A 114,773-nucleotide genomic window follows, 5' to 3' on the forward strand; every position below is an offset into this window, starting at 1 on the left:
CGCGCTCGACCATCGCCTGATCGCCGACCTAATATTTGCCAATTCCGATCAGTGGACAGAGTTCCAGGCCTCGCGCCGCCGCAATCCGGGCCTGATCCGCGGCACCATCTGGTTCCTCGGCATGTCATTCTACCAGACGAGCCGCGGCCTTGTTTACTTCTTCCGCAGCATGCGGCCGGAGCGAGAAGCCCAGCAGCAGGCGGCAAAGGTCAACGCCGGATGAGAAGGATCGCCGCCGCCTCGCTTCTCCTGCTGAATGCCTCCGCCTTCGCCCAGGCGCAGACGGCACCCTTCGACATGTCCGGCGAGCGGCCGCCTGGTGCTTCCGTTACCCCGAGATTGACATCGCCTACGCCGCCCGCAACCCCGACCGCTCCTGTTCCTCCGGCGGCCGTCGCCCCGCCGCAGCCGGCGGCGCCTGCGCCCCAGCCAGCCGCCACGGCAAATACCGCCGCGCCCCGCCCCGGCGATGTACGTCGCTATGTCGTGCCCTTTTCGAAACTTGGTCTCGGCGGCGAATACGATCGCCGGTCATGGTCGGTCTATCTGACGCCGGAGCAGGCGGCGGCCAAGGCAAGCTTCACCTTCGCCTACCAGAATGCGATCTTCGTCGCGCCCGAGGCCTCGGCGCTGACCGTCTATCTCAACAATCGCCCGATCGGCCAGCAGCGTGTCGGCTCGCCGGATGGCCCGTCGGCCGTCACCTTCGAGGTTCCGTCCGGTTTGCTGCAGCCTGGCGCCAATCTTGTCACCTTTGAAGCCAACCAGCGCCACCGCACCGATTGCAGCATCCAGTCCACTTATGAGCTGTGGTCGAATATCGATCCGGCCGGAACCTTTCTGAGTTTTACCGGCAGGGATGCCGCCCAGCTATCAAGCGCCGACGCAATCCGCGCCATCGGCGTCGACGGTGCCGGCAAGACGGAGTTCGACATTGTCGTCCCGGCACTGGAGCAGCCGGGAACCACCAAGCCGCTGTTGCGACTGGCGCAGGGCCTGTCGGTGCTGAGCAGTATGCCGAACCAGATCTTTGCCTTCAGCACCACCTTGCTTCCGGCCGTCAGGACCGGCAAGCTCAGCGTGCTCGTCGGCACCGCGGCAGAACTGCGGCCGATCTTTCCGGGCCTGCCGCCCGGTGCCGAAAGCGCGGCATTCGCCGCTTTCGCCACCGATCCGCGCAGCGGCTCGCCGGTGCTTCTGATCAGCGGCCCCTCCTGGCAGGCGGTCTCCTCGGCGATCGATACCATCGTCGCGCCGACAGACCGGTCCTCGGACGTACGCCGCGACGTGCTGACCACCGAACGCTGGAGCGCGCCGAACGCGCCGCTGGTTTTTTCCGATACGAGTATCGCCCTGTCGCAGCTCGGCGTGAAGACCACCGAATTCTCCGGCCGGCGGCTGCGGACCAGCTTTAATATCGCCGTACCGGCCGATTTTTATGCCAATGCCTATGGCGAAGCGAAGGTGCTGCTCGACGCCGCCTATACCGATAAGGTAATGCCCGGCAGCCACATCGATATCTACGTCAATGACAACATTGCCTCCACCGTGCCGATCACCACGACATCAGGCGGCATTCTCCGTCATCTGCCGATCCGCGTGACGATGCGGCACTTCAAGCCCGGCCTCAATTCGGTGGCGATCGAGGCGATCCTGATGACCAAGGACGATGCGGCTTGCGCGCCGGGCGCGACAGCCGGTGCCACCCCGCGCTTTGCCCTGTTCGATACCTCCGAGCTGCAGATTCCGGATTTCGCCCGCGTCGGTCAGCGTCCGAACCTGGCCGCAATGGCCGGCACCGCCTATCCCTATGGCCGGGCCACGGAACCGACGCCGCTTTTCATCGACCGCGTCGATGCCGACACGCTTTCGGCAGCCGCGACGCTGCTCGGCCAGATGGCGATCACTGCCGGCCATCCGATCGCCGTCGAAATCGTTGCCTCGCCGAATACGATTGGCGATCGTGACGCAATCTTCATCGGCTCCATCTCGCAGATGCCGGCAACCGCGCTGTCGCAGACCAATATCGCCACGGCGAGCCAGGCCTCGTGGCGTCCCGTGGCCGATACGCAGGCGGGCGTCGTCGATACCGGTACGGCCTTCGAGGAGTGGAATTCCAAGGTCAGCGGCGGTGTCTTGCGCAACCGGATCACTGCCTCCCGTGAGTGGCTGTCGCGCAATTTCGATATCTCCCGCAGCTCGCTGCAATTCATCCCCGGCGCCGAGCAGATTTTCACGCCGGCCAACGCCGACACGCTGCTGGTTGCACAGGGCTCCAGCCCGGCGGGAGCCGGCGCCTGGACCGTGGTGGCGGCGCCGTCGGCGAAGGATTTGCGCGAAGGGCTCGAGGTTCTGGCCACGCAGCTGAACTGGTCGCAGATATCGGGCCACATTACCACCTATTCGAGCAAGACAGGCAAGATCGAGACCGTGCCCGTCACCCGTTTCGATTTTGTGCCGTCCACACCCTGGTCGATCGCCAATTACCGCCTGATCGCCGCCAACTGGCTGTCGACCAATATCCTCTCCTATGCCTTTCTGCTGGTCGTCTTCGTGCTGCTGATCGGCGTCACCACCTCCAGCATGCTCAAAAAGCTCGGCCGGTCGAAATGAGGCGGTGGCGCGCACTCTTACTGGCGGCAACGGTCGCGCTCGCCCCGGGCCCGCCCGCCGGGGCGCAGCAGGCGATGATCAATGCCGGCGCATGGGCCGCCTACAAGGCGAAATTTCTCGATGCGACCGGCCGCATCATCGACAACGGCAACGGCAATATCAGCCACAGCGAAGGGCAGGGTTATGGCATGCTGCTCGCCTATCTCGCAGCCAGCCCCGCCGATTTCGAACAGATCTGGTATTTTACCCGCACCGAACTGCTGCTACGCGACGATGGCCTTGCCGTCTGGAAATGGGATCCGAACGGCAAGCCGCACGTCACCGACACCAACAACGCCTCGGATGGCGACATGTTGATCGCCTATGCGCTGGCGCTTGCCGGCACGGCGTGGAAACGCAACGACTATATCCTCGCCGCCTCCCGCATGGCGCAGGCGTTGCTTGCCGAAACCGTTGTGCACGCGGCCGGTCACACACTCCTGTTGCCGGGGAGTGAGGGTTTTGCCGCTAGCGACCGTGAGGACGGTCCTGTCGTCAACCCGTCCTACTGGATCTACGAGGCTATCCCTGTCATGGCGGCGCTCGCGCCTTCGGATGCCTGGCAAAAACTGTCGGACGATGGCCTAGCGCTGTTGAAGAGGATGCAGTTCGGCCCGCGCAAGCTTCCCGCCGAATGGGTGAGCCTCAGCGGCCAGCCGCAGCCGGCACAGGGTTTCGACGCCGAGTTTGCCTATAATGCCATCCGCATCCCGCTCTATCTCGCTCGTGGCGGTGTCACCGACAAGGCGCTGCTGACCCGCCTGCAACAAGGGATGTCGCAAGACGGCGTTCCCGCGACCATCGATCTGACCACCGGCCGGCCGAAGGCCGTGTTGTCGGATCCTGGTTATCGTATTGTTAACGATGTTGTGGCGTGTGTAGTCGATGGGACCAAGCTGCCGGTCTCGGCCCTGCAATTTGCGCCCGCACTCTATTATCCGTCCACGCTTCAGCTGCTGGGGCTGGCCTATATTGGGGAGAAGCATCCGGAGTGTCTGTGAAGTCTTCTCTCGTGGCGGTTTCAGCGGCAGTTGTGGTGGCGACCCTCGTCACCGGCCTGAAAGATCGTGCCGCTTTGCAGGAAAAGTTCGGCCTTGGGGCCGCCGGCAAGCCGTCGCCGGAGCTGATGATGATGGGCCGCATCAAGCCGACGGATGGTCCTGCCGGCGATCCCGAATTCAACGCCCAACTCGTCGCCGACAAGATAGAGGCGATCACTTCCCCGTCGCCGCCAGCACCGGACAGGTCCGAGCCGGATGCCGCTGCATCGCAGCCTGCGGCACCGCAACCTGCAACACCTCAGGCGGCTGCTCCGCCGGCTCAGACGGTCGCCCAGCCGGCACCAGTCACACCCCCCATCGTTTCCGCGCCGCCGGCTCCGCAACAGGCGGCCGCGCCGCCGCAGCCTGCCGTCGATGAAAGTGCTCTTCGTTATTTCGCCAGCCGCGGCGATAAGGTGCGCCTGCAGGTCGAAATCTCCCGCCTTCAGGCGCTCTACCCGAACTGGGTTCCGCCGGCCGATCCGCTCGCCGTGCCGCAGAATGGCGACAAGCAGCTCGAGGCCATGTGGCAGCTCTATTCGGATGGCCGCTATGCGGAGCTGCGCAAGGCCGTCGCCGACCGCCGGGCAGCCGATGCCGGGTGGCAGCCGCCGGCCGATCTGCTCGACCGGATTGACGTCGCCGAGGCCCGTGCCCGCCTCGTCAATGCTTCGGACCTCAAGCAATATGCGACTGTGGTCGACATCGCTGCCGCAACACCGAGCCTGCTCACCTGCAGTGAGGTTGATGTTCTCTGGCGCGTGGCCGAAGCCTTCATCCAGACGGAGAGGGCGCAGCGCGGCCAGGACGCCTACACCTATATCCTGAAGAACTGCACCAATCCGGCCGAGCGGCAGGCGACGGTCGAGAAGGCCTCGACGCTGCTTGCCTACCAGCCGATGCAGGCGCTGCTCGCGCTGGAGAGGCCTGCCGCCGACGGCAACAAGGAATTCGACGCGATTCGCGACAACCTCGCCCGACGCTTCATGGCCGAGGGCGATGACGATCCGAATCTGGCCATCGCGCCCGATTATATCGCCCGCCTCGAAAAACTCACCGAGACGGAGGGGCTTGCCTCCGATGCGCTGCTGCTCGGCTGGTACCAGCTTCGCCGCAACAATGATGCCGATGCCGAGAAATGGTTCCGTGCCGCCCGAGCCAAGCAAGATTCGGCGACCGCTTCGCAGGGGCTGGCGCTGGCGCTGATCGCCCGCAAGGCGGCTGAGGAAGCCGAAGAGGTGATGTTCCGCTGGCGCGCCGATTCCGATGACGCGACATCAACCTATCTCGCCGCTACCGCCAACCTCATGGCGTTGCAGCCGCCGGCCGATCTAGCCGAAGACGTGCTGCACCGCATCGCCACCGAGGTCATCGCCCGGAAATATGTGCCGACGGCGCAGCAGTTCGGCTGGTATGCCCGCTCCCTCAACCAGTTCCAGACCGCCGCACGCTGGTTCGAGACGGCGCTTGCCTGGAAACCCGATGACGAACCGTCCGCCTATGGCCTTGTCATCACCCGCGAGCAATTGAGCGACCGCAATGGCGTGCTCGACCTCCAGCGCGCCTGGGCCGGCCGGTCGAGCCGGATCACCAATCTCGAAGACACGTCCTCCCTGATGCCGAATGCCGTCACGCCGCCGCCGGCGAAGGGGGGGCTTGCCGCACAGCAACCGGCTCAACCGACGCAGCGTCCCCCGGCCGAGCCGCTTCCGGCAGAGCGCCGCGTGACGCTGCAGCCGGGTGCGGAAGTGGTCGTTCGTGCGGCGAGACCGGCGATGGACACGGTGACCGTCCCGCGCGGCCCGCGCCAGACGCGCGGCTGCTCGACGACAATCGATGCGGGGCAGCTTAAGCCAGCCGACGCACTGTCGCGCGGCTGGTGCCTGATGGATATCAACCGGCCGATGGAGGCAATCTCCGCTTTCGAGGCGGCATTGCAGAGCCCCGTCCGCAAGATCCGCGAAGACGCAGCCTACGGCCAGAGCCTTGCCTATTTGCGCGCCGGCCTTTCCACCAATGCCGCCGTCGCAGCCACCAAGGCGCCGCAGAACCGCCAGCGCGCCGCCGAGCTTCAGGTGGCGATCCTCGCCGACCGTGCGCTTGCAGCCTTCGACGCGGGACGTTATCGCGAAACCCTCATCTATCTAGATCAGCGCGCCCAACTGCAGCAGGAACGCATCGACCTGATGGTTCTGCGCGGTTACAGCTACCTCAATCTCAAAATGTACGGCGATGCGACCCGTATCTTCGAAGCCGCTGCCGCAACTGGCAGCCGCGACGCCGCCCGCGGCCTTGCCGACGTCCGTAACGTTACCCACCCAGACACCAACAACTGACGTTGACGCCGCTTCCGCTCTCCGTTACTCGCCTGCGCAGGGGCCGCCCCCAGCCTCATGCTTGCAAGGAAAAGCCTGTGCCCGCTCTCCATGACATCCTCGACAGATCCTATGACGCCTTCCTTTTCGACATGGACGGAACGCTGCTGAATTCCATCGCCGTCGTCGAACGCGTCTGGAGCGAATGGGCAAGGCGCCACGGCTTCGAGCCGGAGGTCTTCCTGAAGACGATCCACGGCATCCGCGCCTCCGATGTGATCCGCGGGCTTGGCCTGCCCGGCGTCGATCCTGCCCATGAGGCGGATCTGCTGCTCGCCGAGGAAATGGAGGATGTCTCCGGCATCGTCGAAATCCCCGGCGCCGTCCGCTTCCTCTCCGCCATCGCTGAGGGCCGATGGGCAATCGTCACCTCGGCGCCGATTGAGCTTGCCAAGCGCCGCATGGCCGCCGCCGGCATCCTGATGCCAAGGGTCATCGTCAGCGGCCAGGAGGTCAAATCAGGCAAGCCCAGCCCCGAAGGATATCTGCTCGGCGCAAGCCGCCTCGGTGTCGATCCGAAAAAATGCCTGGTCTTCGAAGATGCGGTCGCTGGCATCCTCGCCGGCGAGGCAGCCGGCGCCGACGTCACTGTCATTACAGAAACGCACGCCACGCCCTTCGAAACGCCGCATTTTTCGATCGCCAACTACCAGGCATGGCAGCCTCGTCAAACCGCCGAAGGCCGGCTGAGGCTCGCGGCGATCTGACCATTCGCGCAAACCGCCTCCTTTTTCTTGGAGGCAAGGTTTTTCCGCTTGCATTGCACGCGCTGAAAAACTAAACGAAACAAGCCGTTTCGGCAGGTCGGGGCGTAGCGCAGCCCGGTAGCGCACTTGACTGGGGGTCAAGGGGTCGCTGGTTCGAGTCCAGTCGCCCCGACCATTTAAATCCTTGAAAACCCTAGTCTTTCCGGAAAAAAGCAAAGCCTCGAAAGAGGCAAGTTGCGAAAATTGGGCCATTCTGGGGCCATGACAGCCACGGCACCCTAGTGACGATTCGGCCCAGCTATGGCATTCTCCGCGACATGCCCACACCGAAGCTTCGCCCCACCCTCGTTGAGAATCCGTACTTCTCCCGCGCCCATCCGCCAGATGCGACGAACCCGCGCACGATTCCCGCGATGATGAAAACATCCGCGAAAGCGCGATCACGACATTGGCGGCGAGAGGTGTTCTCGATGCTGCTCAGGTGGCCGCCGCGACGCACTTCCGGACGCTGTGGGAATCGATGGGTGGCAAAGGTGCTTCGGCCATCGATTATGGTCGTGAACATGTCGACGGCGGCAAGCCGCGCGACCCCATCACGGAACGGCAAGTGAATGCGGGCAAGGAGCTGGCCCGATGTCGGGCTCTCCTCGGCGCCCGGATGTACGGCCTTGTTTCCGCCGTCTGCGGCGAGGGGTTTGCACTGACTGAGATTTTCGCGCGAAAACGGGAACGGCTGACTGCGGCGGATTGCCTGCGCATGAGCCTTGACGATCTCGCCGAACTCTGGCGGATGGCAGCGCGGCGCTGATGTCCCGCTTTGCCGCAGAGGAATGCCGACCGCGCCGCGCGGCTCGGCCTTATCGCAGCGCGGCTGCTTTTCATCCTCCTTGCCCCTCGGTCCGTGGGGGGGTCAAATTTCGGTTCGCTTGACGCATCTGAAGCCAACGTGACTGGTGGAGGTGTCCTCCGGTTCCGCATGACGGGCGGCGGGACGGTAGCGACGGCAGTAGTTCGGCGCGCAGAGATGTGACCCGCCTTTCAGCACCCGTCTTGGGATTCGAACATTCGGTTCGCGGGGATCGAGGCTTGCTTCTCGGTCACCACCACGAGGGTTTTGACGAATGCAACACGATTTGGTCGCGGGTTGTGGATGGCGGGTTGACCAGTAGTCCGACGTCCACTCCCAGACGTTGCCGATCATGTCGTAAAGACCGTACCCGTTCGCGGGGAAAGACCCAACCGGCGATGTCCTGTCGGCGCCGGGCCGCTTCGTGCTCATTGTGGGAAACGTTCCCTGCCACGTATTGGCCATAAGCTTGCCATCTGGGTTGAATTCGTCGCCCCAGGCGAATTCGGCATCGTCAATCCCGCCACGCGCTGCCAGCTCCCACTCAGCTTCAGTTGGTAGATCCTTGCCAGCCCAATGGGCGTAAGCCAGGGCGTCGCGGTAGGCCACATGAACGACGGGATGGTCGAGCTTCCCACGAATGTCACTGCGACCACCGTAGGGGTGTCGCCAGTCTGCGCCGAACTTGAACGACCACCATTGTGTTATGTCGGAGCCGATGACCGCCTTTGGTTGGGTGAACACGAGCGAGCCGGCCCGCAGCATTCCGGGAAGTGCCCCTGGGTAGTCGGCAGCTTGTGGCGTCATTTCCGCGACGGTGACATGTCCGGTGGCTTTGACGAAGGCGGCAAACTGGCGGTTTGTTACTGGCGTCGCGTCGATCCAGAAGCCGTCGACCTTGACCGGATGCGCAGGCGCTTCCTCCGGATAGTGCCTGTTCGATCCCATGGTGAACGTCCGTGCAGGCACCCAGGCCAGCCCGTCAAATGCGGGATCGTATGCATCTGCTGCGCTCATGGCCATGCCCACCTGAATGTCCCTGTGTGTATCTTTATGACATGCGGTTTCTGATCGTGCCTATTGTCCTTTAGGGAGGGTGTTCGCGACGGCTCCGGTGGCAATTCGCAATCCCTCACGGGGATTCCCCAAAGGGCAATATCTGCTTACGCTAATACAATGTAGAAAATGGATGGAAGAGTGGACATGCCCTCTTCGGCAAGTCGAGGGTGACCGCGCGCGCGGGTCGAGAGCCGCGTCTCTACCGAAATGATCTGTCGCCGACAAACCCTCTTTTACTTCGACTCGTCTTTCAACCAACCTTGGTCGTCCATGTGGCGACCCCCTGAGGGAGGCATTCGAAATGAGACGGACTACAAAGTTCATAACAGCAGCAATGGCGGTCGCCGGCAGCCTGTTGGCGAGCACGGCGGCAATACATGCGCAGGAGAGCAGGAAGCCCAACATCCTGTTCATCATGGGTGACGACATCGGCTGGATGCAGCCGAGCATCTATCACCAAGGTCTCGCGGTCGGTGAAACGCCCAATATCGATCGTATCGGCCGGGAAGGGGCGAAGTTCTTGACCTACTATGCCGAGCAGAGCTGCACGGCAGGGCGGACCGCGTTCATCACCGGCATGCAGCCGGTGCGCGTCGGCATGGTTCTGCCGGAGATTCCCGGAAGCCCGTCCTACCTGCGGGCCGGCACGCCTCACCTCGCCAAGTTCCTGTATGATCTCGGTTACTCGACAGGTGAGTTCGGCAAGAACCATCTCGGAGATACCACCGAATCCCTGCCGACGGCACACGGGTTCCAGGAATTTTGGGGCTACCTCTATCACCTCGACGCCATGCAGGGGGTGAGCTTCCCCGACATCAACAAGACCTCCACCGAGCAGGGGATCGCGCCACCCTGCAGAAACACGCCGATCCCCGGTTTAACGGAAGACCCGGCGTCCGTCGACCCGAAGACCACGACCTGCCTGACGCCGCCGCGTCCGATGCTTTCGTGCAAATCGTCCGACGGATCCCCGGCGAACCAAAGCTGCAAGGATGAGGGCCTGCTGACGCTTGAACGCTCCAAGACGATTGACGAAGAGATCTCAGGCAAGGTCATCGATTTCCTCGACCGGAACGACCCCGAGAAAACCAAAAAGCCGTTCTTCGTCTGGTACAACCCGGCCCGCATGCACATCACGACGGTGTTGCCCGACAAATATCTGAACATGGTCGGCGAGCCCGGCGGCAAGGACTGGGGCGTCAACGAAGCCGGCATGAAGCAGATGGACGACAACATCGGCTACGTTTTGAAAAGGCTCGAGGAGATGGGAGAGCTCGACAACACCATCGTCGTCTTCACGACCGATAACGGCGCCGAGACGATTACCTTCCCAGATGGCGGCACCACCCCGTTCAAGGGCGGAAAGCTCAGCACCTGGGAAGGCGGCATGCGGGCGCCGCTTGTGATTCGCTGGCCGGGGCACATCGAGCCCGGTACGGTCAAGAACGACATGTTCTCGGCGCTCGACTGGCTGCCGACGTTTGTGAACATCGCAGGCGGTCCGAAGGGCGACGGCCTGAAGAAAGAGATCGAGGCGGGTAAGTATCCGGGGGTCGTCAAGACCACGCTCGACGGGATCGACCAGCGCGACTTCCTGGAAGGCAAGTCGCCATCCGCGCGCGACTCATTCTTGTACTATTCCGGCAAGGAGCCGTCGGCTGTCCGCTACAAGAACTGGAAGATGTACTTCGCCATGGTCTCCGACGATCCGGCTGGCTTCATTACCGGGGTGATGCCATACGCCTGGACGCAGGTCGTCAACATCAAGCGCGACCCGTTCGAAACCTCGGTCGGTCAACAGTTGAAGACGCTCTTCGGTACAGGCGGCGCCATCGCGTCACCGTCCACCGCCTATGTCTATGACTGGAACATCCTGCCGATCGGCCAGCAGTTGTGGCTGAAGCATCTTGAGACCTACATCGACTTCCCGCCGCTTCAGAGCCCTGCAAGCTACAATCTGGAGCAAGTGATGCAGCAGGTCCGCGAAATGAAGACTGGTCACGACTGACGCGCAGCCGAATAACGCATTTGTAGCGGACGCCACAACGGCGTCCGCTACGTCAGTATGTCCAAAGGGCTGCAGAGGGCCGAACGATGAGCGATGTCATCCAAGCAGGTCGTGACGAAGCACGCTGGCCTCCGGTGATGGCGATCCTGGCGGTGTTCGCCCTTTTGGAGGTGCTGCCGCACCACGTCTATGCCATGCCGCGATGGGTGTCATACGCGGTCCTAGTAGCAGCTATCGTTCCAATGATCATGGTGACGGTGTCGACTGACAAGGCCATGTGGCTGCGCATCGAGCATGTCGCCATCATGCTGCTTGCCAGTGTCTACGCAGGCAATACGGCGGCGGAACTCGGAGATATGGTCGGGATCATCACCGTGCATCCGCCCGAGACGCGATCAGTGTCGCTGTTGGCGTCGTCATTTACCATCTGGATCACCAACGTTCTCACCTTTTCGCTGCTCTATTGGCAGATCGACGCGGGCGGCCCCTCGCGCATTGCGCGTGGCATGGCGGGAAAACCCGACTGGCTGTTTCCCCAGGCGTCGGCTCCCGAACTAGCGTCGCCAGACTGGCGGCCGCTCTACATCGATTATCTTTCCCTCGCATTCAATACGGCGACCGCGTTCAGTCCCACCGACGTGCTGCCACTCACCCGACGTGCGAAGGGGCTGATGATGCTCGAAAGTGCCATTTCATTGCTGACGCTCGTGCTCGTGGCCGCGCGTGCAGTCAATGTCATTCCGTAGCGCCTCGCCGGCGCCGCGGTCGTCCATTCGTGCCGAAAGGATCGAAGGTGCCCGTATGTCAGTGGAAGCCGATCAGCTTTCAACAATGATCAATCACGCGGTCGCGCCGGCGTTCATGCTCAATGGCGTCGCGGCGATGGTGGCGGTTTTGGTCAATCGGATTTCCGGCGTCACCGAGCGGATCAGAAACCTGCGTGAGATCCACGAGAGTGACGTCGCCCGAGCCCCGCTGAAGAGGGGAATCGGGGAGCTGAGGCGGCGTGAGCGCCTATTGAACAGTGCATTGCACTTGGCTGTCCTGTCAGGGATAGGCGTGACGCTCCTACTCCTATTCGGCTTCGTCGTAGCCTTTTTGGGATATCGTCACGAACCAGGCGCCGCCGTACTATTTGTTGCGGCACTCTGCTTCCTGGCGGGGTCGCTCGTCCGATTCCTGCAGGACATCCGGCTGTCGCAAGGTGAGCACGACGACCGTCAGTTGCGCTGATCGCCGAATTGCTCAAGGCCCTCTCGCCTTCACTAATCTAAAGCGTGTCTCACTTATTCCGCCTCATAACCTGCTGTGAAGAAATTCAGGCATTCCTCGACGGAGAAGATGCCGACAATCTCATCCAGGGCTTTGTTATTGTATCGAAGCTTCGTGCGGCACGTTTTCGCAGTAAGGTCTTGAGCTTGGAGAATGCCATCTCGATGGGTTGAGGTCGGGTCAATAGGCCGGCAGGGCGCGGCAGAATGCCTGAAGCTGTGGCTCGTCGGCTTCAGTCTTGCCTGTCCTCCTGCTGGGAGGGACACGCCACGAAGGTGACGTTGTCCCTTGCTGAGATCAATAACAAGGCGGGTAGGGATAGTAGCCGCACTGCGGACCGTTGTAGTAGGAATTGTAGTAGGGCCGGGCTGCAGCGGCTCCAATGGCAGCACCGGCGACCACGCCCGCCGCGACGGGAGCGCCGCGATACCAGGCCCCGTGGTAGACGGGCGCATGCCAGTAGGTACCTCCGACACGGTTGATGTTCGTGTCGCCGATATGCACGTCGTCTCCACGGAAATCACCTCCCGCGAAGTCTCCGCCGCGGAAGCCGCCGCCGCCGAAGCTGCCGCCGCCAAAGCCGCCGCCATGGAAGCCCCCCCCTCCGCCGAAACTTCCACCGAAGTGATCGATGAAGAGGGCCGCGGGTCCGGTCGCACCGCTTAGGCTTCCCTCCAGAATGGCGATATCGAATGTCAGTGTCGTGCCGTCGAGTTTCGGAGTCTTCAGCGTGACGACGGCGTCACTGACATCCGATCCTTCACCGCCCAGCACCGACACTGTTGCGTTCGGAGGATCGACGGCGAAATTGTCCTTGCCGTCGTCCCATTGCATAATGAACTGTTCAGTCGTCACATGCCCGGCAGCTCGCACCGGCCGGTCGGCGAAGACGATCGAATTGGCCGAGACGCCAGTCAGAATGAGCTTTCCGTTTTCGATTTTGGCGCCAGCCGAATTGATCACTGCCAATGACGGCACCGGACCTGTTGGCGTGACTTGGCCAATTGCCTTTTCGAGCGGTACGTGCGGCTTCTTCGGGGCGTCCTGCGCAAAGCCAGCGGAGGCCAGCGCGAAACTTCCGGCGAAGATGAGCGTGGTGAGACGGTCGACTTTCATGGCGAATATCCTCCCAGTTGGAACGGGCAGGAAGCCCGTCACTTAATGCACGTTGTTGAAGTCTGATGTCACAAGCGTTAGGCACGCCGCCCAGCCGAGGCGCACACAGTCCTAGTTCTTGAAGATCTGCTTCCAGTCGTTCTTCATGTCGACGACGGTCCAGCCGGTGATCGCGGCCGCGTCCAGCGCCTTGTCGAGGCGTCCGAAATCGGTCTTACGGTCATAGGCGTATTCGCGCTCCGCATCAGTGTGATGAACAAGCATCCCGAGGCGCGCCGGCGCACCCGCCATCGTCGTCCATTAGAGCATTTCGAGATCGCCGTCGGAATTGCCGAACGCTGCGATGGGGCGGCGGCCGATCTCCTGGTTGATCCCGACAGGCTTGCCTGCCTTGTCGTCGATGAAGTTGACTTCCGGCAGACGGAACAGGGTCGGCGTGTCGTCCTGCATCTTGAACTCGGTCTTGATTGAGGAGCCGACAACCTGCTCTGGCGGGACGCCGTAGACCTTCTCCGTCCATGGCCGCATGAACTCTACGCCGCCACCCGACACGATGTAGGTCTTGAAGCCGTTGGCGCGCAGGTAGGACAGCAGTTCGACCATCGGCTGGTAGACGAGCTCGGTGTAGGATCGCTTGAATCGAGGGTCGCGTGCCGTGGAAAGCCAGTCGGTCACGACCTTCTGGAAATCCTCAGTCGTCATTCCCGCATGGGTGACCATGATGAGTTCCAGAAGGCCTTTTTCGCCAGTTGCGGCAAGGGTTTTCATGTCGCCGTCGAGCACCGCCTTGAACGGCTGGACGTTTTTCCATTCAGGATGCTGCGGCGCGAGCGTCTTCACGCGGTCCAAGGCGAAGGCAAGTTGGGTGTACATGGGATGCTCGACCCAAAGGGTCCCATCATTGTCGAATACTGCAATCCGTTCGGGCTCCGGGACGAAATCGGTCGAGCCCTGTTTGGACACTCTCTCGACGAAGGAGACTATCGCCTGTTTCGGACCGGTGTCGTTCCAGGAGGGCAGAGGATCGCTTTGTGCATACGCGGACGCCGTGAGGAAAAGTGCTGCGACGACAACCGGAATCACATCGCGTGCCGATTTGATGAGGTGGCGGATAGTGAGCATTGGGTGTACCCTCAAGTGAGAGAGCGCCCAGCGAATTGCACTCCGACCCGGCGCCGCCCAACTCTAGCGAATGTGATCGCCCTCCGATATTGCACTTTGGGGAATCGTCGGGATCCTAAGGCAATCAATAGTGGTGTTTGCAATGGATGACACCACACCAAGAAGATGTTATCGTCGCAAAGCTTTGAGGTGGACCAATGGCCTTGGGCAAGGGGCAAGGGGGAAGGTCGAATGCGATGGGCTGGTCCCTTGCTGGCGTCGCTCCTGCTGATTGCTTCGAATTCCTACGGTGTCACTGCCGATACGTCGCCCACACTCCTCGATCGGCCGCCGCGGGTTCTAATACTTTATCGCTATGATGAGCGGATCGCGGCAACAACCACTGCCGGAGAAGCGTTGCGCAGCCGCCTGCTGGAAGCGACAGATGGCAAGATCGATCTATTCTCAGAGTTACTGGATCTGTCGAGGTTTCCGGAAGCCGATCATGTCGCACGCATGGGACGATACCTGGCGCAGAAGTACGCCCCTCGTCGCCCGGATGTGATCGTCGCACTCGGCAAGGAGTCCGCCAGCTTCATATTGACGAATCGCAGCGCGATCGCTCCCGATACGCGCGCGAAGCGGAAGTCTTCGGGCTGATCATCCGTGGCAAGCTCAACAAGCAGATCGCCTATACCCTTGGCATATCGGAGCGGAGGGTGAAGGTGCACCGCCATCAGGTTATGGAGAAGCTCGGAGTAGGATCGCGAGTATCGATCTCACCGGTCGGGGCGCATCGTGGCCTGGGATTTGATTGGGCGACCTTCCCCTTAGGACAATATGAATCGAGATCTAGCAGGCCTACTGTGCCGAGGAGCCCGTAATCACGAGGGAGGCTTGAGGTGGGCGACCTGCGCCGCACGATCGCTGTCGTTGATGATGACGCAAGCATACGTCGAAGCGTCGGGCGGTTGGTCAACGCTTACGGGTTCGCGAACGTAGAGTATGCATCCGCAGAAGCCTTTCTCGTTCGCGATCCAGCGGTGGCGATCGACTGTCTCGTTCTGGACATCGATCTCGGCGACATCGCAGGCATCGAATTGCAGCGCAGGCTGAAAAAGGCTGGAGTGAACTTGCCGGTGATCTTCATCACGGCGCTCGAAGATGAGCGGCTGAGAACCGAAGCAGAGCGGGAGGGGTGTGTCGCGTATCTGCGAAAGCCCTTCGCGGGATCCGTGCTCATCGCGGCGATCAAAAAGGCGCTCGAGCGAGCGCGGCACATTATGAATGGCTATCCAAAGGTCTTCAATATCGAGTCCCGATCCGCAGGAGGATCACAATATCGGCGAGATGTACAACTGGGTCCTTGGGCCGATACTGAAGACGGTCGAGGAATACAAGAAGACCCTTGTCCGATCACCCAATCCACCTGCGGCCAACATGACCAATTTTTGAATTCAAGCACCGCAATCTTTTGGCCGTTGAGCTGAGGGGTGGCGCTAACCCAACGGAAAGGTACGACAATGTTCAGACACTTGATTGCCGCATGCTCGGTATTTCTCATTCCAGTCGCAGCAGGCGCTGCAAAGCTCGAGGTCGGAAAACTGGAGTGCGATATTTCCGAAGGCGTCGGGATGATCATCGAAACCAAGCAGACCGTCTCGTGCACATTCACGCCATCGCCCTCGGGCCCGACGCAGATTTACAAGGGTTCGATCGACGAGTTCGGCCTCGCCGTCGGCGACGTCAAGGCCGGGAGGATGGTCTGGCTGGTTTCGAGCGTTAGTGGCGAGCCGGCTTTGGGCTTGCAGGGGACCTATCGAGGTGTCGAGGCGGATGCCAGCCTTGGCCTCGGCGGCGGCGCCAAGGTTCTGGTTGGCGGAAGCCGCGATAGCGTTTCCCTTCAACCGTTGTCGCTGGAAGGCGAAGAAGGCGTCAACGTTGCGATTGGTGTCGCTTCGTTGAAACTGAGTGCAGTTGACTGAGACATCCGCATCCTGCTGATCGCAGTGTGGGACTTCGTCAACACGCTAGGTCTTGTCTCTGATCAGTCGCGCGTCGGGGCCGAGAATGGAATATTCACCGTCAGAAACACGCTGCCGCCGCTAGTTCGGTTCTCGACCCCGAACACCTCGCTCAGTTCGCTGGCTGCCTCCCGCTCGCCCGTGCCGGTCGCATGCGTCACCGCGCCGTCGACCACAAGTCCATTGCGGTTCTCCATCAGCGCATGCCCCAGATAGGCCAGCCGGCTCTCCTGGCCCTTGCTCTTGCGGTAGAGCCGGGCATCCGGGTCGGTGGTGGAGGCGTGCGTCTCGTTCGAGCGCTTCTCCTTGCGGAAGTCACGCTCGCCATTGCGCCCGCCGTCCGGTGGCTCGCCATCGTCGCCACCTGCGCCATCCTTGGCGCGAAAGCTCTTCATCGAGGCAAACGCCTTCAGCATCGTCCCGTCGACCGAGAAGTGCTCTACGCTCAAAAGCTTCTTCACCGCCGGCTGTGCAAGCAGCGCCGACAGGAAGCCTTGAGCCACCTCCGTCGTCAGAACCCGGTCGCGATTATGCGTGAACACCGTCGGATGCCACACCGCATCATCTATCCCAAGACCCACGAACCAGCGGAACAACAGGTCGAACTCAAGCCGTTCCATCAATTGCCGCTCGGAGCGGATCGAATACAGCATCTGCAGCAGCACCGCCCGCAACAGCGGTTCCAGCGCGATCGACGGCCGACCGTCTTGGCATAGAGCCCATCGAACGACCCATCCAGCGCCGCAAGCGATGCGTTCACCAACCGGAGCATCGCACGAAGCGGGTGACCCGCCGGAACCCGTGCCTCAAGGTCGACATACGAAAACAGCGATCCCGTCCGCTTATCCCCGCCACGCATGCAAATCAATCCCCGCTGTTGCAACCCGCGGGAATCATGGCTTCAACTCAAAAGCCAGAGAGTTTTTCAGCAGCCTTCAGTGCGGTTTTTGAGCGATCGCGATCATCGATTTCGCCAGCAGTGGAATCCTCCCGACATATTCGAAGTCGACGCCTTCGAAGCCTGTTTCGACGAGCAGTGTGCTGAGCGTTTCGGGAGACCAGAATTTGATATGGCCATGATCCTTCAGGGGCATAAAATGATCGTCCATCTTTCCGCTCACGGCCAGAGCCAGATTTTTCCAGTAGCCGTGGAAAGGCGTCGATACGACCGCGATGCCGCCGGGCTTCACAAGATCGTAAATGGTCGTCGAGAAGGCCTTGGGATCATAGACATGCTCCACCACCTCGAGGCTGATGACCGCATCGAAGGTCCCATACCGGCTGGAAAGATCTTCGTAGCCGGAACCAATTTCCAGCGAAAGATCAGGGTGAGCCGTTCTCGCTTTCGCGATGCCGTCCTTCGAGGGATCGACGCCGACGACGTCATAGCCTTTTTCCGCGAGCACGGCTGCAGCACCGCCGGTGCCGCAACCGAGGTCGAAGACCGCCGTTTCTTTTGCCTCCTGAAAACTGTTATCGAGAACATCGACAACGGCCGGCAGAATATAGGAATGGGCGGTCGCCGGCTTGGCGTGTACATAGGTAGTAGCGTCCAGTTCGATAGACATTTTACCTCCTGAAAGTCTGGATAAAGTGAGCGGCCAATGGTACGGCGGACTTTGACGGGAGTGTGGTGTCGTTGTGGTATTAAGGTGATTAACGCCGAAGGCGTCCCCGGCGGCGAAGCGTCGCCCGCCGATTGGCTGTACAGACTGCGCGAGACATCCTCCAGCAACGGCCCACGCTCGCCATGCCGGATCCCGAAGCTGATTGGCAGGGTGCCCTGAAGATGCTGAAAACGGGCCGCTTTCAGGTTTGCCGCATTCTCGTGGTTCAAAAGGCCGCTGTATCCGGCTCCGCCCGTTTCGACCATTTAAACTAAATAACGCGATGAAATACCATTTGAAGGTGCATAGCAAATAAATCCTTTAGTTCTTTTTGGTACTGCCTCAGTTGGGAGAGGTGGTATTTGTTGCATTTTGTTAAGGTTATACCCAGTTTGGAAGTTAACAACCAAATTTTGGATTGAAAAAAACCTGAAGCCTCTTCGCATTCTCGTGAATATGTGTAGATTAACATTGTCCCTGTCACGGATAGCCTAGTCGAGCATGGCGGATATGAAGCACAATCTAACTTGCAGGCAGAGCCTCGCCAGCGCGTTCCAGGCTCTGTCGGACGAGGCCGTCAAAGCCGGCTGGTCGGAAGGCGATGTTGCCCTCGCGCTTGCCGAACTCGCCGAGGAGCGGGTGATTGAGGTTACCGCCAAGGTGATCATGGAAGGCTCCGTCCATCCTCAGTTCATCGCTGCCGGCGGTGGACGCGACAGCTGACGATCTTACACCAGCAATCCCGCCGTTTTCACTGCCGTGATGAAGGAAGCCTGTGCGGCACGCGGGCTGCGCAGTCCGTCGAGCGCATCCAGGCAGTGCTGGCGCGCAACGCGATAATCGCGCCCACGCTTGCTCGGCCACCGCTTCAGATATTCGACGGCCTCCCAGACGGTGGAAACGATCAGGCTGCTATTTGGAGAAACGACCCGGACGGGGGAGGGAAAGCGTTTTTCACTCACGTCTGCACTCACTGAATCCTGCTACCAAACGCGGCCAGAACGCGCGTGATAAAATTTTGTTCCATAATTTTGTTCCACAGAAATTTGCGCAGTTGCTAAACTTCAGACCCTCGCGCATAATGATTTTATGGTCGGTTGCGGAGGGCGGCCGGCGATGCAAGCGTGGATGCGTTTGCCCTCGGAGGAGATGCGGCGTGATGTTACGATCATCAATTCATCCGCATGATTTACCGCTATTTTCGGAAGATCTCGATCTGCTTTCGCAAGTGCTCGACAAGGTCTGCGACGAACGCGGCCTCGCCAGGACGACGCCGGAGGCCGAGCGGATCGGTGCGGTCATCATTCAGCTCTACAGGCAAGGCGTGAAGGATGGCGGCAAACTCGCCGACCTTGCAAAAACCTATCTATAAAGATCAGTTCTGCTCGATCGAGACACCGTTCTTGCCGATGGTCATCTCGATCCCCTGCGGCTGCTTTCCTCATGGAATATATAGGCGCCAAGGCCGATGACGGCGACGACAAGAACGCCGATGATGACGTAGAGACCATTGCTGCGGTTCAAGAGATTGCCCCGATATGTAATAGGCCCCGATATGTTATGGGACAGCGAAACGCCCGGGCGAGCGATTGGTTCCGTCAGTCGTCGTTGGCGGCGTTGAGGTTTTCCGGCCGGATGCCGTCATCGCTGGAGGTGCGTGCGCGTAACCGGATGCCGGGGCCGCCTTCATCCTGATTGCCGCTGGAAAGGAAGATGATGCCGTTCGCCTCGAGCGTGCTACGCACATCGAACAGCGCGTGCGGCTCGCCCGCGAATTCACCGTTTTCCAGCGCCATCACAGTCTCGACCGGCAGGCCGCTGGCGGCGGCGAGCTCTTCGATGCTCATTCCAATCATGGCGCGCGCGCCGCGTATCTGTGTTGCTGTTATCATGGCGGAAAATCTAGCGCATTTCCAGCGCTTCTCAAGTGGCGGCGCTGCACGTTGGCCGGTTTCGCTACCTAAGGCATGCGCTCTTCAAACTTCCCTCAATTTGACACCAAATAGATCGTCATGCATGCGCTCGACCGCGATCCCCATTCCTCCCATCAGGGCGGCGCGGTTCCCAAAGCGGCTGATCTCGATGCGCGGCGGATAAGGCGTACAACGCGGCAGGAAACCGCGGATGGCGTTTACGAGTTCCGGTCTTGAGCCGATGCTGCCGCCGGTGATCACCAGTTCAGGATCGAGAGCCGCTCCGATTGCAGCAATAGCGACCGCGACCAGCCTTGCCGTCTCTTCGATGGCAGCCGCAGCGCTTGTTTCTCCTGCATTAAACGCGGCGAAGAGATCGGCCACGGTGGATGCGTTACGCCCGCCGAAACCGACGTAGCGGCGCAACATCGCGACGCTGCCGACCGCACTCTCAAAGGTTCCAAGCGTAAATCCGCCAGGATCAAAAGCATCTCCGCCGATCGGAAGATAGGCGATTTCGCCGGCCGCCCCACGCGCGCCACGCAACAGAGTTCCGTTGGCGATGATGCCCATGCCGACGCCCGTTCCAAGAGCAACGAAAGCAAAATTGCTGGTTTCGATGCCGTGTCCCCGCCATCTCTCCCCTTGCGCGGCAAGGTTGACGTCATTTTCAACGATCACCGGTATAGCCATTCTGTCGCTGAAGACTTGCCGCAGATTGATTGCGTCGATGCCGGGGATGCTTGGCGCCACGTTGATATGCCCGGTGGCCGGATCGAGCACGCCGGGACTGCCGAGAACGACGAGACGAAGTTTGTCGGCAGTGGTCCCGGCCGTCAACGCGAGTTCCACGATAAGATCGCTGAACTGATTGACGAGATGCATTCCGCCGCGCGGGTCGGTGGATACTTTGGTTTCAGCAACCACGTTCCCCAACAGATCGCAAATAGCCGCGGCAATCTTGGTGCTCCCGAGGTCGATAGAGACGGCCAGTCCCGCCCTGGCATTGATTTCATAGGTGATCGCATTCCGGCCCGGGCGACCATCAGTCTGCCCGACTGGTTTCAGCCATCCGTCATCCTCAAGGTCGCGCACGACATCGGAAATCGTCTGTTTTGATAAGCCGGTTAGCTTGGCAATATCGGCGCGAGAGATCGACCCGTTCGCGAACACGGTTCGGATGACGGCATTGGTTGAAATTTTTCGTGCGATCGGAGTCTGTGCGACAGAAGAGTTCATTGCCATCCGGCTAGATCAGTCCAATTAGTTCGGAGCACATACTTAATGGGCGCGATATTAAGTCACAACTATCGCGACTAACCGGAATTCAATACATCGAAGCAGGTAATTTGTCTATGTCCTTGACAAATGGGAGGCCAGCTGTAGGCTTGAATTAACGTGCGATGAAAATGCGCGATGAAATAAAGAGGGTCGATGAGAAGTATGTGCCATACCTATCGTCCGGTTAGCCGTGCGCCTGCCAAGATCGCCCAAAGAGGAACTGGCATGGTCTTGACCGGCTATTTCCTTTTTCGCGTCCCGCGGACGCCTTGAACCTAGCTGCCGAGGATTTGCTCATGATGAAGCCCTCGACTGATGGACAGCTTTTCGCCGAGCAGCCTGTTTTACTGCCAATAGTATCACGCCTTCATGCGGACGTTCATCCGGATGGGCACGCTGATCTCGCCTTGTGGGGAGCAGGCAGTTTCGGGCGTGTGAGATTTTCTCCAATCAAGGGTGCTTATACCCGGGAGACAGGGCCTTTCCGTGGCTCGGAGAAACCAGGAAATGCTTCAACCCGATCCCTCGTCGATCCGCATTGCGAAGGCGACGGAGCCATCCTGCTCGAATTCGGAAAAGCCGAGGCGACGGTAGAAACCCCTGGCGCGTTCGTTGTTTGGGTCGACCCCGAGATGCACGGCTCCGACCCCGTGGTTTCGAAGCGCTTGAAGCTCCGTGGCGATCATCCTTCGCCCCCAACCGCTTGCCTGAAGTCCGGGAAGGATGTTGATGTGGAGATGCGCGGGGTACTGGTCTTGAAGCCACGCCGTTCCGCTGCGCGGATTTTGAATTCGTTCCATCACGTCGGCGTCGCGCGGACGGGTGGGTGCCAGTCCCGCAATCTGCTGGCGGACGAACGGCCACCAGTTTGTCTGCAAGTCTCTGTCGAACCTGCTGGTGTCCGGCACCCCTACGACATAGCCGGCCGGCCGGCCGTCGTGAACGAGAACAAAGGCAAAGTCCTTGGCGAATTTGAGGTAGGGTACCGACCAGATGTAGCCGGGCAGATGCGGGTCGCTATAAAGCGTGCTGGCATCCTCACCGCCATTCGCGGTTTTCAGGCAGATGTCGAAAAGGGCGTCGATATCCGCTTCAATCGCGGGGCGGATGAAGCAGCTGGTGTCCATCACTTTGCCACCTCCTGCGTGGCGCTTTGTCATTTTAGGTCGCGAGAGGAGCCGATGCATCGACGATTACCTCAGATTCGCCAGCCAGGTAAAGCTCTGGGGGAAGAAAACGTTCGGCCGCTGCTTGGCGCAAGGCCTGAACGGGAGTGGAGAATAAACCAGATGAGGTGGAGCAGATGAAAAGAACCGTGAAATCGATCAGCATACTGCCGGCATACCGATTGAAAGCAGCTGTCGCGCTTGCTGGCGCGGCGCTTTTGAGTTTTGGCCTTTTTTCAACAGCCGCGCGCGCTGACGACCTGGCAGTGTGGGACGACCAAACCTATGAAGGCCAGAGTGCGGTCATCGAGCAGCTCAACAAGGAGTTCGAAGCTGCCCATCCCGGCGTCACGATCAAGCGCACCGCCCGCACCTTTGATGACATGAAGTTGACGCTGAAGCTTGCTGTTTCGGCAGGTGATGGCCCTGTCATCACGAAAGTCAATCAGGGTGCGGGTGACATGGGGGCGATGGTCAAGGAAGGATTGCTCCTGCCGGTCGACGACTACATCAAAAACTATGGTTGGGATAAGCGCCAGTCGGATTCCGTGCTTGCTCGAGACCGCTGGGAAGATGGAAAATTTGGGGTCGGTAAGACCTACGGCATATCAGGCCTCGGCGAGATCGTTGGCCTCTACTACAATAAAAAGATCCTCGGCGATGCGGGAGTAGCGCTGCCGCAAACCTTCGAGGAGCTGCTGGCCGGTCTTGATAAGCTGAAGGAAAAGGGCGTTCCACCCTTCATGATGGGCTCGGCAAAGCAGCATCTGGCCCTGCACATGATCGGCGCCATCGAGCAGGCGCATATCGACGCAAGCAATCGTGCCGAGCTTGACGATCTGATTTACGGCCGGGGCGGCTCCTGGAACACCAAGGGGAACATCGAATCCGCCAAACTCGTGCAGCAGTGGGCACAGGGCGGTTATTTTTTCCCCGGTTTCGAAGGCATCTCGGGTGACGACGCCGTACAGCTTTTCATTTCCGGGCAGGGCGCGTTCCTTATCTCCGGGACTTGGTATTTCGGTGACATGCAACACAATCCGGATATCGGCTTCATGGCGATTCCCGCCCCGAAAGGTATTTCCAAGCCCATGAGTGTCGGGGGCGTGGATCTTGCCTGGGCGATAACGAGCCTTGCCAAAACGAAGCCGACACAGGACGTAGCCGGCGCATATATCGATTATATGGTCTCGGAAAAGGCTGCTGAAACCTGGGCCAATGCTGGCTATCTTCCGGCAACGTCGCTCGCGGCTGACGCAAAGCCAAAGCTCACGCCACTCCTCAGCTCCGGCATCGAAATGTGGAAGACGCTCAACGCAAACGATGCTCTCGGCCATTACCCCGACTGGTCGAGCCCGACGATGCTGAAGACAATAGACGACAACACGCCGCTTCTTCTGTCCGGCAATATCACGCCCGAAGCCTTTGTCGATGCTATGGACAAGGATTATCAGGCGTACCTGAAGGATAAGAAATAAAAAGCGCGAGCGCTGGTCACGGCCGCCCGCCGCGGTCGTGACCTCAGTCTCGTCGATCCAAATAAATGAGCACTGCGATCGGCTCGCTGCGCGATGACCACAGCTTCGGCCTTATGGAGTAATGGATGAAACGCTCCGCACTTGATGGTTCGCAACAGACCAATTTTATCTATTTATTGCCTGGATTGCTGTTCTACGCGGCTTTTGTCTTTGGACCGATCATCGCGGCTTTGGGTTTGAGTCTGACCAGCTGGGACGGCCTGAGCATGCCCAAGTGGGTTGGTCTCGGCAATTACGTCGCTCTCTTTTCTGACAGTCGTTTTTATATTGCTTTGCGTAACAATGCCGAGCTTATGATCTTCTACTGTGTCCTGCCGCTCGTGCTCGGTATAACTCTTGCCGCTTGCGTCTGGAATCTGAAGCAGCGCGAACAACTTGCGCTCCGGACCTTCCTGTTCCTGCCTTATATCATGCCGACCGCCGTGTTGGGCATCATCTGGGCATGGCTCTACAATCCTGCATTTGGCCCTTTCAATCAGTTTCTGAGAGCCGTGGGCTTAGGCGCCTTCGCACTCCCGTGGCTCGGAGATTTCAGTTTTGTGCTTCCTGCTGTCGGGATCGTTGCTACCTGGTATTTCTTCGGTTTTTGCATGGTTATCTTCCTGACCGGAATTCAGCGCATCGACCCGTCTCTTTTCGACGCTGCCAAGGTCGATGGCGCTTCGACGCGAAAAACCTTTTTCTGGATAACGCTGCCGCTTCTCTTACCTGAAATAAGGGTGGTTTTGCTGCTGACGGTCATAGCGTCAATCAAAAGCTTCGACCTGATTTTTACAATGACCAGGGGCGGACCCGCCAACGCGACGCTCGTGCCGAACATCTACATGTACCAGCTCGGCTTCGAGCTTAATCGGTTCGGCGCTGCGGCGGCCATCGCCATTGTCGGCGCGGTACTCACATTCGTCATCAACTATGCAATTCACCGATTTGTGGGATCGCAGAACAAAGGACGGGCTTGATGAGCCGTTGGTCTAACATCTCCGCCGGTACGCTATTCCTTCGCATTGTCCTGTGGCTTCTTGCTTTCGTAACGATCACGCCGTTCCTGCTTCTGCTTCTGACCTCGATAAAGAGCAAGGCCGACGTTCTGCAGGGTGCATTCGCGCTGCCGGCATATCCGCATTTCGAAAATTACCTCGCTGCTTGGAATGCCGGACATTTCAACATTTATTTCTGGAATTCGATCATCGTTGTCATACCCGTCGTTGCTGCAAGCGTCTTTTTAGGCCTGCTGACTGGTTTTGCCTTCGCCTACCTGTCGTTTCCGTTCCGGCGCACGCTGTTCGCTATCCTGACCCTCGGCATGATGGTGCCGGCGGAAGCCTTCATCATCCCGCTTTATTATGAAATGCGGTATCTGGGATTGATCAATACCTATGCGGCTCTGATTTTGCCGCAGATCGCGATGTCGATACCGTTCTCGACGATCTTCCTCGCCAGCGCGATGCAGCAACTGCCGGAAGAAGTTCTCGAAGCGGCGGTTCTCGACGGCGCCGGACGCTTCTATATCCTGCGCAAGATCGTCGTCCCACTCATGGTGCCGGCAATGTCGACACTGGCGCTGTTCCTGTTCATATGGACCTGGAACGAGTTTCTGATTCCGTTCATCCTGGTCAACGACGACGACTATCGGACGCTGCCCCTCGGCATGCTGTTTTTCCAAGGGCGTTATACCGTCAACACGCCGGTTCTGACCGCCGGCGCGGTGATTGTTATTTTCCCGCTCATCCTGACTTATCTCGTTTTCCAGCGGCGGTTCATTGCCGGCTTGACGGCAGGAGCGACCAAATAGACAGCCGCCCATTGACGGCAAGACCTCACGCCGCCTCGCGGCGTCTTCGCTCACGCTTGTGGCGCACTTCCAGCGCCGCGCAGCCCCAGACCGTGCCAAGCAGCAGATAGACATGGCGCCAGTGGTCGATATCGATGACGTTGCCGATTGTCGCATGGCCGAGAACCGAGATCCAGGCGATCATCAGGAAGGGCTGCCACGGCCGGTCGAGCAGCAGGTTTCGGAAACCGAGAGCCAGCGTCCAGACAAGCATGCCGACATAGCTGACGAAGCCGAGCCAGCCATAGGAGGTGAGCGATTTCAGCCAGATATTGTGCTCGTCCTCGGGAAACATCGTACCGAACACCAGCGGGCCGATGCCGAGCGGGCGCTCCATCATCATGGTGAAGCCGATCCGGTGGCGCTCGAAGCGGCCGAGATGTTCGCCGTCATATTGCTGTACCAGCTGGGCGCGCGCCGAAAACAGTTCGGCGACCTTCGGGATCTGCAGCGCCACCAGCAGCGATGCGATCAGCATGATGATCGCCGCCAGCGACAGGAGCAGGACGCGCAAGCGAAAGGCGCCGCTGCGCTCCTTCAGCAGCATGATGAAGATCAACAGCACCACGCCGAGCGCAAAGAGCCCCCAGGCGGCGCGGGAAAAGGAGAGGAAAATGCCGAGCGCAAGCACGAGCAGGGCGGCGGCCTTCAGCGGCGATTTCTTCAGGTCGCCGGCCAGGATACCGTGGACGAGATAGAGCGATGGCGGCACCAGGAAGGGGCCGAAAACATTCGGATCCTGGAAGGCGCCTTTGGCGCGGTCGTAGAGCGTGAAGATTTCCGCGCCCGGGAAGGCGTGGAAATAGCCGAGTATGCCGAGCGCGGAGGTGGCGACGGCGGCAAAGGTCCAGGCATTGAAGATCAGCGGCAGCCGCTTGTGGCTTTCCTCGATGATTGCCGCGTAGAAGACCGCCGTCAGCGCCAGGAAGGTCGACACCGCGATATACATCGGAGCCGTTGCCAGGTCCTTCATCTGCGTCAGCGACAGCATGCCGCCGATATTGAAGGTCAGCAGCAGGGCGAGCAGCGGCGCCACGCTGCGCGAAATCCTGAGGCCCAGGATGAACCAGAGGCCGCTCAGCCCCGCCACCCAGAGTTCATAGGGTGCCGGCTCGTCGATCACGAAACCGGAAAGGAAGACGCCGAAGGCGACGAAGGCCGAGCCGATCAGGCGCAGCGTCATCCGCTGCGGTTGGGCGACACGGGGATATGTCGCCTCGATCGCGGTCAATAGGCGTTTTCCGTGTTGAGCAGTCGGATCGGCGTCAGGAACAGGATCTTGAGATCGAACCAGAGCGACCAATTCTCGATGTAGTAGAGGTCGTAGGCCGTGCGGAACTTGATCTTCTCGTCATTGTCCACTTCGCCGCGCCAGCCGTTGATCTGCGCCCAGCCGGTGACACCGGGCTTGACGCGGTGGCGGGCGAAATAGCCCTCGACGACATCGCCGAAGGCGCGGTCGCGCGCCTGGGCAAGAACGGCGTGCGGACGCGGGCCGACCAGCGAGAGATCGCCCCTCAGAACGTTGAAAAGCTGCGGCAATTCGTCGATCGAGGTCTTGCGGATGAAGCGGCCGACGCGGGTGACGCGCGGATCGCCCTTGGTCACCGCGGCCTTGCCGGTGGGGTCGGCCATGTTGGTGTACATCGAACGGAACTTGAAGACGTTGATGATTTCGTTGTTGAAACCATGGCGCTTCTGCATGAAGAAGACCGGGCCTTCGGAGGTCGCCTTGATGGCGATCGCGGTCGCGATCATCAGCGGCCAGAGCAGTGCCAGCGCGACCAAAGTGAAGAAGATGTCGAAGCCGCGTTTGGCGACGGAATCCCAGTCGCGGATCGGCTTTTTGAAAATATCGAGCATCGGCACCGAGCCGACATGCGAATAGGCGCGCGGCCGGAAGCGCAGCCGGTTGGCATGCGCGGCAAGGCGGATATCGACCGGCAGAACCCAGAGTTTCTTCAAAAGGTCGTAGATGCGGGCCTCGGCCGACAGCGGCAGGGCGATGATCAGCATGTCGATGCGCGTCAGCCGCACGAATTCGACGAGCTCGGCGACGGTGCCGAGCTTCGGATAACCGGCGACCATGATCGGCGAGCGTTTCTCGCCGCGGTCGTCGAAGATGCCGCAGATGCGGATGTCGTTGTCGGCTTGCTGTTCGAGGATGCGGATCAGGTCCTTGGCCGGCTCGCCGCCGCCGACGATGACGGCGCGGCGTTCCATGATGCCGTTGCGCGCCCAGTTGCGGATGCCGTAGGCAACCAGGAAACGCTCGGCCGCAAGGAAGAGCCCGCCTGCGGCGAACCACGGGATATAGGCATCGACCATCGCCCATGTGGTGCCGCGAATGAGCGCGAACAGGCCGACGCTCAGGAGAAGCGCGATCGTCCAGGAGGCGAGGATGCGTGGCATCAGCCGCAGCTTCGCCCGGAGGGCGGGAATGGTGTAGGTGTCGGCAAGCTGCAGGCCGATAACGGTCAGGGCCGAAGCGATCGCCGCCATGCCCGCCCGCATCGAGGTGGAATCGCTGCCGTCACCCGGCCAGAAATAGTGGACGATCAGGGCGATCGCGAAGAGCGCCAGGAATTCCAGCAGCCGCAATTGGCCGATGATGATCACAGGCGAATTGGTTCCATCGCGGAACTGTTCGGCGATCTGCCGGGCATAGGGATTGATTTCGGTCGGGTCGGAAGGCTTTTCCTGACCCGCATCGCCGCGCGCCTCGATGTCGGAGACCTGCTTGCGCAGTGTTTCCACGTCGAATTGATCGCCTTTTTCCAGCTTGTTCATGGGGCTTTTCGCTCGTTGTCACCAAGCGAAATACCAGAAAGCCCCTAAGAAATATTTACGAGGCGACGGGCATTGCTTGGCCGGCAGTGGGGCCAGCAGCGGGATTGACGAGCTCATGGTACAATTTCAGGACATCGCGTGCCATGACGGCCGAAGAAAACACCGCCTTCACCGCCTCGGGCTTCGGCATCGTCCTGGCGTGCCAGTCGGGCGTGCTCAGCGTTTCCGCCATGACGCGGGCGAGATCGTCGGAATTGCCGGGCTCCACCAGTGCTGCGCTGTCGGCGCCGAGCACCTCGGGAATGCCGCCGACACGGCTTGCGATGATCGTCTTGCCGGCGCCGAGCCCCTCGAGCACGATATAGGGCATGGCTTCGGCGCGCGAGGGAACGACGAGGTTCTGCGCCATGGAGAAGGCTTCGTGGACCCGCATGGCCGGCAGCATGCCGATGCGTTTGCCAAGGCCGCGTTCGACCATCATCTCACGGTAGCGGTCGCGATCCGGCCCGTCGCCAATCATCAGCGCCGACAGCGGCCTGCCGAGCAGCCGTTCGGTCTTGGCGAAGGCATCGACAAACAGATCGGGACCCTTGAGGTCCCGGAGCATTCCGACATAGATGAAATGCACGGCATCCGAGCGAGTCGGGATCGGCTCGAAATCGCGCTCGCCGATGCCGTTGTAGATCAATCTCGTCTTCGTCCTGGGGCGGCCGACCTTGCGCGCATAGGTGTCGCGCTCATATTCGCAGATGAAGACCAGCGCATCGGTGAAATATTCCTGCAGGCGCTCCATCCGGAGGACGAACTGTCCGCTGAGCGAAGAGCGCGAATAATGCAGGCTTCCGCCATGCGCGGTATAGAGGCGGGCTACGCGATACCTGTTCACCCGCAACGCTGAGCCGGCAAGTCGCGCGAGCACGCCGCCTTTGGCGCCGTGTCCGTGCAGCACATCCGGCCGCAAACTTTTGATTTTCTTGTATGTATCCCACATCGTCGCAATATCGGACGGGCTGATCGAGCGCCGGATCGGCACGCGCGTCAGGCCGAGCGAGAGATAGGGACGGATATCGTCGAACAGGCTGTCCTCGTACTCGCCGCCGGTCGAGCTGTCGCAGAGGATGCCGATTTCATGGCCGGCCTTGCTGTGCTCTTCGACGAGATCGCGGACATGGCGGAAAATTCCGCCGATCGGCGACCTGAAGCAATGGAGGATGCGGAGCGGCTGCTGTTTTGCCATCGTTCAGAAAAGCCGTTCGCGAACGTAGATCGTGTCACCCGCGATAATCGGCCCCGATATATTGATGCGGCCGGTCAGCACCTGTCCATTGATCTTGCGGGTGACATCGACCATGCGCTGGTTGGCGCGGCTGGTGAAGCCGCCGGCAACTGCGATGGCATTCTGCACTGTCATGCCGGGAACATAGGCATACTGGCCGGGCTGGCCGACTTCACCCATGATGAAGACTGAACGGTAGCGATCGACATCGATGGTGACGTCGGGATCGCGAAGATAGCCCTGCTGCAGTTTCTGGGCGATCTGCCCCGAGAGTTGCTGCAGGGTTCGGCCGCGGGCAGGGACCTGGCCGATGAGCGGGAAGGCGACATAGCCGGCTTGATCCACTGTATAGGTATTGGTCAGGCTCTGCTGGTCGAAGACGGTAATGCGCAGCCGATCGCCGCTGTCCAGCGTATAGGGCTGGATGGTGGCCTCGTTGAAGGCCTTCGGCGCGGGCTTATACGTCGTGCAGCCGCTCAGTGCTGCCGTCATGGCTGCAAGGCTCAGGGCCAAAAGGATCTTGGGCTGGACGACAGACATCCGCTTATGCTCACAAAAATGAACTCGGTGCAGCCGTTATCGATCCGTTAGGGTTAATGCCCGGTAAAGGGCGCTTGCAATTTCCCGGTATCCTTCATCGATCATCGATCATCGCTCATTTCTCGGCGAGATCGCCATTAACCGTTGAGTTACCATGGTCGTTTACGCTTACGGCACCTTTGTTGTGGAGTAAGAGCATGTCCGGCGTAGCTCGTGATCAGGATGTGGACATCGACCTCGGCCAGTTGGTCCGTGCGGTCTGGGCGCGCCGTCTGCGGATTTTGACAATCACCCTTGTGGGGGCTGGCGTCGCCTTTGCCGGCGCCAAAATCATGTCGCCGCAATATCGCAGCGAAACGCGCATCCTCATCGAACCCCGTGCGCCGGCCTTTGCCAGCACGCAGCAGGCCAATGACGCCAGCGCCGGTCCGCTGATGGACGAACTGAACATCGCCAGTCAGGTGCAGCTGCTGCAATCGGCCGATCTCCTCAAGAAGGTCATCAACGATCTGAAGCTTTATAACCTGCCGGAGTTCGACGATGCCGCCAGCGGCTCGGCCATGAGCAGTATCCTGGTGAAGCTGCACCTGAAGAAGAATCCGCTGGAAAATCCACCGGAAGAGCGCGTCATCGACGCCTTCGTCGAACGCCTGCAGGTCTATCAGGTGCCGGGTTCACGCGTCATCGGCATCACTTTCACCTCCAAGGATCCGAAGCTCGCCGCTGCCATCCCGAATGCCATGGCGAATGTCTATCTTTCGACCCAGAGCGGCGCCAAGCTCGATTCCAATTCCGAGGCGACCCGCTGGCTGGAGCCGGAGATCGAAGGCCTGCGCCAGAAGGTCAGCGAAGCCGAGAAGAAGGTTGCCGAATACCGCACCTCGCACGGGCTGCTGCAGACGAACGGCACGACCACTTTTCCGGCCCAGCAACTGAACGATATTTCCGCTGAGCTGACCCGCGTGCGGGGCGATAAGGGCAATGCCGAGGCGAGGGCGCAGGCGGTGCGCAATGCACTGTCGTCGGGTGAAGCCTCCGATACGCTGCCTGACATCATGTCCTCCCAGGCGATCCAGCGGCTGAAGGCGACGGAATCCGGCCTGCAGTCGCAGATCTCCGATCTGCAGACCAGCCTTCTCAACAACCATCCGCGGCTGAAAAGCCTGCGTGCCCAGCTCTCCGATATCCGCACCCAGATCCGCCAGGAGACGCAGAAAATCCTGGCGAGCATCGAGAACGAGTCCAAGGTCGCGGATCTCCGCGCGAGCGAGCTCGAGCGCCAGTCGGAGACGGTGCAGGCCAACAGCGCCCGTGCCGGTGAGGACGAGGTCGGTCTCAATGCGCTGGAGCGCGAGGCGAACGCCCAGCGCCAACTGCTCGAAACCTATCTGGTGCGCTACCGCGAGGCCGCCTCCCGCGCCGACAGCAATTCGAGCCCGGCCGATGCCCGGATCGTTTCCAAGGCCGTCGAGCCGGTCGATCCCTATTTCCCGAAGGTGGTGCCGATCGTCGTCGTCGCTGCCGTCGCGACGCTGATCATGAGCGCCATCGTCATCATGCTGGCCGAACTCTTCAGTGGCCGGGCACTCCGCCCGACGGATGCGGCTTCAGAGACAATCGAGGCAGAAGCAGTCGTCGAGGAGAAACATGCGCCGCAGGCCGCTCCGGTCGCCGCTATCGCCGGAAAATCCGTTCAGCCGAGCATGCTCGCCGTCGTCGCGGACGAAGAGGATACGATCGAGGACGTGAAGGCTGCCGAGGATGTGCCAGAGGACGAGCCGGAGGATGAGAATGAATTCTCCGTCGCTTCAGTTGCTGACTATCTCACCGGCAGCCGCGCGCCGCTGGCAATCGCCATATCGCCGACTGGTGATAATGGCTCGGCGGCGACGGTTTCGCTGACCCGCATGCTTGCCGATGCCGGCCACCGCGTCATCCTGATCGATATGACCGGCTCCGGCTACCCCACGGAACTGATGGCCGAGGACCCGGCCGCCCTTGGCGTCACCGATCTGCTTTGCGGCGAGGCCGCCTTCGGCGATACGATCCATGGCGACCGCCTCTCCGATGCGCATCTCATTCCCCAGGGCCAGAGCGACGTGCGACGCGCCATGCGCGGTGTCGACCGGCTGTCGTTGCTGCTTGATGCGCTCGCCGCCGCCTACGATCTCGTGGTGGTCGAATGCGGTTCGGCCGATGTCGCCGGCGTATCGCGGCTGACGCGCAGCCGGGACGTCGAGATCATCCTCTCGCTGCCTGAGGTCGAGGAGACCATTTTCGTTGCACTGATGACGGAATTCCAGGCTGCAGGCTACGAGCGCGTCGTGTTGATGTCGGGCGGCGAAGGGGCCGAACAGACACTCGGCCGGGCCGCTTGAACGGTTAGCCGATTCGTGCGCGGATGCCCTGGGCGAATTTATAGAGCTTCGGGCGCGCCTTGATGTGCGCCTTGCCGTGGGTGACGATCCGGTGGGCGGCGCCGGCGACGACGCCGAACGGCGATACCGGCAGCACCACGTCGTAATGCGCGGTCTCGACCGGCGCCCAGGAACGCTTGTAGGTCTGGTCGCCGAGGCCGAAATCAAACAGCGCGACATCCTTGCCATGCAATCCCGAGATGGTCTGCCAATAGAGAAATTCGCCGGGGCTCGTATCCGGCACGAGCTCTTCATCGATCGCGCCGAACTGGCAGATGATATGGTCGCCCTTGCGCGAAATCCCTGAAATCGCGGCGATTTTACCCTCGTGCTCGCCCTTGAGCCGGAGCATATGCATCTGCAGCCCGAAGTACTGCCTGGTGTCGTCCTGCTTGTCGATGAGGCCGTGCAGGAAGGTCTGCGTTTCCCTGTCGGCAAAGACGTCGGGCAGGCCGAGGCTGGCGAAGCGGGCGCTTTTCAGGCGGAAGAAGATATCGAGCAGGCCGTGTTGTTCTGCCGATGTCTCGGGAATGACGTATTCGAAGCCGCCGGCCGCCTCGAAGCGCTTCGACTGAACACGGAATTTCTTGCGCCGGTTCTTGGCGTTAAGCTGCTTCAGCGTGTCCTCGAAAGCGGGAAGGAACGGCAGCTGATAGGCGTGATTCTGGTTCTGCACCATCGGCAGCCCGGCGAGCGGGCTTTCTCGACCGCGCCATTCCAGCGGAATGTTCTGCAGCAGCAGCAGATCGGCGCGGCCCTTCAGCGCATGCCGGAGCTGGCCGGCGAACTCATGGGGGGCGATGGTCCTGCCGGCTTCGGCAAAGCTCTCTGCGAACAGGCCGGTATTGATATTGCTGTGATCTGCGGCAATGAATTTCGCCGTCCTGAGCCCGCGGGACTTGACGATCTCGACCGGCAGAATGAAGGCGGTCTGACCCGCATGAGTGGCTTTGAGGATCGCAAGCGGCCGCTGGAAGGCGCTCACCCAGGCGGCGCACCAGTCGTAGCTCTGATGCAGGGACTGGAGGTTGTCGCGCTCCAGCGCCCGCCAGTCATCCTCCAGCGGCTGCATCGCGTCGAAGACTTCGATGTCGAGTTGGGCCATGGCGAGTTTCATGCTCAGCTGGCGCAGGCGCGAAATGGCCGTATCGGCCAGCGCCACGTCGTCGGACGGCTGTTCATGGACATCGAGCTGTTGCGTCTGCACGGTTTTCTCCGGTCAAGAATGCTGAACGGGAAGGTAGATATGCCAGACGTATATTGGTTTAACGGCAAGCGATGGGTGAGGTTTTCCGCAGATCACGGTTATTCGGCCGTTAATGGCTAAAGCATGTCGCGCAAAAGTGTGCTGCGGTTTTGCGACAACGACATGCGTAAAAACAAAGACCTAAAGCGCGACAAGCGAATCTGAAAGATCGCGACGCGCTTTAGCGCTGCGGCGGTCCGGCCATCCATTTGATGATCACCATCGCCGGCAATACCCAGAGCAAGCCGGTGAGCAGGAAATAGAGCAGGTGTCCCCACCAGGGTGCGTTGCCGAGCGTTGCCACCGCGATCGTGTTCGCCACCAGCGCATAGACGACTACGAGCACGATGATGAGGATAGTGCCGATGAATTTGCGAAGGCGGACGGGCATCGGTTATCTCTCGGCATGGACGGGTTGAACCTGGCGCGACGGCATGCCGCAAAGGTTCGGGGCTTGTTTTGCATGAGCCGGTGGGGCAAATCAACTGCCGGATAGAAGGAGACATCATGGCCGTTGCAAACCCGACCACGGAACAGGCGATCCTGAGCGAAATGCGCAAGCAGAATCGCGACCGCCGCGCCTTGCGCTTCTGGCTTGGTTTCGTGCTTTTGACGCTCTTCAGTCTCGTGCTCGTCGGCGGCGCCACGCGGCTGACCAATTCCGGCCTGTCGATCACCGAGTGGAAGCCGATCCACGGCGTCATCCCGCCGCTGTCGACCGCCGAATGGGAAGAGGAATTCCGCCTCTACCAGCGCATTCCCGAATTTCAGCAGCTGAACAGTTCCATGACCGTCGATGAGTTCAAGGGCATCTTCTGGTGGGAATGGGCGCACCGGCTGATCGCTCGTGCCATCGGCGTGATCTTCGCGCTGCCGCTCATCTATTTCTGGCTGACGGGGCGGATCGAGAAGCGTCTGCGTTGGCCGCTCGTCGGCATCCTGGCGCTCGGCGGCCTGCAGGGTTTTATCGGTTGGTGGATGGTGTCCTCGGGCCTTTCCGTCCGCACCGACGTTAGCCAATACAGGCTGGCGACGCATCTCGTCCTGGCCTGCCTGATCTTTGCCGGCTGCATGTGGATCATGCGCGGTCTCTCCAGGCATTCCGACGATCCGGCGCCGACAAGAAGCTCGCGCGGTTTTGCCGCCGCGATCGCCATTTTCTCACTGTTCCAGATCTATCTCGGCGCGCTGGTGGCGGGGCTCGACGCTGGTTTTTCCTACAATACCTGGCCGCTGATGGATGGCGCCATCATCCCTTCCGATCTGCTGATCCAGCAGCCCTTCTGGATCAATGCCTTCGAGAACCCGAAGACGGTGCAGTTCATTCACCGGATCGGCGCCTATACGCTCTTCGCATTGACGCTAATCAACATGGTGATCGCCCTTCGCGCAGCACCTTGGACCACCCATGCACGCCGCGCCATCCTGCTTTTCGTGCTTGTGACGCTGCAGGCAGCGATCGGCATCGCGACGCTGCTGATGCAGGTGCCGCTTCACTGGGGCCTGCTGCATCAGGCCGGCGCGCTTGTGGTTTTCGGCTTCGCCGTCGCCAACTGGCGCGGCTTTTACGGCGAATATCCGCACGGGACGATGATCGCCGAACGCGACTGAAATAAGTGGCCTTAGCTCGGGGGCTACCGCAGCACGCCGTCGAGCAGCGGCATGCCGATGATTGCGGCGGCGGCGATCAGGACATAGCAGGCGATGCGGAAGGTCCGTTCCTTAGCAAGGCCGAACAGTTTCGAGCCGCCGTAGAGCCCGACCACATAACTCGGCAAGATGACGACGGTGAGCGCAAAGACGGCGGGCACGAACAGTCCGCCGATATAGTAACTGATGGCGCTGAAGACGGACGAGATCGAGAAGTAGAGCACGACATTCGCCCTGACGCGGGTGAAGTCGCTCTTGCCACCGAGCCAGTAGGCGACGACTGGCGGCCCTCCCAGCTGTGCGGCGCCGCTGAAAAGCCCGGCGATCAGCCCGACTCCGCTGGTGAGCGGTGCGGACACCTCCCCATGATATCGCCATCCCGATACCAGCAGCGCAAGCAGGCAGATGGCGATGATCGTGATGCTCCAGCGCAAAAGCATCGGGTCGAGCAGAGCCAGCATCGCCGTGCCGGCCGGGACGCCGAGCGCGGCACCCGCAGCCATGACGAAAACCTCGGGTCGGTTGGCGCCGCGCCAGGCCGGCGGGATCATCCCGAGTGTGGCAATGCCGTCAATGACGAGCAGGATCGGCGAGATCAGCTTCGGCCCGACGATCGCGCCGCCGAGTGGAATGAAGATCAATGCGGCGCCGAAACCCGAAAAGCCGCGGGCAAGCCCGGCGATGAAGGCAAATGCCATCAGTGCATAGATGCCATGATCGGGCAAGGCGGCGGCAAACCATGCGCCGACGCCAGCGATAATCGCATCCAGCGTCATGACATCGGCTCCGTGATTCGGGATGGGCAGCGAGGAAGGATCCGGTTTCATAGCCCAATCGTCGCCGATGATCGAGCCGAAAGCGGTGCTGCGGCCACCGAGGGAGGCGGCCGCGAGAAAGATCGTGATGAAGATATTGATGCAAACTCGAGCCGCATCACGTCGATGCCGTCGTTCAACCCTTACGAGGCGAGCATCAAGTCCATGTTCTGGACGGCGGCGCCCGATGCGCCCTTGCCGAGATTGTCGAGCAACGCCACGAGGTTCACCTGCGAAGCACCTGCGGTGCCGAAGACGAAGAGCTTCATCGTGTCCTTACCTTCAAGCTCTACGGCGTTGATGCGGGGCAGGGCCTTGCTTTCGGCCAGCGGCACGACACTGACGATATCCTGACTGGCATAATGGGCAACGAGGGCCGCATGGATACTCTCCATCGTCGTGCCCTCGGCAAGATCGTCGAGATGCAGCGGCACCTGCACGATCATGCCTTGAGCAAACTTGCCGACGGACGGCGAGAAGATCGGCGCGCGGTCGAGCAGGCCGTGTACGGTCATCTCGGGCACGTGTTTGTGGGTGAGCGGCAGGCCGTAGAGGAAATGCGGCGCGGTGATCGCATCCGGGTGATCCGGGTTTTCCATCTGCGCGATCATCTGCTTGCCGCCGCCGGTGTAGCCGGAGACCGCGTTGACCGTAACTGGATAGCCGTCCGGCAGAATGCCGGCGGCGCGCAGCGGCCGGATGAGGCCGATCGCTCCGGTGGGATAGCAGCCGGGATTGGCGACGAAACGGGCGGCAGCGATCTTGTCGGCCTGCTGCTTGTCCATTTCGGCAAAACCATAGGCCCAGCCGGGATTGACGCGGAAGGCGGTCGAGGTGTCGATGACGCGCACATTGTTGTTGGCCGAAACCATCTGAACCGCTTCCTTCGACGCATCGTCGGGCAGGCAGAGAATGGCGATGTCGGCGCCGTTCAGCATGTCCTGGCGCATCGCGGCGTTGCGCCGCTCGGCTTCGGGTATGGACAGAAGTTCGACATCGCGGCGGCCTGCCATGCGCGTGCGGATCTGCAGACCCGTCGTGCCGTGTTCGCCGTCGATGAAGATTTTCGGTGCCATGTTAAACCTGCGCTTTCAATGGGTTCTGAAGGTTTCCGGATTCAGTTTGAGGATGATAGGTCAGCCTTGTGACACGGCGATGGCGCGTCGCTCGGCATGAAGCCCCAGCATATACATCGCCACCGTTGCCCCCGCAATGGCGGTGATATCGGCATGATCGTAGGGCGGCGATACCTCGACGACGTCGGCGCCGCGGATATCGAGCTGGTGCAGACGCTGCAGCACCGAGAGGATCTTGGCGCTCGATGGCCCGCCTGAAACCGGCGTGCCGGTGCCCGGCGCAAAGGCCGGATCGAGGCAATCGATATCGAAGGTGAGATAGGCCGGCGCCCCGCGCGTCTGAGAGATGATCGCCGAGGCGATATCGCTGGCGCTCATCTCCTCGACCTGATGACCATAGAGAATATTGACGCCGCAATCCTCCGGCGCATGGGTGCGGATGCCGATCTGAATGGAGCGGTCGGGATCGATGATGCCCTCGCGGGCGGCCCGCGCTACGAAAGAGCCATGGTCGATGCGCCGTTCCTCGTCGAACCAGGTATCTTGGTGCGCGTCAAATTGCACGAGCGCCAGCGGCCCATGTTTTGCCACATGGGCTTTCAGCAGCGGCCAAGTGACGTAATGATCGCCGCCAAGCGTCAACAGGAAGGCGCCGCTGTCGAGGATGACATTCGCCTGGCGTTCGATAGCGGCCGGCGTGTCCTGATGATTGCCATAGTCGAGCAGGCAATCGCCGTAGTCGATCACGGACATGTCGGCGAAGAGTTCGCGGTTGAAGGGATATTGCGCATCATTGTCGAAGATCGCCGAAGCGCGCCGGATCGCCTGCGGTCCGAAGCGTGTACCCGGCCTGTTCGATGTGGCGGCATCGAAGGGAATGCCCCAGACGGCGACGTCGACGCCGGCGAGCTCCTTGGTGAACCGGCGGCGCATGAAGGACAGCGCGCCGGCAAAGGTCGGATCGCTGGCAGCGGAGGTGAGGCTGGTCGCCGTAAAGGCGTGGTCAATCGATCTGTTCGCCAAATCATGCTCCTTTTCGGTCGCAAAATCATAGTCGCGTTCGATACGGACGCTGCATTGCAGGATCGCCGCTCGACACGGCGTCGGGTCTCTTGCGAAGGAATTGGCCGATCCCCGCGCGCAGAAAGGCGTAGGCGAGGTGCGGATGGATTTCAAGCAATCGTTCGGACGACGGCCGCTCGTGATCGTCGAGCGACCGTCATTTGTCCGCTGCCTATCGGGCCGGCTCCCGCAGGCAGGACAATCCAGCCAGCGTCGTCAGCGCGGTCGCTGAGACATAGCCCACAAGCGGCCAGGCACTGTCGCCGCCGAGCAGAATCACGAAGAAGGTTCCGGCAAAGCCGACGATGATGCTCGCGACGCAGGAATAGAGTGCGACCGCCGTCCCGGCCGTGTCGCCAAAGGCGTCGAGCGCGCCGTTGGCGGTGACCGCCGTCGCAACGACGATACCGATCGCGATGATCCACATCGGCACGACGAAGCTGACGAGGGAAGGCTGCAGAAACAGCTGTCCAAAGGCAAGCAGCACGGCGCCGAGAAGCAGCATCGCCATGCCTCTGGCAAGGCTGCCTGCAATGCCCCAACACATGACGAAGCGTTTGGCGAAACGTGCCGTCACGATCATCACCAGCGCCACCGTGGCAAAGACGAAGCTGAAGGCGATGCCGGAAAAACCGGCGTTGTCGATCAGGATACGGGGTGCAGTCGAGAAGAAGACGAAGAAGGCGCCCATCGCCGTGCTGAAGCCGCCCGTATAGACCCAGAAGGGAAGGCTTGTAAGGATCGGGCGGACGTCGATCTTGGCGGTGACGGCAGGGCGGGTTTCGTGCCACCGCATGCCGGCGTTGAAAAGGGCGGCAACCGAAAGGAGGCCGATGACGAGGAAGATGGCGCGCCAGCCGAAGCGATCCGCGATCAAGGCTCCGATAATCGGGCCGAGTGCGGGCACGAAGGAGAGGATGGAGCCGAGAAGGCTATAGATCGTCGTGCTTTCGGGACGCCCGGCGTAGACGTCACGCACCGTTGCGAAAGTTGCGACGAGGGTCGCCGACGCGCCGACTGCCTGCAGCAATCTCAAGACTACGAAGATCGGCGCCGACGAGGAGCCGGCAAGCAGGAAGGATGAAGCCGCAAAGAGTGCAGCACCTCCAAGCAGGACAGGCCGTCGTCCGACAATATCGGAAATGGGGCCGAAGACGATCTGGCCGACACCGAGCACGAGCATGTAGAGGCTAAGGGTCAGTTGGATGACCGCCGGCGAGGCGCCGAGCGCCTGCGGCATGACCGGTACGATCGGCAGATAGATATCCATGGCGAGCGAGGCCAGGATGTCGAAAGGTGCCATCAGCAGCAAGGCTGCCGGCAGGGAATAGGTCCATTGCTGGATTTTGGGATAAGACATGGGAAAGAACCCGCTCAAATGATTTCATTCGGCGGCGATCTGTCTCTTCATCAGTATCGGGATTGACCGGACAGACGCCGCAACAACAGGGCAGAGTTGTTGCGGCTTATTTGTCTGCGGACTTGGCTGTTCCCATGATGCAACCCTGACTGCGGCTTCGCTCATTCCCGAAGCGCTTTGCCAAGTTTCTACCAGCAGAGCTGGAATGCGACAATGGCATGCCGGCGCGCTTCCGATTGATTTAAGCAGCGCACAACAAAAAGGCCGGGTTGCCCCGGCCTTCGTAAATTCCATCTGTCCGAAGCGATTAACGCTTGGAGAACTGGAACGAGCGGCGGGCCTTTGCCTTGCCGTACTTTTTGCGTTCGACGACGCGGCTGTCGCGGGTCAGGAAGCCGCCCTTCTTCAATACCGCGCGCAGGCCCGGTTCGAAGTAGGTAAGCGCCTTGGACACGCCATGGCGAACCGCACCGGCCTGGCCGGAGAGGCCGCCGCCGGCAACGGTTGCGACGATGTCGAACTGGCCGTCACGGGCAGCCGCAACGATCGGCTGGCGCAGGATCATCTGCAGCACCGGACGTGCGAAATATTCCGCGAATTCCTTGCCGTTGACGGTGATCTTGCCGGAGCCCGGCTTGACCCAGACGCGGGCGACAGCGTTCTTGCGCTTGCCGGTCGCGTAGGAGCGGCCGAGCGAATCGACCTTGCGGACGTGCGCCGGAGCAGCAGCTTCGGAAACCGTGCCGAGATCCTTCAGGGAGGAGAGGTCAGCCATATTAGGCGCTCCTTACGTTCTTTTTGTTGAGCGCGGCAACGTCGAGGGCGACCGGCTGCTGGGCTTCATGGGGATGGTTGGAGCCGGCGTAAACGCGCAGGTTCTTCATCTGGCGACGGCCGAGCGGGCCACGCGGAACCATGCGTTCGACGGCCTTTTCGAGGACGCGCTCCGGGAAGCGGCCTTCGATGATCTGGCGTGCGCTGCGTTCCTTGATGCCGCCGGCATAACCGGTGTGCCAGTAGTAAACCTTGTCGGAATACTTCTTGCCGGTGAAGACGACCTTTTCGGCATTGATGACGATGACGTTGTCGCCGTCGTCAACGTGAGGCGTGAAGGTTGCCTTGTGCTTGCCGCGCAGGCGCATAGCGATGATGGAAGCGAGACGGCCAACGACCAGCCCTTCGGCGTCGATGATCACCCACTTCTTCTCCACCTCTGCAGGCTTCTGGGAGAAGGTTGCCATAGTGAATACTCTCTTTTGGGACCCTTGGCCCGAGGGCTTGAAGGGCGTTTCTTGTTGCTTGGATTGGCAGGCTTTAGGCATGCCAAAAAGAAAGCAGCCCGGACAGGCTGCGTTCTGGGGCGGTGTATAAAGGGAATGTGACATTGGGTCAATATCGATGTCCCGAAGGTTTGGAAAAATTTTTAAGTAAAAACAAATACTTAGATATGTGGTATTTTGATACCTCATATTTCTGCGGTCGCGAACTGCTGCGCCAGACGTTTTTCACGTCGTCTCTGCCGGTTTGAAATCGCGTGCGACGGTCGAAAGCAGCTCTCAACCTTTGAACGCGCGCAGGCATTTCATCATTTCCCGAAGGCCGCGTGTCAGATGTTTGTCCCGGCGCAGAACCATGCCGAGGCGGCGTGTGAGCCGCGGGTTCAGCGATGAAGTCGTCACCAGGCCGGCGCCGTCGCGCTTGAGCGCCAGCCCCGGCAGGATCGACCAGCCGAGCCCCACGGCCACCAGCTCCTTGATCGCCTCGATGCTGCCGAACTCCATCGCAGGTCGGATCCTGGTATCCGGTGCAGCCAGCCACGCGTCGATTGCCCGCCTGGTATTGCCGCCCTCATAAAGCAGCAGCGTCCTGTCGCGCATGAAGGCCGCGTCCGGTCCGCCTTCGGGCATCAGGCTGCCCGCAGGAGCGACGGCCAGCAATTCCTCCTCGTAGAAGGGTTCGATCTCGAAGTTCCGTCCCGACGCCGGCAGGGCGACGACGGCGATGTCGAGGCTGTTGGCCTCCAGATCGCGCAGAATGTCGTCGGCATCGCCGATGCGCACGGTGATTTCGAGGCCGGGCATGGATTTTCTGGCGACGGCGATGGCGCGAGGAAGCAGATGGATAGACGCCGTGCCGCCGCTGCCGATGCGCACGCGGCCGCTGGCGCCGTCTCTGTACGGCATCATCGCTTCTTCCGCGGCAGCCGATTCCTGAAGCAGCCGCCTTGCATGCACGAGCAGGTCGAGGCCTGCCGCGGTCGGCTGCGCCCGCCGCCCGACGCGCTCGATCAGCCGGACGCCGAGCCGCTGTTCGAGCCCCTTCACCTGCAGGCTGACGGCCGGCTGGGTCAGGCCTTCCTTGTCGGCCGCAGCCGTGAAACTTCCGAGATCGGCGACGTTGACGAAGGCGGCAAGCTGATCGAGGTGGAGAGGCATACAAAAGAAATCCTTATGCATATCATAATATCCATAAGCTTCTTTCGCGGCATCTTCCAGTGCATCTTTCATCCGTTGAAGAAAGGAAGAAGAGATGGCCCTGGAATTAAGCGGGATCCTTGACACACCCCGCGATACGAAACTTCACGGCATGGCGCGCTGGAGCCTGCGGCTGCTGATGACGATCGAACATCACCTCGAAAAGCGCCGCAGCCGCCGCACGCTTTTGGAACTTACCGACGACGAGCTTTGCGATGTCGGTCTGACCCGTGCGCAGGCGAGGGCAGAAACATCGAAGTCGTGGTTCTGGTCCTGACGGCAGCGGCCTCTGCGGGGAGTGCGGATCCTGCTCGAAATTTCCGGCGCCCTGTGGCAAAACGTCTGCCTGGAATCGAGCGCAGGGAGCAGCATCATGGCAGAAATCGTATCCTTCCGGAAGGACGCCGCCGGAGCGGAAGAGGGCAGCTTGCTGACTCGCTCGCTGCGCGACGGCGTGCTGCGGCTCGTGCTCAACAACCCACCGGCCAATGTGCTTTCGATCGCACTTCTCGAAGCGCTGATGCAAGAACTCGAGACGGCCGGGGCGGAGCCGGATGTGCGCGTCGTCGTCATCGCCTCGACTGGCAACGTCTTTTCCGCGGGACATGATCTGAAAGAGCTGACGGCCCATCGCGCCGATGAAGATCAGGGTGCCGGTTTCTTCGAAAAGACCTTCCGGCTCGCTGCCGATCTGATGCTGAAGATCGCGCATCTGCCGAAGCCCGTCATTGCCGAGGTCGACGGGCTTGCAACGGCTGCAGGTTGCCAGCTCGTTGCCTCCTGCGATCTGGCGATCTGCACGGACAGTTCGACATTCTGCACCCCGGGCGTCAACATCGGCCTGTTCTGTTCGACGCCGATGGTGGCCGTTTCCCGTGCCGCGCACCGCAAACAGGCGATGGAGATGCTGCTGACCGGCGAGACGATCGACGCCTCGACTGCCAAGGATTTCGGCCTCGTCAACCGTATCGTGCCGAAGCAGTATCTGGCTCAGGTGGTTTCCAAATATGCGGCAGTGATCGCCAGCAAGTCGCCGCTGACGCTGAAGATCGGCAAGGAAGCCTTCCACCGGCAGCTCGAACTGCCCGTGGAGGCGGCATATGATTATACCGCCAGGGTGATGGTCGAGAACATGCTGACTGAGGATGCGCAGGAAGGGATCGACGCGTTCCTTGGCAAGCGCAATGCCGAATGGACAGGTGAGTGATCACGCCAGTTTCAGAAGCAACCCGCCGATCGCGATGACGACGCCGGCGACGTAGCGCCAGATGCTGGCTTTTTCCTTGAAGACGGTGATCGAGATCACCAGCGCAAAGAGGATCGCGGTTTCGCGCAAGGCTGCGACGGTCGCGACGGGGGCCTTCGTCATCGCCCAGAGTGCCAGCCCGTAGGAAGCGATCGAGCCGGCGCCGCCGATAAGGCCGCGCCACCAGTTGCGGCGAACGTGACGCACCACGGCGAAAGCGCCGCGCTGGGACGCTGCCCAGGAAAACAGCAGCACCGGCGGCAGCAGCGACATCCACAAAGTGTAGGAAACCGCATTGCCGGAGATGCGCGCGCCGATTCCGTCGACATAGGTGTAGCTGGCGATGACGCAGGCATTGGCAAGCGAGAGGACGACGGCGCGGCTGCTGCCACGCCGCGCCTCCAGGGCGAGTGTCAGCACGCCGGCCGAGATCGTCATCGTGCCGGCAAGGGCGCCGCCGGAAAGATTTTCCTTCAGGATGAAACCGCTTGTCGCGGCGATCAGGAGCGGTGCGCAGCCACGCATCAGCGGATAGACGAGGCCGATGTCGCCGGCCCGGTAGGCGGCGGCGACCAGCTGAAAATAGGCAAATTGCAGGATGGCGGAGGCACCGATGAACGGCCAGGCCGAGGCGTGCGGCAACGGCAGGAATGGCAGGAATGGCAGTGCCGAAACCGCGCCGCCGGCCGAGATCAGCGCCGCATCGAGGGATTTATCATTCCCCGCCTTGATGATGGCGTTCCATGTCGCGTGCAGCAGTGCGCCGAAGAGAACAAGCAGGATAACGTCGAGAGGCAAGGGAGTAATCCGGATAGGATGAGAGGAAGCGGCAATACGCCTCGCCTTCGGCGTTTCAAATTCCTGAAAAGACAACTACGATTTGCACGAAAATTCGCGGCAGCGGTCGCTTATGCGTTCATATGTCGAATAGCATCCTTACGGTATGTGGACAATGGCGGCCCATTTTAGCAATTTTTACGTGCGCGCGACATGCGTTCAATCCACGGCCCTCCTTTCAACTATGAGATGTTTCTAATGGATGCAGGAACAAAGCACGAAACTCTCAAGAACAAAAATAGAAAACATCTCCAGGAGTCCGGGAGCGGATTATTCTATGCTGCTGAAATATAGATATTATTCTATAACTTCGATATAGGAGAAAATTAAAGCTTCTGATTGTGCAATCGCTACGAAATCGCAGCGCGGGATTGATCCTCAAACCTTTCGCAAGCGCGAAAGGCGTACGGTTCCTGCGTACCGTATGACGGCGAAAACATCAGAGCTGATGATGCGGAACGAAGAGCATCCCGTCAAGGTTGTCGATGTTCTGGCAGTTCAGAACTCGGCAGCGAGGAGTGTCTTTCGAAGGGATATATGTCCATTCCGCATAATCGGTCGCGTCGCAATAATTGCTGTTGCGGACATAGCGATCGTAGAGCGGCAAGCCACGGGGAGACTGGTAGCGGAAGATGACGGCGCCCTGATTGTGGATGGCGGCGCGCACGCTGGCACAGCTCATGGTGAGCGGATTGTAGCGCGAGATCGCCAGCGCCGGCGATGCGGCGAGCACGAGCATGAGGGCAAGAGCGATTTTTTTCATCGAATCATCCTCAAGGAGTATCCAGTTCATATATACGGGCCAGTTCATATATACGGGAAAGACACGCAGCCGGTTTCACGGAAACACAAAAAACAAGCCGGCCGTGCCGAAGGGCTTTCGGGAGTGGAGAAGCGGACATGAATCACGACGCCTATACGGATGATTACCTCGCCAGCATCCTGCATTCGGTAAAGACCATCGCGCTGACCGGCGCTTCGCCCAATCCGGCCCGGCCGAGCAACGGCGTCATGGGCTATCTGCTGTCGCGCGGCTACGAGGTCATTCCTGTCAATCCGGGGCAAGCCGGCAAACTGATCCAGGGCCGCACCGTTTATGCCCGGCTTGCCGACATTCCCGTGCCGATCGACATGGTCGACGTCTTTCGCGCTTCCGAATATCTGGGTGGGGTCGTCGAGGAGGCGCTGGCGCTGAGGCCGCTGCCGAAGATCATCTGGTCTCAACTTGGTGTGCGCGACGATGCGGCTGCGGCAAAGGCGGAGGCCGCCGGCATCCAGGTGGTGATGAACCGCTGCCCGGCGATCGAGTATCCTCGTCTTATTGCCTGAGTTGCGATCCCTTGAGACGGATTTTCCACCGAACGCCCGTGGGTTGAAATGGATCGCGATTAACTTTCGCAAGCGACCGGCTATGATCCTGCCCGTCAGCAACAACTGGAGGACGACATGGCCAAGAACGATCCGGGATTCAACACGTTGGCGATCCATGCCGGTGCGCAGCCCGACCCTGCGACGGGCGCGCGGATAACGCCGATCTACCAGACGACCGCTTTCGTCTTCAATGATTCCGATCATGCCGCCGCCCTCTTCGGTCTGCAGGCCTTCGGCAACATCTACACCCGCATCATGAATCCGACGCAGGCCGTGCTCGAGGAGCGCGTCGCAGCGCTCGAGGGCGGCACGGCGGCCCTTGCCGTCGCCTCCGGCCATGCGGCGCAGATGATCGTCTTCCACACCATCATGCGCCCCGGCGAGAATTTCATCGCTGCCCGTCAGCTCTATGGCGGCTCGGTCAACCAGTTCGGCCATGCCTTCGAGAATTTTGGCTGGCAGGTGCGTTGGGCCGATGCCGCCGATCCGGCAAGCTTCGAAAATCAGATCGACGACAAGACGCGCGGCATCTTCCTCGAAAGCCTGGCCAATCCCGGCGGCACCTTCGTCGATGTCGCCGCCATTGCCGACGTCGCGCATCGCCACGGCCTGCCGCTGATCGTCGACAATACGATGGCAACACCCTATTTCATCCGCCCGATCGAGCACGGCGCCGACATCGTCGTGCATTCGCTGACGAAGTTTCTCGGCGGCCACGGCAATTCCATGGGCGGCCTCATCGTCGACGGCGGCACCTTCGACTGGTCGAAATCCGGCAATTACCCGATGTTGTCGAACCCGAGGCCGGAATATAACGGCATGGTCCTGCACGCGACTTTCGGCAATTTCGCCTTTGCGATCGCTGCCCGCGTGCTCGGCCTGCGCGACCTCGGGCCGGCGATCTCGCCCTTCAACGCCTTCCTGATCCTGACCGGCATCGAGACGCTGCCGCTTCGGATGCAGCGCCACAGCGACAATGCGATCGCCGTCGCGAAATGGCTGAAGGCGCACAGCAAGATCGCCTGGGTGAATTATGCCGGCCTCGACGACGACCCGAACCACGCCCTGCAGCAGCGCTACTCGCCGAAGGGCGCCGGCTCCGTCTTCACCTTCGGCGTCAAGGGCGGCTATGAGGCGGGCAAGACGCTGGTCGAGGGGCTGGAACTCTTCTCCCATCTTGCCAATATCGGCGACACCCGTTCGCTCGTCATCCATCCGGCCTCGACGACGCACCGGCAGTTGACCGACGAGCAGAGGATCGCCGCCGGCGCAGGCGCTGACGTGGTGCGCCTTTCCGTCGGCATCGAGGACGTCAAGGACATCATCGCCGATCTTGAACAGGCGCTCTCGAAGATCTGATATCAGAGGGATCTACGGTGACCATGACAAACTACATCACCTTCGACATCGATAGCGTCGAACCGGAATTCGGCGCCCCCGAAGCCGATCGGATTATCTCCGGCGATCCGCGTTTCCGTACCTGGAATCTGGAGGAGAGAGAAGGCGGCCTTTATTCCGGCATCTGGGAGGCGACGCCGGGCAAGTGGCGGATCGTCTACGAGGAATGGGAATATTTCAGCCTGCTGGCCGGCCATTCGATCGTGACGGAGGAGGGCGGTGAGCCGGTTCATCTGAAGGCGGGCGATCGGATGATCCTCAGACCCGGCTTCAAGGGAACATGGGAAGTCGTTGACACGACTCGCAAGGACTATGTGATCAAGGTTTGAGCGGCCAGCAAATGGGCGCGACGAAGCCCGGGCCTTTCCCGTTTTCGGCTTTGTTTTTGTCGTCGCGGTCGCAGCAATGATCCGAAACGGCAAGCCGGCAAACGGTGTTTTTGGCCCTTTGTCCCGGATTGAAAGCTTTTAACCAATCCCATTAATCGTGCCTACATCGACAAATGCTAAACCTTATCTGCAGCGCATTGCGGACATGATGTCTCCTGCCGTCACACAGACATGGCCTTGCAATTAATCTTTGCGGAATTTGCATGTCGTCGAATCTTGCAGGTAGGTACGTTCGGACCCAGACGTCTTCCATCATCGCGACAACGGTCTTCTTCCTTGTCGTTGCTCTCGTACTGACCGGCCTGATGGCACATGTCGTCGTCACGATGACCCGGTCGGCGAACGAGATCGATGATGCCAGGGCCAGTCGCGCCGCCCGCGCGGCAATCGGTGCGTTTGTGGGTCGCCTGAGCGCGACAACGACGGACAATGCCATATGGGACGATGCCTATAGTGCTGCCTCATCTTCGGCCGCCGCGGATTGGGCCTATGAGAATTGGGGAAAAACCAGCGAGGATTACGCGCTTTATGACGGCGCGATCGTGATCGGCCCTGACCGGTCTTCGATCGTCTCGGCCTATGCCAAAGGCAAGCCCTTCCAGCCGGGCACTTTTTTTGGCGACGTCTTTTATCAGCAGATCAATGCGGCAGCGGCTCCGGCGAGGGCGCCGGTGGTCAATTTCATCAAGACCGAAAGCGGTATAGCCCTGATCGCCTCGCAGGCGATCCAGCCTTTCGAAGACGCCCCCAAGCTTCCGAAGTTCAGTGTGCTGAGTTTCTACAAGGAGTTTACGTCGGAGGTTATCGATACGCTCTCGAACGAACATGAACTTGAAGGCTTGCGCCTTGAGACGATGCCGAAGCCGGAGGTCCTGAACACGCCGATCACCGACATGGAGGGGACCGTCATCGGCTATCTCGTCTGGCCCAGCAAAGCGCCGGGAAGCGCCGTGTTTCATCAGGTCTATCCTTATATCGCAGCCGCTATCGTCATCCTCGCGCTGTTTCTGATCGGCGTTCTGCTGGTTGGCGCTTCCGAAGCGCGGCGCCTGCGCCAATTGGCGCAAGCAGCGATTTTCGAAGCCGACCACGATAGCCTGAGCGGCCTGTTGAACAGACATGGGCTTCTCAACCTGCTGGAAGAGCTGGAGAATTCGACCTCTTCGCCACATCGGCTTTATCTGGTCGACCTTGATGGCTTCAAGGCCGTCAACGACGCCTGGGGCCATGCGGTGGGGGACGATTTGATCCGGCTGGTCGCGAAGGCGCTGACCGCCTGCCACCCCGAAATCATTGCCGCGGCGCGGCTGGGGGGCGACGAATTTGCGCTGGTGCACGTCGGTTCTACCACATGCGGAGAGATGGAAAAGACGATTCTGGCGCTGTTTGCCGAGCCCTTCAAAATCGACGGCCGAACGATCGAAGTTGGCGCAAGCATCGGAGCTGCTGCTCGTAGCGGCGACGTCCAGCCATTGGAGCTTCTCCGCAGAGCGGACATGGCCCTCTATCGTGCCAAGGCAAATGGCAAAGGTCAGGCGATCGAATACGACCCCGAATTGGACCGGGAACGCCAACGGGTCGCCGAACTGGAAGGCCTGTTGAAGAATGCCATCAGCAGTGGCGCAATCGAAGCCGTTTTCCAACCTCTCGTCTCTGCTTCGACCGGCGCTGTGACCGGTCTTGAAGCGCTGGCGCGCTGGCGAACTGCAACCGGAAATATCAGCCCGGAGATTTTCATCCCTCTTGCCGAGAGATGCGGCCTCATCGACGCGCTCGGCGTTCATATGCTGAGGACATCGATCGAGCATGCCGAGAGCTGGCCCGATCTGGCATTGTCGGTGAACGTTTCGCCAATCCAGCTCTGCAATCCGGAATTTGCCGCCGAAGTGATCTCGGTCCTGCAGGAGCTTGATTTTAATCCCAACCGCCTGACATTGGAAATCACCGAAGGCGTTCTGATGACAAATCCGGATCAGGCCCGGCGGTCGATAGACCAGCTCAAACGTGTCGGCATAAAGTTCGCGCTTGATGACTTTGGCTGCGGCTACGCCAGCATCGGTGCATTGCGGCAGTTCGGGTTTGATCGCATGAAGATCGACCGCTCGCTGGTGTCCGCTCTCGATGTAACCGCAAATGGCGCCGATATTCTTCGGGCAACCATCTCCCTGGCGACTGCTCTGCAGATTCCCGTTACCGCCGAAGGTATTGAGAATAGCCGTCAGGCGGCGATCTTGCGAGACGCCGGCTGCGACCAGCTTCAAGGGTATCTGCTCGGAAAACCCATGTCGGCATGCGACATATCCAGCAGGCTGCGAGAAGAGTCGGCCGCATGATCTCGTAAAGATCGTGGCATAGGCTCGGTATTGACGGATCGTTACCGGCGGCGACCGTATTTTCCGTTGGATAGTTTTCGGCTGTGGCCTGCTTTTCTAGTGGCTCTGCTCGCCGGCATTCCAGACATTGCCCAGCTCAGAGGACGGATCACCACTGCAGATCCAGCCGATCCAGCCCGTGGAAATGGTAGACGTCCTTGACCACGGGTGTCTTTGCCAGCCTCAGGCCCGCCAGCCGTTCGAACAGGATCGGCAGCACGAGGTTGAGCTCCAGCCGTGCCAACGGCGCGCCGATGCAAAAATGGATGCCGGCGCCGAAGGAGAGGTTTGCCGCCTCGTTGCGGTCGGGCTTGAAGGTGAGGGGATCGGTGAATTTTGCCGGGTCGAGATTGGCGGCGGCGAGGATGAGGCTAACCTTGTCGCCGCGCTTGAAGGAGACGCCGTCGATTTCGGCAGGCTCCAGGGCCCAGCGCTGGAAGATGTGGACCGGCGCGCAGATGCGCAGGGTTTCCTCGACGGTGCGCTCCGTCGTTGCCTCGTCCCGGAAGAGTTCCGCCGGATCGCAGCCGCTATCGAGAATGGTGCGCACGGAGTTGCCGATCTGGTGCACGGTCGCCTCATGCCCGGCATTGAGCAGCACGATCGTCGTCGAGACGAGCTCCTCCACGGTCAGATACTGGCCCTTATGCTCGGTATGGATCATGTGGGTCAGCAGGTCGTCGCGCGGTTCGGCACGGCGTTCCGTGATGACCGTCCTGATGTAGTCGGAAAAGTCCTTGGCCGCCCGTTCGGCCTCATCCTCCTGCTCGCGCGTACGGCCGAACATGTACATGCGGACATAGGCGTGCGACCAGGCGAGCAGCTGCGGCCCCATCTCCTCGGGAATGCCGATCATCCGCGCGATCATCGTCACCGGGATGATATCGGCAAAGGCCGAGAGCAACTCGACCTCACGCTTCTCCGCGAAGCCGTCGATCAGCCGGTTGGCGAGTTCGGCGAGCTCCGGCTTCATCTTCTCGACATGACGGGACACGAAGGCGCGGTTGACGAGCGTGCGCAGCCGCGTGTGCTCCGGCGGTTCGAGTTCGAGCAGGGAATAGCGCTCCGAGAGATCGAAACTGGCAAGATGCGGCATCGGCTCGGCAAGGCCGAGCTCCTCGCGGCTGGCGATATGCAGGATCTGCCGGCCGAAGCGCCGGTCGCGCAGCAGGCCGTTCACATGGTCGTAGCCCGTGAAGAACCACTGCTTCTGCTCGCTCCAATAGAAGGTCGGGCAATGGGCATGAAGTGCGGCATAGACGGCATTCGGGTTGCCGTAGAAGGCCGGGTTGCGACTATCAAGCGAGACATGACGGTTGGCGCGGTCGATCGAGAGAAAGGATGGGATCATCATGCCCCGAGCCTTATCGGATTTGCCGGACCTCGGAAAGATGCGGGGGCAGGGATGATCTCGGACTACCCGGCCCGTGACAGGGTACCCATGCGTCGCAGCGCCTCGACCTGGTCGTCGACCGTCGGCACGAGTTCACCGGCGGTGCTGCTCGGCGTGGCCGGTGCAGGGGCTGCGGCCTCTGCTTCGCCGAAGATGACCGTGCAGTTGCGGCCGGCGGCCTTCGCCGCATAGAGCGCCCGGTCAGCGGCCGAGATCAGTTTGTCGATATTGGCTTCGATCGAGGAGGCGAGCGCAATGCCGATGCTGACCGTGACCGGAACGATCGCTTCGCCGGTACTGACGGGAAGACGGCAGAATTCTGTACGGATCGCTTCGGCGATCGCCTCGGCTTCCGTCTGATCCGTGACCGCGGCAAAGGCGGCGAATTCCTCGCCGCCCATGCGGCCGAAGATGTTGTTTGGAATATACTGGCGGGCCATGCGCGCGAAGGCGGTCAGCACGGCATCGCCGGACTGGTGGCCGTAACGGTCGTTGACGCGCTTGAAATGGTCGAGATCGAAGAGAATGACCGCGACCTGGCGCTGCTCGTTATGAGCTCTTTCCTGGATGCCGTCGAAATAGCCGAGCAGGCCGCGGCGGTTGAGCACGCCGGTCAGCGAGTCGGTCAGGGTGAGCGCACGTAGGTGTCGTTCGGAGCGCTCCATGATCAGCCGGCAGGTGAACGCGAAAGCGATGGTCAGCAGGAAGGCGGTGGCCATGGCGGAAGCGCCGCCGAGATTTGTCGCCTCGACATCGCTTGGCATCGTCAGCGTCATCGTCAGGGCCGAGCCGAAGCACAGGCAGCCCTGGAGGACGAACACACCCATCAGCTTGATGCGGGTCCGCTCGCGGCGCATGTCGCCGGCGGCGACCGCCATGGCGAGTGCCGTCGCACCCGTCGCCGAAGCAAGGTTGTAGAGCACCACCCGGTTTGAATAATCGCTGTTGACCCAGGGCAGGAAGACACCGGCGAGCCAGATTGCCGGCGGCAGTAGCGCCCACCACTCGATCCGCTTGCGGTCGAGTGCCAAAAAACCGGCCACCCAGGCGCTCTGGCCGAGCAGGGCGATGGCATTGCCCGCCTCTACTGAAAGCAGGCTGGGGATTTCGCCGCGCAGCGCGACCATCGCGAAGCCGATGCCGGTCAGCAGGAAGCCCAGGCCCCAATAGAGATAGGCCTCGTTCCTGATGTTGTGGCGCCAGGCGACGAACAGCACCAAAGCGAGCGTCATGGCCTCTGAACACCAGATGGCGAGACCTGTAGCGATATTGAACACGGCAGCAACCCCTTGTCTGTCAGGTTGCATCCTTGCCGAGGAAGCTCGCCACTTCCTTAATGTCGCTGCGCCGCGGCATTGTTTCAGGCCGATATCTGCCGGTAGGCTTTCCGTTGGGTAAACGTGTATGAGCACGGTCGAATAGAGTAAGCCTTCCTTCATCCTGTCTTGGAGAAAAGCCGGGGGAGACCGTAGCAAGGGCTCGCCGTTAACAGGCGTTTGGGGGAAAGAGGCTCAATGCATGTCGCCCGGAAGTGTGCAGCGGTTCCGGGATAACGACATGCATGAAAAGAAGGAGCTTAGCCGCCTTGCCCCGCCTTCTTAACGTTATCCGCATGCGTGTCTTGAAGAGGAGGGCCGGGACACTCTATGTAGGGGTAAGAGATTTTTCTTTGATTCCCGGCGCCGGCCGGCGAGACGTTGACAAAGGACGCACATGAGAAACCCAGTCGATACCGCAATGGCCCTCGTTCCGATGGTCGTGGAACAGACCAACCGCGGTGAACGCTCCTACGACATTTATTCCCGCCTGCTAAAGGAACGCATCATCTTCCTGACAGGTGCTGTCGAGGACCATATGGCGACGCTCGTCTGCGCCCAGCTGCTCTTCCTCGAGGCGGAAAACCCGAAGAAGGAAATCGCCCTCTACATCAATTCGCCCGGTGGCGTCGTCACCGCCGGCATGGCGATCTACGATACGATGCAGTTCATCAAGCCCGCGGTTTCGACGCTCTGCATCGGCCAGGCCGCGTCCATGGGCTCGCTGCTTCTCGCAGCCGGCCATAAGGACATGCGCTTTGCGACGCCGAATTCCCGCATCATGGTGCACCAGCCCTCGGGCGGCTTCCAGGGCCAGGCTTCGGACATCGAGCGTCATGCCCGCGACATCCTCAAGATGAAGCGCCGCCTGAACGAGGTCTACGTCAAGCACACGGGCCGGACCTATGAGGAAGTTGAAAAGACGCTCGATCGTGACCATTTCATGGATGCGGACGAAGCCCAGAGCTGGGGCGTGATCGACAAGGTTCTGACGTCGCGCCTCGAAATGGAAGGCGAGCAGGCTAGTAATTAATAGGGATGGTGTTTTCCTCGCCACAGTTCTATCCCATTTGTGATCGAACAAGGGCTTTCATCCGGCGACGAAGACGCTAATAGTAACTATTAATGCTATGTGAATTTTTATGACATAGCATTCGGCATTCGAAGGGGAATTCGTTGCCGCCGGGGCCACGACATGATTGGCTGGGCCCGGTTTGTAGCCCCTGAAGCCCTTCTCGGCAAAGGCTCCGGAAACGGAGTGCCGCCAGGAGCTGATAGAGTGGACCGCGATTTCGCCTTGAAATGCGGCGTGCTGGAAGGAAAATGATATGAGCAAGGTCAGCGGCAGCAACGGCGGCGACTCCAAGAACACTCTTTATTGTTCGTTCTGCGGAAAGAGCCAGCACGAAGTCCGGAAACTGATTGCCGGACCGACCGTCTTCATCTGCGATGAATGCGTCGAATTGTGCATGGACATCATCCGTGAGGAAAACAAGTCCTCGATGGTCAAGTCCCGCGATGGCGTCCCGACGCCCCAGGACATCATCAAGGTCCTCGACGAATATGTCATCGGTCAGCGGCAGGCGAAGAAGATCCTGTCGGTTGCCGTTCACAACCATTACAAGCGCCTGGCGCACGCCTCCAAGAACGGCGAAGTCGAGCTGGCGAAGTCGAACATCATGCTCGTCGGTCCGACCGGCTGCGGCAAAACTTATCTTGCCCAGACGCTTGCCCGCATCATCGACGTTCCCTTCACCATGGCTGATGCGACGACGCTGACCGAGGCCGGTTATGTCGGCGAGGATGTCGAAAACATCATCCTGAAGCTGCTGCAGTCGGCCGACTACAACGTCGAACGTGCGCAGCGCGGCATCGTCTACATCGACGAAGTCGACAAGATTTCGCGCAAGTCCGACAACCCGTCGATTACCCGTGACGTCTCGGGCGAGGGCGTGCAGCAGGCGCTGCTGAAGATCATGGAAGGCACGGTCGCTTCCGTTCCGCCGCAGGGCGGCCGCAAGCACCCGCAGCAGGAATTCCTGCAGGTCGACACGACGAACATCCTGTTTATCTGCGGCGGCGCTTTTGCCGGCCTCGACAAGATCATCTCTGCCCGTGGCGAGAAGACCTCGATCGGCTTTGGCGCTAGCGTCAAGTCGCAGGATGACCGCCGCGTCGGCGAGGTTCTGCGCGAACTGGAGCCTGAAGATCTGGTCAAGTTCGGCCTGATCCCTGAGTTCATCGGCCGCTTGCCGGTTCTGGCGACGCTCGAGGACCTCGATGAGGACGCGCTGATCCAGATCCTGTCCGAGCCGAAAAACGCGCTGATCAAGCAGTATCAGCGCCTGTTCGAGATGGAAGACGTGGAACTGAACTTCCACGAGGACGCTCTTCGCGAAATCGCCCGCAAGGCGATCGTGCGCAAGACCGGCGCCCGCGGCCTTCGCTCGATCATGGAGAAGATCCTGCTCGACACGATGTTCGAACTGCCGACGCTGGAAGGCGTGCGCGAGGTCGTCATCTCCGAGGAAGTGGTGCGCGGTTCGGCCCGTCCGCTTTACATCTATGCCGATCGCCAGGAAGAAAAAGCCAACGCTTCGGCATGACCTTTGCTGCTTTCGCGTGATTATTTTGGGGGCTTGCCATAGGCAGGCCCCTTTCTATTTGAAAAACCATGCGAGGCGCTGTTAGTATTTGCCCGTGGGAACCGAAATTGCCTTTGCCGATGTTGCGCAAGGGATCGTGCTTGGCAATGATGCAATGATTCCGTAAGCCTCTTGCTGGCGTTTGTATTTTAGCCGGGTCGGAAGTGGTAAGCGCCGGTCCAGCCACGCGCTTCATAGTGTTGGCGTTCCGTTGTAATAAAGCTGTCACATCCGAGGGACGCGGGCGTTTGCGTGGCTTGAAAAGCGTAGTCAGAACCTCCACTTGTAGCAACAAGTGAGTGTGCCGGCCGGTCCCAAGCGGCCGTGCAGAGAGCCCGGCAACGGGACGATGGAAAGGACATAAAATGACGAAGAAAACGTCTGTAGCGAGCAGCACTGCCTACCCTGTTCTGCCCCTGCGCGACATCGTGGTTTTCCCGCATATGATCGTGCCGCTGTTCGTCGGACGGGAAAAGTCGATCCGTGCGCTCGAAGAGGTCATGGGTTCCGACAAGCAGATCATGCTGGTGACGCAGATCAACGCCAGCGATGACGATCCGGATCCTTCCGCGATCCACAATGTCGGCACCGTGGCGAACGTGCTGCAGCTCTTGAAGCTGCCCGACGGCACCGTGAAGGTTCTGGTCGAAGGCCGCGCCCGCGCCGAGATCGATACCTATACCAGCCGCGAGGATTTCTATGAGGCGCTCGGCCATGTGCTCGAGGAGCCGCATGACGATCCGGTCGAACTGGAAGCCTTGTCGCGTTCGGTCGTTTCCGAATTCGAGAGCTACGTGAAGCTCAACAAGAAGATTTCGCCCGAAGTGGTTGGCGCCGCCAGCCAGATCGACGACTATTCCAAGCTCGCCGATACGGTCGCCTCGCATCTGTCGATCAAGATCACCGAGAAGCAGGAGATGCTGGAGACCACCAGTGTCAAACAGCGCCTCGAAAAGGCCCTCGGCTTCATGGAAGGCGAGATCTCGGTGCTGCAGGTCGAAAAGCGCATCCGCTCGCGCGTCAAGCGCCAGATGGAGAAGACTCAGCGCGAGTATTACCTCAATGAACAGATGAAGGCGATCCAGAAGGAACTCGGCGACGGCGAGGAAGGCCGCGACGAGATGAGCGAACTGGAAGAGCGCATCTCCAAGACCAAGCTGTCCAAGGAAGCCCGTGAAAAGGCCGATGCGGAGCTGAAGAAGCTACGCCAGATGAGCCCGATGTCGGCGGAAGCCACCGTCGTGCGCAATTATCTGGACTGGCTGCTCGGCATTCCCTGGGGCAAGAAGTCGAAGGTCAAGGCCGATCTCAACAATGCCGAGAAGATCCTCGAAGCCGATCACTTCGGTCTCGACAAGGTCAAGGAGCGCATCGTCGAATATCTGGCCGTGCAGGCCCGCGCCACCAAGATCAAGGGCCCGATCCTCTGCCTCGTCGGCCCTCCGGGCGTCGGCAAGACTTCGCTCGCCCAGTCGATCGCCAAGGCGACCGGCCGTGAGTATGTCCGTATGGCGCTTGGCGGCGTTCGTGACGAAGCCGAAATCCGCGGTCACCGCCGCACCTATATCGGCTCGATGCCTGGCAAGGTCATCCAGTCGATGAAGAAGGCGAAGAAGTCCAACCCGCTGTTCCTGCTCGACGAGATCGACAAGCTCGGCCAGGACTATCGCGGCGATCCGTCTTCGGCTCTGCTCGAAGTGCTCGATCCGGCGCAGAACATGACCTTCATGGATCACTATCTGGAAGTCGAATACGACCTGTCGGATGTGATGTTCATCACGACGGCGAATACGCTGAACATTCCAGCGCCTCTGATGGACCGCATGGAGATCATCCGTATCGCCGGCTACACCGAGGATGAAAAGCGCGAGATCGCCAAGCGGCACCTGTTGCCGAAGGCCATCAAGGAACATGCGTTGCAGCCGGAAGAATTCTCGGTCAGCGACGACGCCCTGATGTCGATCAGCCAGCAGTACACCCGCGAAGCCGGCGTCCGCAACTTCGAACGCGAATTGATGAAACTCGCCCGCAAGGCGGTCACCGAGATCATCAAGGGCAAGACGAAGGCCGTTCACGTGACGGCTGCCAACATCTCCGACTACCTGGGCGTCCCGCGCTTCCGCCATGGCGAAGCCGAGGGCGAGGATCAGGTCGGCGTCGTGACCGGTCTTGCCTGGACGGAAGTCGGCGGCGAGCTGCTGACCATCGAAGGCGTGATGATGCCTGGCAAGGGCCGCATGACGGTCACCGGCAATCTGAAGGAAGTCATGAAGGAATCGATCTCGGCAGCGGCCTCCTATGTCCGCTCGCGCGCTGTCGATTTCGGCATCGAGCCGCCGCGCTTCGACAAGAGCGACATCCACGTGCACGTGCCGGAAGGCGCGACGCCGAAGGATGGCCCCTCGGCCGGCGTCGCCATGGCAACCGCGATCGTCTCGATCATGACCGGGATCCCGGTGGACAGGCATGTGGCCATGACCGGTGAAATCACCCTTCGCGGCCGTGTGCTGCCGATCGGCGGTCTCAAGGAAAAGCTGCTCGCAGCGCTTCGCGGCGGCATCAAGAAGGTGCTGATTCCGGAGGAAAACGCCAAGGACCTGGCGGAGATTCCTGATAACGTGAAGAACAACATGGAGATCATCCCGGTATCCCGCATGGGCGAGGTGATCAAGCATGCACTGATCCGGCGGCCGGAGCCGATCGAATGGGACGGCACGGTGGAAACGCCGGTCATCGCAACGGTCGAAGGCCTCGATGAGACAGGCGCAACCATAGCGCATTGAGTGGCCTTTGCCACATTTATGCCCAATTGGGACAAAACACGGAAAAAGGCTGGCGGAAACGCCAGCCTTTTTTGTGAAAACGTCATGTAGACGCTTGCTTTTCCTTGATTTGCAGGGCTTTTGGGTTTTCGGCGGGCCTGATGAAACCTATTCTGCGCCTAGCTTACTTTTGAGTCGTTTCATACCATTTAGAAAGGGGTGGAAACATGAACAAGAATGAACTCGTGTCCGCAGTAGCCGAAAAGGCAGGACTGACGAAGTCTGACGCGGCTTCCGCTGTTGACGCGGTTTTCGACGTTGTCCAGGCTGAACTCAAGAACAAGGGCGACATTCGTCTCGCGGGTTTCGGCAGCTTCACCGTTTCTCATCGTGCCGCATCGAAGGGCCGTAACCCGTCGACGGGCGCTGAAGTCGACATTCCGGCTCGCAACGTGCCGAAATTCACGCCCGGCAAGGGCCTGAAGGACGCCGTCAACGGCTGATCTGATATTATCCACCAGCCGGAAACGAGACCGGTTGTGCAGGATTTGAGAGGGGTTCGGCTTTGCCGAGCCCCTTTTGCTTTAGTGCGTAATGCCGAAAAGTGTGAGCGGTTTTCGGACGACATCGTGCTCTGCTTTTTTTGATTTAGATCCGGATGATTTTGGGCCGATCATGCGAAACGAGATGCGCCGGGAGCGCAAACCAGTCTGACGTGATCAGGTGCAAAATGCCGCATCTGTCATGCCTCTGTCATACCGCGCGCGCAGAAAACTCCTGTTTCGAATGTTCGACACATGGGGGATTTCATGACAATTTCATCGCGCAAGGCAGCGCTTGCTGCCGTGCTTCTCGCATCCGTCGCTTTTCCGGCCGCGGCCGAACCAGTTTTCAACCGCATCGCCTCCTTCCCGGTTGCGGCGAACCTGCCGGCCGACAAGGACAAGCTGTCGGTGAGCTCCGCCGAAATCATCACCGCGACCGACGACGGCAACACGCTGATCTATAGCGACAGCCCGCTCGGCGCGATCGGCTTTATCGACATTACCGATGCCAAGGCCCCGAAGGCCGGCGGCGCGCTGATGATGGACGGCGAGCCGACCTCGGTCACCTCGAGCGCCGGCAAGGCGCTCGTTGCCGTCAACACCTCCGAAAGCAAGGCCAAGCCCTCCGGCCGTCTCGCGATCGTCGACGTGGCGACCAAGAAGATCGAAAACACGTGCGATCTCGGCGGTCAGCCGGATTCGATCGCCCTCAACAAGGACAAGACGCTCGGCACCATCGCAATCGAAAACGAGCGCGACGAAGACGTCAATGACGGCAAGATCCCGCAGATGCCGGCCGGCGACCTCGTCGTCTTCCAGGTCAAGAACGGCACCGTCGATTGCGCCACCATCAAGCACGTAGCGCTGACCGGGCTTGCCGGCGTCGCCCCGGAGGATCCGGAGCCGGAATTCGTCGCCTTCAACAGCCTGAACGAGATTGCCCTGACGCTGCAGGAAAATAACGAGATCGTCATCATCGACGCCAACACGGCTGAAGTGAAGACGCATTTCTCCGCCGGCAGCGTCGATCTCACCGGTATCGACACCAAGCGTGACGGCGCCCTGAAATTCTCAGGCGAAGCCAAAGGCGTGCTGCGCGAACCCGACGCCGTGAAGTGGCTGGACGACAACCGCCTCGTCGTCGCCAACGAAGGCGACTACCAGGGCGGCTCACGTGGTTTCACCATCTTCGACAAGACGGGCAAGCTTCTCTACGAATCGGGCGCATCCTTCGAACGCGCCGTCGCCCATATCGGCCACTATCCGGAAAGCCGCTCGGGATCGAAGGGCGTCGAGCCGGAAGGCCTCGAAGCCGCCGAGTTCGGCGACATCAAGTATTTCTTCCTGCTCGCCGAGCGCGCCTCGGTCGTCGGCGTCTATAAGGATACCGGCGCCGATCCCGAACTCGTCCAGTTGCTGCCATCAGGCATTTCGCCGGAAGGCGTGATCGCCATTCCCACCCGCAATCTCTTTGCGACCGCCAACGAGGTCGATCTCGGCAAGGACGGCGGTACGCGTTCGCATGTGATGATCTACGAGCGCTCGGAAGGCGAGAAGGCCTATCCGCAGATCGTTTCCGCCGAAAAAGACGGCAATCCGATCGGCTTTGCAGCTCTTTCGGGTCTCGCCGCGGTTCCCGGCAAGCCGGGCATGCTCTACGCCGTTAGCGACAGCGTTCTGGGCTCGCAGCCGACGATCTACACGATCGATGCCAGCAAGAAGCCGGCCGTCATCGTCGACGCCCTCGTCGTCAAGCGTGACGGCGCCCCGGCCCAGAAGCTCGACATCGAAGGCATCGCGGTTGCCGCCGATGGCTCCTTCTGGCTCGCCTCGGAAGGCTACAGTGAGCGTCTCGTCCCGCACGCGCTCTACAACGTCAATGCCAAGGGCGACATCAAGGCCGAGATCGCCCTGCCGAAGGAGCTCGTCGCCAACGAAATCCGCTACGGCTTCGAAGGCGTGACCATTGTCGGCACCGGCGACGACACCACGCTCTGGATGGCGGTCCAGCGCGAGTGGAGCGACGACGAGAAGGGCTTCGTCAAGCTCGTCTCCTACAATCCGAAGAAGAAGGAATGGGGTGCCGTTCGCTATCCGCTCGACAAGACGGAAAGCGGCTGGGTCGGTCTGTCGGAAATCTCGGCTCAGGGCGACAGCGTCTACATCATCGAGCGCGACAACCTCGTCGGCGATGCCGCCAGGCTGAAGAAGCTTTACAAGGTCGCGATATCGGACCTGAAGCCTGCCAAGCTCGGCGGCGCGCTGCCGGTCGTCAAGAAGACCGAAGCGCATGACTTCCTCGGCGAGCTGAAGTCTGCCACCAACGGCTATGTGCTGGACAAGCTCGAAGGCTTCACCTTCGACGCGTCGGGCAAGCCCTACGCGGTCACCGACAATGACGGCGTCAGCGACTCCTCCGGCGAGACCCTGTTCTTCGCGGTCGAGCTGAGCGCGACAAACTGAAAGCCGCCCCTCACCCTAGCCCTCTCCCTGTAAAAAACGGGGAGAGGGGACGTGCCATGCGAAAGCTCGGCGTGGGACGGCGAGGTCGCGGCTCAGTCCCTTCGCCCCGCGAGCGGGGAGAAGGTGGCGGCAGCAGGATGAGGGGCCATCTGGCCTCCCCAGCAAAGAACCAGCGTTCCATCCCTACCAGCGCTGATGCACATGCGGCGCGATCAGCCGCTCGTAGATCTCGCGCGTTGCCGCCATGACATCGGCTGACAGCGGCGCAAGGTCGGCGGCAGCCGCGTTGGCCCTGGCCTGCTCGGCATTGCGGGCGCCGGGGATGACGACGGTGACGGCATCGCTCATCAGGATCCAGCGGAGCGCGAAGGCGGCCATGGTGGCGCCTTCGGGTACCAGCTTGCGCACCTCTTCCACCGCCTGCAGGCCGACCTCGAAGGGAACGCCGGCAAAGGTCTCGCCGACATCGAAGGCTTCGCCGTTGCGGTTGAAATTGCGGTGGTCGTCGCTGGCAAAATGTGTGTCCCGGGTGATTTTGCCGGAGAGAAGACCGCTGGCGAGCGGCACACGGGCGATGATCGCCACATTCCTGCGGCGTGCTTCCTGGAAGAACAGGTGATCGGGGCGCTGGCGGAAAATGTTGTAGATGATCTGGATACTGACGACGCCGGGATATTCGATCGCCTTCAGCCCGTCTTCGACCTTTTCGACGCTGACGCCGTAGCCCTTGATCTTGCCGGCCTTCTGCAGCACGTTCAGGCCCTCGAAGACCTCAGGCTGGTAAAGCACGTCGCGCGGCGGGCAGTGCAGTTGCACGAGGTCCAGACTGTCGACGGCAAGATTCGTCAGGCTGCGGTCGACAAAGCCTTCAAGATTAGCCTTGGTGTAGCCTTCGGCGACATGCGGGTTGAGGCGGCGGCCGACCTTGGTGGCAACCATCGGCCGTTCGTCGCCACGCGTCTTCAGCACGTCGGCAATGATCTTTTCCGAGCGGCCGTCGCCATAGACATCCGCCGTATCGATGAATGTCATGCCGGCATCGAGCGCGGCATTCAACGCCGCGCGTCCGTCCGCCTCGCTGATATCGCCCCAGGAGCCGCCGATCTGCCATGCGCCGAAGCCGACATTGGTGACGGTGAAGGGCATCCGGCCGAAAGCATGGTGTTTCATTAAAAAATCCTCCCTACTGCATGTCGCCCGGACGTGTGCGGGACAACGACATGCATAAAAACAAAGAGCCAAAGCGTGTCGCGTGATTCAAGCAAGATGCGACGCGCTGATGAAAAACGATGGCACTATCAGCCGGGTGACTTTGCGGCAATTGTCGATCCGGCTTTGATTGGTCGCTCCGATGAAATATCGTTCTGCTACAAGGCTTCAACCGCATGGATGGAAAAGGAAAGATCATGGAGATCAAACCCGTCGGCTCTCGCCCCTCGACGAAGCCACCGGCCGACTATTTCACCGGTGCCGTTCGCCAGGATGCACTGATGGAAACGCCGGCACCCGCACGGGCGAGGGCGGTCTCGGTCACCTTCGAACCCGGTGCCCGCACCGCCTGGCATACGCATCCGCTCGGCCAGACGCTGATCGTTACATCGGGCAAGGGCCTCGCCCAGAGCTGGGGCGGGGACATCCGCGAGATCCGCGCCGGCGATACCGTCTGGTTCGCGCCGGGCGAAAAACATTGGCACGGTGCTGCCCCGGATACGGCGATGACACACATCGCCATTCATGAGGCGCTGGACGGCAGCCACGTCGACTGGATGGAAAAGGTCAGCGACGAGCAATATTCCGGCTAGGCGTAATCAGAGCCGCTTCAGGCAATAGGAAAAATGCGCGTGCGATTCGACCGTCAGGAACTCGAATTGCCAGCCGTAATCCTTGCAGAACTTGGTGACCGCCTCGACGACGCCATAGACGATCGGCTTGACCGTATTGCCGGTGCAGAAATCATGCCCGGCGATACGCCCCGTCCGCTTCACCTTCTTTTCGCAGAGCAGGAGTTCCTGCCAGGTGAGCTCGAAGGAATGGTCTGTATCGATATAGGCCCAGTCGAGGAAATCGTCCGCGAATTCGGCAAGCTTCTCGAGCGATGTGCCTTGCATCAGATGCAGCCGGCCGGCCTCGATCTCGGCCGCGAAATTCGTGTGGATCGCATCGAGTCCGGAGCTATAGCGATCCATCGACCAGGGATCGATGAGGTAGAGCTGCGCCGGGCGGTTCTTTTCGAGGATCTCCGCCGTATATTCGCCGAAGGCTGCTCCGACCTCGACGCCGATGCCGCCGTTCGGGATCCGATAAAGCAATTCGCCGCGATCCGGCAGCAGCCGGGCGTTTTCCATATGATGGGCGCTGAGCGGGGTGCGCGGCATGCTCGCCCGGAGCGCCTGCCTTTCTTCACGTGTCTTCATTTCTGATCTCGGGATTGCGGGCGACCGACGGCCCTGATGCGGTTTGACGGGAAGGTAGGAGCAGCCGGCACCGATGACAACCGCATGACAGGAATTTGCTTCTTTCGAACAAACCGCTAAGTTCCATCTGTGAACTGACGAAAAAGCCTCGGGAGGAGCGATTTCATGAAACGCATGTGGCCTGAAGAATTCAACGCCATCATCAGCGGAGCTGAGGAGGTGATGTTGGAAACACCAGCCGAGGCCGGCGAAGCGCCGCTGCAGCGCAAGGCGCTGAAGGCGCGAATCACCATGCAGGATTACGAGCGGATCTGGCCGCTCGCCGAGATGCGCTTCCGGCTTGGCGAAAGAGATGGCAAGGCCATCACGCTGATCACCACCAATCCCCATTACCACGCCTGGCACCCGAAGGACGGCGGCAGCGTCGATTCCGTGTCGGACAGTGGCCGCCATTACAAGACGGATTATCTCGTCGTGCACTTCCTGCTCGACGATGTGAAGGAAACGTCTCCCGCCTGAGGTGCTGAGGCCCGGTGCGGCCAGAAGCCGCACCGGCGTCCTGTGGAAGCCAAGTTGATCCCGACGCTGATGACAAGGGCGGCGATATCGCTAAGCTTGGCGATACATATCCTTACGAAATTGGAGGTTCCTGTGACGGGCAATGTGCTGGATATCCCGGTCAAGACTGTGGATGGTCGTGAGACCACGCTCAACGAATACAAGGGCAGGGTGATTCTGATCGTCAACGTCGCCTCGAAATGCGGGCTAACCCCGCAGTATGACGGGCTGGAAAAGCTCTATGGAGAAAAGCGCGAGCGCGGCTTCGTCATTGCCGCCTTTCCCGCCAACGACTTCAAGGGCCAGGAGCCCGGCACCGACGCCGAGATCCTCGATTTCTGCACCAGCACCTATGACGTCACCTTCCCGATCTTCTCGAAGATCTCGGTCAAGGGCGAGGCCCAGCACCCGCTTTACCGGCAGCTGACCAAGTCGGGTGCCGCGACGACGGGCGACGGCCCGATGCGCGAACGTCTGAAATCCCACGGCATGACAGGCGGCGATGAGGACGACATCCTCTGGAACTTCGAAAAATTCCTAATCGGCCGCGACGGCAAAGTCGCCGCCCGATTCGCGCCCGATGTGACGGCCGACGATTCGCGGCTGGTTTCCGCTGTGGAGAAAGAATTGGCGAAGGGATGAATGGTGGTCGATGAGCACCCACCAGACAGCGGTATGCTCATTACCCCGATCGCGCTTCCACATCTGAGCGGAGAAAATGAGAAAAGCGCATCAGGCGCTGTTCCAAGATCCTCAGATCCCAAGCACGGTCACAAGCGGGGGCGTAAAGTTCTTGAAGCCCACTCTCGGCCAGTCGCACCTCTTGTCGAATTTCGTCTTTGGTTCGTGGCGCTGGCATGTCGGGTTCGTCTTGAATGCATATCCGGGCAGGGTGACATACCTTGCACTTGGTGTGCAAAGGGCAATCGCGATGCACAGCGTCAATGCGGAGCGCAGGGTCCTCATGGCACACCTCCAGGCGTGATGAACCTTCAAGCGCGGAGGCTTTCCGGGCGACGAATACTCCCACTTTTGCCGGCCCCTATCCATTCGCCCAATAGGAGGTGGCGCGGCGGCCGGGAGTAGTCCGTTTGGTGGAGCGCTGGCTTTCAGGCGGGGGCCGCACGTGAACCTGCCGGCGTGACGCCTTGCTGCGCTGGAACGTGTTGCCGAACGCTGCCTCGATTCGAGGCCGACAGTCTCTGCAGATATAGATGCCCCGTGTGGGAGCTAACCCGTCGCGAGGGCTTCGTAAGAGGCGACGCATAGCGCTTGTGCCAGCGTTAGCCACTGTCAGTGCCTTTCACGGCATCTGTGTTTCCGGAGGTGGGCGCGGGCAAAGCGAGCCCCCACCAAGCCTCTAGCTCGTCATCAGAGAGCTTGCCCGCAAAGCCGTCGCGGAAGCGTCTGGATTACGCTGAGGACAAAAAACTGGTGAAGGCAGGAAATGGCAGACGACGAGCGGCCTCCAAACGACGAGGCATGCTCCATCGCCCCGATCACGAGGTCACATCTGCGTCAGAGAAAATGAGAAGGCACATCGGGCGCCGCTCATAAATGAAACCCGGTTTTGGAAAAACGAAAATGTATATTCATCGCCACTTTGACCGCTGTCTCTGAAAGACGCGGGGAATCGGCTGATTGTGCTTAAGACGCCGCGCTGGCTGGTTTTCTTGATTTCCAGGCTGCAGGCCAAATTGTCTGCATCGACCGAAAAATTGATCGGCAGATCTGACGGCATTCTCAGGAAATAGGTCCTGGCTTCACGGGCCGGGGTTTCTCCCGAGGTCGTGATCGTCTGGTCTCCGACAGACAGGAAAACCTCTTGCGCCGGCTCTTTGGCAATCGACGGTGGCGCAGCCACGCTGGCGAGAAGCAGCGCAGAGATTTTGATAGCGATTTTCATGAGGTGTCTCCTGACGAAACACCTTGCGCAGATCGTGATCGGATTAGCGAGCTAAATCCGGAAGCCGATATCTGTGGGGAGGCAGCGGGAAATTTTAGAAATGGTGGGCGATGACGGACTCGAACCGCCGACATCCTCGGTGTAAACGAGGCGCTCTACCAACTGAGCTAATCGCCCATCGCAAACGAAGCCGGATCGGCCTGCCGCGTTGGTGGCCGTGATCTATGCGGATCGCGGCAAAACCGCAAGAGTGTTTGTGAAGATTTTTTGATTTTTTTGGTGGTGGTCCCTTGTCTTGCAATGCCGCTCAGGCTCGCCTCGGCTGTGGAAAGGCGAGGGAAGGGCGGCGGGCATCTTCGTTTCGAAGGCACTACGTCTGCGCCTGAGCATCGCTGCGGAAGACGGAAGTGCCGACTTTTGTTCGTCTGGCATCCAACCCACCGAAACAATTCGCAGACTGTCACGGTTTTGTCTCCAAACCTGCTTGACACTAAAAGGCGAACCCCGTAGTTAGCCGCTCATCGAAACGGGCAGCCGTTTTGGAGAGGGTGCTAGGGCATCCGGACTGCTTGAAATGAATTGCGGGTGTAGCTCAGTTGGTTAGAGTGCCGGCCTGTCACGCCGGAGGTCGCGGGTTCGAGCCCCGTCACTCGCGCCATTTCAAGTCTTGTAAAACGCAAATGCGATTTGTCGTTTGTCCGGTTCTCTTCATCCTCGCGGTCGCAAAATGGCCGATCAATGCGCGGGTGTAGCTCAGTCGGTTAGAGTGCCGGCCTGTCACGCCGGAGGTCGCGGGTTCGAGCCCCGTCACTCGCGCCATTTCTCCCGAAAGCCATGCAGTTTCCAGTGGTCAGCCATGCGCGCTGAAGCGGCTTGCGCGGATTTGTCGCGACATCATTGCATGTGCTTGATAGGGTCCCTCGGATACTGGTCGAATTGCTTCTGTAAAAGTCTTGCGCCGGGGCTCTGGCTGCGCTAACCACGGCTTGTTGCAACGCACGTTCGCTTGCCGGGCATTTGCCCAAATGCGCCGTCTGGCGCCTCCGGCAAGCAGGGATGAACATGATGACTGAACTGCTCAGTTCCTATATTCCGATCGCTATCTTCATTGCTATTGCGCTCGTCATCGGCCTGGCGCTGCTCATCGCGCCGTTCGCTGTGGCTTTCAAAGCGCCTGATTCGGAAAAGCTTTCGGCTTACGAATGCGGCTTCAACGCTTTCGACGACGCCCGCATGAAGTTCGACATCCGCTTCTACCTCGTGTCGATCCTCTTCATCATCTTCGACCTCGAAGTCGCCTTCCTCTTCCCGTGGGCCGTCTCCTTCGGCGCCATCGGCTGGTTCGGCTTCTGGTCCATGATGGTCTTCCTTCTCGTGCTGACCATCGGCTTTATCTATGAATGGAAGAAGGGAGCCCTGGAATGGGAGTAGCCCCTGTGAGCAATCAGCCGCTTGTTGCCCAGCAGCCGAAGGGGATTATCGATCCCTCGACCGGCAAGCCGATCGGCAGTAACGACGCCTTCTTCGGCGAGATCAACAATGAGCTTGCCGACAAGGGTTTTCTCGTCACCTCGACCGATGAGCTGATCAACTGGGCCCGCACGGGCTCGCTGATGTGGATGACCTTCGGTCTTGCCTGCTGCGCTGTCGAAATGATGCAGCTGTCGATGCCGCGTTATGACGTCGAGCGCTTCGGCTTTGCGCCGCGCGCCTCGCCGCGCCAGTCCGACGTGATGATCGTCGCCGGCACGCTGACCAACAAGATGGCGCCGGCGCTGCGCAAGGTCTACGACCAGATGCCCGAGCCGCGTTATGTCATCTCGATGGGCTCCTGCGCCAATGGCGGCGGCTATTATCACTATTCCTATTCGGTGGTGCGCGGCTGTGACCGCATCGTGCCGATCGACATCTACGTGCCGGGCTGTCCCCCCACGGCAGAGGCGCTGCTTTACGGCGTGCTTCTGCTGCAGAAGAAGATCCGGCGTACCGGCACGATCGAACGCTAAGGGTTAAGGACAAGGCATATGAGTGAAGCCCTGACTGAGCTTGCGTCCTACCTTGGCGAAGCGCGCGGCAACCTGATCGCCGCATCGCAGATGAAGTATGGCGAACTGACGCTGACGACGACGGGTGAAAACCTGGTCGCACTTCTGACCTTCCTGCGCGACGACGCCAAATGCGGTTTCGTCAACCTGATCGATATTTGCGGGGTCGACTGGCCGCAGCGCGAACTGCGTTTCGACGTCGTCTACCACCTGCTGTCGCCGAAGAAGAACCTGCGCATCCGCGTCAAGGTCGCAACGGATGAAGATACGCCGGTTCCGTCGGCCTGCCCCGTCTATCCGGGCGCCGACTGGTTCGAACGCGAGACCTGGGACATGTACGGCGTGCTCTTCACCGGTCATCCGGACCTGCGCCGCATCCTGACCGACTACGGCTTCGAAGGCCACCCTCTGCGCAAGGACTTCCCGACCACGGGTTTCGTCGAAGTGCGCTACGACGACGCGGCAAAGCGCGTCGTTTACGAGCCGGTCGAGCTGAAACAGGAATTCCGCAATTTCGACTTCATGTCTCCCTGGGAAGGCACGGAATATGTGCTGCCCGGCGATGAGAAGGCGAAGCCGTAAAGGCGAATAGTGAGTAGCGAATAGCGAATAGTTGGAAGGGGCGGGCAGACGATAAACTCCTACAAGGATCTTAAGGTCTGGCAGATGGCGATCGATCTCGCGGTGGATTGTTATCAACTGACCAGAAAGTTTCCAAAGGAGGAGGTTTACGGTCTGACGGCTCAGATACGCAGGGCGGCGAGTTCGATCGCAGCCAATATCGCTGAAGGACACGGACGTGAGGTCACGGGAAGTTTCATTCAGTTTTTGCGTATCGCTCAAGGTTCGTTGAAGGAATTGGAAACGCATATGCTCATTTCTCATCGTATCGGCCTGATCGACGAGAGCGAGTTCAGGCAGATGACCGGAAAGTGCGACGAGATCGGACGAATGATTCGGGCGCTAATACGGAGTCTCCAGGAGAAATAATGAGACCGAACGAAACTATTCGCTATTCGCTATTCGCCATTCGCTTAATTGCCCGCGCGTTTGCTATGGAGCACGCAGCATGACCGAACATAACGTCCGCAACTTCAACATCAACTTCGGACCGCAGCATCCGGCGGCGCACGGTGTTCTTCGTCTTGTCCTGGAGCTTGACGGCGAAATTGTGGAGCGTGTCGATCCGCATATCGGCCTTCTGCATCGCGGCACCGAGAAGCTGATCGAGACCAAGACCTATCTTCAGGCCGTGCCTTATTTCGATCGTCTCGATTACGTCGCGCCGATGAACCAGGAACATGCCTATGCGATGGCCGTCGAAAAGCTGCTCGGCATCGAGATCCCGATCCGCGGCCAGCTGATCCGCGTGCTCTATTCGGAAATCGGCCGCATCCTCTCGCACCTCCTGAACGTCACGACGCAGGCGATGGACGTCGGCGCGCTGACGCCGCCGCTCTGGGGCTTCGAAGAGCGCGAAAAGCTGATGGTGTTCTACGAACGCGCCAGCGGCTCGCGCATGCACGCAGCCTATTTCCGTCCGGGCGGCGTCCACCAGGATCTGCCCGAACAGCTCGTGCAGGATATCGGTAACTGGTGCGACCCGTTCCTGAAGGCGCTCGACGACATCGACAACCTGTTGACCGGTAACCGCATCTTCAAGCAGCGCAACGTCGATATCGGCGTTGTCTCGCTGGAGGAATGCTGGGCCTGGGGCTTCTCCGGCGTCATGGTGCGTGGTTCGGGTGCTGCCTGGGATCTGCGTCGCGCCCAACCCTATGAATGTTATTCCGATCTCGAATTCGACATCCCGATCGGCAAGAATGGCGACAACTACGACCGTTATCTGATCCGCATGATCGAGATGCGCGAATCGGTCCGTATCATGAAGCAATGCGTCAACCGCCTGCTCTCGGATGCCAAGACCGGTCCATTCTCGTCGATCGACGGCAAGGTCGTGCCGCCGAAGCGCGGCGAGATGAAGCGCTCGATGGAAGCGCTGATCCACCACTTCAAACTCTATACCGAAGGCTACCACGTGCCGGCCGGCGAGGTTTACGCCGCCGTCGAGGCGCCGAAGGGCGAGTTCGGCGTCTATCTCGTCTCCGATGGCACCAACAGGCCCTATCGCTGCAAGATCCGTGCGCCGGGTTACGCCCATCTGCAGGCGATGGACTTCATGTGCCGCGGCCACCAGCTTGCCGACGTCGCGGCCGTCCTCGGCTCGCTCGACATCGTCTTCGGCGAGGTGGACCGCTGATGCAGCTTCTGCCGCTGGCCGTCGTCATTCTTCTTTCGGCATCCGGGGTTTCGGCTCAGGAGTCCGATAGCCTTGGCACGCCGCTGGGCCATAAGGAAGAGACGCCGCCGGCGCAGCAATCGTCCATGGGTGAGCTTTTGTCCAAGGGCTATCAGATCAAGGCTGCCATTCCGAACGGCAGCAAATTCGTAGTGTTTATGCAAAAAGACCAGTCGGCCTATGCCTGCGAAATGCAGTCTTTGACCGCTTCGCGGTGTGGAACCCTAAACTGACAAGGCGTGAGGAAGAATGTCCGTTCGTCGATTAGCCGAAGATCAATTCCAGCCTGCCGCATTCGCCTTCAGCGATGAGAATGCGGTCTGGGCGGACAAGACGATCCAGAAATACCCCGCCGGCCGCCAGCAATCGGCGGTCATCCCGCTGTTGATGCGGGCGCAGGAGCAGGATGGCTGGGTCACGCGCGCGGCGATCGAAAAGATCGCCGACATGCTCGACATGGCCTATATCCGCGTGCTCGAGGTTGCGACCTTCTATACGCAGTTCCAGCTGCATCCGGTCGGCACGCGTGCCCATGTGCAGGTCTGCGGCACGACGCCCTGCATGCTGCGCGGCTCGGAAGCGCTGATGTCGGTCTGCAAGAGCAAGATCCATGCCCATGCCTTCGAGCGCAATGCCGAAGGCACGCTGTCCTGGGAAGAGGTCGAATGTCTCGGGGCCTGTGTCAACGCCCCGATGGTGATGATCGGCAAGGACACCTATGAGGACCTGACGCCCGAGCGTCTCGAAGAAATCATCGACGTCTTTGCCGCCGGCAATGGCGCCAGCATCAAGCCTGGCACCCAGATCGACCGGGTGTTTTCGGCGCCTGAAGGCGGCCTGACCTCGCTGACGACCGAAGAGCCGAAGGCAAGGACGCGCGCCAAGAAGGCCGATGCCGAAACCGTGTCGGCTCCGGTCGACCGCGCGCCGGTGCCGCCCTCCGAGGCCGCCCGCCCAAAAAGCACCGATGCCGAGACCAATGCTACCCTGAAGACGCCGGCAACGGCGCCCAAGGCGGCTGCGAAAAACGCAAAGGCAGCCGAGGAGCAGCCGGTCTCCGGCACTGCGGCTGCCGAACCGACGCCGAAAGCTGCCGTCAAGGCCGAGGCTGCCACGGCGGCAAAGCCTGCCCTGACCGACAAGAACCGTCCAGCCAGTATCGAAAAGCCCGCCGCACCGGACGATCTGAAGATGATCTCGGGTGTCGGCCCGAAGATCGAGGCGACGTTGAACGAAATCGGCATCTTCACCTTCGCGCAGGTCGCAGGCTGGAAGAAGGCCGAACGCGAATGGGTCGATGGCTATTTGAATTTCCGCGGCCGCATCGAGCGCGATGACTGGGTCAAGCAGGCCAAGGCGCTCGCCAAGGGCGGGGAAGCGGAATATATCAAGGTCTTCGGCAAGAAGCCGCGGTAAGAGGTGAAGCATGTTACAAGATAAAGACCGCATCTTTACCAACATCTACGGCCTCAAGGACAAGTCCCTGAAGGGCGCGATGAGCCGCGGCCACTGGGACGGCACCAAGCAGATCCTCGAAAAGGGCCGCGACTGGATCATCAACGAGATGAAGGCGTCAGGCCTTCGCGGTCGTGGCGGCGCCGGCTTCCCGACAGGCCTCAAATGGTCCTTCATGCCGAAGGAAAGCGACGGCCGCCCGCACTACCTCGTGGTCAACGCCGACGAATCCGAGCCCGGCACCTGCAAAGACCGCGACATCATGCGCCACGATCCGCATACGCTGATCGAAGGCTGTGTCATCGCGAGCTTCGCCATGGGCGCCAATGCGGCCTACATCTATGTGCGCGGCGAATATATCCGCGAGCGCGAGGCGCTGCAGGCCGCGATCGACGAATGCTATGATTATGGCCTGCTCGGCAAGAACAACAAGCTCGGCTGGGACATGGATATCTTCGTCCATCACGGCGCCGGCGCCTATATCTGCGGCGAGGAAACCGCGCTGCTTGAAAGCCTCGAAGGCAAGAAGGGCCAGCCGCGTCTGAAGCCGCCGTTCCCGGCCAATATGGGCCTCTACGGCTGCCCGACGACGGTCAATAACGTCGAATCGATCGCCGTCGCGCCGACGATCCTGCGCCGCGGCGCCGGCTGGTTCTCGGCCATCGGCCGTCCGAACAATGTCGGCACCAAGTTGTTCATGCTCTCCGGCCACGTCAACAAGCCGTGCACGGTCGAAGAGGAAATGGGCATCACCTTCCGCGAACTGGTCGACCGCCATGCCGGCGGCATCCGCGGCGGCTGGGACAACCTGCTTGCCGTCATTCCGGGCGGCGCATCCTGCCCGATCGTTCCGGCCAAGGACATCATCGACTGCCCGATGGATTTCGACGGCCTGCGCGGTGTCGGCTCGTCTTTCGGTACGGCGGCCGCGATCGTCATGGACAAGTCCACCGACGTCATCAAGGCGATCGCCCGTATCTCCGCCTTCTTCAAGCATGAGAGCTGCGGCCAGTGCACGCCCTGCCGCGAAGGCACGGGCTGGATGTGGCGCGTGATGGAGCGCATGGCCAAGGGCAATGCCCAGAAGCGCGAAATCGACATGTTGTTCCAGGTGACGAAGCAGATCGAAGGCCACACCATCTGCGCGCTCGGCGACGCCGCCGCATGGCCGGTGCAGGGTCTGATCCGTAACTTCCGTCCCGAGATCGAAAAGCGCATCGACCAGTATACGGCGAGCGCGCTTGATCACGGCGCGGTTCTGGAGGCGGCTGAATAGTCATGGCGGACAATGCATCCAAGGGTAGGAAAAACGAAGAGGCCGCCGATTTCGCGGCCGGGTTCGGCCGTCTTGCTGCCGAGATGCTGGAAAACGCACGGGCGATGCCGGTGCATCCGCTGATGGCGCATCCCGCTGCAGCCTTTGCCGCCGCAACGGCGATCGGCTTCGGTTTCTCGACCCAGATGGCCGGCGCCTTCTTCGGGGCCTTCCAGAGCGCCCTGGAAACCACCAGCAAGGTCGCGGCCGCCCTCGATGACACGCCGCCGGACGAACTGAAGCCCGATGTCGATATCCGGCCGGAGAATATTCGCCCGGTCGTGAAGGCGGTCACCAAGCCGTCGGCCGAGCAAAAGGCAGGACCGAGACTGACGGTCGTCAAACCGGTCAGCGAGCCGACGCCAGCCAGCCGGCCGAAGCCAGTCAGTCAAGCGAAGCCAGCCAGTCAAACGAAGGCCAGCGAGCCAAAGGTGGCCGTGAAGGCAAAACCGGTTGCGCGGGGGAAGACCGATGATCTCAAGCTGATCGCCGGCATCGGCCCGAAGCTGGAGCAGGTGCTGAACGCCAAGGGCATTCGCAGCTTCGCCGAGATTGCTGCCTGGACCGACGAGGAAATCGACCGGTTCGACACCGAACTCGGCTTCAACGGCCGCATTCTGCGTGACGACTGGACCGGCCAAGCGAAAGTTCTGGCAGGGCGGGGCCGCAGAAAGAAATGAACTGTCCGGCCGTGTCGATCGGCCGGAAAGATGGGCAGGTCGGCGGACGGGCGGGGGCCTCAGGATGCCGGTGCGGGTTCCGGATCTGGAATGCGCGACAGAGAATTTGGGCGACATCAGATGTCGGCAGGACGAAAGATCCGGCTTGGCAATGAGAGTGCTGCAAAAATAGGTTTGTTTGCCGTCATCAGGCAAACGGGAAACAGGACTGAGCGACGATGGCAAAACTGAAGATTGACGGCAACGAGATCGAAGTTCCGGATCATTACACGCTATTGCAGGCGTGCGAGGATGCCGGCGCCGAGGTTCCGCGCTTCTGCTTCCATGAGCGCCTGTCGGTTGCCGGCAACTGCCGCATGTGCCTTGTCGAGGTGAAGGGCGGACCGCCGAAGCCGCAGGCTTCCTGCGCCATGAGCGTGCGCGATATCCGCGGCGGCCCGAACGGCGAACTGCCTGAGGTCTTCACCAACACCCCGATGGTCAAAAAGGCCCGCGAAGGTGTGATGGAATTCCTGCTGATCAACCATCCGCTCGATTGCCCGATCTGCGACCAGGGCGGCGAATGCGATCTGCAGGACCAGGCGATGGCCTTCGGCATCGACACCTCGCGCTATCAGGAAGACAAACGTGCCGTCGAGGACAAGTATATCGGCCCGCTCGTTAAGACGGTGATGAACCGCTGCATCCACTGCACGCGCTGCGTCCGCTTCACCACCGAGGTCGCCGGCATTTCCGAACTCGGCCTGATCGGCCGCGGCGAGGATGCCGAGATCACCACCTATCTCGAACAGGCGATGACCTCCGAGCTGCAGGGCAATGTCGTCGACCTTTGCCCGGTCGGCGCGCTCACCTCGAAGCCCTTCGCCTTCACCGCGCGCCCGTGGGAGCTGAACAAGACCGAATCGATCGACGTCATGGATGCCGTCGGTTCGGCGATCCGCGTCGACACCCGCGGCCGCGAAGTCATGCGCATCCTGCCGCGCGTCAATGAGGCGATCAACGAGGAGTGGATTTCCGATAAGAGCCGCTTCATCTGGGATGGACTGAAGACCCAGCGCCTCGACCGGCCCTATGTTCGCCGCGACGGCCGCCTGCAGCCCGCCACCTGGGCCGAAGCCTTCGGCGCTATCAAGGCCGCCGTCGGCGCCACCTCGGGCGACAAGATCGGCGCGATATCAGGCGACCTCGCTTCCGTCGAGGAAATGTATGCACTCTCCGAACTGGTGAAGTCGCTGGGGTCGGTCAATCTCGACTGTCGCCAGGATGGGGCGGCACTCGATCCGTCGCTCGGCCGTGCAAGCTATCTCTTCAACCCGACGATCTCGGGCATCGACCAGGCCGACGCGCTGCTGATCATCGGCGCCAATCCTCGCTTCGAGGCTGCCATCCTCAACGCCCGCATCCGCAAGCGCTGGCGCCGCGGCAAGTTCCCGATCGGCGTGATCGGCGAGCGTGCTGAACTGCGCTACAGCTATGATTACCTCGGCGGCGGTCCCGACACGCTGAAGGATCTGGTCGACGGCACCCACGCCTTCGCGGACGTGCTGAAGAATGCCGCCAAGCCGATGATCATCATCGGCCAGGGGGCGCTCTCGCGCACCGACGGCGCCGGCGTTCTCGCCAGTGCCGCCAAGCTTGCCGGTTCCGTCGGCGCGGTCGTCGAAGGCTGGAACGGCTTTGCCGTCCTCCACACCGCTGCCGCGCGTGTCGGCGGCCTCGACCTCGGCTTCGTGCCGGGCGCCAAGGGCGTCAACGCAGCCGAGATGCTGACGGCGATGGACGTGCTCTTCCTGCTCGGTGCAGACGAACTCGACTTCACCGCCAAGAAGGCCAAGCTCACCGTCTATATCGGCTCGCATGGCGATAACGGCGCGCACCATGCCGACGTCATCCTGCCGGCCGCAGCCTATACCGAAAAGTCCGGCACCTGGGTCAACACCGAAGGCCGCGTCCAGATGGGCAACCGCGCAGGTTTTGCGCCGGGTGACGCTCGCGAGGACTGGGCGATCATCCGCGCCCTTTCCGACGTGCTCGGCAAGAAGCTTCCCTTCGATTCGCTCAGCGAATTGCGTGTCCGGCTCTATGCCGCTTTCCCGCATTTCTCTGCCATCGACGAGATCGCCGAAACAGATAGCGCCCAAATTGCCGCAGTTGCGAAAAAAGCCGGCAAGATGAACAAATCCGGGTTTGCGTCGCCGGTGAAAGACTTCTATTTGACGAACCCGATAGCGCGTGCCTCGGCTGTCATGGCGGAGTGCTCGGCATTGGCCCGCAACAACTTCAAAGTCGCGGCAGAGTAAGGGCAGGGGACTATGGATTCTTTCTTTTCAAGCTATGTCTTGCCGGCGATCATCATGGTCGGCCAGTCGCTGCTGCTTCTTGTCTGCCTGCTCGTCTTCATCGCCTACGTGCTGCTCGCCGACCGTAAGATCTGGGCAGCCGTGCAGTTGCGCCGCGGCCCGAACGTCGTCGGTCCCTTCGGCCTGTTCCAGTCCTTCGCCGATCTTTTGAAGTTCGTCTTCAAAGAGCCGATCATTCCGGCCGGCGCCAACAAGGCGGTGTTCCTGCTTGCCCCATTGGTGACGGTGCTTCTGGCGCTGTCCACCTGGGCGGTTGTGCCGCTGGCCGACGGATGGGTGATCGCCAACATCAATGTCGGCATCCTCTATATTTTCGCGATCTCCTCGCTTGAGGTTTACGGCATCATCATGGGCGGCTGGGCTTCGAACTCGAAGTATCCGTTCCTCGGTGCGCTGCGCTCGGCGGCACAGATGGTGTCCTATGAAGTCTCGATCGGCTTCGTCATCGTCACCGTGCTTCTCTGCGTCGGCTCGCTAAACCTGACCGATATCGTCAATGCGCAGCATACCGGCCTCGGCACCATGCTTGGCCTGCCGGCGTCGTTCCTCGACTGGCACTGGCTGTCGCTCTTCCCGATGTTCATCATCTTCTTCATTTCGGCGCTCGCCGAAACGAACCGCCCGCCCTTCGACCTTCCGGAAGCCGAATCGGAACTCGTCGCCGGCTTCATGGTCGAATACGGCTCCTCGCCATATATGATGTTCATGCTCGGCGAATATGCGGCCGTCTGCCTGATGTGCGCGCTGACGACGATCCTCTTCCTCGGCGGCTGGCTGCCCCCGGTCGATATTTGGATCCTCAACTGGGTTCCAGGCATCATCTGGTTCACGCTGAAGGCCTGCTTCGTGTTCTTCATGTTCGCGATGGTCAAGGCCTTCGTTCCGCGCTACCGCTACGACCAGCTCATGCGCCTCGGCTGGAAGGTCTTCCTGCCGCTGTCGCTCGCCATGGTCGTCATCGTTGCATTCGTGCTGAAACTGATGGGTTGGGCATGATGGTGCCCGCTCTCGTTTTCGGCAAAATTGGAGGTTGAAGATGGCAAGCTTGTCCGGCTCCATCAGCTCGCTGTTTCTCAAGGAATTCGTCGGCGCGTTCTTTCTGTCGATGCGCTATTTCTTCCGCCAGAAGGCGACGATCAACTATCCCTTCGAAAAGGGTCCGGTCTCCCCGCGCTTCCGCGGCGAGCATGCGCTGCGCCGTTATCCGAACGGCGAGGAACGCTGCATCGCCTGCAAGCTCTGCGAGGCGATCTGTCCTGCCCAGGCGATCACCATCGAGGCGGGTCCGCGCCGCAACGACGGCACGCGCCGCACGGTGCGCTACGACATCGACATGGTGAAGTGCATCTATTGCGGCTTCTGCCAGGAAGCCTGCCCGGTCGACGCGATCGTCGAAGGCCCGAATTTCGAATTTGCGACGGAAACCCGCGAAGAGCTCTACTTCGACAAGGCACGGCTTCTGGATAACGGAGACCGGTGGGAGCGCGAAATCGCCCGCAACATCGCGATCGACTCGCCGTACCGCTGATTGAGATTTTGAAATGCCGCGGTGGAGCTTAAGCGCTCCTGTCGCGGTCAACATGCACAGGAGCTTTGCCGGTTAGCGCCAGCGAAAGCTCCATCGGGCAGGGAAACTCCCGGCTGCCCGGGGGAAGATGAAAAAGGCACCAACATGGGTCTGCAGGCTCTATTTTTCTATCTTTTCGCCTTTGTCGCGGTGGCGTCGGCGTTCATGGTCATCTGGGCGAAGAACCCGGTTCACTCGGTTCTCTTCCTGATCCTGGTGTTCTTCAATGCGGCTGGCCTCTTCCTGCTGCTCGGTGCCGAATTCCTGGCGATGATCCTGCTTGTCGTCTATGTCGGCGCCGTCGCCGTGCTCTTCCTCTTCGTGGTGATGATGCTCGATATCGACTTCACCGAACTGAGGGCCGGCGTTCTCGAATATGCGCCGATCGGCGGGCTGATCGGGGTGATCCTCGCTGCCGAACTGATTGTCGTCATCGGCGGCAGCGTCATCTCGCCGGAGATCGCCAGGAGCGTTGCCATGCCGATCCCGGCGCTGAGCGAGCGCACCAATACGGCCGCTCTCGGCGACGTGCTCTATACCAATTACGTCTATTTCTTCCAGATCGCCGGTCTGGTGCTCCTGGTCGCCATGATCGGTGCGATCGTGCTGACATTGAGACACCGCACCAACATCAAGCGGCAGAATATTCCCAGGCAGGTTGCCCGCACGCCCGCCACCGCCGTCGAGGTGGTTTCGGTCAAGCCCGGGCAGGGCGTCTAAAGGCAGGTCAAGGAACAAAAACATGGTCATCGGACTTTCCCACTACCTGACGGTCAGCGCCATCCTCTTCACGCTCGGCGTCTTCGGCATCTTCCTGAACCGGAAGAACGTTATCGTCATCCTGATGTCGATCGAACTGATCCTGCTTGCCGTCAACATCAACATGGTCGCCTTCTCCTCCTTCCTGAACGACATCGTCGGCCAGGTCTTCGCACTGTTCATCCTGACTGTCGCGGCTGCCGAAGCGGCGATCGGTCTTGCAATTCTCGTTGTCTTCTACCGCAACCGCGGCTCGATCGCGGTCGAAGACGTCAATATGATGAAGGGCTGAGTGGCTCATGTTCCTCTATAAGGCTATCGTCTTTCTTCCCTTGACCGGTGCGATCGTCGCCGGCCTTTTCGGCCGCGCAATCGGCGCCAAGGCTTCGGAATATGTCACCAGCGGCCTGATGATCATCGCCGCCATCCTGTCCTGGGTCGTCTTCTTCACCGTCGGCATGGGCCATGCCGAAGGCGGTCCGATCAAGGTCGAGGTGCTGCGCTGGATCCAGTCCGGCGGCATCGACGTCTCCTGGTCGCTGCGCGTGGATACGCTGACGTCAGTCATGCTGATTGTCGTCAACACGGTCTCGACGCTGGTGCATGTCTATTCGATCGGCTACATGCATACCGATCCGCATCGCCCGCGCTTCTTCGCCTATCTCTCGCTCTTCACCTTCGCCATGCTGATGCTGGTGACTGCTGACAACCTTGCCCAGATGTTCTTCGGCTGGGAAGGTGTCGGTCTCGCCTCCTATCTGCTGATCGGCTTCTGGTTCAAGAAGCCGTCGGCGACGGCTGCGGCGATGAAGGCCTTCATCGTCAACCGCGTCGGCGACTTCGGCTTCGTGCTCGGCATTGCCGGCGTCTTCGTGCTGTTCGGCTCGATCAACCTCGACACGATCTTCGCCAATGCCTCGAATTTCGCCCCGCATGAGGGCGGCGGCGAAGCGGGCGAGGTGATCCTCAATCTCTTCGGCATGCAGCTCGACAAGGCGCATGCGCTGACCGGTATCTGCCTGCTGCTTTTCATGGGCGCCATGGGCAAGTCGGCGCAGTTCCTGCTGCACACCTGGCTGCCGGACGCCATGGAAGGCCCGACCCCGGTCTCGGCCCTCATCCATGCCGCCACCATGGTCACCGCCGGCGTCTTCCTCGTCGCCCGCATGTCGCCGCTCTTCGAACTGTCGCACGATGCGCTGGTTGTCGTCACCGTGATCGGCGCGATCACCGCCTTCTTCGCGGCAACCGTCGCTCTCGTGCAGAACGACATCAAGCGTGTCATCGCCTATTCCACCTGCTCGCAGCTCGGCTATATGTTCGTGGCACTGGGAGCCGGGGCCTATGGCGCAGCGATCTTCCATCTCTTCACCCACGCCTTCTTCAAGGCGCTACTCTTCCTCTGCGCCGGCTCGGTCATCCATGCCGTCGATGGCGAGCAGGACATGCGCTACATGGGCGGCCTGTGGCCGCATATTAAAGTTACTGCCGTGCTGATGATCATCGGCACACTGGCGATCACCGGTTTTGGCATTCCCTTCACGCCGATCGGTTTTGCCGGATTCTTCTCCAAGGACGTGATCATCGAGGCGACCTATGCTTCGCATTCGCCGGTCGCGGGCTTTGCCTTCGCGCTGCTGGTCATCGCGGCTCTGTTCACCAGCTTCTATTCCTGGCGCCTGATCTTCATGACCTTCTTCGGCAAGCCGCGCGCCTCGCACGAGGTGATGCACCACGTCCACGAGTCGCCGCAGGTCATGCTGGTACCGCTCTATCTCCTGGCGATCGGCGCGGTGCTTGCAGGCGTGATCTTCGAAGGCCGGTTCTACGGCGAGGAATATGCCGAATTCTGGAAGGGTGCGCTCTTTACCGGCGCCGAGAACGAACTGGTCGAAGAGTTCCACCATGTTCCTGCGCTCGTGGCTTTGAGCCCGTTCATCGCCATGGTGCTCGGCTTCGTCACCGCCTGGTACATGTATATCCGCTCGCCGCAGACACCGCGCATCCTGGCGCAGCAGCACCGCGTGCTCTACCGGTTCCTGTTGAACAAGTGGTATTTCGACGAACTCTACGACTTCCTCTTCGTCCGCTCCGCCAAGGCGCTCGGCCGCTTCCTGTGGAAGAAGGGTGATGTCGGCGTCATCGACACCTACGGTCCGAACGGCGTCGCCGCTCGCGTCGTCGCCGTCACCGATCGCGTGGTTCGCCTGCAGACCGGTTACCTCTATCATTACGCCTTCGCCATGCTGATCGGCATTGCGGCGCTCGTTACCTGGATGATGCTCGGGAGTTCCTTCTGATGACCGATTGGCCTATTCTTTCAACGGTCACCTTCCTGCCGCTCGTCGGCGTGGTGCTCCTGCTGCTAATGAACGGCGAGAGCGAAACCGGCCGGAAGAACGTGCTGTGGATCTCGCTGATCACCACCGTCTTCACCTTCGTCGTTTCGCTCTTCATCTGGATCGGCTTCGACAATGCCAATCCGGACTTCCAGATGCTCGAGAAGCATGACTGGCTCGGCACCGGCATTGGCTACCACCTCGGCGTCGACGGCATCTCGATGCTGTTCGTCATCCTGTCGACCTTCCTCATGCCCTTCTGCGTGCTGGCGAGCTGGCTCTCGATCGAGAAGCGCCTGAAGGAATACATGATCGCCTTCCTCATCCTCGAAACGATGATGATCGGCGTCTTCGTCTCGCTCGATATCGTGCTCTTCTACGTCTTCTTCGAGGCGGGCCTCATTCCGATGTTCCTGATCATCGGCGTCTGGGGCGGTAAGGACCGCGTCTATGCGAGCTACAAGTTCTTCCTCTATACGCTGCTCGGCTCTGTGCTGATGCTGCTCGCCATCATGGCGATGTACTGGCAGGCTGGCACGACCGATATTACCGCGCTGCTCGAATACAAGTTCCCACCGGCGCTGCAGACCTGGTTATGGCTTGCCTTCTTCGCCTCCTTTGCGGTGAAGATGCCGATGTGGCCGGTCCATACCTGGCTTCCCGATGCCCACGTTCAGGCGCCGACGGCAGGTTCGGTGATCCTGGCTGGCGTGCTTTTGAAGCTCGGTGGCTACGGTCTCATCCGTTTCTCGCTCGGCATGTTCCCGGTCGCGTCCGATTATTTCGCGCCACTGGTTTTCGCACTGTCTGTGATCGCCATCATCTACACCTCTCTGGTGGCGATGATGCAGGACGATATCAAAAAGCTGATCGCCTATTCCTCGGTAGCGCACATGGGCTATGTGACCATGGGCATCTTTGCCGCCAACATGCAGGGTGTTCAGGGGTCGATCTTCCAGATGCTCTCGCACGGCATCGTCTCCGGCGCGCTCTTCCTCTGCGTCGGCGTCGTCTACGATCGCACCCATACCCGCGAGATCAACGCCTATGGCGGCCTCGTCAACAACATGCCGAAATATGCCGTGGCGATGATGGTCTTCACCATGGCCAATGTCGGGCTTCCCGGCACGTCGGGCTTCGTCGGCGAATTCCTGACGCTGATCGGTGTCTTCCGCGTCAACACCTGGGTGGCGCTCTTTGCCGCCACCGGCGTCATCCTCTCGGCCGCCTACGCGCTTTGGCTTTATCGCCGGGTGATCTTCGGTGCGCTGGAGAAGGAAAAGCTGAAGGCGCTGCTCGATCTTTCCAGGCGCGAACAGCTGATCCTCTACCCGCTGGTCGCGCTGACCATCTTCTTCGGCGTTTATCCGGCTCCGGTCTTCGATGCGACGGCCGCCTCGGTGGATCTGCTGGTCAACAACTACACGGCCGCCGTGCACGCAGCGCAGAATGTTGCGCTGTCTATGAAATGATGACGGGACTTATTGGACATGACCGCTGAAACAATTCTCCTCAGTCTGCATCTTTCCGCGCCGGAGCTCATCCTCGCGGTCGGCGCCCTTGTCCTGTTGATGGTCGGCGTCTTCTCAGGCGAGCGGTCGGGCCTTGTCGTCACCGGCCTCGCCATCGTCCTGCTCCTGGCCTCCGGCCTGTGGCTGCTCTTCGTGCCCGCAGAAGGCCTTGCCTATGGCGGGGTCTATATGGCGGACGGCTTCTCGCGCTTCATGAAGCTGGTGGCGCTGATCGGTTCGCTGGTTGCCATCTTCATGTCGATCGGCCACGCCCACGAAAATCAGCTCGACAAGTTCGAGTTTCCGGTTCTCCTGGTGCTTGCGACCCTCGGCATCCTGCTGATGATCTCGGCCAACGACCTGATCTCGCTCTATCTGGCCCTGGAACTGCAGTCGCTGGCGCTTTATGTCGTCGCCGCGATCAACCGCGACAGCCTGAAGTCGACCGAAGCCGGCCTGAAATATTTCGTCCTCGGCGCGCTTTCCTCCGGCATGCTGCTCTATGGCATGTCGCTGGTCTACGGCTTCACCGGCCACACCCACTTCTCCGAAATCGCCCAGGCGCTGTCCGTCGAGGGCGCGCGTTCGCTCGGCCTGATCTTCGGCCTGGTCTTCATCCTCGCCGGCATCGCCTTCAAGATCTCGGCCGTTCCCTTCCATATGTGGACGCCGGATGTTTATGAAGGCGCGCCGACGCCGGTGACCGCCTTCCTTGCCGCAGCTCCCAAGGTTGCCGCCATGGCGATGATGACCCGCATCGTCATCACTGCTTTCCAACCGGTTCTGGCGGACTGGCAGCAGGTTGTCGTCTTCATCTCGATCGCCTCGATGCTGCTCGGCTCGTTTGCCGCGATCGGTCAGAAGAACATCAAGCGGCTGATGGCCTATTCCTCGATCGGCCACATGGGTTATGCGCTGGTCGGTCTTGCCGCCGGCAACCAGACCGGCGTCACCGGCGTCATGCTTTACATGGTCATCTACATGGTCATGACGCTCGGCAGCTTTGCGATCATCATGTCGATGCGCCGCAAGGACGGCACCGTCGTCGAAAATGTCGACGATCTCGCCGGCCTCTCCACAACCAACCCGTTCATGGCCGTAGTGCTGACGGCGCTGATGTTCTCGCTTGCCGGCATCCCGCCGCTCGCCGGCTTCTTCGCGAAGTACTTCGTCTTCGTTGCCGCCATCGAAGCCAAGCTCTATGCGCTCGCCATTATCGGCGTTCTCGCCTCGGTCGTCGGCGCTTACTATTATCTGCGTGTCATCAAGCTGATGTGGTTCGATGAGGCGACCGGCGAATTCGCCCGTGTCTCCGGAGCGCTGCGTCTGGTCTTCGGTCTCTCCGGTCTCTTCGTCACCGCCTATGTCCTCATCGGCGGCCCGATCGGCGGCGCGGCAGAGCTTGCCGCTGCGACGCTCTTTTGATGGCTTCCGACGGACGGCGCCGGATATCGCTCGGCGATTTCAGGCACGAGGCTCTGTCGGAAACATCGTCTACCAACAACGAATGCCTCGCCCGGGCTAGGGCGGGCGATGGCGGCAATCTCTGGGTGACCGCCGAGAGGCAGACCGGCGGCCGCGGCCGCCGCGGCAGGCTCTGGGTTTCCGAACGCGGCAATCTCTACGCTTCTCTTCTCCTGATCGATCCAGCGCCGATGGAGCGCCTGGGCTCGCTGCCGCTGGCGATCGCCGTTGCCGTGCACCAGGCGATCCGCAGGGTGCTGCCACTGGGCGCCGAGCCGATCGAGGTCAAATGGCCGAACGATATCCTCATCGGCCGAAAGAAGACCTGCGGTATTCTCGTCGAAGGCGAGGGGCTGCCGGACGGCCGTTACGCGCTGATCATTGGCATCGGCATCAATATTTCGGTAATGCCGGACAATCCGCTCTACCCCGTCACCTGCCTGCGTCAGCAGGGAAGTGCGGCGTCGCCGGAGGAACTTTTCGCGCATCTCTTCGCCGCCACGGCGGAAGTGCTTGAAATATGGGACCAGGGCCGTGGCATCGGCGAGATCACGGCGCTCTGGCGCGCCATCGCCTGCGGCATCGGCGAAAAGATTACGGTCAATTTGCCGGACCGATCGATTTCCGGACAATTCGCCGGAATTGATGATAATGGCTTGTTGATGCTCGATACCGGCGCTGGCAGGATAATGCCCATTGCTGCCGGTGATGTGTTTTTTGGATAGCGGAAAAAACGAAAATTATGGCGAAACAGGACGAACTGGTATTCCTGCCTCTGGGCGGTGTCGGTGAGATTGGCATGAATCTCGCTCTCTATGGCTACGGCCCGCCCGAGCATCGCCAGTGGATCATGGTCGATTGTGGCGTCACTTTTCCGGGGCCAGACCTGCCGGGTGTCGACCTCGTATTGCCCGATATCCGCTTCCTCGCCAGCGAACGAAAGAACCTCAAGGCGATCATCATCACCCATGCGCATGAAGACCATTATGGTGCGCTCGCCGACCTCTGGCCCGGCCTCAACGTGCCGGTCTATGCCTCTGGTTTTACATCAGGTCTGCTCGAAGCCAAGCGCAATTTCGAGAAGGCTAAGATCGGCGAAGTGCCGGTGACGCCGTTCAAGGCCGGCGATACGATCAATGTCGGCCCCTTCAGCATCGAAGGCGTCGCCGTCAACCATTCGATCCCCGAGCCGATGTCGCTGATGATCCGCACGCCGGTCGGCAATGTCATCCATACCGGCGACTGGAAGATCGACCACGAGCCTTCGCTTGGACCCCTGACCGACGAGACGCGTTTCCGCCAGCTCGGCGACGAGGGCGTGCTGGCGCTGATGTGCGACTCCACCAATGCGCTACGCGACGGTGTCTCGCCCTCCGAGAAGGATGTGTCCGAAAGCCTGCGCAAGATCATCGAGGATGCCGAGGGCAGGGTGGCGATCACCACCTTCTCGTCGAATGTCGGGCGTATCCGCACCGTAGCCGAGGCGGCCGAGGCGGCAGGCCGCGAAGTGCTGCTGCTCGGCAGTTCGCTGAAGCGCGTCGTCGACGTCGCCCAGGACGTCGGTCTCATGGAAGGCGTGAAGCCCTTCATCTCCGAGGAGGAATACGGCTATATCCCGCGTGACAAGGTCGTCGTTATCCTCACCGGCAGCCAGGGTGAGGGGCGGGCAGCCCTTGCCAAGCTCTCCCGCGACGAGATGCGCAATGTGGCCTTTGCGGCGGGCGATATCGTCGTCTTTTCCTCGCGCGCCATTCCCGGCAACGAGAAGGCGATCCAGGACATCAAGAACGGCCTCGTCGAGCAAGGCGTGCACATCATCACGGATACCGAGGCGCTGGTCCACGTTTCCGGCCATCCGCGCCGCAACGAGCTGCAGCGGATGTATGAGTGGACGCGGCCGAAGATCGTCGTGCCGGTGCATGGCGAGGCGATACATCTGACGGCCCACAAGGAGCTTGCCGAGCAATCCGGCATCGGGCTGGTGCCGCGGGTGCGCAACGGCGACATCCTGCGGCTGGCGCCCGGTCCCGTCGAGGTGATCGGCGAGGCGCCGCATGGCCGCATCTACAAGGACGGAACGCTGATCGGCGATTTCGACGAGATGGGTATCGGCGAGCGTAAGAAGCTCTCCTATGTCGGCCATGTCGCTGTTAACGTCGTGCTCGACGCCCGCTATGACATCATCGGGGAACCCGACCTCATTTCGATCGGCCTGCCGACCTACGATGACGAGGGCGAGGATATGGAGGATACGCTCTTCGACGCGGCGGTCAGCGCCATCGAGAGCATTCCGCGCGCCCGCCGCAAGGATATCGACATGCTGCAGGAGGCCGTGCGTCGCGCCATCCGCTCGGCCGCGAACAACACCTGGGGCAAGAAACCTCTTGTCACCGCCTTCGTCACCAAGGTCTGACCATGCTCGGCCGGGTCAACCATATCGCCATCGCCGTGCCGGATCTGGCTGTGGCGACGGCGGCCTATCGCGATACGCTGGGCGCTGCCGTATCGCAGCCGCAGGCTCTGCCGGAACACGGCGTCACCGTCGTCTTCGTCGAATTGCCGAACACCAAGGTCGAATTGCTGCAGCCGCTCGGAGCTACCTCGCCGATCGCAGCCTTCCTCGAAAAGAACCCGTCCGGCGGCATGCACCATATCTGCTACGAGGTGGACGATATTCTTCTCGCCCGTGACCGGCTGGTCACGGCGGGCGCCAGGGTGCTCGGCGATGGCCAGCCGAAGACCGGCGCGCATGGCAAGCCGGTGCTCTTTCTGCACCCCAAGGATTTCTTCGGCACGCTGATCGAACTCGAACAGGTCTGAGCCCTGCTGCGGCAGAGTGACCCGCAGGCGGCTAAACGCTTCGCCCGCTTTGAGTTGGTCGCCATTCCGCCGTATAAGGACGCGACACCAACGGGAACCATAATGCTCCAGATCTTTCTTCAGGGATTTGCCGTCTACTTCATCATCTGGTGGATGACGCTTTTTGCCGTTCTGCCGATCGGCCTGCGCACCCAGGCGGACGACAACGACGTCGTGCTTGGCACCGTTCCAAGCGCGCCCGCCCGGTTTCGTGCCGCTTTCGTGTTTTCGCTGACGACACTGATCTCGGCTCTGATCTACGGCCTCTGGTATGTCTGCGACACCTATTTCGGTTGGGGCTTCGATGCCCTGCCGCAACTCGGCCCCAGCTTCTATTGAGCGTGGCTTTTGCTCAAACTTTGAGCAGATGTAAACCTATTGAAAGCGAACTTCGTCATACCAGTGTCATGCTGTTGCGGCAAAGAGCTCTCGTAACGGAATGACGGTCATCCCCTAACGGTAGTCGGCCGGATTTTTGGATGGAATGGAGGCCGAAAAGCCAAAAAAAAACAAGGCTAAAAGCCTTGTTTTAAGTATCGCGTGATCTGTAACCGTTGCCGGGGCTGCGACGAGCGCGCCTAAGATCTGATCCTCCCAAGACTTGACCGCGAATTCGGCAAGAATTTAACTTCCTGCCTGTTTTGTGAGCTAAAACTAGCTCAAACATTGGGCTTTGTCATCTGCTTTTTTTGCATTTTTGCTACACTCTAGCAAAATTTTTCTGTTGACAAGATTTTCGTTCAAGTCCTTATAAACACGCGCTTTTTCATGCCCTTTCATTTTGCGGGTGCGAACATGCGCTTCCGGGAGGTTGCCGGCATCCGTTGCGGGTTTCCTTCCTGCCGCGAAGCGGCTATGAACGCTCCCGACATTAACAATGGTCTTTCGATTCCGCCTGCTGCGGGATCTCAACTTCTTCGGAATCCGCCATGCGTCTGTCCCGCTATTTCATGCCCATCCTCAAGGAAAACCCCAAGGAGGCGGAAATCGTCTCCCACCGGCTGATGCTGCGTGCCGGTATGATCCGTCAGCAGTCGCAGGGCATTTATTCCTGGTTGCCGCTCGGCAAGCGCGTGCTCGACAAGGTCAACGCCATTGTCCGCGACGAGCAGAACCGCGCCGGTGCCATCGAGCTGTCGATGCCGACCCTGCAATCGGCCGAGCTCTGGCAGGAAAGCGGCCGTTACGACGCCTACGGTAAGGAGATGCTGCGCATCAAGGACCGTCAGGACCGGCCGATGCTCTACGGTCCCACCAACGAGGAGATGGTGACGGATATTTTCCGCTCCTCCGTCAAGTCCTACAAGGACCTGCCGCTCAATCTCTATCATATCCAGCTGAAGTTCCGTGATGAGATCCGTCCGCGCTTCGGCACCATGCGCTCGCGTGAATTCATGATGAAGGATGCCTATTCCTTCGATCTGACGCGCGAAGCGGCGGAGCATTCCTATAACAAGATGTTCGCCGCCTATCTCAGAACCTTCGACCGGCTCGGCCTGCGCGCCATTCCGATGCGCGCCGACACCGGCCCGATCGGCGGCAAGCTCAGCCATGAATTCATTATCCTCGCCGATACCGGCGAATCTGAAGTCTTCTGTCACAAGGATTTCGTCGACTTCGATATTCCTGGTGAACACACCGATTTCGACAATGTCGAGGCCCTGCAGGCGATCTTCGACAAATGGACCTCGCTCTATGCGGCGACCTCCGAAATGCATGACGAGGCTGCTTTCAACGCCGTTGCCGAAGGCGACCGCCTGTCGGCGCGCGGCATCGAGGTCGGCCACATCTTCTATTTCGGCACGAAATATTCCGAGCCGATGGGCGCGAAAGTACAGGGACCGGACGGCAAGGAACACTTCGTTCATATGGGTTCCTACGGTATCGGCCCGACACGCCTTGTTCCCGCCATCATCGAAGCATCGCATGATGATAACGGAATCATCTGGCCGGCATCGGTCGCGCCCTTCGATATCGTTGTGATCAACATGAAGGCGGGCGATCAGGCCTGTGACGATACCTGCGAGCTGATCTATGCCGCGCTGAGCAAGGCCGGCAAGGATGTGCTCTATGACGATACCGACGACCGGGCCGGCACGAAATTCGCGACCGCCGACCTGATCGGTGTACCCGTCCAGATCATCGCCGGCCCGCGCGCGGTCGCAAACGGCGAAGTGGAAGTGAAGGACCGCAAGACCGGCGCCCGCGAAACGATGACCATCGAAGCGGCGATCAATCGGTTCGTAGCGTAAGGAAACGGAGGCGAAATGGCAGAGGCAGCAGTGGACCGGAGTTCCAAATCCGGCTTGGGTCCGGCTGGCAAGCCATTTTCCACCTTCGAACGCCTCGTGGCGTGGCGCTATCTGCGCGCCCGCCGCAAGGAGGCCTTCATCTCGGTGATCGCCGGCTTCTCCTTCGTCGGCATCATGCTCGGCGTTGCGACGCTGATCATCGTCATGGCCGTCATGAACGGCTTCCGCACTGAACTCGTCTCGCGCATCCTCGGCATCAACGGTCACATGATCGTGCAGCCGTCCGACGGGCCCTTCACCGATTATCCCGACCTCGCCAGTAGGCTCGCCGCCGTGCCTGGCGTTAAAATGGCGCTGCCCTTGGTGGAAGGTCAGGTGCTTGCCTCCGCTCAGGCCGGCGGCAGCACTGGCGCTTTGGTGCGCGGCGTCCGCGCTGAGGATCTGGGCAAGCTCAAGATGGTCTCCGAGAGTATCAAGCCTCCCGGCGACATGGTGGGCTTTGCCTCCGGCGACGGCGTAATGATCGGCACCCGCATGGCCGACCAGTTGGGTCTGCGTGTCGGTGATCTCATTACGCTGACGTCGCCAGATGGTGACATCACGCCGATGGGCGTCAGCCCGCGCATCAAGTCCTACAAGATCTCGGGCCTCTTCGAGATCGGCATGTCGGAATATGATTCCTCGATCATCTTCATGCCTCTCGAGGAGGCGCAGCTCTATTTCAACGCCGAGGGGCTGGTGCAGTCGATCGAGCTCTTCGTCGATCACCCCGACGATATCGACGCTCTCAAGCCCAAGGTGGAGGAGGCGGCCGGTCGCCAGATCGCCATCACCGACTGGCGCCAACGCAATCAGACCTTCTTCTCGGCGCTGCAGGTCGAGCGCAACGTCATGTTCATGATCCTGACACTGATCGTGCTTGTCGCGGCGCTGAATATCATCTCCGGCCTGATCATGCTGGTGAAGGACAAGGGCAGCGATATCGCCATCCTGCGCACCATGGGCGCCAGCGCCGGCGCGATCATGCGCATCTTCTTCATGACCGGGGCGGCGATCGGCATCGTCGGCACCATTGCCGGCGTTCTGCTCGGCGTCCTCGTCTGCGTCAACATCGAGTCCGTCCGCCAGTTCTTCTCCTGGATTTCAGGCACCGTGCTCTTCAATCCGCAGGTCTATTTCCTCAGCCAGCTGCCAGCCGAGATGGATCTGAGCGAAACGATCTCGATCGTCGTCATGGCGCTGACGCTCTCCTTCATCGCGACCATCTTCCCGGCCTGGCGTGCCTCCAGGCTCGATCCGGTGCAGGCCCTGCGCTACGAATAAGGAATGCCGCCTTCATGAAACGCAACGTCGTTCTCCAGCTTACCGGCGTCGAGCGCCATTACGGGCAGGGCGGTACGCTGCTCTCAATCCTGAAGGGCGTAGATTTTTCGATATCGAAGGGGGAGATTGTCGCTCTCGTCGCCCCTTCCGGCACCGGCAAGTCGACACTGCTGCATGTCGCCGGCCTGCTGGAGCATCCGGACGGTGGTGAGGTCAACATCAACGGCCATGCCTGTGATGGCCTGAGCGACGAGAAACGCACCGCCATCCGCCGCAGCGAAATCGGCTTCGTCTATCAGTTCCACCATCTGCTGCCGGAATTCTCGGCGCTCGAAAATATCATGATGCCGCAACTGATCGCCGGGCTTTCCTGGAAGGAAGCCGGAGAGCGGGCCGGCCAGCTGCTCGATTATATGCGCATCGGCCATCGTGGCTCGCATCGCCCGGGCGAGCTTTCCGGCGGCGAGCAGCAGCGCGTTGCAATTGCCCGCGCCGTCGCCAATGCGCCGACCCTGCTTCTTGCCGACGAGCCGACCGGCAATCTCGACCCCGAAACGGCAAGCTACGTCTTCGACGCGCTGGAAGCGCTGGTGCGCCAGTCCGGCCTTGCTGCCCTCATTGCCACCCACAATCACGAACTCGCCCGCCGCATGGATCGGCGCGTAACGATTTCGGACGGCAAGATCGTCGATTTCTGAGGCCCAAATCAGATCAAGGGATGATCAATCCGCCGCGATAGTCGAGCATATAGGCCTTCTGGCCATCGACCATGATGCATTCGTGGCCGATGAACCGCTCGCAGCCGCCTTCGCTGCTGTCGATATAGCGGCCGAACGGATGGTCGAATTCCATCCCGTCAAGAAACCGGCCCTCGCGATACATCGCCGAAAGTGCAGCCTTGATCACTGCTCCGGCTGCTGTGCCGTCGATGAGTTCAGGCGCAATGACGCAGCCGAAATAATTCATCGCCCAGACCGGCTCGTCGGCAAGCCACACCACTTCCTGTCCGGCGAAATCGGTCCCGCCGAAATAGCTGTCGAGATAGCGCCAGTCGCCGCGTTCGTAACCGATATCGTGGGCACCCGGCCGGCAGGGCAAGCGCGCTACGCCGCCGCCGACATAGGTCGCAGCCTTCGCCTCCACGACGAATTCGTTCAGTATCGCAATATCCAACATGCCATTCTCCTCTCAGCTAGATGCTGGCAAATGTGCCGCGGCATGTAAAGAACAAAAAGGGAACATATGCCGGAAATAAAGAGTCGCCCTGAAGAGGTCTGCCGCCTGAGCACCATGCCCCATCTGCGGCGGATCGGGAAAGGGCAAGGCTGCTGCCGATCACATCGAGCGCCGGCCCCTAGCCAATTCGTCGCCTATTTCCTGTGATTTTCAAACACAAGAAAGAAGGAAAAGATTCCTGTTGACAACAGAACATACATGGAACAAATTGAAAACATAACGAGTAAAGGAGAGCCCGATGACTGACATGATCCGTGATATCGCAGCATTCACCTCCATCGCAATGTTCGTTGCCAGCTTCTCGCTCATCGTCATGGCGCTCTAAAGTTTTCAGGGGACCGTATGGCAATCATGCGGTCCGGACGCGGGACTTCTTCTGGACATCATCGCCTTCTATGCCGACAATGCGTCCGATTCATTCGGGTGATTGGGAAGGCATGTCATGGCGGATACGGCAAAGGGTTCAACGGGCGAGGCGACCGGCGGCACGCCGAGTTTCATCCACCTGAGGGTCCATTCCGCCTATTCGCTTCTCGAGGGCGCACTGCCGCTGAAGAAGATCCTCTACAAGGCGACCGGCGACAGCCAGCCGGCGATTGCGATTACCGACACCAACAATCTGTTCGTCGCCCTCGAATTCTCCCAGAAGGCGATGGAAGACGGCCTGCAGCCGATCATCGGCTGCCAGGTCTCGATCGATATGGGAGACGGGTTGGAAACGGAAAAGCGCGGCGGTCAGCAGGCTCTGGTCAAGCTGCCGTCGATCGTTCTTCTTGCCGCGACGGATGCCGGTTACGAACGGCTGGTCGATCTCGTCAGCCGGGCCTATCTCGGCGGCGAGAGCAACCAGGCTGTTCATATCAGCGCCTCCTGGCTGGAGGAGGCAGGCACGGAAGGGTTGATCGCATTGAGCGGCGCCTTGACCGGGCCGGTTGACGTGGCGATCAAGGAAGGCCATCCCGCTCAGGCGGAAGCCCGGCTGCTCACGCTGAAGCGCCTCTTCGGCGACAGGCTCTATGTCGAACTGCAGCGGCACGGCACCTACGACAAGCGGCACGAGCAGAAGATCATCGGGCTCGCCTATGCCCACGACCTGCCGCTGGTTGCGACCAACGAGGCTTTCTTTCCGACTCGCGACGATTACGACGCTCATGATGCGCTGATGGCGGTCGCGCACAACGCCATCGTCTCCGATGACAGCCGCTTTCGCCTGACGCCGGATCACTATCTGAAGAGCCGGGCCGAGATGGTCAAGCTCTTCGCCGACCTGCCGGAAGCGCTGGAAAATACGATCGAGATCGCCAGGCGCTGCTCCTTCGTGCTGAAGACGCGAAAACCGATCCTGCCGCGCTTCACGGGTGCGACCGACGATGCCGAGGAGGCCGAACGCGCCGAGGCGGGCGAGCTGCGCCGCCAGGCGGTCGAAGGGCTGGATATGCGGCTTTCGACGCTCGGCATGTCGCCGGGCTATGAGGAAAAGGATTATCGCGAGCGACTGGATTTCGAGCTCAGCGTCATCGAGCGCATGCGTTTCCCCGGCTACTTCCTGATCGTTGCCGACTTCATCAAATGGGCCAAGCAGCATGACATTCCGGTCGGTCCCGGCCGTGGTTCGGGTGCCGGTTCGCTGGTCGCCTATGCCTTGACGATCACCGACGTCGATCCCTTGCGTTTTTCGCTGCTCTTCGAGCGCTTCCTCAATCCGGAACGCGTCTCGATGCCGGACTTCGACATCGACTTCTGCCAGGATCGCCGCGAAGAGGTAATCCGTTACGTCCAGGCCAAATATGGCCGCGAGCAGGTGGCGCAGATCATCACCTTCGGTTCGCTGCAGGCGCGCGCCGCCCTTCGCGACGTCGGCCGCGTGCTTGAGATGCCCTACGGCCAGGTCGACAAGATCTGCAAACTGGTGCCGAACAACCCGGCCAACCCGACGCCGCTGTCCAAAGCGATCGAGGAGGAGCCGAAGCTGCAGGAAGAGGCGGCGAAAGAACCCGTTGTCGCGCGGCTGCTCGACATCGCCCAGAAGATCGAGGGGCTTTACCGCCATGCCTCGACCCATGCCGCCGGCATCGTCATCGGCGACCGGCCGCTTTCCAAACTGGTGCCGATGTATCGCGATCCGCGCTCGGATATGCCGGTTACCCAGTTCAACATGAAATGGGTGGAGCAGGCGGGCCTCGTCAAGTTCGACTTCCTCGGCCTGAAGACGCTGACCGTGCTGAAGGTCGCGGTCGATTTCGTCGCCAAGCTCGGTATCAAAGTCGATCTCGCGGCCATTCCTCTCGACGATAAGAAGACCTACGAGATGCTGTCGCGCGGCGAGACGGTCGGCGTGTTCCAGGTGGAAAGTGCCGGCATGCGCAAGGCGCTGATCGGCATGAAGCCGGACTGCATCGAGGACATCATCGCGCTGGTGGCGCTCTATCGTCCAGGCCCGATGGAGAACATTCCGACCTACAATGCCCGCAAGCACGGCGACGAAGAGCTGGAATCGATCCATCCGATGATCGACCACCTGCTCAAGGAAACGCAAGGGGTCATCGTCTATCAGGAACAGGTGATGCAGATCGCCCAGGTTCTATCAGGCTATTCGCTGGGCGAAGCCGACCTGCTCCGCCGCGCCATGGGTAAGAAGATCAAGGCCGAGATGGACCAGCAGCGCGAACGCTTCGTCGTCGGCGCGGTCAAGAATGGCGTATCGAAACCGCAGGCCGACAATATCTTCGAACTGCTGGCGAAGTTCGCCAATTACGGCTTCAACAAGTCGCATGCCGCCGCCTATGCCATCGTCTCTTACCAGACGGCCTACATGAAGGCGCATTATCCGGTCGAATTCCTCGCGGCTTCGATGACGCTCGACATGTCCAACACGGAAAAGGTCAATGATTTCCGTCAGGATGCCAAACGCCTCGGCATCGAGGTGATCGCGCCTTCGGTGCAGACCTCCTTCCGCCATTTCGAGACCGGCGACAACCGCATCTATTACGCGCTCGCCGCCCTCAAGGGCGTCGGCGAATCCGCCGTCGACCATATCGTCGAGGTGCGTGGCGACAAGCCCTTTGCCAGCATCGAGGATTTCTGCCTGCGCATCGATCCGCGCCAGGTCAATCGTCGCGTGCTCGAAAGCCTGATCTATGCCGGCGCCTTCGATTGTTTCGACATGGACCGCGCCCAGCTGGCAGCCGGCCTCGACCGTGTTCTCGGTTATGCCCAGCGTGCCCAGGAGAACAAGCTGAGCGGCCAGTCGGACATTTTCGGCAGCACGCTGACGTCGGGGCCTGAGAAGATCTCGCTGCCGCCGTTCTCGCCCTGGCTCCCCTCCGAACGGCTGCTCAAGGAATTCCAGGTACTGGGCTTCTATCTGACGGCCCACCCGCTCGATTCCTACAACAACATCCTGCAGAAGATGCGGGTGCAGACCTTTGCCGAGTTTTCCGCCGCCATCAAACAGGGCGCGGCCAATGCGCGCCTTGCCGGTACCGTCATCTCGAAGCAGGAGCGCAAGACCCGCACCGGCAATAAGATGGGTATCATCGTCTTTTCGGATTCTTCAGGCCAGTTCGAAGCGGTGCTGTTTTCGGAAATGCTGAACCAGTATCGCGACGTGCTCGAGTCGGGAAAATCCTTCGTGCTGACCGCGACGGGCGAGGAGCGGCCGGAGGGCATCGGCCTGCGGATCCAGACAATCCAGTCGCTGGAGGAAAAGTCGCTGCAGATGCAGAAGGCGCTGCGCGTCTATGTCCGAGATTCCGGACCGCTGAGAATGGTTGCCGGCCATTTGAATGCCAAGGGCGACGGCCTCGTTTCCTTCATCGTCATCAAGGAGGAGGGCAAACGTGAGGTGGAGGTGGTGCTGCCGGAGAAATACCGCATCACGCCGGAGATTGCCGCCGCCCTTCGCGCCGCCCCTGGCGTCGTCGACGTCGAGCTTGTCTGATCACCCGCGGGTGATTGTGATGAAATCCGTGCCTTCGCCGGTCTCCCGGCCGAGGCCGGTATCGGAGATCGTCAGCGTCGAGCCCGGCGCGATGAGCGCTTCGATCTTGCGGCGGGTCTCATTGGGGATGCTAATCCGGCTGAGCGAACGGGCGATCGGCTTACCTGTGATGATCGAGCTTTCCTGATTGGTGATGCCGAGCCGCTTCATCGCTTCCCGGGAGAGATTGTTCTCAAGCGTGGTGCCGAGCCAGTCCGCTGTGCCGGCCTTTGCATCGACGGCATGCAACGTGAAGAAATGCGTGCCGAGCGCCAGTCCCGGATCGGCGATCGTCACCGGCGCTTCGAAGAGGGGCTTGAAAGCCTGCCGCACCATGATGACGCCGTTCGGCGGCTCGCCCTTGCCAGCCGCGGCATAGACTTCCCTGAGGAGCGTGTCGGAGACCAGGTTCCTGTCGGCGGCGAATTCCGTCGGCCGCAATGTCTTGAAAGCCTTGATCGCCTGCACGGTCGACGGACCGAGCAGGCCGTCCGGATTGCCGGCGGAAAAGCCGAGCTGGTTGAGCAGGGTCTGGATGTCGATCACCGTCTCGCGCAGCGTCCGGCGCGTAACGAGCATGCTGATCGGCTCGGACGGCGGCTCGGGTTCGAGCGCTGCAATCGGCGGCGCTGCCGGCATCGGCATCGCAGCCGTGTCGTTCATCGCCACCTGCACCGGCTTTTCGGTGCTGTGGGGCATGGAGGGCCGCAGCTCGACATCCGAAAATAGCGGCATCGCCGCCGGTGCGTTCGGATGAAAAAGTGTCGGATGGTCGATCGGTTGCGGCGCCAGTTCACCGTCGCTGATAATGACGGGGACACCGCGGTCGGTCATCCCGTAGAGCATTTTTGCGAAGGCGCCGGGTATGCGCACGCAACCATGCGAGGCCGGATAACGCGGCACCGAATTGGATTCGTGCAGGGCGATGCCGGACCAGGTCAGCCGTTGCATGAACGGCATCGGCGCCGCCGAATAGAGATTGGATTCGTGGTATTTCTGCTTTTCCAGCACCGAGAAGATGCCGCTCGGCGTCGTGTGGCCGTCCTTGCCGGTCGAGACCTTCGAGGTCGCAACGACCTCGGTGCCATCATAGACCGCAAGCGACTGCTTGTCCTTCGAGACGATGATCTGCAGCGTGCGCGCATCCGCGGCAAGAGCCGGGTGCACGAGTGCGGTGGCCGACAGCAAGCCGAGGCCGAAGACGAGACGCGAGAACATGATACCCAACCATACGCAATACTTGCCCGGCACATTATGGGACGAAGTTTAAGGAAGATTTTATAGGCCAGACCACCCGCAGATTTCACGCGCTAGAGCGCCGCGCGTCTTCAGACGCGCTAAGGACGCTCTATCGCTTTGAATCTGCGCATAATCTTTTCCGAAAATCGATTCCGATTTTCGGGGTTATACGCTAGAACAGGATGATTTTAGGCCGGCTCGGCCTAAAATCTGAATCCTGTTCTACATTATATAGTTAGAGCATGATGTCGTCCGAAAACCGCTCACACTTTTCGGCATCATGCTCTAGTGATCGCGCTTGCCGCTGCCGAATGTATAGCCGGTCTCGACCGTCTTCTTGCCGAACTTGTCGCGCAGCTTGTCCATCGCCGCTTCGGCTGCCGCCCGCCGGCCCGATTGCTGGTCGATCAGATCGGGCGGGTCGGCACGGGCGGTGTCGCCGAGATCGGTGACGCCGATGCCTAGCAGGCGGAATTTCGTACCATCAGTCTCTTTTTCGAGAAGCTCGAGCCCGGTGCGGAAGATCCTGTCGGCAAGCTGGGTCGGGTCTTCGAGCTTGCGGTTGCGGGTGCGCGATTTGAAATCGGCGGTCTTCATCTTCAAGACCACGGTCTGGCCGGCAATGCCGTTTTTCTTCAGCCGCCAGGAGACCTTTTCGGAGAGGTTGCGCAGGATCGGCACCAGATCGTCATAACGCGAGATGTCATCGAAGAAGGTCGTCTCGGACGAAACGCTCTTGGCGGCATCATTGAGATGCACTTCGCGGTCGTCGATGCCGCGCGACAGCCGTGCGAGCCGCTGGCCGATGCTGCCGTAGCGGCGCATCAGGTCGTTTTCCTCCATCTGCTGCAACTGGCTGATGGTGCGGATGCCGTCCGCTTCCAACGTCGCCGCAAAGGCCTTACCGACGCCCCAGATCGTGGTGACGGGACGCGGCGCCAGGAATTCGACCGCTTCCTCGCGGCCGATGACCGAAAAGCCGCGTGGCTTCTGCAGATCGGAGGCGACCTTGGCGAGGAATTTGCAATAGGAAAGCCCAACCGAAACGGTGATGCCGATCTCCCTTTCGATGCGACGGGCGAATTTGGCCAGCGTGCGCGCCGGAGGATCGTGATGCAGCCTCTCGGTGCCGCCGAGTTCCAGGAAGGCCTCGTCGATCGATAGCGGCTGCACCAGCGGCGTCAGATCCTGCATCATGGCGCGCACCTGCCGTCCGACCCGGACATATTTCTCCATGTCGGGGCGGATGACGATCGCTTGAGGGCATGCCTCCAGCGCCTTGAACATCGGCATGGCCGAACGCACGCCGTGGATGCGGGCGATATAGCAGGCGGTGGAAACCACACCGCGTTTGCCGCCGCCGATAATGACAGGCTTGTCGGCAAGTTCCGGATTGTCGCGTTTCTCCACCGCTGCATAAAAGGCGTCGCAATCGATATGCGCAAGCGTCAAGGCGTAGAGTTCGCGGTGGCGCACGAGACGGGGGCTGCCGCAGGAAACGCAACGGCGCGCCTCGCCCTTCTGCTCGGCAAGGCAGTCGCGACAGAAGCCGGGTGTCTTGGCAGGCGCAGGCGTCATGATGAGAACAAAGATTGAACGCCGGGACATTACGCCTTAAGCTTCCGAGTCTCAAGTGAGGGCGGGAGCTTTGCCTTTGGATAACGATCTTCGTTTCGAGCCGGTAACGCCAGAACGCTGGGACGATTTCGAAGTCGTGTTCGGGCCGCAGGGTGCCTTCTATAACTGCTGGTGCGTCGCGTTGCGTCTGCCGCATGCGGTGAGGACGAAGATGGCGGCCGACGAACGCAAGGCGCATATGCGGGAGCGGATCAAGGCGGGTCCGCCGCCTGGCATCCTCTGTTATGCCGACGGCGCGCCGGTCGCCTGGGTGCAGGTCGGGCCGCGCCATGACGTGCCGCAGTTCAATTCGCCGCGCACCGTCTCGCGGCCGCTGGAAGAGGGCGATGCGCATGATCCGTCCATCTGGGCCGTCAGTTGCTTCTTCCTGCTGCCCAAACTGCGCGGCAAGGGAATGAGCCATCGCCTGCTTGCCGGCGCAATCGACCATGCGCGGCGCCAGGGAGCGCGGCTGCTCGAAGCCTGTCCGATCGATCATGTGAAGCAGTCGAAATCCGTGACGCTCTGCATCGGTTCGACGGCAATCTTCGATGCCGCCGGTTTCGAGACGGTTGCGCGGCGCAAGGACGGCCGGCCGCTCATGCGGCTGGAACTACGTGCGTGAAGCTGCCGGAAACAAAATACGCCTCGATCAGCGCGGCCGCATGCGTCCAGTCGGTGGCGCGGGTGATGTCGTTAGCGGCGGCCGGGGCGAAACGATGGACGGGCGAGTTCGGCATCAGGTGAATCAGCAGGCAATCGGCGACGTGATCCCTGACGGAATGCAAATTGCGCGCCATATCATCAATGAAGACGACGGGAAGGGAGCGGCTGGCATGCAATGCGTGAACGATCGGCCCTTTGGGCTGTTCGGTGGCAAGCAGCGGAAAGAGCAGGCCCATCCTGTCGAGCAGGCGACGGCGCTGGTTCTGGAACCGCGGCTGCATGGCTGTCAGGAAAAGGATATCGGCCTCTTCCGAAAGCCGGTCGAGCGTTTCGACGACGCGGTCGAGCGGCGTCTGCCACAGCTCTTGGGCTTCGAAGAATTCCTCGATCAGCCGGCTGACCTCCTGATCCTCGATCTCCACGCCGTCGGCTTGCGAGACGATGTTGCCGTGCAGCCGGAACGATCGCGGCAGAAACGCGCAACCCTGGCTCTGAAGGAAAAGCTGGAAGGGACCGATGAACTGCAGCACGACGTCGTCGACGTCGCAGACGATCAAAGGCCGTTCGCCGAGGCGGATATGCGAGATGTCGAATTCCCCGGACGTCACGGTCAGTATTCTCCGGAATCGAGGCCCGGTGAAGAGAAATGCCGCCAGGCCGCCGTCACCGTCTCCGGGCTGATCCCGCTCGCCGCGCAGAAGGCCATCGCCGTCGGTTCATGGTTCATCAGGAAATCCATCATGCCGGCGAGGAATCCGGGATCGTCGACGGCGTTGCGCACCTGGCCGGGCGCCACACCCGTCAGGGCGAGGAAGCGGCCGAACATGTCGGGATCGTCGGCAAGCCAGCCGAGCACGGCGATCGCCGTCTCGTGCGGGTCGGCGGCCTGTTGTTTCGAAGTCTTGAAGTTGCTTTGCATTTCGCTGGGTAAGTTACCTTTTCTTCAACCAAATACCGGTAGCGTGCGCTATCGGTTTCACGGAGCTATTTGTCCGCATGTGCCTTTCTCATGGGACGAACCGCTGCGCGAACGGACGTAGGGACAGCTTGTCATGCCCAAACAGGTGATGATTGTAGAAGATAACGAGCTCAACATGAAGCTCTTTCGCGACCTCATCGAGGCGTCCGGTTATACGACGATCCAGACCAGAAATGGTATGGAGGCGCTCGATCTGGCGCGCAAGCATCGCCCCGACCTCATCCTGATGGATATTCAGCTTCCCGAAGTCTCCGGCCTCGAAGTCACGAAATGGCTGAAGGAAGACGACGAGCTGCACGTGATTCCCGTCATCGCCGTTACGGCTTTCGCGATGAAGGGTGACGAAGAGCGGATCCGCCAGGGCGGCTGCGAGGCCTATGTTTCCAAGCCGATCTCGGTTCCGAAATTCATCGAGACGATCAAGACCTATCTGGGCGATGCCTGACGCATCGGAAAGACGCTGATGACTGCGCGAATACTGGTGGTTGACGATATTCCGGCCAACGTGAAGCTGCTCGAAGCGCGGCTGCTTGCGGAGTATTTCGACGTGATGACCGCAGCCGACGGATACACGGCACTGGCGATCTGCGAGCGCAACCAGGTCGATCTCATCCTGCTCGACATCATGATGCCCGGCATAGACGGTTTCGAGGTCTGCGAGCGGCTGAAGGCCAGCCAGAAGACCGCCCATATTCCAGTCGTCATGGTCACCGCGCTCGACCAGCCGACCGATCGCGTACGCGGCCTGAAAGCTGGCGCTGACGATTTTCTTACCAAGCCGGTCAACGATCTGCAGCTGATCTCCCGGGTGAAGAGCCTGCTGCGGCTGAAGACATTGAGCGATGAGCTGCGCATCCGCGCCGACACCGCTCATACGATGGGCATCGATGACCTCACACGGGCAGGCGAGGGCCGCGCCGACGAGACCGCTCAGGTGCTGCTCGTCGACGGCCGCGCCAATTCGCAGGAGCGCATCATCAAGGCGCTGAAGCCCGTCGCCGACGTGCTTGCCCTTTCCGATCCGCAGGCCGCTCTCTTCGAGGCGGCCGAAAGCGCGTTCGATTTCGTCATCGTCAACGCCAACTTCGACGATTACGATCCGCTTCGCCTCTGCTCGCAGCTGCGCTCGCTGGAGCGCACCCGCTTCCTGCCGATCCTGATCATCACCGAGCAGGGTGCTGACGAAATGGTCGTGCGCGCACTCGATCTCGGCGTCAACGACTACATCATCCGCCCGGTCGATCCCAACGAACTGGTTGCCCGCAGCCTGACGCAGATCCGCCGCAAGCGCTATAACGACCGCCTGCGCGCCAGCGTCAAGCAGACGATCGAGCTTGCCGTGACCGATCCGCTGACCGGCCTTTATAACCGGCGCTATCTCGACAATCACCTGAACGTGCTCTTCAACCGTTCGATGGCGCGGGGCCGGCCGCTTTCGGTGCTGATCACCGATATCGATCGCTTCAAGCATGTGAACGACACTTACGGCCATGATGGCGGCGACGAGGTGTTGCGGGAATTTTCAAATCGCGTCCGTTCGACCATCCGCGGCGCCGATCTCGCCTGCCGCTACGGTGGAGAGGAATTCGTCGTCGTGATGCCCGACACCTCGCCGGAAATTGCCGCTGCCGTCGCCGAGCGCCTGCGCGCGGCGATCGAAAGCGCTCCCTTTATGCTGAAACACTCCGGGGAAGCGCTGAATGTCACTGCTTCCTTCGGCATCGCCTCGCGTATTGCGTCGGTGCTGACCCCGGGCCAGCTGATGAAACAGGCGGATCTTGCCCTTTACGAGGCCAAGAATACCGGTCGCAACCGTGTGGTCGCCGCGGCCGCGTGACGAATCACTTGCCGCCATATGTGCCATTTGCGAGTTTTCCACTGCGGTAAGCCAATTGTTACCGATTTTTAATTTTCGCCTGTGCAATGCAGGGCTAAAATTTCGCAACTCAATAGCCCAAAAATGGACTCGCCGCGTTGCTGCGGATGTGTTGCCGCGCGATAGTCTTGAGAACATCAGGTCGTAGCTCAAAATAAAGGGGAGACTATAAAAACTGCCTGCCGCGGACAGGGTCAAATAGATTGCGGCGACGTCACCTCACGTAGGGGGAGGGGAGGCGTAAGTTGTTCAGTTATATTGTCGAATTTCTTCAAAACGTCAGGCGTTACGCTTCGAGTCCAAGCAGAGCGGATAAATCTTTGTATGTCCCAAATCTGGACTTTTAACCATAGAATCAAGCTGCAAACATTCACCATTAAGAATTTGTTGATTTTCTTTCATTTTTGCGCAAATTATCGGCTCATAAGAGAAGCGCTCCCGTTGAGGAGCTGTCGATACCCCATGATGCTCAGGTCCGCCGCATCTCCTGGGTCGTGGGGTCGGTCGGCTAGTAGGCAAGTTATAGCGGTTCCTCGTGCCGTTTTGCATGCTGGCCGACCCCCTTTCAAGAAAACGCCGCCACTTCCCGAAGATGGAAGGGCGGCGTTTTTCTGTTTGCGCTATCATTTTTTAAAGGCGATCAATCCGGGCAATAAAAAACGCGCAACCCGAGGGCGCGCGCTTTTTTGAAATCCGTCAGGCCAAGTGATTACTTGATCTTGGTTTCCTTGAACTCGACATGCTTCTTTGCAACCGGGTCGTACTTCGTCTTCGTCATCTTGTCCGTCATCGTACGGCTGTTCTTCGTGGTGACGTAGAAGAAACCAGTGTCGGCTGTCGACAGCAGCTTGATCTTGATTGTTGTAGCCTTGGCCATGGTCGTCCTGCCTTTAAGAAAATGAAAGCCGTGGAAGCCGGATGGGCTCCACGGCAAATCCTGGCGCGAAACTACGAATCCCGCCCGAAAAGTCAAGCCCGTTTTCGAATGAACATCAGTCTGATGCCGGAAAGTAGGGCGTAAAGACCGAAGAAAGCCGCAATCGCCCAGGCAAAACCGTTATTTCCAGCGACATCGATCGCCGCGCCGATCGCCTGCGGCCCGGCCACGGTTCCCATCGCATAACAGAAGACAAAGGCGGCATTGGCCGCTGCAAGATCGGAGCCCGTCAGCCGCGAGCCGAGATGGCTGAGGCCGACCGTATAGAGGCCCGAGACGCAGCCACCCCAGAAAAGCAGGAGCCCGGCCATCAGCAGCCAGTTGTCGAGCAACAGCGGCAACATCATCGAGCCGATGAAGCCCATCAGCGCCATGCCGGCCAGAAGCGGCCGCTTGTCGGCGATGCGGTCGGAAAGCAGGCCGAGCGGGATCTGAAAGATGACGTTGCCGACACCCATCATGGTGAGCAGAAGTGCGGCCTGCGATTCCGTGAAATGGGCGCGCACCGCAAAAATCGGGAAAAGCGACAGCCCGCCCGCTTCGACCGCGCCGAAGATGAAGACCGCCGCCGTCGCCGTCGGTACCAGGAAAACGTAGCGCATGAAATGCAGCTCCGGTTTTTCCTCGAGCACCGGGCTTTCGTCGCGGGCGATGAAGATCGGGATGGCCGCCAGCAGGATGGCGGCGGCGCCGATCAGGAAGGGAAAGATGCCGTCGCTGCCGAGGATGGAAAAGAGCAATGGTCCGGCCGCGAAGCCGAGGGAAAGCACCGTCGCATAGATGCCGAGCACGAAACCGCGCTTGGAAGGCGGCGAAGCGGCGTTGATCCAGAATTCGGAGAGGATGAACAGCGTCGTCGTCGCGCCATGGAAGGCGAAACGCAGCGGAAACCACATCCAGAAATCCTCTGCGTAATAGAAACCGAGCGCGCTCAGCGCCGAAATCAGCACGGCCCAGAGCATTGTCGGCGCCACTCCATATTTATGGGCGAGCTTGGTGGTGATCGGTGCGGCGGCCATCGCCGCGACCCCGGCCATGGCCGTGTTGAGCCCGATCAGGGTGGACGAGATGCCGCGTTTTTCGAGGATGATGCTGAGGAGGGGCAGACCGAGGCCGATTGCTATGCCAACGGCTGATATGGACGAGATGGCTGCCACCAGAGAAGGCCAATGGATTTCTTCGACATCGCCCGGTGTGCCGTTTCTCGGCTGAGACATTTATGCATCCTTAGAAAGCTGTGCGAGCGAATCGGCCGGTCACCTCGCATAGAAAGACAGAGGCGTGCCAAATCTAGGTGACGGGCAGCGTTTCGCAGTATTTCCGATGTGAGTGACCACCTGCGGAATGTAAAGCCTGTTCAGACAAGAAAAGCTTACCATGTCAAGTCGTTGAGGATCGTCGGCTACCCCGTGGGTCGGTGGAGGGCTGGCACTACACGTTAAATATGTCTGGAAGGTGAAGGCGCTAATTCGGCCGGCCGGGGATGTCATAATCGTCCGGACCGTCGCTCTCGCCACCGAAGCCGTGCATGCGCAGCGCCCATTGCAGACCGATGACCCCGCCCTTGATCGGCTGGATCGAGGCAAGCGCGGTGATGACGGTGATCGGCGCCCAGATGGCCAGATGGACCCAGACCGGCAGCACGAAAGTCAGGTCGGTCAGCATATAGCCGCCGACCACGACGTGGCCGAGGACGAGGATGACGATATAGGGCGGCAGGTCGTCGGCGCGCTGGTGATGCATCGCCTCGCCGCAGGCCGCGCAATGATCGACTGGCTTCAGGAAGGCGCGAAAGAGCTTGCCGCTGCCGCAGGCCGGGCAGCGGTTCATCAGCCCGCGCATGATGGAGCGCCCAAGCGGACGCTCCACCTCGGGCGTATCGCCGTAGCGGGCGGCGGCCGGATCGGTCGGTGTGCTCATCGCATGTTCCTCTTCGGATCTAAAACACGTCGCGCGAAACTCTGCAGCGGTTTGCGATAACGACATGCGTGAAAACAAGGGCCTATAGCGCGGGGAGCCAATCTGAAAGATTGCGACGCGCTTTAGTGCCGTCCGCGCGGCGGCCTCGTTCCGGGTTTCTTGCGAACCTGGCCCCTGTCGCGGCGCCCCGCCTTGTGGAAGGAGCGCATCGCCGCCGGCATTTCGCGGCCCTCGCTGATCATCTCGAAACGCAGCGCGCCGGCAAGCGGGACCGCTTCGGCAAGCTTTACTGTGACGCTGTCGCCCAGGCGATAGCCGAGCCCCGTCTTTTCACCGGAAAGCGCCTGGTGCGCCTCGTCATAGATGAAGTAATCGGTGCCGAGCGTAGATATAGGGACGAAACCGTCGGCGCCATAGTCCGGCAGGGCGATAAAAAGCCCCGATTTCGTCACACCCGAGACCCGCCCGGCAAATTCCTCGCCGACCCGGCCGCTGAGGTGATGCGCGATCAGCCGGTCGACGGTCTCGCGCTCGGCTGCCATGGCCCGGCGCTCGAATGTCGAGATTTCGGCCGCGATATCGTCGAGTGCTGCCTCCTCGTCCGGCGTGATGCCGCCTTCGCCGAAGCCGAGCGAGCCGACGAGGGCGCGATGCACGATGAGATCGGCGTAGCGGCGGATCGGCGAGGTGAAGTGGGCGTATTTCATCAGGTTGAGTCCGAAATGGCCGATATTCTCCGGGCCGTAGATCGCCTGGCTCTGCGAACGCAGTACCATCTCGCTCACCATGGTCTGATGCGGCGTGCCGTCCGCCTTCGCCAGAATGCCGTTGAAGTTGTTGGCGCGCATGTTGCCGCCTTTGGCAAGCGAGATGCCGAGCGTGGCCAGGAACTCGCGCAGGATCTCCTGCTTGGCAAGCGTCGGGCCGTCATGGATGCGGTAGATCAGCGGCTGACGCTTCTTTTCGAGCGTCTCGGCGGCGCAGACGTTCGCCTGGATCATCATCTCTTCGATCAGCTTATGCGCATCGAGGCGTGGCGGCACGACCACCCGGTCGACCGTGCCGTCGGGCTTCAGGAGGATCTTGCGCTCCGGCATGTCGAGTTCCAGCGGCTGGCGCCGGTCGCGTCCGCGCTTCATCACCTCATAGGCGTGCCAGAGCGGCTTCAGGATCGGCTCGAGCATCGGCCCGGTCTGATCGTCCGGCTTTCCGTCGATCGCCGCCTGCGCCTGCTGGTAGGATAGCTTTGCGGCACTCTTCATCATGATGCGATGAAAGATGTGGCCGATCTTGCGGCCTTCCCCGGAAAAGCTCATGCGCACGGCGAGCGCCGGGCGGTCGACGCCTTGCTTCAGCGAGCAGAGATCGTTGGAGATGCGCTCCGGCAGCATCGGCACGACGCGATCGGGGAAATAGACGGAGTTGCCGCGCTTCAGCGCCTCGCGGTCGAGCGGCGAATTGGGGCGGACATACCAGGAGACGTCGGCAATCGCGACGGTGACGATGACGCCGCCGGGATTGTCGGGCGAGGGGTCGAGCTCGGCATAGACGGCGTCGTCATGGTCCTTGGCATCGGCCGGGTCGATGGTGATCAGCGGTACGTCGCGCCAATCCTCGCGATGCGACATGGTAGCGGGCCTTGCGGCCTCCGCCTCGGCGACAACGGCCGGCGGGAAGACATGTGGGATGCCGTGGGCATGGATCGCGATCATCGAGATCGCCTTTTCCGAACCGACGGAACCGACGACGGAAAGCACCTTGGCGCGCGGCAGGCCGAAACGGCCGAGACGGGCGATCTCGACTTCGACCAGATCGCCGTCCGTGGCGCCGCCGGTGAAGTCGGGATCGATCAGCATCTCCTCGCCGCGCCGTTCGATCGGCAGCAGCCGGCCGCCGCCGCCGGGTGCTGTGCGGAAAACGCCCATCGAGGCGCCGCGGCGCCTGTCGATCACCTTGATGATCCGCGCTGTATAGGCCGGCCCGCCGCGATCGACGGCCGGGAAGATTTTTGCCAGGATGCGGTCGCCGAGGCCTGCGACCGGCGCCTTGCCCTTGCCCTGGCGGCCTGCGGGCGATTGCTGGCGGATGGCGACGGCGGGTGCTACGCCCTGATCCTCAGGCCATTCCGCCGGCCGTCCGATCAGATCTCCGTCCTTGTCGCGTGTGGTGATATCGAGAACGGTGACGGGCGGCAGCGCACCGGGACGGATCAGCGACTTGCGGTTCTTCTGCAGCATGCCTTCCTGCTCGAGCTCCTGCAGCATCTGCTTGAGCTCGACACGGCTATCGCCTTTCAGGCCGAAAGCCTTGGCGAGTTCACGCTTGGACGCTTTCTGCGGATGATCGGCGATGAAGCGCAGGATCACCTCTCGCGAAGGCAGCCCGCCGTGGACGATGTTCAGCGGCTCGACGACGGGAGCATCCTTGCCGGCGCGGCCGGTCTTGCCCGGGCGCTTGCCCGCAGGGTTCGTTCTCTCGCGCGGTATTCTGCTCACGTCAGCCCTTTTTCGATTTCGCGGGCGCTTTCGCCTTCGTTGTCTTCGGCTTGGCAGCCGTCTTGGTGCTCTTGGCTTCGGCGGCTGCCGCCTTCGGCTTGGCTTTCGCCTTGGCCGCCTTGCCCACAGGAGCCTTGCCGGCCTTCTCCGCGATCAGCGCAAGCGCTTCCTCGACGGTGATCGCCTGAGGATCCTTGCCCTTCGGCAGCGTAGCGTTGACCTTGCCCCAGTTGACATAAGGGCCGTACTTGCCGTCGCGAACGGTGATGGCGCCGCCATCAGGATGATCGCCGAGCGTCTTCAGTGCCGCCGGCGTGCCGCGCGCACCCCGCCCTGGGGCCTGCTTCGCCTTTTCGGCGATGACAGTCACGGCGCGGTTGAGGCCGACCGAGAACACGTCCTCGACGGTTTCCAGATTGGCATAGGAGCCGTCGTGCAGGAGGAACGGCCCATAGCGGCCGATGCCGGACGAGATCATCTTGCCCGATTCGGGATGTTTGCCGATATCGCGCGGCAGCGAGATCAGCGCCATCGCCTTTTCATAATCGATGTCCTCCGGCTTCCAGCCCTTCGGCAGCGAAGCGCGTTTGGCTTCCTTGCCGTCGCCGCGCTGGATATAGGGGCCGAAGCGGCCGGAACGCAGCGTCAGCTCCTCGCCGGTCGTCGGATCGGCGCCGAGGTTCTTCGGCTCGTTGAGCGCAGCACCGTCCGCTTCTCCGCCGTTTTCGGAGGAGAGCTGGCGGGTGTAGTTGCAGTCCGGATAGTTCGAGCAGCCGACGAAGGCGCCGTATTTTCCGAGCTTCAGCGACAGGTTGCCGGTGCCGCACACCTGACAGATTCTAGGATCGCTGCCGTCCTCCCGTTTCGGGAAGACGAGGGGTGCCAACGCCTCGTTCAGCGAATCGAGCACGTTGGTGACGCGCAGTTCCTTGGTGTCCTCGATCTGGGCGAAGAAATCCTTCCAGAAATCGCGCAGCACCTGCTTCCAGTTCAACTCGCCGGCGGAAATCCGGTCAAGCTTCTCTTCGAGATCGGCGGTGAAGTCGTATTCGACATATTGGGTGAAGAAGCTCTCGAGGAAAGCCGTCACCAGACGGCCCTTGGCCTGCGGAATCAGCTTGCGTTTGTCGATCGTCACATAGTCGCGGTCGCGCAGCGTCGCGAGCGTCGCGGCATAGGTGGAGGGGCGGCCGATGCCGAGCTCTTCCATCTTCTTGATCAGCGAGGCTTCCGAATAGCGCGGCGGCGGCTCGGTGAAATGCTGCGTCGAATTGATCTTCTGCTTGGCGAGCGCCTCGCGCGCATTGATCTCCGGCAGGCGGCCATCCTCGTCGCCGTCGTCGCTCTGCTCGCCATCTTCCTTCTGGTCGGTATAGGCGGCGATGAAACCATCGAAGCGGATGACCGAACCGACGGCGCGCAGACCGGCCTTCTCTCCCTTATTGTCGGCGGTGATTTCAGCCGTCGTGCGCTCGATCTCGGCCGACGCCATCTGGCTGGCGATGCCGCGCTTCCAGATCAGCTCGTAGAGCCGGATCTGGTCGGCATCGAGGAATTTGCGCACACGGTCGGGCGAGCGATCGAAATCGGTCGGGCGGATCGCCTCGTGCGCCTCCTGGGCGTTCTTCGCCTTGGTCGAGTAGAAGCGCGGCTTTTCCGGCATGTAGCGCTCGCCGAACTGGTCGACGATGGCGCTGCGCGCCGCGTCGATCGCCTCTGGCGCCATCTGCACGCCGTCGGTTCGCATATAGGTGATGAGACCAACCGTCTCGCCGCCGATATCGACGCCCTCATAAAGCCTTTGCGCGATCTGCATGGTGCGCGAGGCGGAGAAGCCGAGATTGGAGGAGGCGGCCTGCTGCAGCGTCGAGGTCGTAAACGGCGGTCCCGGGTTGCGCTTGACCGGTTTCGCCTCGACCGTGTCGACGATATAGCTCGCACCTTCGAGCAAGGCCTTCAGCCGGCCGGCATCTTCGCCGTTGCCGATTGCGCGCGGCTGCAGCCGTTTGCCGTTCGCCGAAACCAGCCTCGCCTCGAACTCGTCGCCGCGCGGCGTCTTCAGAAGCGCCGAGATGTTCCAGTATTCTTCCGAAATGAAGCGCTCGATCTCGGATTCACGGTCACAGACGAGGCGAAGCGCCACCGACTGAACGCGGCCGGCCGAACGTGCGCCGGGCAGCTTGCGCCACAGTACCGGCGAAAGATTGAAGCCGACGAGATAATCGAGCGCGCGGCGTGCGAGATAGGCATCGACCAGCGGCACGTCGATGTCGCGCGGATCGGCCATCGCGTCGAGCACCGCCTTCTTGGTGATCGCATTGAAGACGACGCGCTTGACCGGTTTGCCGTTCAGCACGCGCTTCTTGTTCAGCATGTCGAGAACGTGCCAGGAAATCGCTTCGCCTTCGCGATCCGGGTCGGTCGCGAGAAACAGGCCATCGGCGGACTTCACCGCGTCGGCAATGTCCTTCATCCGCTTGGCGGAGGCGCTGTCGACCTCCCAAAGCATTTCGAAATCCTGATCAGGAAGAACTGAGCCGTCCTTGGCAGGCAGATCGCGCACATGGCCGAAGGAGGCGAGCACTTTGTATCCCGGACCCAGATACTTATTGATCGTCTTGGCCTTGGCAGGCGATTCCACCACTACAACATTCATGATGATTCTCTAAAAAGGAAACAACGCCAGCGTTGAAGCCAGCGCGACACACACCGCAACATGGATATCGGCCCTCCGACATGGACAGGGAAATCGCCGCGGTCAAGGGGTTTGCTACAATTTTACCTCTTGTGTCTTCTGCAGCCGAAGGGAGAGCATCGATAGAATGCAATTATAGATAGTCTATCGAGGGTTTTCGACTCAGGGTTCGGCAATTTGCAAAGCCGCCGCCTGATGTCGTACCCAGGTTCAATCGGAAAGCGAGACGAGACCGCCCTGATGCCGGTGCAGCCTGCCTGATATATCGAGTTCCAGAAGGATGAGATAGACCGCGGATGCCGACAGGCCGGTATGGCGGATGACGTCGTCGATCTCGACCGGCGTCGGCCCGAGCGCATCGATGATGCGGTTTCGATCGGAATCGCCTGGTGGCACCGACATTGCCTTGCCGTCAGGTGCCGGTTTCTCCGCCATCGATGATGGGAACAGGTCGAATTGCGCAAGCGGCGCCAGGGCCTCGATGACATCGGCGGGCGCGGTGACGATCGAAGCGCCGTCCTTCAGCAGGCCGTTGGTGCCATGGCAGCGCGGATCGAGCGGCGAGCCGGGCACGGCAAACACCAGGCGGCCGAACTCGCCGGCAAGCCGCGCCGTGATCAGCGAGCCCGAACGCGTCGCCGCTTCGATGACGACGAGGCCGAGCCCGATGCCGGCGATCAGCCGGTTTCGGCGTGGGAAGTCGCGGGCGCGGGGTTCCCAGCCGAAGGGCATCTCGCTCACCGCCAGGCCATTGCCACCGGTTATCTCTTCGAGCAGACCGATATTCTCCGGCGGATAGGGTTGGTCGAGGCCGCCGGCGAGTGCTGCGATCGTGCCCGTGTCGAGGCTTGCCCGGTGGGCTGATGTGTCGATGCCGCGTGCCAGGCCGGAGACCACGGTGTAACCCGCCCGGCCGCAGTCGCGCGCCACCATCGCCGCGAATTTCGCGCCTGCGATCGAGGCGTTGCGCGAGCCGACGATACCGACGGCCGGTCGTTTGGCAGCGGCCAGCGCGCCCTTGACGGCCAGAAGCGGCGGCGCGCCGTCGATCTGCTTCAGCGCTTGCGGATAGTCCGGTTCACCGATGCCGACGAAGCGGGCGCCGAAGCGACGCGCCGCCTCCAGCTCACGATGCGCCTCGGCCTCGCTGGCGATGCGGATTGCCCGTGTGGCGCCGCCGCGCGCCGAAAGCTCCGGCAGTGCGGCAAGTGCTGCCTCGGCCGAACCGAAATGATTGATGAGGTCACGAAAGGTGGCAGGGCCGATATTGTCGGAACGGATGAGGCGCAGCCAGGCAATTCTTTGCCGCTCGGTCAGCACGACGCCTTTTGGTCCGGCGCTCAGCGCATCCATTATCCCTTTGCCCCGATCTTGCTTTCCGTCCCGCCCATCAGGCGCGAAATATTCGCCTTGTGCTTCCAGTAGGAGATGAGGGTCATGATCGCCATGACAGCCGCAACCTTTTCGTTGCCCAATATCCACAGCGCAACCGGAATGACAAGCATGGCAACCAGCGCCGACAGTGAGGAGTAGCGGGTGGTGAAGGCGACCGCCAGCCAGACGGCGGCGAAGAGCACGACCATGATCGGCGCGACGCCGAGCAGAGTGCCGATATAGGTGGCGACACCCTTGCCGCCCTTGAAGCCGATCCAGACCGGGAAAAGATGGCCGATAAAGGCGAAGAAGCCGGCGATGATCGCGGCTTCCTCACCGAGGAAATAGCCGACGACCCAGGCCGCGGCCGATGCCTTCAGCGCATCGAGCAGCAGCGTCGCCGCGGCGAGCGTCCGGTTTCCGGTTCTCAGCACATTGGTCGCGCCGATATTGCCGGAGCCGATGCTGCGCACGTCGCCGAGGCCGGCGGCGCGCGTGAGGATCAGGCCGAACGGGATCGAGCCGAAGAGATAACCGATAACGGCGGCGGCAAGCGCGATCGGCAGCGTGATTTGCCATGACATGAGATTGGATAACATATGCCCCCTCAGCCTCTCCGTGGCCTATCCTCGAGTCACCCTTCTCCCGCTGGGGGATGGACGGCGATCGTGTCGGTTCTAAATTGCGTGGACAAGCTTTCCCGAGACGTATGTCGCGACCGCCCGCCCACTGAAGCGCGCATCCTCGAACGGCGTATTCTTCGAGCGGGAGAGAAGCATGTCTTTGGCGACAAGCCAAGGCTCATCGAGATCGATCAGCGCGATATCGGCCGCAGCGCCCGGCTTCAGCGTGCCGGCATTCAGGCCGAAAATCTGAGCAGGGCGGGTCGACATGGCGTCGATCAGCCGCATCAGGCTCACCTGGCCGTTATGGTGAAGCCTGAGCGCTGCCGCAAGCATGGTTTCGAGGCCGATCGCGCCGTCCTCCGCCTCGCCGAAGGGCAGGCGCTTCGTATCGACGTCCTGCGGGTCGTGCGAGGAGACAATGATATCGATCGCGCCGCTCGCAAGGGCGTCGGCCATCGCCACCCGGTCGTCTTCCGGGCGCAGCGGCGGATAGAGCTTGAAGAAGGTGCGGTATTCGCCGATGTCGTTTTCGTTGAGCGCCAGATTGTTGATCGAGATGCCACAGGTCACCTTGGCGCCGCGGCCACGGGCGCGCTCGATCGCCTCGACCGATTCCGGCACCGAGATCATCGCGGCGTGATAACGGCCGCGCGTCAGCTGCGCGATCCTCAGATCGCGTTCGAGCGGGATGAGTTCGGCTTCCCTCGGAATGCCGGAAAGCCCGAGCCAGCTGGCAAAAAGCCCCTCATGCATGACGCCGTTGGCGCCGAGATATTTGTCGCGCGTCTCGCAGGACACGACAGCGCCGAATTCGCGCGCATAGGTCATGATCCGGCGCAGCACCTGTGTGTCGTGGACGCTGGAATGCGCATCGGTGAAGGCAACGGCGCCCGCCTGCATCAGCAGGCCGATCTCCGTCATCTCCTCGCCGGCAAGGCCCTTGGTGATCGCGGCTGCCGGATAGACGTTGACGGCGGCCGTATCCCGCGCCGTCTTCTTGACGAATTCGACGAGCGCGATGTCGTCGATGATGGGATCGGTGTCCGGCATCATGATGATTGAGGTGACGCCGCCGGCGGCTGCCGCCCGGCTCGCCGAGGCGATCGTCTCGCGGTGTTCGCCGCCGGGTTCGCCGACATGGACGCGCGCATCGACGAGGCCGGGCGTTGCGACAAGGCCCGTGCAGTCGCGGATGACGGCGCCATCAGGCGCGCCCTGGTTCTGCGCCTTGTGGCCGGCGGCGAGAATCACGCCATTTTCGGCAATGATCGTCCCGATTTCGTCGAGATTGCGCGACGGGTCGATGATACGGACGTTCTTGAGGACGATCGGGTTGCTCATGCCATCATTCCATCGCTTCGGGGGCCCTGGTTCTGCGAGACGAGCAGCGTCTCCATGACGGCCATGCGCACCGCGACCCCCATTTCCACCTGTTCGGCGATCACGCTCTGCGGCCCGTCCGCTACTTCCGAAGCGATCTCAACGCCGCGGTTCATCGGGCCGGGATGCATGACGAGCGCATCCTCCTTCGCCGCTTTCAGCGTTTCGGCGTCGAGCCCGTAGAAGTGATAGTATTCGCGCACCGAAGGCACGAAGGCGCCGGACATGCGCTCGCGCTGCAGCCGCAGCATCATCACCACATCGGCGTCCTTCAGCCCGTCCTCCATCGAATGGAAGACCTCGACGCCCATCTCGGCGATGCCGGCAGGCAGGAGGGTCGCGGGCGCGACGACACGCACGCGGGCGCCCATCGCGTTGAGCAGCAGGATATTGGAGCGCGCCACCCGCGAATGCAGCACGTCGCCGCAAATTGCCACGATGATGCGCGACAGCTTGCCCTTGGCGCGGCGGATCGTCAGCGCGTCGAGCAGCGCCTGGGTCGGATGTTCGTGCTGCCCGTCGCCGGCATTGACGACTGAGCAGGAGACCTTCTGGGCGAGAAGGGCGGCCGCACCCGCGCTCGAATGCCGGATCACCAGCACGTCGGGGCGCATCGCATTCAGCGTCATCGCCGTGTCGATCAGCGTTTCGCCTTTCTTCACAGAGGAATTGCCGACCGACATGTTCATCACGTCGGCGCCGAGCCGTTTGCCGGCAAGCTCGAAGGAGGCCTGCGTGCGGGTCGATGCCTCGAAGAAGAGGTTGATCTGCGTCAGCCCGCGCAGCGTCGACGTTTTCTTTTCTCTCTGGCGGCTGATCTTGACGGCCTCGTCCGCCTTGTCGAGAAGATAGGTGATATCCTGCTCGGTGAGGCTCTTGATGCCGATGAGGTGGCGGTGGGGGAAAAAGACCATGAACCTGCCTCTTGCTGTCTCTGGCGGGTCTATAAAGAGTGCTGCCCGCCGGGGCAAGCATGTGCTGTGGGCAAAGGCTTATGTCCCCATGCATTTTCGCCCGAATTCCGATAGAGCAGAATGAACCGAATCATAACTTCCGGTTTCCCTTTGCCGGGTTCTTACACTAGAAGCGAATTATGACCTCCGCCAACCGGACTGACGACAAACTCGCAGAACTCAACCAGCCGAGCCTGTGGTCCGGCATCAACGCCTATCGGTCCGATCCGCTGATCGTCGACCTGACGGCGGCCCTGCCGCGCGGCATCCGCGAAGACCTGGAAAACATGGGCCGCTACGTCACCTCGCCGGAGGCGCAGGAGATGGCGCGCATGGCGAACCAGGGCGCGCCGCAGCTGCGCACCCACGGTCCGCGCGGTGAACGCGTCGACGTCGTCGAGTTTCACCCCGCCTGGCATGCGCTGATGCGCCGCTCCATGTCGGTCGGCCTGCATTCCTCCGTCTGGGATCCCCAGGCCGATACCGAGGCCAAGGACGAGGCCCATAAGGTTCGCGCTGCGCGGTTTTATCTGACGTCGCAGCTGGAATCCGGCCATCTCTGCCCGCTGACGATGACGAGCGCCTCCGTTGCGGCACTCTCGGCCTCGCCCGCGGTCCAGAAGGACTGGGCGCCCAAAATTCTCTCGCGCAAATATGATTCGTCGAACAAGCCCGCCATGCAGAAATCCGCTGTGACCATCGGCATGGGCATGAC

Annotated in this window: 102 protein-coding genes, 4 tRNA genes and 5 pseudogenes (2 of these 111 cut by a window edge); 66 read left to right on the forward strand and 45 right to left on the reverse strand. The window is 60.8% G+C overall.

All coding sequences use genetic code 11. The features are described 5' to 3' along the window. The 7 genes from bcsA to GFM02_RS12135 all read left to right on the forward strand — a co-directional run. On the forward strand, positions 1 to 223 hold the 3' portion of the coding sequence (bcsA, locus tag GFM02_RS12105) for a UDP-forming cellulose synthase catalytic subunit (protein WP_168321787.1). The gene continues 1,970 nt to the left of window position 1, outside the view; the window shows 223 of its 2,193 coding nt (coding positions 1,971-2,193); the start codon falls outside the window, past its left edge; the stop codon is at positions 221 to 223. Beyond that, complete coding sequence (locus GFM02_RS12110) at positions 220 to 2,613, forward strand: cellulose biosynthesis cyclic di-GMP-binding regulatory protein BcsB (protein ID WP_168321788.1); 2,394 nt, start codon at positions 220 to 222, stop codon at positions 2,611 to 2,613. The genes bcsA and GFM02_RS12110 overlap by 4 nt, the downstream gene beginning before the upstream one ends. Next, a complete protein-coding gene (locus tag GFM02_RS12115) occupies positions 2,610 to 3,653 on the forward strand; it encodes a glycosyl hydrolase family 8 (RefSeq protein WP_168303791.1) in 1,044 nt (347 codons plus the stop codon). Before GFM02_RS12110 ends, GFM02_RS12115 begins: the two co-directional genes overlap by 4 nt. Then, the gene (locus tag GFM02_RS12120) at positions 3,650 to 6,028 is read left to right on the forward strand and encodes a cellulose synthase (protein ID WP_168321789.1); all 2,379 of its coding nucleotides are present in this window, start codon (positions 3,650 to 3,652) and stop codon (positions 6,026 to 6,028) included. The genes GFM02_RS12115 and GFM02_RS12120 overlap by 4 nt, the downstream gene beginning before the upstream one ends. A gap of 77 nt (positions 6,029 to 6,105) precedes the next feature. Continuing rightward, on the forward strand, positions 6,106 to 6,774 hold the full coding sequence (locus tag GFM02_RS12125; RefSeq protein WP_168321790.1) for an HAD-IA family hydrolase: 669 nt from the start codon (positions 6,106 to 6,108) through the stop codon (positions 6,772 to 6,774). Between the two features lie 98 nt (positions 6,775 to 6,872). Continuing rightward, positions 6,873 to 6,949: transfer RNA gene (locus GFM02_RS12130), tRNA-Pro, on the forward strand. Between the two features lie 306 nt (positions 6,950 to 7,255). After that, a complete protein-coding gene (locus GFM02_RS12135; protein WP_348643966.1) occupies positions 7,256 to 7,582 on the forward strand; it encodes a hypothetical protein in 327 nt (108 codons plus the stop codon). Positions 7,583 to 7,684: 102 nt separating this feature from the next. Here the strand turns inward: GFM02_RS12135 and GFM02_RS12140 are convergent, their stop codons facing one another. Beyond that, a complete protein-coding gene (locus tag GFM02_RS12140; protein ID WP_020049439.1) occupies positions 7,685 to 8,644 on the reverse strand; it encodes a formylglycine-generating enzyme family protein in 960 nt (319 codons plus the stop codon). A 370-nt stretch (positions 8,645 to 9,014) separates the two neighbouring features. Between GFM02_RS12140 and GFM02_RS12145 the strand changes: the two genes are divergently transcribed. From GFM02_RS12145 to GFM02_RS12155, 3 genes are all read left to right on the forward strand, one after another. Beyond that, the gene (locus tag GFM02_RS12145) at positions 9,015 to 10,688 is read left to right on the forward strand and encodes an arylsulfatase (protein WP_168321791.1); all 1,674 of its coding nucleotides are present in this window, start codon (positions 9,015 to 9,017) and stop codon (positions 10,686 to 10,688) included. An 86-nt stretch (positions 10,689 to 10,774) separates the two neighbouring features. Next, a complete protein-coding gene (locus GFM02_RS12150; RefSeq protein WP_020049441.1) occupies positions 10,775 to 11,434 on the forward strand; it encodes a hypothetical protein in 660 nt (219 codons plus the stop codon). 55 nt (positions 11,435 to 11,489) lie between these two features. Beyond that, a complete protein-coding gene (locus GFM02_RS12155) occupies positions 11,490 to 11,921 on the forward strand; it encodes a DUF2721 domain-containing protein (protein WP_020049442.1) in 432 nt (143 codons plus the stop codon). 336 nt (positions 11,922 to 12,257) lie between these two features. On the opposite strand, the gene GFM02_RS12160 is transcribed toward GFM02_RS12155, so the two are convergent. Continuing rightward, a complete protein-coding gene (locus GFM02_RS12160) occupies positions 12,258 to 13,076 on the reverse strand; it encodes a hypothetical protein (protein WP_020049443.1) in 819 nt (272 codons plus the stop codon). A 111-nt stretch (positions 13,077 to 13,187) separates the two neighbouring features. After that, positions 13,188 to 14,198, reverse strand: a pseudogene (locus GFM02_RS12165) (HAD family hydrolase). A 231-nt stretch (positions 14,199 to 14,429) separates the two neighbouring features. On the opposite strand from GFM02_RS12165, the pseudogene GFM02_RS12170 reads away from it, so the two are divergent. From GFM02_RS12170 to GFM02_RS12185, 4 genes and pseudogenes are all read left to right on the forward strand, one after another. After that, a pseudogene (locus GFM02_RS12170) lies at positions 14,430 to 14,813 on the forward strand (sensor histidine kinase); the annotation flags it as partial. Further along, positions 14,813 to 15,061, forward strand: a pseudogene (locus GFM02_RS35085) (LuxR C-terminal-related transcriptional regulator); the annotation flags it as partial. The pseudogenes GFM02_RS12170 and GFM02_RS35085, both read left to right, overlap by 1 nt. 18 nt (positions 15,062 to 15,079) lie before the next feature. Further along, positions 15,080 to 15,442, forward strand: a pseudogene (locus GFM02_RS12180) (response regulator transcription factor); the annotation flags it as partial. 258 nt (positions 15,443 to 15,700) lie between these two features. Continuing rightward, the gene (locus tag GFM02_RS12185; protein ID WP_168270404.1) at positions 15,701 to 16,162 is read left to right on the forward strand and encodes a DUF992 domain-containing protein; all 462 of its coding nucleotides are present in this window, start codon (positions 15,701 to 15,703) and stop codon (positions 16,160 to 16,162) included. A gap of 146 nt (positions 16,163 to 16,308) precedes the next feature. Here GFM02_RS12185 and GFM02_RS12190 read toward each other — a convergent pair. Both GFM02_RS12190 and GFM02_RS12195 read right to left on the reverse strand, forming a co-directional pair. Further along, positions 16,309 to 17,060: pseudogene (locus GFM02_RS12190) on the reverse strand (IS5 family transposase); the annotation flags it as partial. 76 nt (positions 17,061 to 17,136) lie between these two features. Next, complete coding sequence (locus GFM02_RS12195; RefSeq protein ID WP_020049449.1) at positions 17,137 to 17,769, reverse strand: class I SAM-dependent methyltransferase; 633 nt, start codon at positions 17,767 to 17,769, stop codon at positions 17,137 to 17,139. 540 nt (positions 17,770 to 18,309) lie between these two features. Here GFM02_RS12195 and GFM02_RS12200 point away from each other — a divergent pair. After that, complete coding sequence (locus GFM02_RS12200; RefSeq protein WP_168321792.1) at positions 18,310 to 18,531, forward strand: hypothetical protein; 222 nt, start codon at positions 18,310 to 18,312, stop codon at positions 18,529 to 18,531. Between the two features lie 5 nt (positions 18,532 to 18,536). On the opposite strand, the gene GFM02_RS12205 is transcribed toward GFM02_RS12200, so the two are convergent. Beyond that, positions 18,537 to 18,770 carry a DUF982 domain-containing protein gene (locus tag GFM02_RS12205; protein ID WP_128460084.1) on the reverse strand — a complete coding sequence of 78 codons (234 nt, stop codon included), beginning with the start codon at positions 18,768 to 18,770 and terminating at the stop codon, positions 18,537 to 18,539. Between the two features lie 197 nt (positions 18,771 to 18,967). Here GFM02_RS12205 and GFM02_RS12210 point away from each other — a divergent pair, with 197 nt between their 5' ends. Further along, positions 18,968 to 19,180, forward strand: coding sequence for a hypothetical protein (locus tag GFM02_RS12210; protein ID WP_029872887.1), 213 nt, complete (start codon positions 18,968 to 18,970; stop codon positions 19,178 to 19,180). Between the two features lie 226 nt (positions 19,181 to 19,406). On the opposite strand, the gene GFM02_RS12215 is transcribed toward GFM02_RS12210, so the two are convergent. The 3 genes from GFM02_RS12215 to GFM02_RS12225 form a co-directional block, all read right to left on the reverse strand. Further along, on the reverse strand, positions 19,407 to 19,700 hold the full coding sequence (locus tag GFM02_RS12215; RefSeq protein WP_003547265.1) for a helix-turn-helix domain-containing protein: 294 nt from the start codon (positions 19,698 to 19,700) through the stop codon (positions 19,407 to 19,409). An 84-nt stretch (positions 19,701 to 19,784) separates the two neighbouring features. After that, complete coding sequence (locus tag GFM02_RS12220; RefSeq protein WP_168321793.1) at positions 19,785 to 20,966, reverse strand: ROK family transcriptional regulator; 1,182 nt, start codon at positions 20,964 to 20,966, stop codon at positions 19,785 to 19,787. Between the two features lie 548 nt (positions 20,967 to 21,514). Then, positions 21,515 to 22,129: a GNAT family N-acetyltransferase gene (locus GFM02_RS12225; RefSeq protein ID WP_168321837.1), complete on the reverse strand. Its 615-nt coding sequence runs from the start codon at positions 22,127 to 22,129 to the stop codon at positions 21,515 to 21,517. Positions 22,130 to 22,305: 176 nt separating this feature from the next. Between GFM02_RS12225 and GFM02_RS12230 the strand changes: the two genes are divergently transcribed. The 3 genes from GFM02_RS12230 (at position 22,306) to GFM02_RS12240 (ending at position 25,498) form a co-directional block, all read left to right on the forward strand. Beyond that, positions 22,306 to 23,646, forward strand: a complete 1,341-nt coding sequence (locus tag GFM02_RS12230; RefSeq protein ID WP_168270412.1) for an extracellular solute-binding protein — start codon at positions 22,306 to 22,308, stop codon at positions 23,644 to 23,646. Between the two features lie 125 nt (positions 23,647 to 23,771). After that, a complete protein-coding gene (locus tag GFM02_RS12235) occupies positions 23,772 to 24,665 on the forward strand; it encodes a carbohydrate ABC transporter permease (protein ID WP_168270414.1) in 894 nt (297 codons plus the stop codon). Beyond that, positions 24,665 to 25,498 (forward strand): carbohydrate ABC transporter permease, encoded by an 834-nt coding sequence (locus GFM02_RS12240; protein WP_168270416.1) that lies wholly within the window; start codon positions 24,665 to 24,667, stop codon positions 25,496 to 25,498. The genes GFM02_RS12235 and GFM02_RS12240 overlap by 1 nt, the downstream gene beginning before the upstream one ends. A 25-nt stretch (positions 25,499 to 25,523) precedes the next feature. On the opposite strand, the gene GFM02_RS12245 is transcribed toward GFM02_RS12240, so the two are convergent. Genes GFM02_RS12245 through GFM02_RS12260 form a run of 4 tightly spaced genes read right to left on the reverse strand, consistent with a single transcriptional unit; the run spans position 25,524 to position 30,143 of the window. Beyond that, complete coding sequence (locus tag GFM02_RS12245) at positions 25,524 to 26,768, reverse strand: O-antigen ligase family protein (protein WP_168270417.1); 1,245 nt, start codon at positions 26,766 to 26,768, stop codon at positions 25,524 to 25,526. Next, the gene (locus tag GFM02_RS12250) at positions 26,765 to 28,327 is read right to left on the reverse strand and encodes an undecaprenyl-phosphate glucose phosphotransferase (RefSeq protein WP_168270419.1); all 1,563 of its coding nucleotides are present in this window, start codon (positions 28,325 to 28,327) and stop codon (positions 26,765 to 26,767) included. The genes GFM02_RS12245 and GFM02_RS12250 overlap by 4 nt, the downstream gene beginning before the upstream one ends. 55 nt (positions 28,328 to 28,382) lie before the next feature. After that, entirely contained in the window at positions 28,383 to 29,564 is a 1,182-nt protein-coding gene (locus tag GFM02_RS12255) for a glycosyltransferase (protein WP_168270421.1), read from the reverse strand. Between the two features lie 3 nt (positions 29,565 to 29,567). Beyond that, entirely contained in the window at positions 29,568 to 30,143 is a 576-nt protein-coding gene (locus GFM02_RS12260) for a polysaccharide biosynthesis/export family protein (RefSeq protein WP_020049461.1), read from the reverse strand. A 197-nt stretch (positions 30,144 to 30,340) separates the two neighbouring features. Here GFM02_RS12260 and GFM02_RS12265 point away from each other — a divergent pair, with 197 nt between their 5' ends. Next, positions 30,341 to 32,521 (forward strand): GumC family protein, encoded by a 2,181-nt coding sequence (locus GFM02_RS12265; protein WP_168321794.1) that lies wholly within the window; start codon positions 30,341 to 30,343, stop codon positions 32,519 to 32,521. Between the two features lie 4 nt (positions 32,522 to 32,525). On the opposite strand, the gene GFM02_RS12270 is transcribed toward GFM02_RS12265, so the two are convergent. Next, positions 32,526 to 33,767 (reverse strand): GNAT family N-acetyltransferase, encoded by a 1,242-nt coding sequence (locus tag GFM02_RS12270; RefSeq protein WP_168321795.1) that lies wholly within the window; start codon positions 33,765 to 33,767, stop codon positions 32,526 to 32,528. A 220-nt stretch (positions 33,768 to 33,987) separates the two neighbouring features. Continuing rightward, complete coding sequence (locus GFM02_RS12275; protein ID WP_003547289.1) at positions 33,988 to 34,197, reverse strand: DUF2842 domain-containing protein; 210 nt, start codon at positions 34,195 to 34,197, stop codon at positions 33,988 to 33,990. Between the two features lie 116 nt (positions 34,198 to 34,313). Between GFM02_RS12275 and GFM02_RS12280 the strand changes: the two genes are divergently transcribed. After that, positions 34,314 to 35,417, forward strand: a complete 1,104-nt coding sequence (locus GFM02_RS12280) for a COX15/CtaA family protein (protein WP_168321796.1) — start codon at positions 34,314 to 34,316, stop codon at positions 35,415 to 35,417. Between the two features lie 23 nt (positions 35,418 to 35,440). Here GFM02_RS12280 and GFM02_RS12285 read toward each other — a convergent pair whose 3' ends face one another. The 7 genes from GFM02_RS12285 to GFM02_RS12315 all read right to left on the reverse strand — a co-directional run bounded on the left by GFM02_RS12285 (position 35,441) and on the right by GFM02_RS12315 (position 42,225). Further along, positions 35,441 to 36,232 carry a sulfite exporter TauE/SafE family protein gene (locus GFM02_RS12285; RefSeq protein ID WP_168321797.1) on the reverse strand — a complete coding sequence of 264 codons (792 nt, stop codon included), beginning with the start codon at positions 36,230 to 36,232 and terminating at the stop codon, positions 35,441 to 35,443. A gap of 182 nt (positions 36,233 to 36,414) precedes the next feature. After that, positions 36,415 to 37,347, reverse strand: a complete 933-nt coding sequence (gene argC, locus GFM02_RS12290; protein WP_168321798.1) for an N-acetyl-gamma-glutamyl-phosphate reductase — start codon at positions 37,345 to 37,347, stop codon at positions 36,415 to 36,417. A 60-nt stretch (positions 37,348 to 37,407) separates the two neighbouring features. Beyond that, positions 37,408 to 38,370: an agmatinase gene (gene speB, locus GFM02_RS12295; RefSeq protein ID WP_168321799.1), complete on the reverse strand. Its 963-nt coding sequence runs from the start codon at positions 38,368 to 38,370 to the stop codon at positions 37,408 to 37,410. A gap of 211 nt (positions 38,371 to 38,581) precedes the next feature. After that, positions 38,582 to 39,769: a CmlA/FloR family chloramphenicol efflux MFS transporter gene (gene cml, locus GFM02_RS12300; RefSeq protein ID WP_168321800.1), complete on the reverse strand. Its 1,188-nt coding sequence runs from the start codon at positions 39,767 to 39,769 to the stop codon at positions 38,582 to 38,584. 307 nt (positions 39,770 to 40,076) lie between these two features. Further along, positions 40,077 to 40,544, reverse strand: a complete 468-nt coding sequence (rpsI, locus tag GFM02_RS12305; RefSeq protein ID WP_003558419.1) for a 30S ribosomal protein S9 — start codon at positions 40,542 to 40,544, stop codon at positions 40,077 to 40,079. Between the two features lies 1 nt (position 40,545). Beyond that, entirely contained in the window at positions 40,546 to 41,010 is a 465-nt protein-coding gene (rplM, locus tag GFM02_RS12310) for a 50S ribosomal protein L13 (RefSeq protein ID WP_003558420.1), read from the reverse strand. 315 nt (positions 41,011 to 41,325) lie between these two features. Then, complete coding sequence (locus GFM02_RS12315; RefSeq protein ID WP_205930281.1) at positions 41,326 to 42,225, reverse strand: LysR family transcriptional regulator; 900 nt, start codon at positions 42,223 to 42,225, stop codon at positions 41,326 to 41,328. 73 nt (positions 42,226 to 42,298) lie between these two features. Between GFM02_RS12315 and GFM02_RS12320 the strand changes: the two genes are divergently transcribed. After that, positions 42,299 to 42,520, forward strand: coding sequence for a DUF1127 domain-containing protein (locus GFM02_RS12320; protein ID WP_168321802.1), 222 nt, complete (start codon positions 42,299 to 42,301; stop codon positions 42,518 to 42,520). 96 nt (positions 42,521 to 42,616) lie between these two features. Continuing rightward, on the forward strand, positions 42,617 to 43,450 hold the full coding sequence (locus tag GFM02_RS12325; RefSeq protein WP_168262977.1) for an enoyl-CoA hydratase: 834 nt from the start codon (positions 42,617 to 42,619) through the stop codon (positions 43,448 to 43,450). Here GFM02_RS12325 and GFM02_RS12330 read toward each other — a convergent pair whose 3' ends face one another. Both GFM02_RS12330 and GFM02_RS12335 read right to left on the reverse strand, forming a co-directional pair. Continuing rightward, positions 43,451 to 44,287: an EamA family transporter gene (locus GFM02_RS12330; protein WP_168270440.1), complete on the reverse strand. Its 837-nt coding sequence runs from the start codon at positions 44,285 to 44,287 to the stop codon at positions 43,451 to 43,453. It abuts the gene before it with no gap. Between the two features lie 478 nt (positions 44,288 to 44,765). Beyond that, entirely contained in the window at positions 44,766 to 45,089 is a 324-nt protein-coding gene (locus GFM02_RS12335) for a hypothetical protein (protein ID WP_131664238.1), read from the reverse strand. Between the two features lie 137 nt (positions 45,090 to 45,226). On the opposite strand from GFM02_RS12335, the gene GFM02_RS12340 reads away from it, so the two are divergent. The 4 genes from GFM02_RS12340 to GFM02_RS12355 all read left to right on the forward strand — a co-directional run bounded on the left by GFM02_RS12340 (position 45,227) and on the right by GFM02_RS12355 (position 49,817). Continuing rightward, positions 45,227 to 45,655, forward strand: coding sequence for a CoA-binding protein (locus GFM02_RS12340; protein WP_168321803.1), 429 nt, complete (start codon positions 45,227 to 45,229; stop codon positions 45,653 to 45,655). Positions 45,656 to 45,772: 117 nt separating this feature from the next. Further along, positions 45,773 to 47,056: an O-acetylhomoserine aminocarboxypropyltransferase gene (locus GFM02_RS12345; RefSeq protein WP_168321804.1), complete on the forward strand. Its 1,284-nt coding sequence runs from the start codon at positions 45,773 to 45,775 to the stop codon at positions 47,054 to 47,056. Positions 47,057 to 47,079: 23 nt separating this feature from the next. Next, positions 47,080 to 47,424, forward strand: a complete 345-nt coding sequence (locus GFM02_RS12350; protein ID WP_168321838.1) for a cupin domain-containing protein — start codon at positions 47,080 to 47,082, stop codon at positions 47,422 to 47,424. A 263-nt stretch (positions 47,425 to 47,687) separates the two neighbouring features. Continuing rightward, positions 47,688 to 49,817: a putative bifunctional diguanylate cyclase/phosphodiesterase gene (locus GFM02_RS12355; RefSeq protein ID WP_168321805.1), complete on the forward strand. Its 2,130-nt coding sequence runs from the start codon at positions 47,688 to 47,690 to the stop codon at positions 49,815 to 49,817. Between the two features lie 148 nt (positions 49,818 to 49,965). Here GFM02_RS12355 and GFM02_RS12360 read toward each other — a convergent pair whose 3' ends face one another. Together GFM02_RS12360 and GFM02_RS12365 are read right to left on the reverse strand one after the other, a co-directional pair. Beyond that, entirely contained in the window at positions 49,966 to 51,210 is a 1,245-nt protein-coding gene (locus tag GFM02_RS12360) for a cytochrome P450 (protein WP_168262982.1), read from the reverse strand. Positions 51,211 to 51,272: 62 nt separating this feature from the next. Continuing rightward, positions 51,273 to 52,688: a sensor domain-containing diguanylate cyclase gene (locus tag GFM02_RS12365; protein ID WP_205930282.1), complete on the reverse strand. Its 1,416-nt coding sequence runs from the start codon at positions 52,686 to 52,688 to the stop codon at positions 51,273 to 51,275. Positions 52,689 to 52,962: 274 nt separating this feature from the next. On the opposite strand from GFM02_RS12365, the gene clpP reads away from it, so the two are divergent. The 5 genes from clpP to GFM02_RS12390 all read left to right on the forward strand — a co-directional run bounded on the left by clpP (position 52,963) and on the right by GFM02_RS12390 (position 60,980). Next, positions 52,963 to 53,598, forward strand: coding sequence for an ATP-dependent Clp endopeptidase proteolytic subunit ClpP (clpP, locus tag GFM02_RS12370; protein ID WP_017959926.1), 636 nt, complete (start codon positions 52,963 to 52,965; stop codon positions 53,596 to 53,598). Positions 53,599 to 53,893: 295 nt separating this feature from the next. Further along, entirely contained in the window at positions 53,894 to 55,171 is a 1,278-nt protein-coding gene (gene clpX, locus GFM02_RS12375; RefSeq protein WP_003547337.1) for an ATP-dependent Clp protease ATP-binding subunit ClpX, read from the forward strand. Between the two features lie 404 nt (positions 55,172 to 55,575). After that, a complete protein-coding gene (gene lon, locus GFM02_RS12380) occupies positions 55,576 to 57,993 on the forward strand; it encodes an endopeptidase La (RefSeq protein ID WP_020049480.1) in 2,418 nt (805 codons plus the stop codon). Positions 57,994 to 58,199: 206 nt separating this feature from the next. Then, entirely contained in the window at positions 58,200 to 58,475 is a 276-nt protein-coding gene (gene hupB / locus GFM02_RS12385) for a DNA-binding protein HupB (RefSeq protein ID WP_003547346.1), read from the forward strand. A 294-nt stretch (positions 58,476 to 58,769) separates the two neighbouring features. Then, positions 58,770 to 60,980 carry an esterase-like activity of phytase family protein gene (locus GFM02_RS12390; protein ID WP_205930283.1) on the forward strand — a complete coding sequence of 737 codons (2,211 nt, stop codon included), beginning with the start codon at positions 58,770 to 58,772 and terminating at the stop codon, positions 60,978 to 60,980. Between the two features lie 183 nt (positions 60,981 to 61,163). Here the strand turns inward: GFM02_RS12390 and GFM02_RS12395 are convergent, their stop codons facing one another. Beyond that, a complete protein-coding gene (locus GFM02_RS12395; RefSeq protein WP_168321807.1) occupies positions 61,164 to 62,150 on the reverse strand; it encodes an aldo/keto reductase in 987 nt (328 codons plus the stop codon). Positions 62,151 to 62,386: 236 nt separating this feature from the next. On the opposite strand from GFM02_RS12395, the gene GFM02_RS12400 reads away from it, so the two are divergent. Then, on the forward strand, positions 62,387 to 62,782 hold the full coding sequence (locus GFM02_RS12400; protein ID WP_246764358.1) for a (R)-mandelonitrile lyase: 396 nt from the start codon (positions 62,387 to 62,389) through the stop codon (positions 62,780 to 62,782). Between the two features lie 6 nt (positions 62,783 to 62,788). On the opposite strand, the gene GFM02_RS12405 is transcribed toward GFM02_RS12400, so the two are convergent. Further along, positions 62,789 to 63,394, reverse strand: coding sequence for a class I SAM-dependent methyltransferase (locus GFM02_RS12405; protein ID WP_020049484.1), 606 nt, complete (start codon positions 63,392 to 63,394; stop codon positions 62,789 to 62,791). Positions 63,395 to 63,559: 165 nt separating this feature from the next. Here GFM02_RS12405 and GFM02_RS12410 point away from each other — a divergent pair, with 165 nt between their 5' ends. Then, a complete protein-coding gene (locus GFM02_RS12410; protein ID WP_017993619.1) occupies positions 63,560 to 63,913 on the forward strand; it encodes a hypothetical protein in 354 nt (117 codons plus the stop codon). 132 nt (positions 63,914 to 64,045) lie between these two features. Next, positions 64,046 to 64,594: a glutathione peroxidase gene (locus GFM02_RS12415; protein ID WP_168321808.1), complete on the forward strand. Its 549-nt coding sequence runs from the start codon at positions 64,046 to 64,048 to the stop codon at positions 64,592 to 64,594. A 111-nt stretch (positions 64,595 to 64,705) separates the two neighbouring features. Here GFM02_RS12415 and GFM02_RS35555 read toward each other — a convergent pair whose 3' ends face one another. The 3 genes from GFM02_RS35555 to GFM02_RS12430 form a co-directional block, all read right to left on the reverse strand. Then, positions 64,706 to 64,918 carry a hypothetical protein gene (locus GFM02_RS35555; RefSeq protein ID WP_131664227.1) on the reverse strand — a complete coding sequence of 71 codons (213 nt, stop codon included), beginning with the start codon at positions 64,916 to 64,918 and terminating at the stop codon, positions 64,706 to 64,708. A gap of 541 nt (positions 64,919 to 65,459) precedes the next feature. Next, positions 65,460 to 65,858, reverse strand: a complete 399-nt coding sequence (locus tag GFM02_RS12425) for a hypothetical protein (protein ID WP_168321809.1) — start codon at positions 65,856 to 65,858, stop codon at positions 65,460 to 65,462. Between the two features lie 101 nt (positions 65,859 to 65,959). Further along, positions 65,960 to 66,035: transfer RNA gene (locus tag GFM02_RS12430), tRNA-Val, on the reverse strand. Between the two features lie 404 nt (positions 66,036 to 66,439). On the opposite strand from GFM02_RS12430, the gene GFM02_RS12435 reads away from it, so the two are divergent. From GFM02_RS12435 to GFM02_RS12560, 26 genes are all read left to right on the forward strand, one after another. Next, positions 66,440 to 66,516, forward strand: a tRNA-Asp gene (locus GFM02_RS12435). Between the two features lie 84 nt (positions 66,517 to 66,600). After that, positions 66,601 to 66,677: transfer RNA gene (locus GFM02_RS12440), tRNA-Asp, on the forward strand. 246 nt (positions 66,678 to 66,923) lie between these two features. Then, positions 66,924 to 67,289: an NADH-quinone oxidoreductase subunit A gene (locus GFM02_RS12445; RefSeq protein ID WP_010055493.1), complete on the forward strand. Its 366-nt coding sequence runs from the start codon at positions 66,924 to 66,926 to the stop codon at positions 67,287 to 67,289. Continuing rightward, positions 67,280 to 67,864, forward strand: a complete 585-nt coding sequence (locus tag GFM02_RS12450) for a NuoB/complex I 20 kDa subunit family protein (protein ID WP_003578567.1) — start codon at positions 67,280 to 67,282, stop codon at positions 67,862 to 67,864. Before GFM02_RS12445 ends, GFM02_RS12450 begins: the two co-directional genes overlap by 10 nt. Positions 67,865 to 67,882: 18 nt before the next feature. Beyond that, complete coding sequence (locus GFM02_RS12455) at positions 67,883 to 68,485, forward strand: NADH-quinone oxidoreductase subunit C (RefSeq protein ID WP_062943861.1); 603 nt, start codon at positions 67,883 to 67,885, stop codon at positions 68,483 to 68,485. A 51-nt stretch (positions 68,486 to 68,536) separates the two neighbouring features. Beyond that, positions 68,537 to 68,893, forward strand: a complete 357-nt coding sequence (locus tag GFM02_RS12460) for a four helix bundle protein (protein ID WP_348643967.1) — start codon at positions 68,537 to 68,539, stop codon at positions 68,891 to 68,893. A gap of 79 nt (positions 68,894 to 68,972) precedes the next feature. After that, positions 68,973 to 70,163 carry an NADH-quinone oxidoreductase subunit D gene (locus GFM02_RS12465; RefSeq protein ID WP_168303822.1) on the forward strand — a complete coding sequence of 397 codons (1,191 nt, stop codon included), beginning with the start codon at positions 68,973 to 68,975 and terminating at the stop codon, positions 70,161 to 70,163. After that, positions 70,163 to 70,435, forward strand: coding sequence for a hypothetical protein (locus GFM02_RS12470; protein ID WP_012756961.1), 273 nt, complete (start codon positions 70,163 to 70,165; stop codon positions 70,433 to 70,435). Before GFM02_RS12465 ends, GFM02_RS12470 begins: the two co-directional genes overlap by 1 nt. Positions 70,436 to 70,451: 16 nt before the next feature. Then, complete coding sequence (locus GFM02_RS12475; protein WP_168321810.1) at positions 70,452 to 71,618, forward strand: NADH-quinone oxidoreductase subunit E; 1,167 nt, start codon at positions 70,452 to 70,454, stop codon at positions 71,616 to 71,618. 10 nt (positions 71,619 to 71,628) lie between these two features. After that, complete coding sequence (nuoF, locus tag GFM02_RS12480) at positions 71,629 to 72,933, forward strand: NADH-quinone oxidoreductase subunit NuoF (protein ID WP_003547378.1); 1,305 nt, start codon at positions 71,629 to 71,631, stop codon at positions 72,931 to 72,933. 2 nt (positions 72,934 to 72,935) lie between these two features. Further along, positions 72,936 to 73,652: a 5' DNA nuclease gene (locus tag GFM02_RS12485; RefSeq protein WP_131640336.1), complete on the forward strand. Its 717-nt coding sequence runs from the start codon at positions 72,936 to 72,938 to the stop codon at positions 73,650 to 73,652. A 218-nt stretch (positions 73,653 to 73,870) separates the two neighbouring features. Next, complete coding sequence (gene nuoG / locus GFM02_RS12490) at positions 73,871 to 75,952, forward strand: NADH-quinone oxidoreductase subunit NuoG (RefSeq protein WP_020049492.1); 2,082 nt, start codon at positions 73,871 to 73,873, stop codon at positions 75,950 to 75,952. Positions 75,953 to 75,964: 12 nt separating this feature from the next. Beyond that, positions 75,965 to 77,008 (forward strand): NADH-quinone oxidoreductase subunit NuoH, encoded by a 1,044-nt coding sequence (nuoH, locus tag GFM02_RS12495; RefSeq protein WP_077976232.1) that lies wholly within the window; start codon positions 75,965 to 75,967, stop codon positions 77,006 to 77,008. A gap of 40 nt (positions 77,009 to 77,048) precedes the next feature. After that, on the forward strand, positions 77,049 to 77,540 hold the full coding sequence (nuoI, locus tag GFM02_RS12500) for an NADH-quinone oxidoreductase subunit NuoI (RefSeq protein WP_003547385.1): 492 nt from the start codon (positions 77,049 to 77,051) through the stop codon (positions 77,538 to 77,540). Between the two features lie 144 nt (positions 77,541 to 77,684). Next, positions 77,685 to 78,299 (forward strand): NADH-quinone oxidoreductase subunit J, encoded by a 615-nt coding sequence (locus tag GFM02_RS12505; protein ID WP_020049494.1) that lies wholly within the window; start codon positions 77,685 to 77,687, stop codon positions 78,297 to 78,299. Positions 78,300 to 78,321: 22 nt separating this feature from the next. Beyond that, complete coding sequence (gene nuoK, locus GFM02_RS12510) at positions 78,322 to 78,630, forward strand: NADH-quinone oxidoreductase subunit NuoK (protein WP_003547388.1); 309 nt, start codon at positions 78,322 to 78,324, stop codon at positions 78,628 to 78,630. Positions 78,631 to 78,637: 7 nt separating this feature from the next. Then, positions 78,638 to 80,638, forward strand: coding sequence for an NADH-quinone oxidoreductase subunit L (nuoL, locus tag GFM02_RS12515; RefSeq protein ID WP_168272476.1), 2,001 nt, complete (start codon positions 78,638 to 78,640; stop codon positions 80,636 to 80,638). Beyond that, positions 80,638 to 82,149 (forward strand): NADH-quinone oxidoreductase subunit M, encoded by a 1,512-nt coding sequence (locus GFM02_RS12520; protein ID WP_168272477.1) that lies wholly within the window; start codon positions 80,638 to 80,640, stop codon positions 82,147 to 82,149. Before nuoL ends, GFM02_RS12520 begins: the two co-directional genes overlap by 1 nt. An 18-nt stretch (positions 82,150 to 82,167) precedes the next feature. After that, a complete protein-coding gene (gene nuoN, locus GFM02_RS12525; RefSeq protein WP_020049497.1) occupies positions 82,168 to 83,613 on the forward strand; it encodes an NADH-quinone oxidoreductase subunit NuoN in 1,446 nt (481 codons plus the stop codon). Continuing rightward, a complete protein-coding gene (locus tag GFM02_RS12530; RefSeq protein ID WP_168272478.1) occupies positions 83,613 to 84,377 on the forward strand; it encodes a biotin--[acetyl-CoA-carboxylase] ligase in 765 nt (254 codons plus the stop codon). The genes nuoN and GFM02_RS12530 overlap by 1 nt, the downstream gene beginning before the upstream one ends. A 17-nt stretch (positions 84,378 to 84,394) precedes the next feature. Beyond that, positions 84,395 to 86,065, forward strand: coding sequence for a ribonuclease J (locus tag GFM02_RS12535; RefSeq protein ID WP_168272479.1), 1,671 nt, complete (start codon positions 84,395 to 84,397; stop codon positions 86,063 to 86,065). Positions 86,066 to 86,067: 2 nt separating this feature from the next. Beyond that, complete coding sequence (gene mce / locus GFM02_RS12540) at positions 86,068 to 86,472, forward strand: methylmalonyl-CoA epimerase (protein ID WP_168272480.1); 405 nt, start codon at positions 86,068 to 86,070, stop codon at positions 86,470 to 86,472. A gap of 102 nt (positions 86,473 to 86,574) precedes the next feature. Further along, positions 86,575 to 86,850: a DUF1467 family protein gene (locus GFM02_RS12545; RefSeq protein WP_168272481.1), complete on the forward strand. Its 276-nt coding sequence runs from the start codon at positions 86,575 to 86,577 to the stop codon at positions 86,848 to 86,850. Positions 86,851 to 87,440: 590 nt separating this feature from the next. Then, positions 87,441 to 88,763: a proline--tRNA ligase gene (gene proS, locus GFM02_RS12550; RefSeq protein ID WP_168272482.1), complete on the forward strand. Its 1,323-nt coding sequence runs from the start codon at positions 87,441 to 87,443 to the stop codon at positions 88,761 to 88,763. Positions 88,764 to 88,778: 15 nt separating this feature from the next. Next, positions 88,779 to 90,086 carry a lipoprotein-releasing ABC transporter permease subunit gene (locus tag GFM02_RS12555; RefSeq protein ID WP_168321811.1) on the forward strand — a complete coding sequence of 436 codons (1,308 nt, stop codon included), beginning with the start codon at positions 88,779 to 88,781 and terminating at the stop codon, positions 90,084 to 90,086. Positions 90,087 to 90,100: 14 nt separating this feature from the next. Further along, a complete protein-coding gene (locus GFM02_RS12560; protein WP_020049504.1) occupies positions 90,101 to 90,784 on the forward strand; it encodes an ABC transporter ATP-binding protein in 684 nt (227 codons plus the stop codon). 13 nt (positions 90,785 to 90,797) lie between these two features. On the opposite strand, the gene GFM02_RS12565 is transcribed toward GFM02_RS12560, so the two are convergent. Continuing rightward, positions 90,798 to 91,262, reverse strand: coding sequence for a DUF5680 domain-containing protein (locus GFM02_RS12565; protein ID WP_020049505.1), 465 nt, complete (start codon positions 91,260 to 91,262; stop codon positions 90,798 to 90,800). 502 nt (positions 91,263 to 91,764) lie between these two features. Here GFM02_RS12565 and dnaE point away from each other — a divergent pair. Further along, positions 91,765 to 95,262, forward strand: a complete 3,498-nt coding sequence (dnaE, locus tag GFM02_RS12570; protein WP_131664218.1) for a DNA polymerase III subunit alpha — start codon at positions 91,765 to 91,767, stop codon at positions 95,260 to 95,262. Here dnaE and GFM02_RS12575 read toward each other — a convergent pair whose 3' ends face one another. Next, positions 95,263 to 96,519 carry a L,D-transpeptidase family protein gene (locus GFM02_RS12575; protein WP_168321812.1) on the reverse strand — a complete coding sequence of 419 codons (1,257 nt, stop codon included), beginning with the start codon at positions 96,517 to 96,519 and terminating at the stop codon, positions 95,263 to 95,265. A gap of 306 nt (positions 96,520 to 96,825) precedes the next feature. Beyond that, positions 96,826 to 98,118, reverse strand: coding sequence for a DNA polymerase IV (locus tag GFM02_RS12580; RefSeq protein WP_168272502.1), 1,293 nt, complete (start codon positions 98,116 to 98,118; stop codon positions 96,826 to 96,828). 76 nt (positions 98,119 to 98,194) lie between these two features. Between GFM02_RS12580 and GFM02_RS12585 the strand changes: the two genes are divergently transcribed. After that, positions 98,195 to 98,782, forward strand: coding sequence for a GNAT family N-acetyltransferase (locus GFM02_RS12585; RefSeq protein WP_168272485.1), 588 nt, complete (start codon positions 98,195 to 98,197; stop codon positions 98,780 to 98,782). On the opposite strand, the gene GFM02_RS12590 is transcribed toward GFM02_RS12585, so the two are convergent. Continuing rightward, complete coding sequence (locus tag GFM02_RS12590) at positions 98,757 to 99,431, reverse strand: hypothetical protein (RefSeq protein WP_168321813.1); 675 nt, start codon at positions 99,429 to 99,431, stop codon at positions 98,757 to 98,759. The genes GFM02_RS12585 and GFM02_RS12590 overlap by 26 nt on opposite strands. 2 nt (positions 99,432 to 99,433) lie before the next feature. Further along, a complete protein-coding gene (locus GFM02_RS12595; RefSeq protein WP_003547422.1) occupies positions 99,434 to 99,742 on the reverse strand; it encodes a DUF3572 domain-containing protein in 309 nt (102 codons plus the stop codon). A 133-nt stretch (positions 99,743 to 99,875) separates the two neighbouring features. Here GFM02_RS12595 and GFM02_RS12600 point away from each other — a divergent pair, with 133 nt between their 5' ends. Then, positions 99,876 to 100,247, forward strand: coding sequence for a response regulator (locus GFM02_RS12600; RefSeq protein ID WP_003547430.1), 372 nt, complete (start codon positions 99,876 to 99,878; stop codon positions 100,245 to 100,247). A gap of 18 nt (positions 100,248 to 100,265) precedes the next feature. Continuing rightward, positions 100,266 to 101,639: a PleD family two-component system response regulator gene (locus GFM02_RS12605; protein WP_020049511.1), complete on the forward strand. Its 1,374-nt coding sequence runs from the start codon at positions 100,266 to 100,268 to the stop codon at positions 101,637 to 101,639. Positions 101,640 to 102,387: 748 nt separating this feature from the next. Here the strand turns inward: GFM02_RS12605 and rpmG are convergent. From rpmG to GFM02_RS12650, 9 genes are all read right to left on the reverse strand, one after another. Then, positions 102,388 to 102,555: a 50S ribosomal protein L33 gene (gene rpmG / locus GFM02_RS12610; RefSeq protein WP_003547442.1), complete on the reverse strand. Its 168-nt coding sequence runs from the start codon at positions 102,553 to 102,555 to the stop codon at positions 102,388 to 102,390. Between the two features lie 92 nt (positions 102,556 to 102,647). Continuing rightward, positions 102,648 to 103,832, reverse strand: coding sequence for an MFS transporter (locus GFM02_RS12615; RefSeq protein WP_020049512.1), 1,185 nt, complete (start codon positions 103,830 to 103,832; stop codon positions 102,648 to 102,650). Between the two features lie 247 nt (positions 103,833 to 104,079). After that, the gene (locus tag GFM02_RS12620; protein WP_020049513.1) at positions 104,080 to 104,535 is read right to left on the reverse strand and encodes a DUF983 domain-containing protein; all 456 of its coding nucleotides are present in this window, start codon (positions 104,533 to 104,535) and stop codon (positions 104,080 to 104,082) included. 122 nt (positions 104,536 to 104,657) lie between these two features. Continuing rightward, entirely contained in the window at positions 104,658 to 107,030 is a 2,373-nt protein-coding gene (gene rnr / locus GFM02_RS12625; RefSeq protein WP_168321814.1) for a ribonuclease R, read from the reverse strand. A 1-nt stretch (position 107,031) separates the two neighbouring features. After that, positions 107,032 to 109,686 carry a type I DNA topoisomerase gene (gene topA / locus GFM02_RS12630; protein WP_168321815.1) on the reverse strand — a complete coding sequence of 885 codons (2,655 nt, stop codon included), beginning with the start codon at positions 109,684 to 109,686 and terminating at the stop codon, positions 107,032 to 107,034. Positions 109,687 to 109,935: 249 nt separating this feature from the next. Then, entirely contained in the window at positions 109,936 to 111,078 is a 1,143-nt protein-coding gene (gene dprA / locus GFM02_RS12635; protein ID WP_077976250.1) for a DNA-processing protein DprA, read from the reverse strand. Then, the gene (gene plsY, locus GFM02_RS12640; protein ID WP_072638785.1) at positions 111,078 to 111,698 is read right to left on the reverse strand and encodes a glycerol-3-phosphate 1-O-acyltransferase PlsY; all 621 of its coding nucleotides are present in this window, start codon (positions 111,696 to 111,698) and stop codon (positions 111,078 to 111,080) included. The genes dprA and plsY overlap by 1 nt, the downstream gene beginning before the upstream one ends. Positions 111,699 to 111,776: 78 nt before the next feature. Next, complete coding sequence (locus GFM02_RS12645; protein ID WP_168321816.1) at positions 111,777 to 113,066, reverse strand: dihydroorotase; 1,290 nt, start codon at positions 113,064 to 113,066, stop codon at positions 111,777 to 111,779. Continuing rightward, complete coding sequence (locus GFM02_RS12650) at positions 113,063 to 114,019, reverse strand: aspartate carbamoyltransferase catalytic subunit (protein WP_168321817.1); 957 nt, start codon at positions 114,017 to 114,019, stop codon at positions 113,063 to 113,065. The genes GFM02_RS12645 and GFM02_RS12650 overlap by 4 nt, the downstream gene beginning before the upstream one ends. 179 nt (positions 114,020 to 114,198) lie before the next feature. Between GFM02_RS12650 and GFM02_RS12655 the strand changes: the two genes are divergently transcribed. Continuing rightward, positions 114,199 to 114,773, forward strand: the beginning of a protein-coding gene (locus GFM02_RS12655) for an acyl-CoA dehydrogenase family protein (protein ID WP_028741374.1). 1,084 nt of this gene lie beyond the right edge of the window; the window shows 575 of its 1,659 coding nt (coding positions 1-575); it begins with the start codon at positions 114,199 to 114,201; its stop codon lies beyond the right edge, outside the window.

Origin of the sequence: Rhizobium leguminosarum bv. viciae, assembly GCF_012276115.1 — a bacterium.
GTDB lineage: Bacteria > Pseudomonadota > Alphaproteobacteria > Rhizobiales > Rhizobiaceae > Rhizobium > Rhizobium leguminosarum_T.

Bases quoted from the DNA above. Each gene is read 5' to 3' on its own strand.
- GFM02_RS12560 (WP_020049504.1), top strand. From the start codon at position 90,101: ATGAAACGCAACGTCGTTCTCCAGCTTACCGGCGTCGAGCGCCATTAC.
- GFM02_RS12210 (WP_029872887.1), top strand. From the start codon at position 18,968: ATGTTACGATCATCAATTCATCCGCATGATTTACCGCTATTTTCGGAA.
- GFM02_RS12520 (WP_168272477.1), top strand. From the start codon at position 80,638: ATGACCGATTGGCCTATTCTTTCAACGGTCACCTTCCTGCCGCTCGTC.
- GFM02_RS12195 (WP_020049449.1), bottom strand. From the start codon at position 17,769: ATGTCTATCGAACTGGACGCTACTACCTATGTACACGCCAAGCCGGCG.
- clpX (WP_003547337.1), top strand. From the start codon at position 53,894: ATGAGCAAGGTCAGCGGCAGCAACGGCGGCGACTCCAAGAACACTCTT.
- GFM02_RS12485 (WP_131640336.1), top strand. From the start codon at position 72,936: ATGGCGGACAATGCATCCAAGGGTAGGAAAAACGAAGAGGCCGCCGAT.
- clpP (WP_017959926.1), top strand. From the start codon at position 52,963: ATGAGAAACCCAGTCGATACCGCAATGGCCCTCGTTCCGATGGTCGTG.
- GFM02_RS12620 (WP_020049513.1), bottom strand. From the start codon at position 104,535: ATGAGCACACCGACCGATCCGGCCGCCGCCCGCTACGGCGATACGCCC.
- GFM02_RS12185 (WP_168270404.1), top strand. From the start codon at position 15,701: ATGTTCAGACACTTGATTGCCGCATGCTCGGTATTTCTCATTCCAGTC.
- GFM02_RS12225 (WP_168321837.1), bottom strand. From the start codon at position 22,129: ATGGACACCAGCTGCTTCATCCGCCCCGCGATTGAAGCGGATATCGAC.
- GFM02_RS12275 (WP_003547289.1), bottom strand. From the start codon at position 34,197: ATGCCCGTCCGCCTTCGCAAATTCATCGGCACTATCCTCATCATCGTG.
- GFM02_RS12405 (WP_020049484.1), bottom strand. From the start codon at position 63,394: ATGAAGACACGTGAAGAAAGGCAGGCGCTCCGGGCGAGCATGCCGCGC.
- GFM02_RS12220 (WP_168321793.1), bottom strand. From the start codon at position 20,966: ATGGCAATGAACTCTTCTGTCGCACAGACTCCGATCGCACGAAAAATT.
- GFM02_RS12240 (WP_168270416.1), top strand. From the start codon at position 24,665: ATGAGCCGTTGGTCTAACATCTCCGCCGGTACGCTATTCCTTCGCATT.
- GFM02_RS12410 (WP_017993619.1), top strand. From the start codon at position 63,560: ATGAAACGCATGTGGCCTGAAGAATTCAACGCCATCATCAGCGGAGCT.
- rplM (WP_003558420.1), bottom strand. From the start codon at position 41,010: ATGGCAACCTTCTCCCAGAAGCCTGCAGAGGTGGAGAAGAAGTGGGTG.
- rpmG (WP_003547442.1), bottom strand. From the start codon at position 102,555: ATGGCCAAGGCTACAACAATCAAGATCAAGCTGCTGTCGACAGCCGAC.
- GFM02_RS12545 (WP_168272481.1), top strand. From the start codon at position 86,575: ATGCTCCAGATCTTTCTTCAGGGATTTGCCGTCTACTTCATCATCTGG.
- GFM02_RS12285 (WP_168321797.1), bottom strand. From the start codon at position 36,232: ATGACGCTGGATGCGATTATCGCTGGCGTCGGCGCATGGTTTGCCGCC.
- GFM02_RS12280 (WP_168321796.1), top strand. From the start codon at position 34,314: ATGGCCGTTGCAAACCCGACCACGGAACAGGCGATCCTGAGCGAAATG.
- GFM02_RS12110 (WP_168321788.1), top strand. From the start codon at position 220: ATGAGAAGGATCGCCGCCGCCTCGCTTCTCCTGCTGAATGCCTCCGCC.
- GFM02_RS12365 (WP_205930282.1), bottom strand. From the start codon at position 52,688: ATGAAGGAAGGCTTACTCTATTCGACCGTGCTCATACACGTTTACCCA.
- GFM02_RS12315 (WP_205930281.1), bottom strand. From the start codon at position 42,225: ATGCATAAGGATTTCTTTTGTATGCCTCTCCACCTCGATCAGCTTGCC.
- GFM02_RS12535 (WP_168272479.1), top strand. From the start codon at position 84,395: ATGGCGAAACAGGACGAACTGGTATTCCTGCCTCTGGGCGGTGTCGGT.
- GFM02_RS12235 (WP_168270414.1), top strand. From the start codon at position 23,772: ATGAAACGCTCCGCACTTGATGGTTCGCAACAGACCAATTTTATCTAT.
- GFM02_RS12505 (WP_020049494.1), top strand. From the start codon at position 77,685: ATGGGTCTGCAGGCTCTATTTTTCTATCTTTTCGCCTTTGTCGCGGTG.
- GFM02_RS12350 (WP_168321838.1), top strand. From the start codon at position 47,080: ATGACAAACTACATCACCTTCGACATCGATAGCGTCGAACCGGAATTC.
- GFM02_RS12355 (WP_168321805.1), top strand. From the start codon at position 47,688: ATGTCGTCGAATCTTGCAGGTAGGTACGTTCGGACCCAGACGTCTTCC.
- hupB (WP_003547346.1), top strand. From the start codon at position 58,200: ATGAACAAGAATGAACTCGTGTCCGCAGTAGCCGAAAAGGCAGGACTG.
- cml (WP_168321800.1), bottom strand. From the start codon at position 39,769: ATGTCTTATCCCAAAATCCAGCAATGGACCTATTCCCTGCCGGCAGCC.
- GFM02_RS12160 (WP_020049443.1), bottom strand. From the start codon at position 13,076: ATGAAAGTCGACCGTCTCACCACGCTCATCTTCGCCGGAAGTTTCGCG.
- GFM02_RS12230 (WP_168270412.1), top strand. From the start codon at position 22,306: ATGAAAAGAACCGTGAAATCGATCAGCATACTGCCGGCATACCGATTG.
- GFM02_RS12650 (WP_168321817.1), bottom strand. From the start codon at position 114,019: ATGGTCTTTTTCCCCCACCGCCACCTCATCGGCATCAAGAGCCTCACC.
- GFM02_RS12565 (WP_020049505.1), bottom strand. From the start codon at position 91,262: ATGTTGGATATTGCGATACTGAACGAATTCGTCGTGGAGGCGAAGGCT.
- nuoH (WP_077976232.1), top strand. From the start codon at position 75,965: ATGGATTCTTTCTTTTCAAGCTATGTCTTGCCGGCGATCATCATGGTC.
- dnaE (WP_131664218.1), top strand. From the start codon at position 91,765: ATGGCGGATACGGCAAAGGGTTCAACGGGCGAGGCGACCGGCGGCACG.
- GFM02_RS12465 (WP_168303822.1), top strand. From the start codon at position 68,973: ATGACCGAACATAACGTCCGCAACTTCAACATCAACTTCGGACCGCAG.
- lon (WP_020049480.1), top strand. From the start codon at position 55,576: ATGACGAAGAAAACGTCTGTAGCGAGCAGCACTGCCTACCCTGTTCTG.
- GFM02_RS12215 (WP_003547265.1), bottom strand. From the start codon at position 19,700: ATGATAACAGCAACACAGATACGCGGCGCGCGCGCCATGATTGGAATG.
- GFM02_RS12580 (WP_168272502.1), bottom strand. From the start codon at position 98,118: ATGACGCCTGCGCCTGCCAAGACACCCGGCTTCTGTCGCGACTGCCTT.
- GFM02_RS12395 (WP_168321807.1), bottom strand. From the start codon at position 62,150: ATGAAACACCATGCTTTCGGCCGGATGCCCTTCACCGTCACCAATGTC.
- GFM02_RS12260 (WP_020049461.1), bottom strand. From the start codon at position 30,143: ATGTCTGTCGTCCAGCCCAAGATCCTTTTGGCCCTGAGCCTTGCAGCC.
- nuoL (WP_168272476.1), top strand. From the start codon at position 78,638: ATGTTCCTCTATAAGGCTATCGTCTTTCTTCCCTTGACCGGTGCGATC.
- GFM02_RS12555 (WP_168321811.1), top strand. From the start codon at position 88,779: ATGGCAGAGGCAGCAGTGGACCGGAGTTCCAAATCCGGCTTGGGTCCG.
- GFM02_RS12595 (WP_003547422.1), bottom strand. From the start codon at position 99,742: ATGCAAAGCAACTTCAAGACTTCGAAACAACAGGCCGCCGACCCGCAC.
- GFM02_RS12445 (WP_010055493.1), top strand. From the start codon at position 66,924: ATGACTGAACTGCTCAGTTCCTATATTCCGATCGCTATCTTCATTGCT.
- GFM02_RS12530 (WP_168272478.1), top strand. From the start codon at position 83,613: ATGGCTTCCGACGGACGGCGCCGGATATCGCTCGGCGATTTCAGGCAC.
- rpsI (WP_003558419.1), bottom strand. From the start codon at position 40,544: ATGGCTGACCTCTCCTCCCTGAAGGATCTCGGCACGGTTTCCGAAGCT.
- GFM02_RS12605 (WP_020049511.1), top strand. From the start codon at position 100,266: ATGACTGCGCGAATACTGGTGGTTGACGATATTCCGGCCAACGTGAAG.
- GFM02_RS12455 (WP_062943861.1), top strand. From the start codon at position 67,883: ATGAGTGAAGCCCTGACTGAGCTTGCGTCCTACCTTGGCGAAGCGCGC.
- GFM02_RS12400 (WP_246764358.1), top strand. From the start codon at position 62,387: ATGGAGATCAAACCCGTCGGCTCTCGCCCCTCGACGAAGCCACCGGCC.
- GFM02_RS35555 (WP_131664227.1), bottom strand. From the start codon at position 64,918: ATGAGGACCCTGCGCTCCGCATTGACGCTGTGCATCGCGATTGCCCTT.
- GFM02_RS12425 (WP_168321809.1), bottom strand. From the start codon at position 65,858: ATGAAAATCGCTATCAAAATCTCTGCGCTGCTTCTCGCCAGCGTGGCT.
- GFM02_RS12645 (WP_168321816.1), bottom strand. From the start codon at position 113,066: ATGAGCAACCCGATCGTCCTCAAGAACGTCCGTATCATCGACCCGTCG.
- GFM02_RS12340 (WP_168321803.1), top strand. From the start codon at position 45,227: ATGAATCACGACGCCTATACGGATGATTACCTCGCCAGCATCCTGCAT.
- mce (WP_168272480.1), top strand. From the start codon at position 86,068: ATGCTCGGCCGGGTCAACCATATCGCCATCGCCGTGCCGGATCTGGCT.
- nuoK (WP_003547388.1), top strand. From the start codon at position 78,322: ATGGTCATCGGACTTTCCCACTACCTGACGGTCAGCGCCATCCTCTTC.
- GFM02_RS12320 (WP_168321802.1), top strand. From the start codon at position 42,299: ATGGCCCTGGAATTAAGCGGGATCCTTGACACACCCCGCGATACGAAA.
- GFM02_RS12475 (WP_168321810.1), top strand. From the start codon at position 70,452: ATGTCCGTTCGTCGATTAGCCGAAGATCAATTCCAGCCTGCCGCATTC.
- nuoF (WP_003547378.1), top strand. From the start codon at position 71,629: ATGTTACAAGATAAAGACCGCATCTTTACCAACATCTACGGCCTCAAG.
- GFM02_RS12250 (WP_168270419.1), bottom strand. From the start codon at position 28,327: ATGAACAAGCTGGAAAAAGGCGATCAATTCGACGTGGAAACACTGCGC.
- GFM02_RS12150 (WP_020049441.1), top strand. From the start codon at position 10,775: ATGAGCGATGTCATCCAAGCAGGTCGTGACGAAGCACGCTGGCCTCCG.
- nuoN (WP_020049497.1), top strand. From the start codon at position 82,168: ATGACCGCTGAAACAATTCTCCTCAGTCTGCATCTTTCCGCGCCGGAG.
- GFM02_RS12145 (WP_168321791.1), top strand. From the start codon at position 9,015: ATGGCGGTCGCCGGCAGCCTGTTGGCGAGCACGGCGGCAATACATGCG.
- nuoI (WP_003547385.1), top strand. From the start codon at position 77,049: ATGGCAAGCTTGTCCGGCTCCATCAGCTCGCTGTTTCTCAAGGAATTC.
- GFM02_RS12155 (WP_020049442.1), top strand. From the start codon at position 11,490: ATGTCAGTGGAAGCCGATCAGCTTTCAACAATGATCAATCACGCGGTC.
- GFM02_RS12390 (WP_205930283.1), top strand. From the start codon at position 58,770: ATGGGGGATTTCATGACAATTTCATCGCGCAAGGCAGCGCTTGCTGCC.
- GFM02_RS12450 (WP_003578567.1), top strand. From the start codon at position 67,280: ATGGGAGTAGCCCCTGTGAGCAATCAGCCGCTTGTTGCCCAGCAGCCG.
- GFM02_RS12575 (WP_168321812.1), bottom strand. From the start codon at position 96,519: ATGTTCTCGCGTCTCGTCTTCGGCCTCGGCTTGCTGTCGGCCACCGCA.
- GFM02_RS12115 (WP_168303791.1), top strand. From the start codon at position 2,610: ATGAGGCGGTGGCGCGCACTCTTACTGGCGGCAACGGTCGCGCTCGCC.
- nuoG (WP_020049492.1), top strand. From the start codon at position 73,871: ATGGCAAAACTGAAGATTGACGGCAACGAGATCGAAGTTCCGGATCAT.
- GFM02_RS12470 (WP_012756961.1), top strand. From the start codon at position 70,163: ATGCAGCTTCTGCCGCTGGCCGTCGTCATTCTTCTTTCGGCATCCGGG.
- GFM02_RS12345 (WP_168321804.1), top strand. From the start codon at position 45,773: ATGGCCAAGAACGATCCGGGATTCAACACGTTGGCGATCCATGCCGGT.
- proS (WP_168272482.1), top strand. From the start codon at position 87,441: ATGCGTCTGTCCCGCTATTTCATGCCCATCCTCAAGGAAAACCCCAAG.
- GFM02_RS12255 (WP_168270421.1), bottom strand. From the start codon at position 29,564: ATGGCAAAACAGCAGCCGCTCCGCATCCTCCATTGCTTCAGGTCGCCG.
- GFM02_RS12360 (WP_168262982.1), bottom strand. From the start codon at position 51,210: ATGATGATCCCATCCTTTCTCTCGATCGACCGCGCCAACCGTCATGTC.
- GFM02_RS12325 (WP_168262977.1), top strand. From the start codon at position 42,617: ATGGCAGAAATCGTATCCTTCCGGAAGGACGCCGCCGGAGCGGAAGAG.
- GFM02_RS12600 (WP_003547430.1), top strand. From the start codon at position 99,876: ATGCCCAAACAGGTGATGATTGTAGAAGATAACGAGCTCAACATGAAG.
- argC (WP_168321798.1), bottom strand. From the start codon at position 37,347: ATGGCACCGAAAATCTTCATCGACGGCGAACACGGCACGACGGGTCTG.
- plsY (WP_072638785.1), bottom strand. From the start codon at position 111,698: ATGTTATCCAATCTCATGTCATGGCAAATCACGCTGCCGATCGCGCTT.
- GFM02_RS12615 (WP_020049512.1), bottom strand. From the start codon at position 103,832: ATGTCTCAGCCGAGAAACGGCACACCGGGCGATGTCGAAGAAATCCAT.
- dprA (WP_077976250.1), bottom strand. From the start codon at position 111,078: ATGGATGCGCTGAGCGCCGGACCAAAAGGCGTCGTGCTGACCGAGCGG.
- GFM02_RS12265 (WP_168321794.1), top strand. From the start codon at position 30,341: ATGTCCGGCGTAGCTCGTGATCAGGATGTGGACATCGACCTCGGCCAG.
- GFM02_RS12335 (WP_131664238.1), bottom strand. From the start codon at position 45,089: ATGAAAAAAATCGCTCTTGCCCTCATGCTCGTGCTCGCCGCATCGCCG.
- GFM02_RS12140 (WP_020049439.1), bottom strand. From the start codon at position 8,644: ATGGCCATGAGCGCAGCAGATGCATACGATCCCGCATTTGACGGGCTG.
- GFM02_RS12200 (WP_168321792.1), top strand. From the start codon at position 18,310: ATGGCGGATATGAAGCACAATCTAACTTGCAGGCAGAGCCTCGCCAGC.
- topA (WP_168321815.1), bottom strand. From the start codon at position 109,686: ATGAATGTTGTAGTGGTGGAATCGCCTGCCAAGGCCAAGACGATCAAT.